General features: G+C 65.7%; 113 protein-coding genes (1 of these 113 cut by a window edge). 54 read left to right on the forward strand and 59 right to left on the reverse strand.

All coding sequences use genetic code 11. The annotated features are described in order from the left end of the window. Window positions 1-52: 52 nt before the first annotated feature. Window positions 53-1,132 carry a branched-chain amino acid aminotransferase gene (locus BRAD285_RS27065; protein ID WP_006611502.1) on the reverse strand — a complete coding sequence of 360 codons (1,080 nt, stop codon included), beginning with the start codon at window positions 1,130-1,132 and terminating at the stop codon, window positions 53-55. Between the two features lie 347 nt (window positions 1,133-1,479). Between BRAD285_RS27065 and BRAD285_RS27070 the strand changes: the two genes are divergently transcribed. The 3 genes from BRAD285_RS27070 to BRAD285_RS27080 all read left to right on the forward strand — a co-directional run bounded on the left by BRAD285_RS27070 (window position 1,480) and on the right by BRAD285_RS27080 (window position 4,440). Next, window positions 1,480-2,028 (forward strand): MarR family winged helix-turn-helix transcriptional regulator, encoded by a 549-nt coding sequence (locus BRAD285_RS27070; protein ID WP_035646014.1) that lies wholly within the window; start codon window positions 1,480-1,482, stop codon window positions 2,026-2,028. Next, window positions 2,025-2,756, forward strand: coding sequence for a response regulator (locus BRAD285_RS27075; RefSeq protein ID WP_006611504.1), 732 nt, complete (start codon window positions 2,025-2,027; stop codon window positions 2,754-2,756). The genes BRAD285_RS27070 and BRAD285_RS27075 overlap by 4 nt, the downstream gene beginning before the upstream one ends. Before the next feature lie 295 nt (window positions 2,757-3,051). Next, on the forward strand, window positions 3,052-4,440 hold the full coding sequence (locus BRAD285_RS27080; RefSeq protein ID WP_006611505.1) for an ATP-binding protein: 1,389 nt from the start codon (window positions 3,052-3,054) through the stop codon (window positions 4,438-4,440). Between the two features lie 134 nt (window positions 4,441-4,574). Here the strand turns inward: BRAD285_RS27080 and BRAD285_RS27085 are convergent, their stop codons facing one another. Both BRAD285_RS27085 and BRAD285_RS27090 read right to left on the reverse strand, forming a co-directional pair. Further along, on the reverse strand, window positions 4,575-5,123 hold the full coding sequence (locus BRAD285_RS27085; RefSeq protein WP_006612986.1) for a DUF3617 family protein: 549 nt from the start codon (window positions 5,121-5,123) through the stop codon (window positions 4,575-4,577). Between the two features lie 83 nt (window positions 5,124-5,206). After that, window positions 5,207-5,512 (reverse strand): hypothetical protein, encoded by a 306-nt coding sequence (locus tag BRAD285_RS27090; protein WP_006612987.1) that lies wholly within the window; start codon window positions 5,510-5,512, stop codon window positions 5,207-5,209. A gap of 168 nt (window positions 5,513-5,680) precedes the next feature. On the opposite strand from BRAD285_RS27090, the gene BRAD285_RS27095 reads away from it, so the two are divergent. From BRAD285_RS27095 to BRAD285_RS27110, 4 genes are all read left to right on the forward strand, one after another. Further along, entirely contained in the window at window positions 5,681-6,145 is a 465-nt protein-coding gene (locus BRAD285_RS27095) for a hypothetical protein (protein WP_006612988.1), read from the forward strand. A gap of 140 nt (window positions 6,146-6,285) precedes the next feature. Continuing rightward, window positions 6,286-6,990 (forward strand): ribonuclease T2, encoded by a 705-nt coding sequence (locus tag BRAD285_RS27100; protein WP_006612989.1) that lies wholly within the window; start codon window positions 6,286-6,288, stop codon window positions 6,988-6,990. Between the two features lie 198 nt (window positions 6,991-7,188). Continuing rightward, window positions 7,189-8,049 (forward strand): 23S rRNA (adenine(2030)-N(6))-methyltransferase RlmJ, encoded by an 861-nt coding sequence (locus BRAD285_RS27105; RefSeq protein WP_006612990.1) that lies wholly within the window; start codon window positions 7,189-7,191, stop codon window positions 8,047-8,049. 252 nt (window positions 8,050-8,301) lie between these two features. After that, window positions 8,302-8,517 carry a cold-shock protein gene (locus tag BRAD285_RS27110; protein ID WP_006612991.1) on the forward strand — a complete coding sequence of 72 codons (216 nt, stop codon included), beginning with the start codon at window positions 8,302-8,304 and terminating at the stop codon, window positions 8,515-8,517. A gap of 258 nt (window positions 8,518-8,775) precedes the next feature. On the opposite strand, the gene BRAD285_RS27115 is transcribed toward BRAD285_RS27110, so the two are convergent. Continuing rightward, complete coding sequence (locus BRAD285_RS27115; RefSeq protein WP_006612992.1) at window positions 8,776-9,411, reverse strand: outer membrane protein; 636 nt, start codon at window positions 9,409-9,411, stop codon at window positions 8,776-8,778. A 253-nt stretch (window positions 9,412-9,664) separates the two neighbouring features. On the opposite strand from BRAD285_RS27115, the gene uvrC reads away from it, so the two are divergent. Continuing rightward, entirely contained in the window at window positions 9,665-11,728 is a 2,064-nt protein-coding gene (gene uvrC, locus BRAD285_RS27120) for an excinuclease ABC subunit UvrC (protein ID WP_006612993.1), read from the forward strand. A 28-nt stretch (window positions 11,729-11,756) separates the two neighbouring features. On the opposite strand, the gene BRAD285_RS27125 is transcribed toward uvrC, so the two are convergent. Genes BRAD285_RS27125 through BRAD285_RS27140 form a run of 4 tightly spaced genes read right to left on the reverse strand, consistent with a single transcriptional unit; the run spans window position 11,757 to window position 13,096 of the window. Further along, a complete protein-coding gene (locus tag BRAD285_RS27125) occupies window positions 11,757-12,173 on the reverse strand; it encodes a CopD family protein (RefSeq protein ID WP_006612994.1) in 417 nt (138 codons plus the stop codon). Continuing rightward, complete coding sequence (locus BRAD285_RS27130) at window positions 12,170-12,499, reverse strand: DUF3817 domain-containing protein (RefSeq protein ID WP_244563564.1); 330 nt, start codon at window positions 12,497-12,499, stop codon at window positions 12,170-12,172. Before BRAD285_RS27130 ends, BRAD285_RS27125 begins: the two co-directional genes overlap by 4 nt. Continuing rightward, window positions 12,499-12,762, reverse strand: a complete 264-nt coding sequence (locus tag BRAD285_RS27135) for a hypothetical protein (protein WP_006612996.1) — start codon at window positions 12,760-12,762, stop codon at window positions 12,499-12,501. Before BRAD285_RS27135 ends, BRAD285_RS27130 begins: the two co-directional genes overlap by 1 nt. After that, window positions 12,755-13,096: a metalloregulator ArsR/SmtB family transcription factor gene (locus tag BRAD285_RS27140; protein ID WP_006612997.1), complete on the reverse strand. Its 342-nt coding sequence runs from the start codon at window positions 13,094-13,096 to the stop codon at window positions 12,755-12,757. The genes BRAD285_RS27135 and BRAD285_RS27140 overlap by 8 nt, the downstream gene beginning before the upstream one ends. Window positions 13,097-13,247: 151 nt before the next feature. Between BRAD285_RS27140 and BRAD285_RS27145 the strand changes: the two genes are divergently transcribed. From BRAD285_RS27145 to BRAD285_RS27170, 6 genes are all read left to right on the forward strand, one after another. Then, the gene (locus tag BRAD285_RS27145; protein ID WP_006612998.1) at window positions 13,248-13,583 is read left to right on the forward strand and encodes a GIY-YIG nuclease family protein; all 336 of its coding nucleotides are present in this window, start codon (window positions 13,248-13,250) and stop codon (window positions 13,581-13,583) included. A 249-nt stretch (window positions 13,584-13,832) separates the two neighbouring features. Continuing rightward, window positions 13,833-14,450, forward strand: a complete 618-nt coding sequence (gene pgsA, locus BRAD285_RS27150) for a CDP-diacylglycerol--glycerol-3-phosphate 3-phosphatidyltransferase (RefSeq protein ID WP_035647124.1) — start codon at window positions 13,833-13,835, stop codon at window positions 14,448-14,450. Further along, window positions 14,447-14,698, forward strand: a complete 252-nt coding sequence (moaD, locus tag BRAD285_RS27155; protein ID WP_006613000.1) for a molybdopterin converting factor subunit 1 — start codon at window positions 14,447-14,449, stop codon at window positions 14,696-14,698. The genes pgsA and moaD overlap by 4 nt, the downstream gene beginning before the upstream one ends. Window positions 14,699-14,734: 36 nt before the next feature. Beyond that, on the forward strand, window positions 14,735-15,199 hold the full coding sequence (locus BRAD285_RS27160) for a molybdenum cofactor biosynthesis protein MoaE (protein ID WP_006613001.1): 465 nt from the start codon (window positions 14,735-14,737) through the stop codon (window positions 15,197-15,199). 4 nt (window positions 15,200-15,203) lie between these two features. Continuing rightward, the gene (prmB, locus tag BRAD285_RS27165; RefSeq protein WP_035647126.1) at window positions 15,204-16,169 is read left to right on the forward strand and encodes a 50S ribosomal protein L3 N(5)-glutamine methyltransferase; all 966 of its coding nucleotides are present in this window, start codon (window positions 15,204-15,206) and stop codon (window positions 16,167-16,169) included. 304 nt (window positions 16,170-16,473) lie between these two features. Then, entirely contained in the window at window positions 16,474-17,817 is a 1,344-nt protein-coding gene (locus BRAD285_RS27170) for an aspartate aminotransferase family protein (RefSeq protein ID WP_006613003.1), read from the forward strand. 198 nt (window positions 17,818-18,015) lie between these two features. On the opposite strand, the gene BRAD285_RS27175 is transcribed toward BRAD285_RS27170, so the two are convergent. Further along, window positions 18,016-18,741, reverse strand: coding sequence for a Fic family protein (locus BRAD285_RS27175; RefSeq protein ID WP_006613525.1), 726 nt, complete (start codon window positions 18,739-18,741; stop codon window positions 18,016-18,018). Continuing rightward, window positions 18,731-18,991, reverse strand: a complete 261-nt coding sequence (locus BRAD285_RS27180) for a hypothetical protein (protein WP_006613526.1) — start codon at window positions 18,989-18,991, stop codon at window positions 18,731-18,733. Before BRAD285_RS27180 ends, BRAD285_RS27175 begins: the two co-directional genes overlap by 11 nt. Before the next feature lie 295 nt (window positions 18,992-19,286). Here BRAD285_RS27180 and BRAD285_RS27185 point away from each other — a divergent pair, with 295 nt between their 5' ends. From BRAD285_RS27185 to BRAD285_RS27195, 3 genes are all read left to right on the forward strand, one after another. After that, window positions 19,287-19,853, forward strand: coding sequence for a phage holin family protein (locus BRAD285_RS27185; RefSeq protein ID WP_006613528.1), 567 nt, complete (start codon window positions 19,287-19,289; stop codon window positions 19,851-19,853). 353 nt (window positions 19,854-20,206) lie between these two features. Then, window positions 20,207-21,778, forward strand: a complete 1,572-nt coding sequence (locus BRAD285_RS27190; RefSeq protein ID WP_006613529.1) for an EAL domain-containing protein — start codon at window positions 20,207-20,209, stop codon at window positions 21,776-21,778. Window positions 21,779-21,793: 15 nt separating this feature from the next. Continuing rightward, window positions 21,794-22,648, forward strand: a complete 855-nt coding sequence (locus BRAD285_RS27195) for a TIGR01459 family HAD-type hydrolase (RefSeq protein ID WP_006613530.1) — start codon at window positions 21,794-21,796, stop codon at window positions 22,646-22,648. Between the two features lie 71 nt (window positions 22,649-22,719). Here the strand turns inward: BRAD285_RS27195 and BRAD285_RS27200 are convergent, their stop codons facing one another. Then, on the reverse strand, window positions 22,720-23,115 hold the full coding sequence (locus tag BRAD285_RS27200; protein ID WP_006613531.1) for a response regulator: 396 nt from the start codon (window positions 23,113-23,115) through the stop codon (window positions 22,720-22,722). A 266-nt stretch (window positions 23,116-23,381) separates the two neighbouring features. On the opposite strand from BRAD285_RS27200, the gene BRAD285_RS27205 reads away from it, so the two are divergent. The 6 genes from BRAD285_RS27205 to BRAD285_RS27230 all read left to right on the forward strand — a co-directional run bounded on the left by BRAD285_RS27205 (window position 23,382) and on the right by BRAD285_RS27230 (window position 32,299). Then, complete coding sequence (locus tag BRAD285_RS27205; protein WP_006613532.1) at window positions 23,382-24,362, forward strand: bifunctional riboflavin kinase/FAD synthetase; 981 nt, start codon at window positions 23,382-23,384, stop codon at window positions 24,360-24,362. Window positions 24,363-24,585: 223 nt separating this feature from the next. Then, a complete protein-coding gene (gene ileS / locus BRAD285_RS27210; protein WP_006613533.1) occupies window positions 24,586-27,585 on the forward strand; it encodes an isoleucine--tRNA ligase in 3,000 nt (999 codons plus the stop codon). Between the two features lie 401 nt (window positions 27,586-27,986). Beyond that, window positions 27,987-28,484 (forward strand): signal peptidase II, encoded by a 498-nt coding sequence (lspA, locus tag BRAD285_RS27215; protein ID WP_006610414.1) that lies wholly within the window; start codon window positions 27,987-27,989, stop codon window positions 28,482-28,484. Window positions 28,485-28,655: 171 nt separating this feature from the next. Beyond that, window positions 28,656-29,360 (forward strand): hypothetical protein, encoded by a 705-nt coding sequence (locus tag BRAD285_RS27220; RefSeq protein ID WP_035645159.1) that lies wholly within the window; start codon window positions 28,656-28,658, stop codon window positions 29,358-29,360. Window positions 29,361-29,534: 174 nt separating this feature from the next. Beyond that, window positions 29,535-30,920 (forward strand): pitrilysin family protein, encoded by a 1,386-nt coding sequence (locus BRAD285_RS27225; protein WP_006610412.1) that lies wholly within the window; start codon window positions 29,535-29,537, stop codon window positions 30,918-30,920. Then, on the forward strand, window positions 30,920-32,299 hold the full coding sequence (locus tag BRAD285_RS27230) for a pitrilysin family protein (RefSeq protein ID WP_006610411.1): 1,380 nt from the start codon (window positions 30,920-30,922) through the stop codon (window positions 32,297-32,299). The genes BRAD285_RS27225 and BRAD285_RS27230 overlap by 1 nt, the downstream gene beginning before the upstream one ends. A gap of 329 nt (window positions 32,300-32,628) precedes the next feature. Here the strand turns inward: BRAD285_RS27230 and BRAD285_RS35910 are convergent, their stop codons facing one another. Further along, entirely contained in the window at window positions 32,629-32,802 is a 174-nt protein-coding gene (locus BRAD285_RS35910; RefSeq protein WP_006610410.1) for a hypothetical protein, read from the reverse strand. Between the two features lie 576 nt (window positions 32,803-33,378). On the opposite strand from BRAD285_RS35910, the gene arfB reads away from it, so the two are divergent. The 5 genes from arfB (at window position 33,379) to BRAD285_RS27265 (ending at window position 36,936) form a co-directional block, all read left to right on the forward strand. After that, entirely contained in the window at window positions 33,379-33,798 is a 420-nt protein-coding gene (gene arfB, locus BRAD285_RS27245) for an alternative ribosome rescue aminoacyl-tRNA hydrolase ArfB (protein ID WP_006610408.1), read from the forward strand. A 218-nt stretch (window positions 33,799-34,016) separates the two neighbouring features. Next, the gene (locus tag BRAD285_RS27250; protein ID WP_035645171.1) at window positions 34,017-34,334 is read left to right on the forward strand and encodes a c-type cytochrome; all 318 of its coding nucleotides are present in this window, start codon (window positions 34,017-34,019) and stop codon (window positions 34,332-34,334) included. Window position 34,335: 1 nt separating this feature from the next. After that, window positions 34,336-34,731, forward strand: coding sequence for a VOC family protein (locus BRAD285_RS27255; protein ID WP_006610406.1), 396 nt, complete (start codon window positions 34,336-34,338; stop codon window positions 34,729-34,731). Window positions 34,732-34,780: 49 nt separating this feature from the next. Further along, window positions 34,781-35,329 carry a hypothetical protein gene (locus BRAD285_RS27260; RefSeq protein WP_006610405.1) on the forward strand — a complete coding sequence of 183 codons (549 nt, stop codon included), beginning with the start codon at window positions 34,781-34,783 and terminating at the stop codon, window positions 35,327-35,329. Between the two features lie 38 nt (window positions 35,330-35,367). Continuing rightward, window positions 35,368-36,936, forward strand: coding sequence for a GMC family oxidoreductase (locus BRAD285_RS27265; protein WP_006610404.1), 1,569 nt, complete (start codon window positions 35,368-35,370; stop codon window positions 36,934-36,936). Between the two features lie 180 nt (window positions 36,937-37,116). On the opposite strand, the gene BRAD285_RS27270 is transcribed toward BRAD285_RS27265, so the two are convergent. Then, a complete protein-coding gene (locus BRAD285_RS27270) occupies window positions 37,117-37,428 on the reverse strand; it encodes a ribbon-helix-helix domain-containing protein (protein ID WP_006610403.1) in 312 nt (103 codons plus the stop codon). A 171-nt stretch (window positions 37,429-37,599) separates the two neighbouring features. On the opposite strand from BRAD285_RS27270, the gene mutL reads away from it, so the two are divergent. Beyond that, entirely contained in the window at window positions 37,600-39,456 is a 1,857-nt protein-coding gene (gene mutL / locus BRAD285_RS27275; RefSeq protein ID WP_006610402.1) for a DNA mismatch repair endonuclease MutL, read from the forward strand. A gap of 209 nt (window positions 39,457-39,665) precedes the next feature. Here mutL and rsmD read toward each other — a convergent pair whose 3' ends face one another. After that, window positions 39,666-40,220 carry a 16S rRNA (guanine(966)-N(2))-methyltransferase RsmD gene (gene rsmD / locus BRAD285_RS27280; protein WP_006610401.1) on the reverse strand — a complete coding sequence of 185 codons (555 nt, stop codon included), beginning with the start codon at window positions 40,218-40,220 and terminating at the stop codon, window positions 39,666-39,668. Window positions 40,221-40,466: 246 nt separating this feature from the next. Next, window positions 40,467-42,542 carry a pseudouridine synthase gene (locus tag BRAD285_RS27285; protein ID WP_006610400.1) on the reverse strand — a complete coding sequence of 692 codons (2,076 nt, stop codon included), beginning with the start codon at window positions 42,540-42,542 and terminating at the stop codon, window positions 40,467-40,469. 131 nt (window positions 42,543-42,673) lie between these two features. Between BRAD285_RS27285 and BRAD285_RS27290 the strand changes: the two genes are divergently transcribed. Continuing rightward, window positions 42,674-43,120, forward strand: a complete 447-nt coding sequence (locus BRAD285_RS27290; RefSeq protein WP_006610399.1) for a nucleoside deaminase — start codon at window positions 42,674-42,676, stop codon at window positions 43,118-43,120. 150 nt (window positions 43,121-43,270) lie between these two features. On the opposite strand, the gene BRAD285_RS27295 is transcribed toward BRAD285_RS27290, so the two are convergent. The 8 genes from BRAD285_RS27295 to BRAD285_RS27330 form a co-directional block, all read right to left on the reverse strand. Next, window positions 43,271-44,575, reverse strand: coding sequence for a cytochrome P450 (locus tag BRAD285_RS27295; RefSeq protein ID WP_006610398.1), 1,305 nt, complete (start codon window positions 44,573-44,575; stop codon window positions 43,271-43,273). After that, window positions 44,575-45,291, reverse strand: coding sequence for a trans-aconitate 2-methyltransferase (locus BRAD285_RS27300; RefSeq protein ID WP_006610397.1), 717 nt, complete (start codon window positions 45,289-45,291; stop codon window positions 44,575-44,577). The genes BRAD285_RS27295 and BRAD285_RS27300 overlap by 1 nt, the downstream gene beginning before the upstream one ends. Next, on the reverse strand, window positions 45,288-45,779 hold the full coding sequence (locus BRAD285_RS27305) for a hypothetical protein (protein WP_172889820.1): 492 nt from the start codon (window positions 45,777-45,779) through the stop codon (window positions 45,288-45,290). The genes BRAD285_RS27300 and BRAD285_RS27305 overlap by 4 nt, the downstream gene beginning before the upstream one ends. Window positions 45,780-45,831: 52 nt before the next feature. Continuing rightward, entirely contained in the window at window positions 45,832-49,062 is a 3,231-nt protein-coding gene (locus tag BRAD285_RS27310; protein WP_006610395.1) for an adenylate/guanylate cyclase domain-containing protein, read from the reverse strand. Window positions 49,063-49,204: 142 nt separating this feature from the next. Next, complete coding sequence (gene purD / locus BRAD285_RS27315; RefSeq protein WP_006610394.1) at window positions 49,205-50,488, reverse strand: phosphoribosylamine--glycine ligase; 1,284 nt, start codon at window positions 50,486-50,488, stop codon at window positions 49,205-49,207. A gap of 72 nt (window positions 50,489-50,560) precedes the next feature. Continuing rightward, window positions 50,561-50,875, reverse strand: a complete 315-nt coding sequence (locus BRAD285_RS27320) for a transcriptional regulator (protein ID WP_006610393.1) — start codon at window positions 50,873-50,875, stop codon at window positions 50,561-50,563. 5 nt (window positions 50,876-50,880) lie between these two features. Next, a complete protein-coding gene (locus BRAD285_RS27325; RefSeq protein WP_006610392.1) occupies window positions 50,881-51,429 on the reverse strand; it encodes a hypothetical protein in 549 nt (182 codons plus the stop codon). A gap of 14 nt (window positions 51,430-51,443) precedes the next feature. Then, window positions 51,444-52,427 (reverse strand): alpha/beta hydrolase, encoded by a 984-nt coding sequence (locus BRAD285_RS27330; protein ID WP_050886779.1) that lies wholly within the window; start codon window positions 52,425-52,427, stop codon window positions 51,444-51,446. A 130-nt stretch (window positions 52,428-52,557) separates the two neighbouring features. Between BRAD285_RS27330 and xseA the strand changes: the two genes are divergently transcribed. After that, complete coding sequence (gene xseA / locus BRAD285_RS27335; protein WP_006610390.1) at window positions 52,558-54,174, forward strand: exodeoxyribonuclease VII large subunit; 1,617 nt, start codon at window positions 52,558-52,560, stop codon at window positions 54,172-54,174. 7 nt (window positions 54,175-54,181) lie between these two features. On the opposite strand, the gene BRAD285_RS27340 is transcribed toward xseA, so the two are convergent. Further along, the gene (locus BRAD285_RS27340) at window positions 54,182-55,006 is read right to left on the reverse strand and encodes a dienelactone hydrolase family protein (RefSeq protein ID WP_006610389.1); all 825 of its coding nucleotides are present in this window, start codon (window positions 55,004-55,006) and stop codon (window positions 54,182-54,184) included. 185 nt (window positions 55,007-55,191) lie between these two features. On the opposite strand from BRAD285_RS27340, the gene BRAD285_RS27345 reads away from it, so the two are divergent. After that, window positions 55,192-55,419, forward strand: coding sequence for a DUF2093 domain-containing protein (locus BRAD285_RS27345; RefSeq protein WP_035643273.1), 228 nt, complete (start codon window positions 55,192-55,194; stop codon window positions 55,417-55,419). Window position 55,420: 1 nt separating this feature from the next. On the opposite strand, the gene lpxK is transcribed toward BRAD285_RS27345, so the two are convergent. From lpxK to BRAD285_RS27375, 6 genes are all read right to left on the reverse strand, one after another. Further along, on the reverse strand, window positions 55,421-56,428 hold the full coding sequence (gene lpxK, locus BRAD285_RS27350; RefSeq protein ID WP_006610387.1) for a tetraacyldisaccharide 4'-kinase: 1,008 nt from the start codon (window positions 56,426-56,428) through the stop codon (window positions 55,421-55,423). Beyond that, window positions 56,421-57,728, reverse strand: coding sequence for a 3-deoxy-D-manno-octulosonic acid transferase (locus tag BRAD285_RS27355; protein ID WP_006610386.1), 1,308 nt, complete (start codon window positions 57,726-57,728; stop codon window positions 56,421-56,423). The genes lpxK and BRAD285_RS27355 overlap by 8 nt, the downstream gene beginning before the upstream one ends. Next, entirely contained in the window at window positions 57,721-58,461 is a 741-nt protein-coding gene (locus tag BRAD285_RS27360) for a lysophospholipid acyltransferase family protein (protein ID WP_006610385.1), read from the reverse strand. The genes BRAD285_RS27355 and BRAD285_RS27360 overlap by 8 nt, the downstream gene beginning before the upstream one ends. 15 nt (window positions 58,462-58,476) lie before the next feature. Then, the gene (locus BRAD285_RS27365) at window positions 58,477-58,719 is read right to left on the reverse strand and encodes a DUF4170 domain-containing protein (protein ID WP_006610384.1); all 243 of its coding nucleotides are present in this window, start codon (window positions 58,717-58,719) and stop codon (window positions 58,477-58,479) included. 65 nt (window positions 58,720-58,784) lie between these two features. Next, window positions 58,785-59,603 (reverse strand): 3'(2'),5'-bisphosphate nucleotidase CysQ, encoded by an 819-nt coding sequence (locus BRAD285_RS27370; RefSeq protein ID WP_035645147.1) that lies wholly within the window; start codon window positions 59,601-59,603, stop codon window positions 58,785-58,787. Continuing rightward, window positions 59,590-60,984, reverse strand: coding sequence for a TldD/PmbA family protein (locus tag BRAD285_RS27375; protein WP_006610382.1), 1,395 nt, complete (start codon window positions 60,982-60,984; stop codon window positions 59,590-59,592). The genes BRAD285_RS27370 and BRAD285_RS27375 overlap by 14 nt, the downstream gene beginning before the upstream one ends. Window positions 60,985-61,267: 283 nt before the next feature. Between BRAD285_RS27375 and BRAD285_RS27380 the strand changes: the two genes are divergently transcribed. Continuing rightward, window positions 61,268-61,792 (forward strand): DUF6101 family protein, encoded by a 525-nt coding sequence (locus BRAD285_RS27380; protein WP_006610381.1) that lies wholly within the window; start codon window positions 61,268-61,270, stop codon window positions 61,790-61,792. On the opposite strand, the gene ubiA is transcribed toward BRAD285_RS27380, so the two are convergent. From ubiA to BRAD285_RS27395, 3 genes are all read right to left on the reverse strand, one after another. Continuing rightward, window positions 61,793-62,725, reverse strand: a complete 933-nt coding sequence (ubiA, locus tag BRAD285_RS27385; protein WP_006610380.1) for a 4-hydroxybenzoate octaprenyltransferase — start codon at window positions 62,723-62,725, stop codon at window positions 61,793-61,795. Further along, window positions 62,722-63,393 (reverse strand): hypothetical protein, encoded by a 672-nt coding sequence (locus BRAD285_RS27390; RefSeq protein WP_006610379.1) that lies wholly within the window; start codon window positions 63,391-63,393, stop codon window positions 62,722-62,724. The genes ubiA and BRAD285_RS27390 overlap by 4 nt, the downstream gene beginning before the upstream one ends. A gap of 274 nt (window positions 63,394-63,667) precedes the next feature. After that, the gene (locus BRAD285_RS27395; RefSeq protein ID WP_244422102.1) at window positions 63,668-63,952 is read right to left on the reverse strand and encodes a hypothetical protein; all 285 of its coding nucleotides are present in this window, start codon (window positions 63,950-63,952) and stop codon (window positions 63,668-63,670) included. 346 nt (window positions 63,953-64,298) lie between these two features. On the opposite strand from BRAD285_RS27395, the gene BRAD285_RS27400 reads away from it, so the two are divergent. The 6 genes from BRAD285_RS27400 to BRAD285_RS27425 all read left to right on the forward strand — a co-directional run bounded on the left by BRAD285_RS27400 (window position 64,299) and on the right by BRAD285_RS27425 (window position 70,242). After that, entirely contained in the window at window positions 64,299-65,048 is a 750-nt protein-coding gene (locus BRAD285_RS27400; protein ID WP_006610377.1) for a 16S rRNA (uracil(1498)-N(3))-methyltransferase, read from the forward strand. Window positions 65,049-65,165: 117 nt separating this feature from the next. After that, window positions 65,166-66,326 (forward strand): ATP phosphoribosyltransferase regulatory subunit, encoded by a 1,161-nt coding sequence (locus tag BRAD285_RS27405; protein WP_006610376.1) that lies wholly within the window; start codon window positions 65,166-65,168, stop codon window positions 66,324-66,326. Next, the gene (gene hisG / locus BRAD285_RS27410; RefSeq protein WP_006610375.1) at window positions 66,323-67,300 is read left to right on the forward strand and encodes an ATP phosphoribosyltransferase; all 978 of its coding nucleotides are present in this window, start codon (window positions 66,323-66,325) and stop codon (window positions 67,298-67,300) included. Before BRAD285_RS27405 ends, hisG begins: the two co-directional genes overlap by 4 nt. A gap of 71 nt (window positions 67,301-67,371) precedes the next feature. Beyond that, complete coding sequence (locus BRAD285_RS27415) at window positions 67,372-68,415, forward strand: glycosyltransferase family 2 protein (RefSeq protein WP_006610374.1); 1,044 nt, start codon at window positions 67,372-67,374, stop codon at window positions 68,413-68,415. Then, window positions 68,412-69,254: a ChbG/HpnK family deacetylase gene (locus BRAD285_RS27420; RefSeq protein WP_006610373.1), complete on the forward strand. Its 843-nt coding sequence runs from the start codon at window positions 68,412-68,414 to the stop codon at window positions 69,252-69,254. Before BRAD285_RS27415 ends, BRAD285_RS27420 begins: the two co-directional genes overlap by 4 nt. A 172-nt stretch (window positions 69,255-69,426) precedes the next feature. Continuing rightward, a complete protein-coding gene (locus tag BRAD285_RS27425) occupies window positions 69,427-70,242 on the forward strand; it encodes a DUF2076 domain-containing protein (protein ID WP_006610372.1) in 816 nt (271 codons plus the stop codon). Between the two features lie 78 nt (window positions 70,243-70,320). Here BRAD285_RS27425 and BRAD285_RS27430 read toward each other — a convergent pair whose 3' ends face one another. Continuing rightward, complete coding sequence (locus BRAD285_RS27430; protein ID WP_006610371.1) at window positions 70,321-71,112, reverse strand: L,D-transpeptidase; 792 nt, start codon at window positions 71,110-71,112, stop codon at window positions 70,321-70,323. A 306-nt stretch (window positions 71,113-71,418) separates the two neighbouring features. Between BRAD285_RS27430 and BRAD285_RS27435 the strand changes: the two genes are divergently transcribed. Beyond that, entirely contained in the window at window positions 71,419-72,198 is a 780-nt protein-coding gene (locus BRAD285_RS27435) for a protein phosphatase CheZ (RefSeq protein ID WP_006610370.1), read from the forward strand. Between the two features lie 90 nt (window positions 72,199-72,288). On the opposite strand, the gene BRAD285_RS27440 is transcribed toward BRAD285_RS27435, so the two are convergent. Then, the gene (locus BRAD285_RS27440) at window positions 72,289-72,798 is read right to left on the reverse strand and encodes a hypothetical protein (protein WP_006610369.1); all 510 of its coding nucleotides are present in this window, start codon (window positions 72,796-72,798) and stop codon (window positions 72,289-72,291) included. A 358-nt stretch (window positions 72,799-73,156) separates the two neighbouring features. Between BRAD285_RS27440 and groES the strand changes: the two genes are divergently transcribed. The 3 genes from groES to BRAD285_RS27455 all read left to right on the forward strand — a co-directional run bounded on the left by groES (window position 73,157) and on the right by BRAD285_RS27455 (window position 76,577). Then, window positions 73,157-73,453, forward strand: a complete 297-nt coding sequence (gene groES, locus BRAD285_RS27445) for a co-chaperone GroES (RefSeq protein ID WP_006610368.1) — start codon at window positions 73,157-73,159, stop codon at window positions 73,451-73,453. Between the two features lie 133 nt (window positions 73,454-73,586). Next, window positions 73,587-75,230, forward strand: a complete 1,644-nt coding sequence (gene groL, locus BRAD285_RS27450; RefSeq protein WP_006610367.1) for a chaperonin GroEL — start codon at window positions 73,587-73,589, stop codon at window positions 75,228-75,230. A gap of 153 nt (window positions 75,231-75,383) precedes the next feature. Beyond that, a complete protein-coding gene (locus tag BRAD285_RS27455; protein ID WP_006610366.1) occupies window positions 75,384-76,577 on the forward strand; it encodes a hypothetical protein in 1,194 nt (397 codons plus the stop codon). A 249-nt stretch (window positions 76,578-76,826) separates the two neighbouring features. Here BRAD285_RS27455 and BRAD285_RS27460 read toward each other — a convergent pair whose 3' ends face one another. Continuing rightward, window positions 76,827-77,228, reverse strand: coding sequence for an META domain-containing protein (locus BRAD285_RS27460; protein WP_035645162.1), 402 nt, complete (start codon window positions 77,226-77,228; stop codon window positions 76,827-76,829). Between the two features lie 150 nt (window positions 77,229-77,378). Then, window positions 77,379-79,043 (reverse strand): L-lactate permease, encoded by a 1,665-nt coding sequence (locus BRAD285_RS27465; protein WP_006610364.1) that lies wholly within the window; start codon window positions 79,041-79,043, stop codon window positions 77,379-77,381. 321 nt (window positions 79,044-79,364) lie between these two features. On the opposite strand from BRAD285_RS27465, the gene BRAD285_RS27470 reads away from it, so the two are divergent. Continuing rightward, window positions 79,365-81,125 carry an ABC transporter ATP-binding protein/permease gene (locus BRAD285_RS27470; RefSeq protein WP_006610363.1) on the forward strand — a complete coding sequence of 587 codons (1,761 nt, stop codon included), beginning with the start codon at window positions 79,365-79,367 and terminating at the stop codon, window positions 81,123-81,125. A 666-nt stretch (window positions 81,126-81,791) separates the two neighbouring features. On the opposite strand, the gene BRAD285_RS27475 is transcribed toward BRAD285_RS27470, so the two are convergent. The 6 genes from BRAD285_RS27475 to BRAD285_RS27500 form a co-directional block, all read right to left on the reverse strand. Then, window positions 81,792-82,784, reverse strand: coding sequence for a TorF family putative porin (locus BRAD285_RS27475; protein WP_006610362.1), 993 nt, complete (start codon window positions 82,782-82,784; stop codon window positions 81,792-81,794). Between the two features lie 426 nt (window positions 82,785-83,210). Next, window positions 83,211-83,687: a hypothetical protein gene (locus tag BRAD285_RS27480; protein WP_006610361.1), complete on the reverse strand. Its 477-nt coding sequence runs from the start codon at window positions 83,685-83,687 to the stop codon at window positions 83,211-83,213. Between the two features lie 73 nt (window positions 83,688-83,760). After that, window positions 83,761-85,083, reverse strand: coding sequence for a glycolate oxidase subunit GlcF (gene glcF, locus BRAD285_RS27485; RefSeq protein WP_087877672.1), 1,323 nt, complete (start codon window positions 85,081-85,083; stop codon window positions 83,761-83,763). Next, window positions 85,080-86,318 carry an FAD-binding protein gene (locus BRAD285_RS27490; protein ID WP_006611372.1) on the reverse strand — a complete coding sequence of 413 codons (1,239 nt, stop codon included), beginning with the start codon at window positions 86,316-86,318 and terminating at the stop codon, window positions 85,080-85,082. The genes glcF and BRAD285_RS27490 overlap by 4 nt, the downstream gene beginning before the upstream one ends. A 449-nt stretch (window positions 86,319-86,767) precedes the next feature. After that, window positions 86,768-87,109, reverse strand: a complete 342-nt coding sequence (locus tag BRAD285_RS27495; RefSeq protein WP_006611371.1) for an addiction module antidote protein — start codon at window positions 87,107-87,109, stop codon at window positions 86,768-86,770. Between the two features lie 3 nt (window positions 87,110-87,112). Continuing rightward, on the reverse strand, window positions 87,113-87,406 hold the full coding sequence (locus BRAD285_RS27500; protein WP_006611370.1) for a type II toxin-antitoxin system RelE/ParE family toxin: 294 nt from the start codon (window positions 87,404-87,406) through the stop codon (window positions 87,113-87,115). Between the two features lie 430 nt (window positions 87,407-87,836). Here BRAD285_RS27500 and BRAD285_RS27505 point away from each other — a divergent pair, with 430 nt between their 5' ends. Beyond that, window positions 87,837-88,739: a tetratricopeptide repeat protein gene (locus BRAD285_RS27505; RefSeq protein ID WP_006611369.1), complete on the forward strand. Its 903-nt coding sequence runs from the start codon at window positions 87,837-87,839 to the stop codon at window positions 88,737-88,739. A gap of 151 nt (window positions 88,740-88,890) precedes the next feature. Here BRAD285_RS27505 and BRAD285_RS27510 read toward each other — a convergent pair whose 3' ends face one another. Together BRAD285_RS27510 and BRAD285_RS27515 are read right to left on the reverse strand one after the other, a co-directional pair. Continuing rightward, complete coding sequence (locus tag BRAD285_RS27510) at window positions 88,891-89,097, reverse strand: hypothetical protein (protein WP_035645897.1); 207 nt, start codon at window positions 89,095-89,097, stop codon at window positions 88,891-88,893. Between the two features lie 1,193 nt (window positions 89,098-90,290). Then, complete coding sequence (locus BRAD285_RS27515) at window positions 90,291-91,784, reverse strand: FAD-linked oxidase C-terminal domain-containing protein (protein WP_006611368.1); 1,494 nt, start codon at window positions 91,782-91,784, stop codon at window positions 90,291-90,293. Window positions 91,785-91,995: 211 nt separating this feature from the next. Between BRAD285_RS27515 and cycA the strand changes: the two genes are divergently transcribed. Beyond that, window positions 91,996-92,391 carry a cytochrome c-550 CycA gene (gene cycA, locus BRAD285_RS27520; RefSeq protein ID WP_006611367.1) on the forward strand — a complete coding sequence of 132 codons (396 nt, stop codon included), beginning with the start codon at window positions 91,996-91,998 and terminating at the stop codon, window positions 92,389-92,391. 59 nt (window positions 92,392-92,450) lie between these two features. Here cycA and BRAD285_RS27525 read toward each other — a convergent pair whose 3' ends face one another. After that, window positions 92,451-93,410: an alpha/beta fold hydrolase gene (locus BRAD285_RS27525; RefSeq protein ID WP_006611366.1), complete on the reverse strand. Its 960-nt coding sequence runs from the start codon at window positions 93,408-93,410 to the stop codon at window positions 92,451-92,453. Between the two features lie 252 nt (window positions 93,411-93,662). On the opposite strand from BRAD285_RS27525, the gene BRAD285_RS27530 reads away from it, so the two are divergent. After that, the gene (locus tag BRAD285_RS27530; RefSeq protein WP_006611365.1) at window positions 93,663-93,845 is read left to right on the forward strand and encodes a hypothetical protein; all 183 of its coding nucleotides are present in this window, start codon (window positions 93,663-93,665) and stop codon (window positions 93,843-93,845) included. A 28-nt stretch (window positions 93,846-93,873) separates the two neighbouring features. Here BRAD285_RS27530 and BRAD285_RS27535 read toward each other — a convergent pair whose 3' ends face one another. The 3 genes from BRAD285_RS27535 to ykgO form a co-directional block, all read right to left on the reverse strand. Further along, window positions 93,874-94,131: a hypothetical protein gene (locus tag BRAD285_RS27535; protein WP_006611364.1), complete on the reverse strand. Its 258-nt coding sequence runs from the start codon at window positions 94,129-94,131 to the stop codon at window positions 93,874-93,876. A gap of 103 nt (window positions 94,132-94,234) precedes the next feature. Next, window positions 94,235-94,864: a tetratricopeptide repeat protein gene (locus BRAD285_RS27540; protein ID WP_006611363.1), complete on the reverse strand. Its 630-nt coding sequence runs from the start codon at window positions 94,862-94,864 to the stop codon at window positions 94,235-94,237. A gap of 102 nt (window positions 94,865-94,966) precedes the next feature. Continuing rightward, window positions 94,967-95,092 carry a type B 50S ribosomal protein L36 gene (ykgO, locus tag BRAD285_RS27545; RefSeq protein WP_006611362.1) on the reverse strand — a complete coding sequence of 42 codons (126 nt, stop codon included), beginning with the start codon at window positions 95,090-95,092 and terminating at the stop codon, window positions 94,967-94,969. Window positions 95,093-95,358: 266 nt separating this feature from the next. Between ykgO and BRAD285_RS27550 the strand changes: the two genes are divergently transcribed. The 3 genes from BRAD285_RS27550 to BRAD285_RS27560 are packed head-to-tail and all read left to right on the forward strand — an operon-like array spanning window position 95,359 to window position 97,507. Beyond that, on the forward strand, window positions 95,359-96,243 hold the full coding sequence (locus BRAD285_RS27550; protein ID WP_006611361.1) for a 4-hydroxyphenyl-beta-ketoacyl-CoA hydrolase: 885 nt from the start codon (window positions 95,359-95,361) through the stop codon (window positions 96,241-96,243). A gap of 60 nt (window positions 96,244-96,303) precedes the next feature. Then, window positions 96,304-97,050: a haloacid dehalogenase type II gene (locus BRAD285_RS27555; protein ID WP_035645902.1), complete on the forward strand. Its 747-nt coding sequence runs from the start codon at window positions 96,304-96,306 to the stop codon at window positions 97,048-97,050. After that, window positions 97,040-97,507: a YbaK/EbsC family protein gene (locus BRAD285_RS27560; RefSeq protein WP_006611359.1), complete on the forward strand. Its 468-nt coding sequence runs from the start codon at window positions 97,040-97,042 to the stop codon at window positions 97,505-97,507. Before BRAD285_RS27555 ends, BRAD285_RS27560 begins: the two co-directional genes overlap by 11 nt. 13 nt (window positions 97,508-97,520) lie before the next feature. On the opposite strand, the gene BRAD285_RS27565 is transcribed toward BRAD285_RS27560, so the two are convergent. Further along, complete coding sequence (locus BRAD285_RS27565; RefSeq protein WP_006611358.1) at window positions 97,521-98,429, reverse strand: LysR family transcriptional regulator; 909 nt, start codon at window positions 98,427-98,429, stop codon at window positions 97,521-97,523. Window positions 98,430-98,555: 126 nt separating this feature from the next. On the opposite strand from BRAD285_RS27565, the gene BRAD285_RS27570 reads away from it, so the two are divergent. The 3 genes from BRAD285_RS27570 (at window position 98,556) to BRAD285_RS35915 (ending at window position 100,156) form a co-directional block, all read left to right on the forward strand. Beyond that, a complete protein-coding gene (locus BRAD285_RS27570) occupies window positions 98,556-99,254 on the forward strand; it encodes a pirin family protein (RefSeq protein ID WP_006611357.1) in 699 nt (232 codons plus the stop codon). A gap of 75 nt (window positions 99,255-99,329) precedes the next feature. Next, window positions 99,330-99,929 carry an NAD(P)H:quinone oxidoreductase gene (gene wrbA, locus BRAD285_RS27575; RefSeq protein ID WP_006611356.1) on the forward strand — a complete coding sequence of 200 codons (600 nt, stop codon included), beginning with the start codon at window positions 99,330-99,332 and terminating at the stop codon, window positions 99,927-99,929. Between the two features lie 77 nt (window positions 99,930-100,006). After that, on the forward strand, window positions 100,007-100,156 hold the full coding sequence (locus tag BRAD285_RS35915) for a hypothetical protein (protein ID WP_172889822.1): 150 nt from the start codon (window positions 100,007-100,009) through the stop codon (window positions 100,154-100,156). On the opposite strand, the gene BRAD285_RS27580 is transcribed toward BRAD285_RS35915, so the two are convergent. From BRAD285_RS27580 to BRAD285_RS27630, 9 genes are all read right to left on the reverse strand, one after another. Further along, entirely contained in the window at window positions 100,143-100,742 is a 600-nt protein-coding gene (locus BRAD285_RS27580; protein ID WP_172889824.1) for a DUF1080 domain-containing protein, read from the reverse strand. The genes BRAD285_RS35915 and BRAD285_RS27580 overlap by 14 nt on opposite strands. A gap of 99 nt (window positions 100,743-100,841) precedes the next feature. Beyond that, complete coding sequence (locus tag BRAD285_RS27585; protein WP_006611354.1) at window positions 100,842-101,702, reverse strand: D-amino-acid transaminase; 861 nt, start codon at window positions 101,700-101,702, stop codon at window positions 100,842-100,844. Between the two features lie 228 nt (window positions 101,703-101,930). Continuing rightward, window positions 101,931-102,662 (reverse strand): amino acid ABC transporter ATP-binding protein, encoded by a 732-nt coding sequence (locus BRAD285_RS27590; RefSeq protein WP_006612547.1) that lies wholly within the window; start codon window positions 102,660-102,662, stop codon window positions 101,931-101,933. A 9-nt stretch (window positions 102,663-102,671) separates the two neighbouring features. Next, the gene (locus tag BRAD285_RS27595) at window positions 102,672-103,364 is read right to left on the reverse strand and encodes an amino acid ABC transporter permease (protein ID WP_006612548.1); all 693 of its coding nucleotides are present in this window, start codon (window positions 103,362-103,364) and stop codon (window positions 102,672-102,674) included. A 1-nt stretch (window position 103,365) separates the two neighbouring features. Further along, entirely contained in the window at window positions 103,366-104,097 is a 732-nt protein-coding gene (locus BRAD285_RS27600) for an amino acid ABC transporter permease (RefSeq protein ID WP_006612549.1), read from the reverse strand. 207 nt (window positions 104,098-104,304) lie between these two features. Continuing rightward, window positions 104,305-105,219 carry an amino acid ABC transporter substrate-binding protein gene (locus tag BRAD285_RS27605; protein ID WP_006614905.1) on the reverse strand — a complete coding sequence of 305 codons (915 nt, stop codon included), beginning with the start codon at window positions 105,217-105,219 and terminating at the stop codon, window positions 104,305-104,307. 539 nt (window positions 105,220-105,758) lie between these two features. Beyond that, window positions 105,759-107,141 (reverse strand): M20 family metallopeptidase, encoded by a 1,383-nt coding sequence (locus BRAD285_RS27615; protein ID WP_006610569.1) that lies wholly within the window; start codon window positions 107,139-107,141, stop codon window positions 105,759-105,761. Between the two features lie 849 nt (window positions 107,142-107,990). Then, on the reverse strand, window positions 107,991-109,655 hold the full coding sequence (locus BRAD285_RS27625; protein ID WP_006610568.1) for a thiamine pyrophosphate-binding protein: 1,665 nt from the start codon (window positions 109,653-109,655) through the stop codon (window positions 107,991-107,993). A 151-nt stretch (window positions 109,656-109,806) separates the two neighbouring features. Further along, the gene (locus BRAD285_RS27630) at window positions 109,807-110,931 is read right to left on the reverse strand and encodes an alkene reductase (RefSeq protein WP_006610567.1); all 1,125 of its coding nucleotides are present in this window, start codon (window positions 110,929-110,931) and stop codon (window positions 109,807-109,809) included. Window positions 110,932-111,177: 246 nt separating this feature from the next. Between BRAD285_RS27630 and BRAD285_RS27635 the strand changes: the two genes are divergently transcribed. Next, window positions 111,178-111,512, forward strand: the 5' end (the start) of a protein-coding gene (locus tag BRAD285_RS27635; RefSeq protein WP_006610566.1) for an SDR family oxidoreductase. 520 nt of this gene lie beyond the right edge of the window; only the first 335 of its 855 coding nucleotides appear in the window; its start codon is at window positions 111,178-111,180; its stop codon lies off the right edge, out of view.

Consider the following 111,512-nt stretch of genomic DNA (forward strand, 5'->3'; position numbering starts at 1 on the left):
CGGTGCCCAGAAATTTACCTAAGGGCGCCCTGCCCCTACTTCACTACAGCCCCTACTTCACATCTCTGATCCACTGGTGCGGGTCCGGGGTGCGGCCGTATTGGATGTCCACCAGCTGCTTGCGCAGGCCCATGGCGACCGGGCCGGCGTCGCCGCCGTTGATCAGCACGTCGCCGCTGACCGAGCGCACCTTGCCGATCGGCGAGATCACCGCGGCGGTGCCGCAGGCGAACGCCTCTTTCAACTTGCCGCTCTTGGCATCCGCGCGCCACTGGTCGATCGAATAGGCCTCCTCGCGCACCTCGCGGCCGGCGTCGCGGGCCAGCTTGATGATGGAGTCGCGGGTGATGCCGGGCAGGATGGTGCCGAGCGGCGGCGTCGACAGCGAGCCGTCGTCGAACACGAAGAACACGTTCATGCCGCCGAGCTCCTCGACATAGCGGCGCTCGATCGCATCCAGGAACACGACCTGGTCGCAGCCATGCTGGATCGCCTCGGCCTGCGCCTTCAGGCTCGCAGCATAGTTGCCGCCGCATTTGACTCCACCGGTGCCGCCGACCGCGGCGCGGGTGTAGTTCTCCGAGACCCAGATCGAGACCGGGGCCGGGCCGCCCTTGAAATAGGAGCCGACCGGCGAGGCGATCACCGCGAAGATGTATTCGGCCGACGGCTTCACGCCGAGGAACACCTCGTTGGCGATCATGAACGGGCGCAGATACAGGCTGCCCTCGCCGCCCGGGATCCAGGCGCGGTCGATGCGGACGAGCTGCTCGACCGCCTCGATGAAGACGCTCTCCGGCAGCTGCGCCATCGCCATGCGCTCGGCCGAATTCCAGAACCGCTTGGCGTTGGCGTCGGGGCGGAACAGGTTCACGCCGCCATCGTCGCGCTTGTAGGCCTTCAGCCCCTCGAAGATCTCCTGCGCGTAGTGCAGGACGGCAGCCGCCGGATCGAGCGGAAAGTTGGCGCGGGACTCGACGCGCGCGCTGTGCCAGCCCTTGTCCTGGCTGTACTGGACCACGGCCATGTGATCGGTGAACACGCGGCCGAAGCCGGGGTTGGCGAGCTTGGCCGCCCGCTCCTGGTCGGAGGTCGGGTTCACCGAAGGCCTAATGTCGAATGTCAAAGTCATGTCCTTGCTTCCCCCGCTCTGATCGCCATTCGCGAGTTCTGGCGCCGACCCGTCCGATCGGGCCAGTCGGCTTTTGAATTTCGGACCTGCCGTGGGCCGGCTGTCGAGCCGGTCGCCGGGCAAGCGTGCCACCACAGGACATGCTTTTGCGCCCCGCGGAAGTCCAGTATGGTTTGCCGAAATGCCGCTCGACATCACACGGTTGTTGGATACGTCGCCAAGGGTTGCCCGTCCGGGTTGCTTTCGGCCCGTTCAGACACGTCTTGAGACGATCACCCGCCGATGAAACGATCTAAAATTTCGTGGCGGGTGATTGTTTTGTAACATTGAACCGCAGAAACGTCAATATGGCTGACATAAATTTCTCGTCTCCGACGATGAGCCCCGAGCTGCGCGCGGCTGAGCCTTCCGCGGCCGCTGGCGAGCCGCTGCGCTGGGACATCATCGAGCTGCTGTTCTTCGCCTATCGCGACTTCGTCGGCGATGCCGACCATGAGCTGGAGGCGTTCGGCTTTGGCCGCGCGCATCATCGCGTGATGCATTTCGTCACACGCTATCCCGGCCTGAAGGTCGCCGACCTGCTCGACGTCTTGCGCATCACCAAACAGTCGCTCGGCCGCGTGCTCAAGCAGCTGCTCGACGAGGGTTACATCGTGCAGAAGACCGGCAACAATGATCGCCGGCAGCGCCTTCTTTTCGCCACCCCGAAGGGCGAGGCGCTGGTGGCCAAGCTGGCCGGCCTGCAGACCAAGCGCATCGATCGCGCGCTGGAGCAGATCGGACCTGCCGGCGCCGAAAAAGTCCGCCAATTCCTGCGCGCGATGATCGATCGCGACGATCCGGACAAGGTGCTGGAAGCGATCTTCCGGACGCCCGTCACCACTGCCAAGGAGTGACCGTGACGATCACCGCCATCGCCCCGCATCAGCCGCAGACGCCGGCTGACGACGCGCCGCATCTGCTGCTCGTCGACGACGACCGCCGCATCCGCGATCTGCTGTCGCGCTTCCTGCGCGGCGAGGGCTATCGCGTCACCACGGCGGCGAGCGCGAGCGATGCACGCGCCAAGCTGACCGGCCTGCATTTCGATCTCCTGATCCTCGACGTCATGATGCCCGGCGAAAGCGGCTTCGACCTCGCCCGCTATATCCGCACGCAGTCGTCCGTGCCGATCGTGATGCTGACCGCGCGCGCGGAGCCCGAGAGCCGCATCGAGGGGCTGCAGCTCGGCGCCGACGATTACGTCGCCAAACCGTTCGAGCCGCGCGAGCTCGCGCTGCGCATCGGCAACATCCTCAAGCGCGCCGCGCCGCCGCCGGCCGAGGAAGTCATCGAGCAGATCAGCTTCGGCCCGTTCGTCTATCATCTGGCGCGCGGCGAATTGAAACAGGGCGAGGAGATCGTCCACCTCACCGATCGCGAGCGCGAGATGCTGCGCATCCTCGCCACCGCCCGCGGCGAGACCGTGCCGCGCGGCGCGCTGACCGGCAACGGCACCGTCAACGAGCGCGCCGTCGACGTCCAGATCAACCGCCTGCGCCGCAAGCTCGAGATCGACCCCGCCAACCCGCTGTTCCTGCAAGCCGTGCGCGGCATCGGCTATCGGCTGATGACCTCGGGCTGATGAGCGGGTTGATGATCCGACGCGGGCACCACGATCAATCTCTTTTTTCGCGGATGACGTTACACGCACTTCGCGCGGCACATTCGGTGCACCCTCTCCCCTTGCGGGAGAGGGTGGATCGCATGAGCGCAGCGAAATGCGAACCGGGTGAGGGGTCTGCCTCCACAGACGAGATCGCGGAGGCAGACCCCTCACCCGGTTTCGAACTTCGTTCGAAACCACCCTCTCCCACAAGGGGAGAGGGTGCACCGACGTCGCCGCGCGCGATCGTGCAACAACAAACAACTCCTTGCGCATGACCACCCTCGACACCGGCCTCACGCTGATCCGCACCGCCTCGCGCCGCGTGTCGCGGGCCAACAGCATCGTCGGCAACGCCTTCAAGGGCTGGATGCCGACCGGGCTCTACGCCCGCGCGCTGCTGATCATGATCGTGCCGATGGTGATCCTGCAGACGGTGGTCGCTGGCGTGTTCATGGAGCGGCACTGGAACACGGTGACGCGACGGCTCTCCGCCGCCGTGGTGCAGGACGTCGCCGCGCTGATCGACATCTACAAGGGCTATCCGCAGGACAAGGATCGCACGATGCTGCGCCGGATCGCGCAGCAGCGGCTCAATCTCGTCGTCGACTTCCTGCCCGCCGGCGACATGCCGCCGCCCGGTCCGAAGCCGTTCTTCAATCTGCTCGACCAGTCGCTATCGAGCCAGATCGGCCGCCAGATCAGCCGCCCCTATTGGATCGATACCGTCGGCCGCTCCAACCTGGTCGAGATCCGCATCGCGCTCGACGATGCCGTGATGCGCGTGTTCGCGCAGCGCGGCGCCGCCTACGCGTCGAACACCGACATCTTCCTGTTCTGGATGGTCGGCACATCATCGATCCTGCTGATCGTCTCGGTGCTGTTCCTGCGCAACCAGATCAAGCCCATCCTGCGGCTGGCCGACGCCGCCGAGAGTTTCGGCAAGGGCCGCGAGGTGCCGAACTTCCGGCCGCGCGGCGCGCGCGAGGTGCGGCGCGCGGCGCATGCGTTCCTGGAGATGAAGGCGCGCATCGAGCGCGCGATGGAGCAGCGCACCGCGATGCTGGCCGGTGTCAGCCACGACCTCCGCACTATCCTGACGCGCTTCAAGCTCGAGCTGGCGCTGCTCGGCGACAGCCCCGAGATCGACGCCATGCGCAAGGATGTCGACGAGATGTCGCACATGCTGGAGGATTATCTGGCGTTCGCGCGCGGCGACAATGGCGAGATCGCGCAGCCGACCGACATCTCCAACGCGCTGGAAGAGCTGCGCAGCGATGCCGAACGTAACGGCCATTCCGCGACCGTGTCGTTCCATGGCCTGCCGGTGGTCACGGTAAAGCCGCAGGCGCTGAAGCGCTGCCTCGGCAATCTCGTCTCCAACGCCGCGCGCCATGCCGATGCGATCGCCATCACCGGCCATCGCGACCACCGCTATCTCACCATCACCGTCGATGATGACGGCCCGGGCATTCCCGCCGACATGCGCGAGGAGGTGTTCAAGCCGTTCCTCCGCCTCGATGACGCCCGCAACCAGGATGAAGGCGGCACCGGCCTCGGCCTCGCCATCGCCCGCGACATCGCGCGATCCCATGGCGGCGACATCACGCTGGGTGACAGCCCGATGGGGGGACTAAGGGCGAGCGTGCGGATTCCGGTTTAGGGCGGCGTTCGCACCCATACGGCGGTGCGCCCCCTCTCCCCGTTCTTCACGGGGAGAGGGAGCGCACTGCCGTCGCGGCAGTCTGCTCGCACTTCTCTCAAGCTCCGTGCGCCACGCAGTCGTCAGCCCGCGACCTACTGCTTCACGCCCGGAATCAGGTTCTTCAGCTTGTTCATGTCCTTGACGTTCATCTTCATGCCGCCGGGCATGACGATGTCGCCGGGCTTCTGGTCGGGCTTGCAGGCGCCGAGCCACTTGGCCTCGATGGTCATCGCCGTGTCCTTGGTGCCGGCACCGGTGGCGCCGCCCGACATCTTCGATGTGGTCTTCACCGTGTAGGCGGAATTGAAGTCGCCGGTGATCTCGGCATGCGAGGTCGTGCTCATGCCGCCGAAATTGCAGACGGCATCGCTGACATAGCCCGTCGCCGTCTTCTGGATCTCCTGCTTGGAGCAGACCTGCTGCGCCATCGGCGAGGCCATGTTGTTCATGTCCTTGTCGGTGGCCTCGTCGGTGCAGTGCTGCATCGTCATGTCGGGCGTCTGGCCGCCGGACCTGACCATCTTCAGCTCCCATAGCCCCGCCTTGCGGACCGGCAGGTCCACGGCGCGGGCCTCATGGTTGGCGGCCACACTGAGAAGGCAGCAGGCCAACAGGCCGAGGGCGGTGCGGGTGCGTGTCATCAGGTTCGTTCCAGATCGTTGCGCGATGCCGGAGCGAATGCCGCCAAAAGATGGCAATTAGGAGAACGTCAGTTGATCGAACGTCAGTACAGCGTCCGCAGCGGCCGCTGCGCCGAGCCGTAGGGTACCCAGCGGCAGGCGAACGAGACATAGCCGCCGTAGCGCGCGTCGACAGCCTTGAACTTCGCGACCTTGCCGTAGGAGGCGCAATGGTCGACCGCGAGCTGGCGCGCGTCGGTGGTCTGGGCCAGCTGATAGGAAATGATGCCGCCGGTGTCGTTGCCCTTGAAGGCCGGCACCACGTCGGCCTGGGCGGCCGCGGCGGTCAGCAACGTTCCCAAGGCCACCAGGCCTGCAGTCTTCACGAATCCGGCCTTGAGCGTCCGCATTGCATTCTCCTTGCGCTGGCCTGCCATTCTAAAGGTCCTGTCCGGCCAAGAAAAGAACACCGCTCATCGGTTAACAGGACTAATCGTGGAGTGTTGCCGCGTTGCACTTGACCTCCTGTGGCCGCCGCGGCACGGTCCACGCTCCCGGATCAGCCTTTCGGACGGCCCATGCGCGACTTCAGCTCCTCGATCAAGACATTCGGCGCCGCCTGCGGCGCGTTGGTTGCCGCCCTGGTCGCGACGGCCCCGGCGCATGCCGCCAATCCGCTCGAGCTGAACTTCTGGCTGTCGGGGCCCAAATATGAAGGCCGGGTCGCCCCCTGCGAGGCAGCCATCCCGACCATCGTCAGCCGATTCCAGGAGAAGGAAAGCACCTTCTGGAATTCGTCGCTGCAGATCACCGGCGTCGCCAATGTCCATGAGATCGCCTTCCGTCCCTGGCAGTCCGACAACATTCCGCGCCGCTTCTGCACCGGCAGCGTGATGATCAGCGACGGCAAGGCGCGCACCGTCAATTTCTCGATCATCGAGGACGGCGGCTTCGCCGGTTATGACCAGGGTGTCGAATTCTGCGTCGTCGGCCTGGACCGCAACTGGGCGTTCAATCCGGCCTGCCGCGCCGCCAAGCCCTGATTCGGCAATCGCCGTTCAAGGCAGATTGGTCTGAACCCATCCTCCGAACATGCGATGTGGCTGCCTCCGGGCAGCCATTTTTGTTCTTGAAATGTTCCGAAGTGCTGGTAGGCTCCCGCCATTGTCCGGGGGAGTTCGCCATGTTCGATTGCCTGCGCCGACCTGCCGTCTTCTTTGCCAGAACGATCGTCTGCCTGACCCTGCTGATCGGCGCGCTCGCCATAAGGCCGGCCGACGCGCAGGACCGCCGCCAGAACGCGCCGGGTGCATTCGACTTTTACGTACTGTCGCTGTCCTGGTCGCCGTCGTTCTGCGCCGAGGCCGAGGAGCGCGGCGGCCGGGGCAGCCGCTCACAGCAATGCAGCGGCCGGCCCTACTCCTTCGTCGTGCACGGGCTGTGGCCGCAATATGAGACCGGCTATCCGGAATATTGCGAGCAGCCGGCGCCGCGCCTGCCGCGCAACATCATGACCTCGATGCTCGATCTGATGCCGGCGCCGGGCCTGATCTACAACGAGTGGGACAAGCACGGCACCTGCGCCGGCCTGTCGGCGAAGGCCTATTTCGAGGCGATTCGCAAAGCCCGCGCCGCCATCAAGATCCCGCCGGAATTCCTCGATCTGTCGGAAGCGAAGACGGTATCTCCGGCCGCGATCGAGGAAGCCTTCATCAAGGCCAACCCCAAGCTGACGACCTCAAGCATTGCCGTGACCTGCAATCGCACCCGGCTGAGCGAAGTGCGGATCTGCCTCTCCAAGGACCTGGAGTTCCGCAGCTGTGACGAGGTCGACCGCCAGGCCTGCCGCCGCGATGAGGTCAACATGCCGCCGGTGCGCGGCGGCTAAGCATGATCCGGAAAAGTGCGCAGCGGTTTTCCGAAAAGATCATGCGCAAACAATAACCTAAAGTGCGATGACGATTCATCCTGATCTCATCGCGCTTTAGAAGCTCCAGCGGCTCGGCCGCAGGTCCGGTTCGATCGCCGGCGGCGGACGACAACGACGGGGTACCCTTTTGGCGCGGAACGGCGTAACTCCGGCGGCATGAACTACCGACACGCCTTTCATGCCGGCGGCTTCGCCGACGTCATCAAGCACATCGTGCTGACGCGCATCCTGATCTATTTGCAGGAGAAGCCGGCGGCATTCCGGGTGATCGATACCCATGCCGGCGCCGGTCTCTATGACCTTACCGGCGACGAGGCGACGCGCAGCGGCGAGTACCTCACCGGCATCGCGCGGCTGCTACAGGCGCGTCTGTCGGACGAAGCCTATGCACTGCTTCAACCATATCTCGACGTCGTCCGATCGTTCAATCCGAAGGCCGAGCTCGTCGCCTATCCCGGCTCGCCGCTGATCGCGCGCGCGCTGCTGCGGCCGCAGGACCGCATGACCTTGTGCGAGCTGGCGCCGGTCCCGCGCAAGCAGCTGATCGATGCGCTGCGCCGCGACACGCAGGCGCGTGTCGTCGATCTCGACGGCTGGGTTGCCCTGCCCGCCTTCGTGCCGCCGAACGAGCGCCGCGGCGTGGTGCTGATCGATCCGGCGTTCGAGGCCAAGGATGAGTTCGAGCGGCTCACGGACCGTTTCGCTGCGGCCTACGCGAAATGGACAACCGGTATCTATGTGCTCTGGTATCCCGCCAAGAGCCGCCGCGCGACCGAGCAACTCGCCGAGCGCGTTGCCCAACTCGCAGCTGCGGCCAAACCGGCGGGCAAGGTGCTGCGTATCGAGTTCAGCGTTGCGCCGCAGATCGAAGGCGAGGCGCTGACCTCGACCGGGCTCCTGGTCGTGAACCCGCCCTGGACATTGCATGATGAGCTGAAGCTCATCCTGCAGGAGCTGGTCAGGCCGCTCGGCCAGGGCGGCGCAGCACGCTTCCGTCTGGAAATCCCCAAAGCTTGACACCGATACTGGTCGAAAAGCCGTAGTCAATCGGCGCGGAACCGTATTATTGTGTCTGATTGTAAGACTGGCTTTACGTTCCGCTTCCGCGAATGGTTGCGGCGGGGTGATCAAGGCCTAATAAGATCCGGCGATCCGGCGCGCCAAGCGCTGGGCGTTAAGGTGGCCAACGCTTTCCGATCAAAGTGATGTCCGGTCGGACGCTGCGCAGGGCGCGCAGTGGAGGAAGCATTGCGGGGGAGGAGTTTCCCGATGGCCATGACTGGGACAGTCAAGTTCTTCAACGGTGAGCGCGGCTACGGCTTCATCAAGCCGGATGATGGTGGACGCGATGTGTTCGTGCACATCACGGCTGTCGAGCGCGCCGGCTTGAAGGACCTGACCGAGGGACAGCGTATCAGCTTCGAGGTCGAGCCCGACAAGAAGGGCAAGGGTCCGAAAGCGGTGAACCTGGTCCTGTCGTCCTGAGGCGGGCCCGCCGGCCACGGTTCACGCGCCAGCGTGACTGTAGCAGCGGGCGCCTCGACCTCATTCGTTCGTTGGTTTTGGAAGCTACCGGCAACGCAGCCGGTCCGCGTGCGCAGCGTTTGCTGACCAGTACGTGCAGGCTGCGTTCGACGCCGCACGCCTCCAGATCGCATCGAGAATCAGAGTAAAAAAATCCCGGCCGCGCGAGCGGCCGGGAGGTTGTCGTTCGACGTTTCTTCTTCCTATCCCGTTTTGCTATCAGAACCGGAAGTTGATGCCCAAGCGCACCAATCCCGACCGATAGTCGTTCTTCGCCCCCGTGATCACGAAATTGCTGCTGTCGAGATCGACATAGAGATATTCGATCTTGGCGCTCCAGTTCTGCGTCAGCCCGACCTCGGTGCCGACGCCGAGCGTCCACCCGACCGCGGTGTGCGATTCCGACAGACCGAATGTCTCCGCACGCAGCGAGCCCAAGGCGAGGCCGCCGGTGCCGTAGAACAGGATGTTGTTGAAGGAATAGCCGGCGCGGCCGCGCAAGGTGCCGAACCAGGGGTTCGAGAACTTCCACGGCGCGAACGTGTCGTTCGCCCCCGTCAGGTTGAAGTCGCCTTCGAGACCGAACACCCAGGGACCGTTCTGCCAGTTGTAGCCCGCGGTGATGCCACCGGTCAGGCCGGACGGCTTGGTCGCGTTGTTGCCGACAGTGCCCCATTCATAGCCCAGCGTACCGCCGAGATACGGGCCAGCCCAGCTATAGGCATTGAGGGGCTGGTTCACCGTATAGGGCGCGCCGCGCCCATAGCCGAGGTCGGCCGCCTGCGCCGACACCGAGCCGAAAGCCGCTGCGCCAAACCCCGCCGCGACGGCAGCACCGACCAAGAACCTGTTCATCGCTCACTCCACGCCACTCGCCGCGACCACCCGGAGCAAGCGCCGCGCGATCGCGGCGCGGGCCGGCATGGTTACGGAACTCCGTCCTTTTTCGTGAGCATTTATCGAGAGTTTTAGGTTAAGCCGTTGTTAAGCCCGGTTAGCGGGCCATTAATGTGCTTAACGAAGCGTTACCGCCTCCTTCTCTCCCTGCCCTGTGCATGGCGCGTGCACACGCTGGCGAGACGACGCGGCAGCGCTTAATTTGTCGAACATGACCACCCACAGCTCAGATCCACCCAAGGCGCCGGCGCCTGAAAGCCGTCGTGGCGCCGCAGCCGACCTGCCGCCCGAGGCAGGCGACACGCCCGATCTCGATCCCGCGGCGCCCGCCGACGAGGACGATGAGGGACGGCTGCCCGAGCTGACCGAGGAGAGCCTGGAGCCGATCGGCGAAGGCCCACTCGCGACCGGCCATGCCGCGATCGAGAACGCGGTGCGGCTGGCGCCGACCTCGCCGGGCGTCTACCGCATGCTCAATGCGGCCCACGACGTGCTCTATGTCGGCAAGGCCAAGAACGTCAAAAAGCGATTGTCGTCCTATGCGCGCGCCAACGCGCCGCTGCCGGCGCGCATCCTGCGCATGATCGCCGCCACCGTGACCGTCGAGATCGTCTCGACCACCACGGAGACCGAGGCGCTGCTGCTGGAAGCGAACCTGATCAAGCAGCTCAAGCCGCGCTTCAACGTGCAGCTGCGCGACGACAAGTCGTTCCCCTACATCCTCATCACCGGCGACCATTGGGCGCCGCAGATCCTCAAGCACCGCGGCGCGCAGTCGCGGCCCGGTCGCTATTTCGGCCCGTTCGCCTCGGCCGGCGCGGTCAACCGCACCATCACGGCGCTACAGCGCGCCTTCCTGATCCGCTCCTGCACCGACTCGTTCTTCGAGAGCCGCAGCCGCCCCTGCCTGCTGCACCAGATCCGCCGCTGCGCCGGTCCGTGCACGCAGGAGATCGACTTCCCCGGCTATACCGAACTGGTGCGCGAGGCGACCGACTTCCTGTCGGGCCGCAGCCAGGCGGTGAAATCGCTGCTCGCAGGCGAGATGGAGAAGGCGTCCGCGGAGCTCGAATTCGAGACCGCCGCCGTCTATCGCGACCGTCTCGCCGCGCTGTCGGCCATCTCCTCGCAGCAGGGCATCAACCCGCGCACGGTCGAGGAAGCCGACGTGTTCGCCATCCACCAGGAGGGCGGCTTCTCCTGCGTCGAGGTGTTCTTCTTCCGCACCGGACAGAACTGGGGCAACCGCGCCTACTTCCCGCGCGCCGAGAAGACGTTCACACCGGAGGAGGTGCTGTCCGCCTTCCTGTCGCAGTTCTACGACGACAAGCCGCCCCCGAAACTCATCTTGCTGTCGCATGAGATCGAGGAGGCCGAGCTGCTCGCCGAGGCGCTGTGCGTCAAGGCCGGCCACAAGGTCGAGGTGTCCTGCCCGAAGCGCGGCGAGAAGAAGGATCTCGTCACGCATGCCCTGACCAATGCCCGCGAGGCGCTCGGCCGCAAGCTCGCCGACACCGCAACGCAGAGCCGGCTGTTGGAGGCGATGACGGCGACGCTCGCGCTGCCGCAGATCCCGAAGCGCATCGAGGTCTACGACAACAGCCACATTCAGGGCACCAACGCGGTCGGCGCGATGATCGTCGCCGGCCCCGATGGCTTCATGAAGAACCAGTACCGCAAGTTCAACATCAAGTCGGAAGGGCTGACGCCCGGCGACGACTACGCGATGATGAAGGAGGTGCTGCAGCGCCGCTTCAAGCGATTGGTGTCGCCGTCCGAGAAGGACCTCGCGCGCGCGGCGAAGGAGGACGACGTGCCGCAATGGCCCGATCTCGTCATCATCGACGGTGGCCGCGGCCAGCTCAATGCTGTCAGAGAGATCTTCACCGAGCTCGGCGTCAGCAACGTCGCGCTGATGTCGGTCGCCAAGGGTCCGGATCGCGACGCCGGCCGCGAGACGCTGTTCATTCCCGAGCGCGAGGCGATCAAGCTCGAGCCGCGCGACCCCGTGCTGTATTTCATCCAGCGCCTGCGCGACGAGGCACATCGTTTCGTCATCGGCTCGCACCGCAAGCTGCGCAAGAAGGACATCCGCGAAGCCGGCCTGCAGGAGATCCCGGGCATCGGCCCGTCGCGAAAGCGCGCCCTGCTGCATCATTTCGGCACCCTGAAGGAGATCGAGCGCGCCTCGATCGCCGATCTCGGCAAGGTCCCCGGCGTGAGCGCCGAGAGCGCGCGGAAGATCTTCGAGTACTTCCACAGCAATGCGAACTGACCGCCTTGCTGCGCCATCGACGCGGTGCTCAGAACGGCTTGACGACGACGAGCACGGCGATTGCGGCGGCGCTGCCGACGATCAGCGGCGGCACATGAGAGAACCAGCGCGGCACCGGCGCCTCTGAGCGCACCAGCCGCCGCAGCATTCCCGCGAGCACACCGTGCAGCGCGGAGAGCCCGGCCACGAGGCCGAGCTTGATCGTCAGCCAGAGCGAGCCGAACCATTGACCCTGCATCGCGAGTGCGAGGCCTGCGCCCCACACGACGAGCATGGCCGGCGTCGTGACCCGCCGGTCCCAGCGGCTGACCGCAGCAATCATGCCCCTGCCCGCAGCGTCCTCCTTGGCCGCATGCACGGCGATGGTCACCGCCGCGGCCAGCATCCCGCCGCTCCAGCATAGCACCGCGGCGACATGCAGCGCCTTCACCCAGAGATAGATCATGGCGCGGCCAGCCGCGTCTCGCGTCGCGCCAGAACGCCGGCATTGACGAAGCCGCCGAACGGCAGCAGTGCAGCGATCGTCATCCGGATGATCTCTGCCCGCGACCAGCCGCCGCCGGTGGCAAGCTGGATCAGCATCCAGACATAGGTCAAGAAAGCGAGGCCATGGATCGGCCCCATGATGCGGGTCGCGATCGCGACGCCGGCAAAATGTTTCAACGGCATCGCAACGAGCACCAACAGCAACAGCGTGCTGCCTTCGAGCAGCGACACAGCGCGCATCCGCTTCAGTTGCGACAGCCCCTCGGCGCGGTCCTGGGATGTCATCATTCGACCTCCTTCAGGACCTTTTCGACCTGGGCGAGCCGCAGCTCGATCTGCCCGAGACTGCTCTTGAGCGCAGCGAGCAGCTCGGCGCTCGTCTCCTGGGCCCGCACCGCCCGTTCGGTCAGCGCGCGATAGCCCTCCTCGGTGGCGACTTGCAGCCCGGCCTGCCGGACAGCGGCGGCATACTTCATCGCAAACACCAGGATGATGGTGACGAGCACGAGGATGGTGATGAGCAGAAAGATGGCGGCCTTGTCAGCCATGGGGGTCTCCTTCCGATTTGATGGAGGCGGGGACGCTCAGCGTCTGGACCGCCTCGGCGATCGAGGACGGCGTGAGCGCGATGTCGAAAGGCGCGACCTCGAAATAGTTCAGCGCCTTGCCGTCGGCAGACAGCTCCAGTCGGCTGACCACGAGCCCCGCCTGTTCGAGTTTGCGCAGATGGAGGTGCAGCAGCGGCCGGCTGATCCCGAGCTCTCGTGCGAGCTGGCTGACATAGGTGCGCCCGTTCAGACGCAGCGCGGCCAGCACCCGCAGCCGATGCGGATTGGCCAGCGCCGACAACGTGTCCAGCAGTTGGTCGCCTTGGCTCGGCATGCGCCGCTGCTCCTACCTGTCAGGATATTCTGACAGGTAGGAGCCAAGCGTCAACAGTTAGAGACACCTGCCAGTAAAATATTTCACGTCTTGCATATTTACCCGGGTAAAAATATAGACCGACCAGCCAATCGCCACGGAGCCGCACATCATGACCCCCGATCAGCGCAAGGCGGCCACCGCCGCCTACAAGGAGCGCAAGACCCCCGCCGGCATCTTCGCCGTGACCTGTGCCGCCACGGGCGAGCGCTGGATCGGCTGCGCGCCCGATCTAGAGAAAATCCAGAACCGTCTCTGGTTCACTTTGCGCCAGGGCGGCCACCGGCGCGGTGGGCTGCAGGCAGCCTGGAGCACCCATGGCGAGGCCGCGTTCAGCCTGGAGGTGATCGAGACCTTCGATGAGGAGATGCTCGCCTATGTGCGCGACCGCGTGTTCGCGGAGCGGCAGGCGCATTGGTGCGCGGTTCACCAAGCCGAGGCGATCTGACGCGGAGTCGCGCTGCTGTCATTGCACCGCAATAAGAGGGAGCGGCGCGCGCCGCCCCGGAGCGATCTCGACACTGGCGCGGGCGCGCCGGGTTGCTTAAGGAAGCGTTACCGCTCGCTTTGTAACCGGGCGGGTGAGTTCCTATCTCCCGCAAGACCTCGTTGCGAACAGCGTCATATCTGCGTCATCCTGCCCAGGCCGCGCGGCTCGGAGGTTGACGTTCGAACGGCGGCAGTATTGGTACACCGGATGAATATTGCGACCACACGCGTGCCCAGCAAGACGTCGACGTCCCTGCCGAACATCCTGACCTATACGCGCATCGCCGCGATACCGGTCGTGGTCGGCTGCATCTACGCGCAGTCCATCATGGACTATCCGCTGTGGCTGCGCTGGGTCGCGGTGGCCGTGTTCATCGCCGCAGCCATCACCGACTATCTCGACGGCTATTACGCGCGCATCTGGAACCAGCAATCGGCGTTCGGCCGCATGCTCGACCCGATCGCCGACAAGCTGCTGGTCGCCTCGTGCCTGCTGATGCTCGCCGCCGACAACAGCATCCATGGCTGGACGCTGTGGGCCGCGATCGTGATCCTGTGCCGCGAGATCCTGGTGTCGGGCCTGCGCGAATATCTCGCCGCGCTGCGCGTCAGCGTGCCCGTGACCAAGGTCGCGAAGTGGAAGACCACGATGCAGCTGATCGCGATCGGCTTCCTGCTCGCGGGCGAGGCCGGCGATCAGGTGGTTCCCGTGGTGACCATGATCGGCATCGTGCTGCTATGGGCCTCGGCGATCTTCACGATCTACACCGGCTACGACTATTTCCGCGCCGGCATCCACCACCTCATCGAGGAAGATTCGCGATGAAGGTGAAGTATTTCGCCTGGGTGCGCGAGCGCATCGGCAAGGCCGAGGAGACGATCGAGCCGCCGGCGGATGTCCGGACCGTGAGCGAGCTGATCGCCTGGCTGACCGCGCAGGGCGAAGGCTACGCCTATGCATTCGAGAAACCGAGGGTGATCCGCACGGCGATCGACCAGACCCATGTGCAGCCGGACACGGCCATCGCCGGCGCCCGCGAGATCGCGTTCTTTCCGCCGATGACCGGCGGCTGACACACGCCAGAAGACAACCGCCAAAAGACAACCGCCATGACCGCGATCGTCACCGTCCGGGTGCAGCACGAGGATTTCGACACAGCTGCCGAGATCGCGGCGCTCGGCAAGGGGCGCACCGATATCGGCGCCATCGTCAGCTTCTCCGGCCTGTGCCGCGGCAACGACCACGAGACGCCGATCTCGGCGCTGACGCTCGAGCATTATCCGGGCATGGCCGAGGCCGAGATCATGCGCCATGCCGAGCAGGCGATGGCGCGCTGGCCGCTCCAGGGCCTGACCGTGATCCACCGCTTCGGCCGTATCACACCCGGCGAGAACATCGTGCTGGTGGTGACCGCGTCGAGCCACCGCCAGGCGGCGTTCGAGGCGGCCGAGTTCCTGATGGATTATCTCAAGACCAACGCGCCGTTCTGGAAGCGCGAGGAAACCGCGGATGGCGGCAGCTGGGTCGAGGCTAGGAGCCACGACGATGCCGCCGCGGCGCGCTGGACGAAGTGAAGTGATGGCAAAGAAGGCGAAGGCGGCTGCGCCGCCCAAGACGGCTCCCCCGAAGCTGCCGAAGGTCAATACCGGCGAGCTGGTGAGCCTGCTCGACTACCTGCGCTATGCGGTGAGCTGCTTCCAGAACGCCGATCTGGTGTTCGCGCACGGCACCACCGATCCGGTCTCGGAGGCCGCCTTCCTGATCGGCGAGGCCTTGCATCTGCGCCCCGAGCAGTTCGAGAGCTTCGTCACGGCGCGGGTCACCGCCGTCGAGGGCAAGACCATCCTCGACCTGGTCACGGCCCGAATCGCCACGCGCAAGCCAGCGGCGTATCTGGTCAACAAGGTCTACATGCGCGGCCTGCCGTTCTATGTCGACGAGCGCGTGATCGTGCCGCGCTCCTTCATCGGCGAGCTCCTGGAAACGCATTTCGGCGGCGCCGATGCCGACGGCACCTCGCTGATCGACGATCCCCTTGCGGTCGACAGCGTGCTCGACCTCTGCACCGGCTCGGGGTGCCTCGCGATCCTCGCCAGCCGGCACTTTCCCAACGCCGTCATCGACGCGGTCGACATCTCCAAGGATGCGCTCGCGGTCGCAGCGAAGAACGTCGCCGACTACGACCTCGGCGAGCGCATTGCGCTGCACCGCGGCGACCTGTTCGCGCCGCTGAGCCAGCGCCGTTACGACCTGATCATCACCAACCCGCCCTATGTCGACGCCGAGGGCATGGCCGGCCTGCCCAGGGAATGCCGCGCCGAGCCGCGGCTTGCCTTCGACGGCGGTGCCGACGGCCTGGACATCATCCACCGCATCATCGCCGAGGCCCGCGATCACCTGACCGCCGAAGGCGGGCTGCTATGCGAGGTCGGCCGCGACCGCCCGCAGATCGAAGCCGCCTACCCGGACCTGCCGCTGCTGTGGCTCGATACCGAGGACTCCGAGGGCGAGGTGTTCTGGATCACCGCGCGCGATCTGGTGTGAGGCTTCGCGCCGACGCACGCTGGCGCGAAATGACGCAGCCAACTCCAATATTCGGCACAAACTGCTGGCGCTGTGCAGAATTCGCTCACCAGGGCAGCGGGAACGCCGGACCTTTGACGTTTCCGTTCGTCCGCGAAACTGATAGCTTGGCGCCGGCCCGGATCATCGGCTGACGACGTCGGCGCGCGCATTCAGGCCCCTCACGCACGATCCGTTTCGGTCAGTGTCTGGCAACCGGTTTGCCACCTTTCCGGGTCATGCTATCGCCGTCGCACAATCTGCCTCAACTACCCGAGAGGTCCCCATGCTGGACAAGAGCCCCCGCCCCGCCGTCACCGTTCCGAACGATCTTGCCGCGCATTGGATGCCGTTCACCGCGAACCGCGCGTTCAAGAAGAACCCGCGCATGCTCGCCGGCGCCAAGGACATGCACTACATCACCGTCGACGGCCGTAAGATCATCGACGCCGCCGCCGGCATGTGGTGCTGCAACGCCGGCCACGGCCGCACCCAGATCGCCGAGGCGATCGGCCAGCAGGCCGCCGCGCTCGACTACGCGCCGCCGTTCCAGTTCGGCATTCCCCAGGCGTTCGAGCTGGCGAACCGCATCGCCGATCTCGCCCCCGCCGGGCTCGACCACGTGTTCTTCTGCAACTCCGGCTCGGAGGCCGCGGACACCGCGCTGAAGATGGCGCTCGCCTATCACCAGATCAACGGCCAGGGCAGCCGCACCCGCCTGATCGGCCGCGTCCGCGGCTATCACGGCGTTGGCTTCGGCGGCACATCGGTCGGCGGCATCGTCAACAACCGCAAGCTGTTCGGCACCCTGCTGACCGGCGTCGACCACATCCCCGCGACCTATGACCGCGAGAAGCAGGCCTTCACCAAGGGCGAGCCGGAATACGGCGCGCACTTCGCCGAGGAGCTCGAGAACCTGGTCGCGCTGCACGGCGCCAACACCATCGCCGCCGTCATCGTCGAGCCGATGGCCGGCTCCACCGGCGTGATCCCGGCGCCGAAGGGCTATCTCAAGCGGCTGCGCGAGATCACCCAGAAGCACGGCATCCTCTTGATCTTCGACGAGGTCATCACCGGCTTCGGCCGCCTCGGCCATGCCTTCGCCGCCGAGCGCTACGGCGTGACGCCGGACCTGCTGACCTTCGCCAAGGGCGTCACCAACGGCGCAGCGCCGATGGGCGGCGTGCTGGTGCGCGACACCATCCATGACGCGTTCATGAGCGGCCCGGAGCACATGGTGGAGTTCACCCATGGCTACACCTACTCGGCGCACCCGATCGCCTGCGCGGCCGGCCTCGCCACGCTCGACATCTACCGCGACGAGAAGCTGTTCGAGCAAACCAAGGCGATCGAGCCGAAATGGGCGGACGCCGTGATGTCGCTCAAGGGCCTGCCCAACGTGCTCGACATCCGCACCGTCGGCCTGACCGCCGGCATCGACCTCGCAGCCCTGCCCGACGCCGTCGGCAAGCGCGGCTATCAGGCGATGGAGCACGCCTTCCACAACACCGACCTGATGCTGCGCATCGCCGGCGACACCCTCGCTTTGACCCCGCCGCTGATCATCAACGAGGATCAGATCGGCGAGATCGTCGAGAAGGTCGGCAAGGTCATCAAGGCCGTGGCGTAAGCCGCGCGAAACCTGATCCAACAATCAATGGCGGCTTTCAGAGCCGCCATTTTTGTTTGCAGCGGATGTCTCGTCCTAAAGCATGATCCGGAAAAGTGCGCAGCGGTTTTCCGAAAAGATCATGCGCAAACAATAACCTAAAGCGCGATGACGATTCATCCTGATCTCATCGCGCTTTAGGCGCGGGCACTGATAGAGTTAGGCGCCTGGATCCCTGCGCTTCAACTCCTGAGCCTCATAGCGAGCCTCAAGCGCTGGATCCCCGATGCGGCCAGAGACGGTATCGACGTCATCGCCGTCGAGGCCCGGGGCCGCCTTGATCGCACTGGCAAGATTATTCTGTGACAAGTCTTTGCGGAGAAAAGGTCTCAGGTAGCTGTCCAGCTTACCTCGGCCGGGAGTCTCGATCTCCTCGGTCAGGGCGGCAAGATACTGGTCCTTGTCCGTGGTCGACCAATCAATGCCAAAGCCGGCGCGCCGCGCGAGTTCGGCATGGATCAGCATGATCGTGCGTCCGTTGCCGTCGAGAAACGGATGGCCATAGGCAAGATAGCCCATTACCTCGCCGGGCCTTTCGGTCATGAATGCCTTGTTTTGCCCTTTGTCGAGTGCGTGTTCCACGGCACGTCGGATGTCCTTCGGATGGGCGAAGAGCACCGCGCCCTTACTGACGAAGATCAACGGAGCGTTTTTCAGACGATCTTCGCCTGCCCAGGGAAAGACCGCCTCGAACAGTATTTTGTGAACTTGGAGTACATCTGCATAGGTCAACAGGGAGCATCTTTCGAGATATTTCAGCCCCGCGTCGATGCCTGTCAGGAAGGAATTGTGCTGGAGACGCTGAACGATCTTCTGGTCTTTGGCCTTCGCAAGATTGCGCAAATAGCCCCGGGTCTCAAAGTCTCCAAAAGGATCAAATGTCACGGACGGCTTCGCGCAAGTAGCGGGCCTGAAGTCGAACCGCCTGAACGCGATCAAGAATGCCAGCCCGTTGCAAGGCGACGATGGTATTCTCGACTGGGTCGAAATCGATGTCGTCGCCGGACAGGCGAGTGACATGGTGAGCAAGGACGTCATTGGCCGACGCAACGACCGCGATCTTGTTGGTCCTTGCGAGCCTCTGGATCACGCTGGCGGTGTAGCCGGGTCTGTTGGTGGCGCGTCGGGCGGACATGGCTCCTCCTCCGCTCAATATAGGCTGGTCAGCACCAAGAATCCATTGAGGGAAAGCGGTCGCAGTTTGGCCGGGCAAAGCACTGCTGAGTTCGCCAGCTTCAGCAAACGACTGCTGCCCCGAAGACAACCCGAGAAATTCGAGGGGATCGGAGGCGAGCAACGTCGCGCAGGTCCTCGGCCGCAAAGAAAGACCAAACCTAAGGGTTCAGCGGGCCGGGGAACCTTCCCAAATCCTCCACGTTCATGTCGCGAGCCGGCGGTTCGCGCGCGGCGACGACTTTCGGAGGACGCGCATGCTCGCACCGCCAGGAGAGCTCCTGCAATTGGGCCTCGAGCAGAGGCTGAACCGCGTCAAGCGCGCCACCCAGGCCTATATGCGGGATCGTACGCGGCAAGCGACGGGCACGGTGACGTCCTACGCCGTTGCCGCTGGGTTGTTTGCCACGGCAGGCATCTTCCTGATCGCCGCCTGTATCGTCGGACTCACCGCCTTGTTCCGCTGGGTGGAAATGACCTACGGCTTGTTCACCGCCTTCGCGGTGGTCGGCGGCATCTTCGTCGTGCTGGCGGTGATCTCTGCGGTGATCGCGGCGGTCAAGCTGCGCAGCCCGACGCCGCATTATCCCTCGCTCGGCAGCCGGTTGCGCGTGGCGATCGCGGCTCCAGTGGCCCGGCAGCCGGACAGCGACGACATCGATCCGGATACGATTCCCCTGGCGCCGTCATCGACGGACCACACCAGCGGACGCGCCGGCGCGCTCGGTCGAGTCAACGTGCCCGTTGGCGTCGCCGTTGCTGCGCTGCTGCTCGGCGTAGCGGCTCTGCGTCGGCGTCAGCGCAACGCTTCGGAGGCCTCCTGACGGCCTGAGCATGGTTCGACATGGATCGAAATCTCGGATCGAAATCTCGCAGCAGTTCTTGAGCTGATCAGCATTGCCTGACGAGGCGTGAAGCCTCTGCTGCCAACGAGCCCTATCCGGCTCCCGAGCGGCGGAGCGCGCACCGGTCATGCCGGATTGAATCTCCCCGCGCGCCTCCACCGTTGTTCTACGGGATGCGACCCTACGATGACACTCCACCTCTCCGCGTGAACTTGCGTAAATGACACGCGGCCGGGAAATCATCGGCGTCTCCCGGTATTTGAATCCTGCCGACTATCCTCGCGAATCAACAGAAGTGCTAAGGTCGCGTTTGGTTGGGAGCGTCGCGCAGCATGATTCGTATCTCCACGATTTTCATCGCCGTTTGCATGGTTTTGGTCGCAGCATCGCTCGGCCTGATCCTGTATTCGGTGGCCGGTATCAGTGGCTCGGAATCCGCGATCGTCTCACTGGCCGCGCTGACCTTTCTGATCCTGTACAACGCCGTGTCGATGCGGCTGCGCGATCGCTCCGACGTCGGCAGCCAGATCGCCGATCTGTCGCGCGGAACGGCCGACCTGGCCCGCCAAGTCGCGGAATTCGGCCGGCGGCTGTCGGCGGTCGAAGGGCGCATGGTGTCGTCGAACTCGGTCAGCGCCGACCGCCTGCAGGGCGTCGTCGGCGAGATCAATGAGCTCGGCGGGCTGATGAAACAGCTCGCAGTGACCGTCGCCCAGCACGAGGATCTCATTGCCGCAATTCCGCAGGCCGCGGCGGCGCCCGCCGAGGCGGCTCCGACTCCGGCGCGCGAGACCCAGGCTCCGGCAGTTGCTCCGGTCGCCTCCGCCGTTTTCCCCGAGCCGAACGCCGCAGCGTTGGGCAGCGCCGATCGGAAGCCCAAGGAAGCGACCGCCACCTTCAGCGCGGCGCCCGCTGCTGTAGCGAAGGCTTCGCCGGCTCCGCAGCCGGCAGCCACGCCTGTCGCGCCCGCGGTCATGGCGCCGTCAGTGCCGCGCAGCCAGCCGCAGATCCTCGCCGCCGTCAAAGGCGCGATCGAGGACAATCGCCTCGACATCTACCTGCAGCCGCTGGTGACGCTGCCCCAGCGCAAGGTGCGTTTCTACGAAGCCGTGACGCGGCTGCGCGACGAGCGCGACCAGATCGTCGCCGCCGAGGATTTCATCGGCATCGCCGAGGCGGCGGGCCTGGTCGGGCGTATCGACCACATGGTCCTGCTTCGTTGTGTCCAGGTGCTGCGCCGGCTGATGGTCCGTAACAAGGATGTCGGCATCTTCTGCAACATCTCCTCGGCGACGCTGAGCAGCCCTTCGAACTTTTCCCAGTGCCTCGACTTCCTCGAGGCCAACCGGGCGCTGGCGCCGTCCTTCATTCTCGAATTCAAGCAGTCGACCTTACGGAACCTCGGATCGACGGAAACCGAGCACCTCGCAGCGCTGGCGCAGCGCGGCTACCGCTTCTCGATCGACCATGTCACCGACCTCCGCTTCGAGCCGCGCGAGCTGGCCGATCGCGGCGTCCGCTTCATCAAGGTGCCGGCCGCGCTGCTGCTCGACCCCAAGCAGAGCTCGGTGTCCGACATCCACCCGACCGATCTGTCCGACCTGCTCGGCCGTTTCGGCATCGACCTGATTGCCGAGCGGATCGAGGGCGAGAACAGCGTCGTCGACCTGCTCGACTACGACGTCCGCTTCGGCCAGGGTTTTCTGTTCGCGCCGCCCCGCCCATTGCGACCGGAGGGCGCATCTGCTACCGGCGAGGCCGCTGCCAGCCCCGCGGGCGGGCAGGACATCAAGATCCAGGATCCCAATGCCGCCGGCACTCCCTCCCTCGACGCGCCGAATGCCAGCGCTGCGACCCGCAGCGGCAACGCCGCTCTGGTCCGCCGCATCGCCGGAAACATCTAGTTCAAGTCGCCGGCCATGACCGCTTTGCGTTTCGAGGAGCGGCTGCGCGATCTGGTCGGCCGCAAGCGGGTGCTGCTGAGCGACATCTGGGGCGTGGTCCATAACGGGCTGGAGTCATTTCCGGAGGCCTGCGACGCGCTGCATCGCTTCAAAAGCGAGGGCGGCACGGTCATCCTGATCACCAATGCGCCGCGGCCGGCCGACTCGGTGCAGCGCCAGTTGCGCAAGCTCGGCGTCGCCGACGAGGTCTACAGCGCGATCGTCTCCTCGGGCGATCTCACGCGCCATTACGTCGCCGACCATCCCGGCGGCAAGGTGTTCTGGCTCGGCCCCGAGCGCGACAACTCGATCCATCGCGGCCTCGACCTGGCGCTCTCGCCGCTCGAGGAGGCCTCCTACATCATCTGCACCGGCCTCTATGACGACGAGACCGAGACCGCCGAGGACTACCGGCCGATGCTGCTGCAGGCGCGCGAGCGCAAGCTGCCGCTGATCTGCGCCAATCCTGACATCGTGGTCGAGCGCGGCGACCGGCTGATCTACTGCGCCGGCGCCATCGCCGAGCTGTATCGCGAGCTCGGCGGCGAGGTGATCTTCTACGGCAAGCCGCACCGGCCGATCTACGAGCGCGCCATGCAGCTCGCCGAACAGCATGCCGGCCGGTCCGTCGCGCGCGAAGATGTCCTGGCGATCGGCGATTCCGTCCGCACCGATCTCGCCGGCGCGCACGGCTTCGGCATCGACTGCCTGTTCGTCACCCGCGGCATCCATTCCGAGGAATTCGCCGGCGTCGAGCAGCTCGATCCGGCCTCGGTCAGGGAGCTGTTCGGCCACCCGCCCCGCGCGCTGATGCGCGAATTGAAGTGGTGAGCCGACCCTGAAACGAAAAAACGCCCGGCACTGCCGGGCGTCTTTTTGTCTCCGATGAGATCGGGCGGCCTTCAGGCCGTCGCCATGTCCGGGAACACCGCGTCGATCTTGGTCTTCAGGGTCGCGGCGTTGAACGGCTTGACGATGTAGTTGTTCACGCCGGCCTTCTTGGCCGCGATCACGTTCTCGGTCTTGGATTCCGCAGTGATCATGATGAACGGCGTGGTCGCCAGATTCGGATCGGCGCGGACCTCGCGGAGCAGGTCGTAGCCGGTCATCGGCTCCATGTTCCAGTCGGAGATCACGAGGCCGTACTTCTTGGCGCGCATCTTGTTGAGCGCCATCGAGCCGTCGCTCGCGTCGTCGATGTCCTCGAAACCGATCTGCTTCAGAAGATTCCTGATGATACGGATCATGGTGCTGTAATCGTCGACGACGAGCACCGGCATCGTCAAATCAACCGCCATCTTGACTCCCCCAACGCGAACACAACGCGCAGACTGTTACCAAAAATGCTCTTTTGGCAGGTCTTTCAGCGACCCCGCCATCCGGCCCCAGGAGTAGCATCAGCCGTTAAACAGCGCGTTAACTGCGCTGCGGCTGCATGTCGCTATTGCTGCGCTGCATGAAATCCGGGCCCCCTTTGGCTTGACTTCGGCAGGCCGGCCGCCCACGGTCGAACCCGCCCCGCCGGATCGGCGGCTTGAAGAAATTCGCGAGACATTTCCGTCAGATGCCTGACTTCACGATCATCCGCGATTCCACCCCGCCACAGGACATCCTCAAGGGCGCGCTGGTGGCGATGGGAAATTTCGACGGTGTCCATCTTGGTCACCGGGCCGTTATCGAGGCCGCGATCGAGATGGGCAGAGCCAAGGGCCGCCCGGCCTTCGCGCTGACCTTCGAGCCGCATCCGCGGCGGTTTTTCAGCCCCAATACCCCGCAATTCCGGCTGACGGACGAGACCGCCAAGCTCCGGCTGCTGGCTGGAACCGGGCTCGCCGGCGCGGTCGTCATGACCTTCGACAAGGGCCGTGCCCAGACCCCGGCGCAGGACTTCATTCACCACGATCTCATCGGCCGGCTCGGCGTCGCCGGAATCGCGGTCGGCTACGACTTCCATTTCGGCAAGGGTCGGGTCGGCTCGCCCAGCCTGCTCGCCAGCGAGGCGCCCAAGCTCGGCATCACGGTTGAGGTCCAGCCGCATGTCGACATCGACGAGCGGCCGGTCTCGTCGACCGCCATCCGCGAGGCGCTGGCCGAGGGCCAAGTCGCTGAAGCCACCGCCATGCTCGGGGGCCCCTGGTTCGTGACCTCGGAGGTCATCCACGGCGAGAAGCGCGGCCGCGACCTCGGCTACCCCACCGCCAACATGCGGCTCGACCGCGATTGCGGTCTTCGCCACGGCATCTATGCCGTCCGGGTCGGCCGCGGCCGCGGCGCGAACCGGGTCCTGATCGACGGCGTCGCCAATTTCGGCCGCCGCCCCACCTTCGACAACGGTGCGCCGCTGCTGGAAAGCTTCCTGTTCGACTTCAAGGACAGCCTCTACGGCGAGGTCCTGGATGTCGCCTTCATCGGCTTCATCCGCGAGGAGGCCAAATTCACCTCTATCGAGGCCCTGATCCGGCAGATGGACGACGACAGCGCCAAAGCGCGCGCCCTGCTTTCGGCCAATGCCGGCCTCTTCCCCCGGCTCGGCGAGATCGAATAGGCGCCTTCACGCGAGCCGGGCGCAGGATGACTTTGCGATTCCGCCCTCCGGCTGCTAAGAGGAGGTCCCATGTTGATACGGCGCACCATCGGCATTAGCGGCCCGGCTTCCGCCTGAGCTTTTCGAGCTCGGCGCAAGACCGGGATGTCTCTGCTCGTTCCGCCGCCCGCGATCCCAGATCGCGCCCTCGCGCCCCTCTTTGAGCTCATCAAGCCAGATCCCCATGTCCGACAAGCCGCAAAAATCCGACGCCGCCGATTATTCAAAAACCTTGTACCTGCCGCAGACGGAATTCCCGATGCGCGCCGGCCTGCCGCAGCGCGAGCCGGAGCTGCTGAAATACTGGAACGACATCGATCTCTACGGCAAGTTGCGCGAGACCGCCAAGCACCGGCCGAAATTCGTCCTGCATGACGGCCCGCCCTATGCCAACGGCAACATCCATATCGGGCACGCGCTCAACAAGATCCTCAAGGACGTCGTGACCAAGAGCCAGCAGATGCTCGGCCACGACTCCAACTACGTGCCCGGCTGGGACTGCCACGGCCTGCCGATCGAATGGAAGATCGAGGAGGAGAACTATCGCAAGAAGGGCAAGACCAAGCCCGACTTCCGCGATAGCGCCGCCATGGTCGCGTTCCGCCGGGAGTGCCGCGCCTATGCCGAGCATTGGCTCAACGTTCAGCGCGAGGAATTCAAGCGCCTCGGCGTGATCGGCGACTGGGATCATCCCTACGCCACCATGACCTATCCGGCGGAGGCGCAGATCGCGCGCGAGCTAATGAAGTTCGCCGCCAACGGCACGCTGTATCGCGGCTCCAAGCCCGTGATGTGGAGCGTAGTCGAGAAGACCGCGCTCGCCGAGGCCGAGGTCGAGTACGAGGACTATCAGTCCGACACGGTGTGGGTGAAGTTTCCGGTGACCTCGCCGGCGCATGGCGCGCTGGCGGGCGCCTCGGTCGTGATCTGGACCACCACGCCCTGGACCCTGCCCGGCAACCGCGCCATCTCGTTCTCGCCGAAGATCGCCTACGGCCTCTATGAGGTCACCGACGCGCCCGCCGACAATTGGGCGAAGACCGGCGACAAGCTGATCCTGGCCGACGCGCTCGCCGAGAGCGTGTTCAAGCAGGCGCGCGTCACGAGCTACACCAAGCTGCGCGACATCCCCGGCGACACGCTCGATGCCGTCGAATGCGCGCATCCGTTCAAGGGCCTCGAAGGCGGCTACAACTTCATCGTGCCGCTGCTGTCGGGCGAGCACGTCACCGACGACACCGGTACCGGCTTCGTGCACACCGCCCCCGGCCACGGCCGCGAGGACTTCGACGTCTGGATGGCCAATGCGCGCGAACTCGACGGCCGGGGCATCGCGACCACGATCCCCTACACCGTCGACGAGAACGGCGCGCTGACCGACCACGCCCCGGGCTTCACCGGCAAGCGGGTCATCAACGACAAGGGCGAGAAGGGCGACGCCAACGAGGCCGTCATCAAGGCGTTGACCGACGCTGGCCAGCTGCTGGCGCGCGGCCGGCTGAAGCATCAGTACCCGCATTCCTGGCGCTCCAAGAAGCCGGTGATCTTCCGCAACACGCCGCAATGGTTCATCGCGATGGACAAGGACATTGCCGATGACGGCAAAGCCAAGTCCGGCGATACCCTCCGCGCCCGCGCGCTGCAGGCGATCTCCGTCACGCAATGGGTGCCGGCCGCCGGACAGAACCGCATCAACGGCATGATCGCCAACCGGCCGGACTGGGTGATCTCGCGCCAGCGCGCCTGGGGCGTGCCGATCGCGGTGTTCGTGCGCGAGAAGGGCGACGGCTCCGCCGAGATCCTGCAGGACGAGGCGGTCAACGCCCGCATCGCTGACGCCTTCGAGAAAGAAGGCGCCGACGCTTGGTACGCCGACGGCGCGCGCGAGCGCTTCCTCGGGCCCAAGGCCAACGAGGACTGGAAGAAGGTCGATGACATCTGCGACGTCTGGTTCGACTCCGGTTCGACCCACGCCTTCGTGCTCGAAGATCCCGTGCACTTCCCCGGCCTCGCCGGCATCAAGCGCAAGGTCGATGGCGGCCAGGATACGGTGATGTATCTGGAAGGCAGCGATCAGCATCGCGGCTGGTTCCACTCGTCGCTGCTGGAAAGCTGCGGCACGCGCGGCCGCGCGCCGTATGACGTCGTGCTGACGCACGGCTTCACGCTCGACGAGAACGGCCGCAAGATGTCGAAGTCGCTCGGCAACACCGTCGAGCCGCAGAAGGTGATCAAGGATTCCGGCGCCGACATCCTGCGGCTGTGGGTCTGCGCCACCGACTACGCCGACGACCAGCGCATCGGCCCGGAGATCCTGAAGAACACCATCGAGACCTATCGCAAGTTGCGCAACAGCATTCGCTGGATGCTCGGCACCTTGCACCACTACAACCGCAGCGAGGCGGTCGCGTTCACTGAGATGCCGGAGCTGGAGCGGCTGATGCTGCATCAGCTGAGCCAGCAGGCCGAGGTGATCCGCCGTGCCTATGCCGCGTTCGACTACAAGACCGTGATCGCGAGCCTCGCGGCGTTCATGAACACTGAGCTGTCGGCGTTCTATTTCGACATCCGCAAGGACACGCTGTATTGCGACCCGCCGTCGTCGGTGGCGCGCAAGGCGGCGTTGACCGCGATCGACCTGATCTGCGACGCCATCCTGAAATGGCTGGCGCCGGTGCTGTCGTTCACCACGGACGAGGCATGGCGGATGTATCGGCCGGACGCGGAGCCGTCGGTGCACCTGACGCTATTCCCGGAGTCGATGGACGGCTATCGCGACGAGCAGCTCGCCGCGAAATGGGAGACCATCCGCAACGTCAGGCGCGTCGTCACAGGCGCGCTGGAGCTCGCGCGTGCGGCAAAGACCATCGGGTCCTCGCTCGAGGCCTCGCCGATCATCTACGTCGCCGACCGCGCCCTGCTCGGCACCTTGTTCGACACCGATCTCGCCGAGGTCTGCATCACCTCGAACTACGAGGTCCGCGAGGGCGAGGCGCCGGCCGAGGCCTTCCGGCTCGATGCGGTGCCGGGTGTCGGCGTCGTGGTGGAGAAAGCCGTCGGCAAGAAGTGCGCCCGCTCCTGGAAGATCCTGGAGAGCGTCGGCGAGGACGCCGAATATCCCGACGTCTCCCCCCGCGACGCCCAGGCGCTGCGCGAATGGAAGGCGCTTGGGGTCGCGGTGTGATGCGCGATCGCGCGTCACACTCTGCTGTCGTCCCGGCGAACGCCGGGACCCATGGCCCCGGCTTTGGTGTAACGAAGAGCGATGATCCAGACCTTCTCCGCCAACACCCATTACGCGGTATGGGTCCCGGCGTTCGCCGGGACGACAGCGGAGGATGTCGAGACGTCTCAGCTCCAATGTGTAGTGACCGCATCCCGCGTGATGCTGCCCGTCCGCCCGCGCCCCCCTCAGTTGTCGTCCCCGCGAACGCGGGGACCCATAACCACCGGCCGTCTTGGTGAGCAAAGACTGATGACTCCGAGTCCTTTCCACCAACTGGCCGTCCGCGGTATGGGTCCCCGCGTTCGCGGGGACGACAGCTTTGCCCGTGCCAAGCGCCCCCGCACGATCACGCCAAATCCATGACCCCCCGCCTCCGCCTCGGCCTCATCGCCGGCCTCGCCACCCTGGTCATCGACCAGGCCTCCAAGCTGTGGCTGCTTTATGCGTTCGACCTGCCCAACCGCGGCACGGTCAAGGTCACCCCGTTCTTCGATCTCGTCCTCGCCTGGAACATCGGCATCAGCTTCGGCTGGCTGCAGAACGACAGCCCGCTGGCGCAATATGGCCTGATGGCGGTGAAGGTCGTGGCCGTGGTGCTGCTCGCCGTCTGGATGGCGCGGTCGGAGACCAAGCTCGCCACGACAGCGCTCGGCCTGATCATCGGCGGCGCCATCGGCAACGGCATCGACCGGCTGGCCTATGGCGCGGTGGTCGATTTCGCGCTGTTCCACATCGAAATCGGCGGCACGGTTTACAACTGGTACATCTTCAACATGGCCGACGTGGCCATCGTTGCCGGGGTGGCGGGCCTGCTGTATGACTCCTTCTTCGGGGGTCCCGCCGCAAAAGCGCCCTGATCGGGGTCGATACCGGCCGATATCGATCCCAGGTCAAGAGCCTGACGTTCTTCACGTTTTTGAGATCGGCTCGACGACCGGACGGCCCGCCGAGGTCGTGGGTCCTCTCTAGTTGGATTCGCGGCCGGTTCGTCGAGGACGAGCACTGGACAAGCGAGGACAGGGAAAGCCATGCGCAAGACCGAAGTCTCAAGCCGGATCGTGACCCACACGGCCCTTCGCGCCCTGCGGCTGTCCGCCGTCGCGCTCGGCATCGGCCTCGTGATGGCCGCGGGCACCGCCCGCGCCCAGGAGGACGAAGAGGACGACAAGACCTTCGAAGAGAAGATCATCGACAATCTGATGCGCGGTCTCGGCGGAACCAACATGGAGACGCCGACGATCAATTACCGCGAGCGCTCGCCGCTGGTGGTGCCGCCCAAGCTCGATCTGCCGCCGCCGGCTGCCGCCGCCGCCCAGGCCACCGCGCCGAACTGGCCGAAGGACCCGGACGAGCAGCAGCGCCGCGCCGCCGCCGCCGCGCGCAAGAAAGAGAACAAGGACCCGGTGAATGCGGCCCGTCCGCTGACCCCGGCCGAGATGAAGATGGGCCGGACGGCTGCCGCCAAGCAGACCGAGCCGATCCAGCCCGGCGTGAGCAACAATCCAATGATGAGCCCGTCGCAGCTCGGCTTCAAGGGCTCGCTGTTCGGCCTGTTCAAGGGCGGCAGCGACACCGAGACCAAGCAGTTCACCACCGAGCCGCAGCGCGAAACCCTGACCCAGCCGCCCCCGGGCTACCAGACCCCGTCGCCGAGCTATGCCTATGGCACCGGCGGCGCGCAGGAGCCGATCGGCGGCAAGCAGCTGGACATCATGACCGGCAAGGAACGGTGACGGCGGTTGCCGTCCGTCAAGTCCCGGATATGCCGGCGCCGCCCGGCGTTAGCGAAATTTAATGTCTTGCGGCGGCAGCATGTCGCCGTTTTGTGACGCCGGGCTCCGTCCCGCGCGGTGTAGCATGCTGCGCTCAAACCCGATCGCCCGATCTCGCGGGCCTTCAGAAGGATCATGATGTCCTCGCACCGGTTCACCTTCGTCGCCGCCGCGCTCGTCTCCCTCCTGGCGTTCACGGCCGGCGCTTCGGCGCAAACGACGTTCGCCTCCGAGCCCCCCGCCAGCTTCACGCTTCCCAACGGCCTGCAGGTCGTCGTGATCCAGGATCACCGCACCCCCGTGGTGACGCAGATGATCTGGTACAAGGTCGGTTCGGCCGACGAGACACCCGGCAAATCGGGCCTCGCGCATTTCCTCGAACATCTGATGTTCAAGGGCACGGAGACACATCCGGCCGGCGAGTTCTCCAAGACCGTGCTGAAGATCGGCGGCAATGAGAACGCCTTCACCTCGGTCGACTACACCGGCTACTTCCAGCGCGTGCCCCGCGACCAGCTGCCAAAGATGATGGATTTCGAGGCCGACCGCATGACCGGCCTGGTCCTGAAGGACGAGAACGTGCTGCCCGAGCGCGACGTCGTGCTCGAAGAGTACAACATGCGCGTCGCCAACTCGCCGGAGGCCCGCCTCAACGAGCAGATCATGGCGGCGCTCTACGTCAACCATCCCTATGGCCGCCCGGTCATCGGCTGGAAGCCGGAGATCGAGAAGCTGAGCCGCGAGGACGCGCTCGCCTTCTATCGCCGCTTCTACGCGCCCAACAATGCGATCCTGGTGATCGCCGGCGACACCGACGTCAACGAAGTGCGTCCCCTTGTCGAAAAGACGTTCGCGAAGATCCCCTCGCAAGCCGACATTCCCGCCCGCCGCATGCGTCCGCAGGAGCCGGAGCCGGTTGCGCCGCGGACCGTCACGCTCGCCGACCCGCATGTCGAGCAGCCCTCGATGCGCCGGTTCTATCTGGTGCCGTCGGCAACGACGGCCGCGCCCGGCCAGTCGGCGGCGCTCGACGTGCTGGCGCAGCTGATGGGCAGCGGCAGCAATTCCTATCTCTACCGCGCGCTCGTCGTCGACAAGCCGCTCGCGATCAACACCAGCGCGTCCTATCAGGGCACGTCGCTCGATCCGACCCAGTTCTCGATCGCGGCCTCGCCGCGGCCGGGCGTCGACTTCGCCCAGGTCGAGGCTGTCGTCGACAGCGTCATCGCCGAGCTCGCCCAGAACCCGGTGCCCGCCGCCGATCTCGAACGCGTCAAGACGCAACTGATCGCGGAGGCGATCTATGCCCAGGACAACCAGGCGACGATGGCGCGCTGGTATGGCGGCGGCCTCACCACGGGGCTCTCCATCGAGGACATCCGGAGCTGGCCGGACCGCATCCGCGCCGTCACCGCCGAGCAGGTCCGCGCGGCCGCGCAGACCTGGCTGCAGAAGAAGCGCTCGGTCACCGGCTATCTGATCAAGGACAATGCCGCCAAGCGCGAGGAGAAGCGGTCGTGATGAACACCATGAGCTTCACCCGCCGTTTCGTCTGCACCCTCGCCGTCGCCGTCGGTGCGCTCACGCTGGCTCCGGCCGCCCAGGCCGCCACCAAGATCCAGCGCCTGGTCTCCCCCGGCGGCATCGAGGCCTGGTTCGTCCAGGACGCCACGGTCCCCTTGATCGCGATGGAATACGCCTTCCAGGGTGGCGCCGCGCAGGATCCGCAAGGAAAGCCCGGCGTCGGCAATCTGGTCGCCGACCTGCTCGATGAAGGCTCCGGCGATCTCGACTCCAAGACCTTCCATGAGCGGCTCGACCGCCGCGCCATCGAGCTGTCGTTCCAGGTGGCGCGCGACAATTTCCGCGGCTCGCTGCGGATGCTGCGCGACAACAAGGACGAGGCCTTCGAGCTGTTGCGCACGGCGCTGACCTCGCCGCATTTCGACAGCGCCGATGTCGAGCGCATCAAGTCGCAGGTGTTGTCGGGCCTGCGCCGCGAGACCACCAATCCGAGCTCGCTGGCGGGCCGCAAATTCCTCGAACTCGCCTTCCCCAACCACCCCTATGGCCGTCCGTCCAACGGCACCCTGGAGAGCGTGCCGAGCATCACCGTCGACGACCTCAGGGACTACACCAGGCGCATCCTCGCCAAGGACACCTTGAGGGTCGCCGTCGTCGGCGACGTCGATCCGGCCACCCTCGGCAAGCTGCTCGACCAGACCTTCGGCAGCCTGCCGGCCAAGGCCCAGCTGACGCCGGTGCCCGACGTCGTCGCCACCAAGCCGCCGCAGCGCGTGCTGGTGCCGCTCGACGTGCCGCAGACCGTCATCACCTTCGGCGGCCCGGGCATCCGCCGCCACGACCCGAACTTCATGGCGGCCTATGTGGTCAACCACATCCTCGGGGGCGGCGGCCTGTCGTCGCGGCTCTACAAGGAGGTCCGCGAAAAGCGCGGCCTCGCCTACTCCGTCTATGACGCGCTGCTGTGGATGGACCACTCCGCGCTGTTCATCGGCAACACCGCCACCCGCTTCGACCGCGCCGGCGAGACCATCGCCGCGGTCGAGGGCGAGATCCGCCGCATCGCCGAGGAAGGTCCGACCCAGCAGGAGCTCGACGAGGCCAAGTCCTACATCAACGGCTCGCAGATGCTGGCGCTCGACACCTCCTCCAAGCTCGCCCAGGCGATGCTGCAATACCAGCTCGACAAGATGCCGATCGACTACATCGAGAAGCGCAGCGAGATCGTGAATGCGGTGACCCTGGACGATGCCAAGAAGGCCGCCAAGCAGCTCTGGAGCCAGGGTCTGCTGACGGCGGTCGTCGGCCGCACGCCGCAGGCGGCAGCGGAGCCGGCGCAGGCGCCGGTCACGGCACCGGTGACGAAGACGAACTGAGGGCGGCGGCGGCGCATCACCTCGGTGCGGTTGACCACAGCTGCCACAACACAAATGGTGTCGTCCCGGACAAGCCGCGACGCGCACCAGCGCGGCGCGGCGCAGATCCGGGACCCATACCCCCAGGGAGGGGTTTGAGGCACGCCGGTCGTTGGCACTTCCTATCATCACATCTGCTGCGGCGTATGGGTCCCGGGTCGGCGCCTCGACGCGCTATCGCGCGTCGCGGCTTGCCCGGGACGACGGCGGAGGTTGAGGCACCAGACTTCCGAAAATTATAAACCGCTTGCTATTTTTCTGAATCCATGTTTATCTCCCCCCATCCCCCCTCACCGCAGAGGGGCGTTGCGCGCGATCGTCACGACACGCGAGGTGGGGATGCGATGGCCGCGATCGAGCCGCAGCGTGTCTTCGGGCGCGCCGACGAACGGCTTGGCCGCGGACGTGAAGTCGCAGCGTCCTGACACCCCGATGCTGGTGTCACCCGCGCGATGCGCAAGCATTGTCGCGGCATGGTGGCCAACGAGCCGGGCACCAGGGAGACTGCGTATAAGCGTTCAACCCATCGCGCGGGGAATGCCGGGATGTCTCGGCTGAACCTGTGGTACCTGCCGCCTGCATTTTTTTCGCAGGCGGGCCATGGGTGCGGCCAGCGCCCGGCATTCCCCGCGCCCTCTGCACTTCGAGAGGGCCATGATGACGCAACGCTCGGGCACGCGTGTCGCGAGAGCGCACCGCTATGTCCGTCGATCGGCTGTGCACGTGGCCTATCCGTCGCTGTTTGAACCGTGAAGTCCGCCTCCCCCACCGCCGTCGTCCCGGACAAGCCGCGACGCGCGCAAGCGCGGCGCGGCGCCGATCCGGGACCCATACGCCGCAGCCGAAATGATACGGGAGGTGGTCATGACCAGCCTGCCCCAAACAACTCCCTGTGGTTATGGATCCCGGCGTTCGCCGGGATGACAGCGGAGGTTTGGGCGGCTGTCACGGCCAACCGCATTGTCGATGTCACCCCCGCGCACGCCGCCGCTAAACCCGCTATGGTGCCCACAAAATCCTTCGAATCCACCTGGTGCCCCATGCTGCGGATCTCCCGCGACCTTGCCATCGACGAGAACGACATCGAGATCTCGTTCGTCCGCGCCTCCGGCCCGGGCGGCCAGAACGTCAACAAGCTGTCGACATCGGCGCAGCTGCGCTTCGACACCAGCCGCATTACGCTGCCGGAGGATGCCGCCGCACGGCTGGCCCGCCTCGCCGGCCAGCGCATGACCAAGAACGGCGTCATCGTCATCCAGGCCGAGCGCTTCCGCACCCAGGAGCGCAACAAGGCGGATGCGATCGAGCGTCTCGTGACCCTGCTGCGCGAGGCGATGGTGCGGCCGAAGGTCCGCCGCCCGACCAAGCCGACCTTCGGCTCCAAGCAGCGCCGCCTCGAAGGCAAGAAGCTGCGCAGCGACGTCAAGGCCGGCCGCGGCGCGCGCCGCTTCGACGATTAGTCCGCACCGCTGACATATGCTGCGTCGCAGACAGATCATGCGCCCGCTTTGTTCTCGCTGAAACAGCCGGCTACTACCACGCCGCGTCGGCTGCGACCTACTCTCAGAAAAAACGAGAGCGAGGATCGATGTCGGGATGGCGTGCGGCGCAGTGTGCGTCTGTTTTTGTCGGACTGTTTTGCAACGCGGTGCTCGGCACCACGATCGCCTCGGCGCAGATGGCGCTGCCCTCCCCGAAACCCGTCGACGGCGCCACCCTGTTCAAGCAGCAATGCGGTGTCTGCCACACGCTGAGCAGCACCGAGCCGATGCGCCAGGGACCGCCGCTGTCGAAGGTGGTCGGCCGCCGCGCCGGTTCCGTCGAAGGCTTCCGCTATTCCGCCGGCTTTGCGAAAGCCGACTTCACCTGGGACGAGGCCAAGCTCGACGCCTGGCTGACCAATCCGCAAGAGCTGATCCCCGGCGCCGTCATGGCCTATCGCCAGGCCAAGCCCGATGTGCGCGCCGCGATCATCAACTACCTGAAGGACAATTGAGATGGCAAAGCCCGTTCACTCCATGATCCGCGTCTTCGACGAGGCCAAGGCGCTCGATTTCTACAAGCGCGCCTTCGGTCTGGAGATCGCCGACAATCTCCGCTTCGACGGCTTTGCGCTGATCTATCTGCGCCACCCGTCCTCGCCGTTCGAGGTCGAGCTGACCGTGAACTTCGACCGTAAGGAGCCGTACACGCTCGGTGACGGCTATGGCCATCTCGCCGTCGTGGTCGACGATGTCGACGCCGAGCATGCCCGCTTCGAGCGCGAGAACCTGGCGCCGGGCCCCTTGCGCGACTTCAAGCACAATGGCGCGACCTTGGCCCGCTTCTTCTTCGTCAGCGACCCCGACGGCTACAAGATCGAAGTCATCCAGCGCGGTGGCCGCTTCGGCTGAAACCGCGAGACTGCGGAACTACAAACAAAAACCAACGGAGGAACTACCCATGAGAGAAGTCGATCGCCGCAACAAATACGACCGCCGCGTCTTTCTCAAGGGCGCGGCCTCGACCGTGCCGGCCGCGGCCGTTGCATCCGCTACCGGCCTGGGGATCACCGACGCCTGGGCCGAGGATGCCAAGGCGCTGACGCCGGCCACCCTGAAGACGCTGGTCAAGGTCGCGCGCGATATCTATCCGCACGACTTCCTCGCCGACCGCTACTACATCGTCGCGGTCAAGCCGTGGGACGGCAAGGCCGCCGAAGACGCCGCCGTCAAGGCGATGATCAATGACGGCATCGCGCGCCTGGATCAGGACGCTAGGGATCGCCACAAGGTGCCGTATGCGCAGGTGCCGTGGGAGACCGACCGCGTCGCGCTGCTTATGGGCATCGAGCAGACCACCTTCTTCAAGACCTTGCGCGGCGACCTCGTGGTGTCGCTCTACAATCAGAAAGAGCTCTGGCCGAAGTTCGGCTACGAGGGCTCCTCCGCCGAGCATGGCGGCTACATCAACCGTGGCTTCTCCGACATTGACTGGCTGCCCAAAGCCTGACGCCGGCGAACAACAAAGAGAACACGGAGGAAACCACAATGGCAAAATTCGATCTGAACGATTCGGGCGTGGTCGTGGTCGTGGGCTCGGGCGCCGGCGGCGGCACCCTGGGCAACGAGCTCGCACAGAAGGGCATCAAGGTCGTGATCCTCGAGGCGGGCGGCCGCTACGAGATCCCCGACTTCATCAACGACGAATGGGAAAGCTTCACCCAGCTCGCCTGGACCGACATGCGAACGACCTCGGGGAGCTGGCGCGTGGCGAAGGACTTCGCCAACCTGCCGGCCTGGATCGTGAAGGCGGTCGGCGGCTCCACGGTGCACTGGGCCGGCGCCTCCTTGCGCTTCGAGGAGCACGAGTTCAAGGCGCGCACCACCTATGGCGGCGTGCCCGGCACCACGCTGCTCGACTGGCCGGTGACCCTCGCCGAGATGGCGCCGTGGTACGCCAAGGCCGAGTTCAAGATGGGCGTGACGCGCACCAACGACATTCCCGGCCTGCCCGGCAACAACAACTTCAAGGTGCTCGAAGCCGGCGCCAAGCGGCTCGGCTACAAGACCGTGCACACCGGCAACATGGCGATCAACTCGCAGCCGCGCGACGGCCGCGGCGCCTGTCAGCAGATCGGCTTCTGCTTCCAGGGCTGCAAGTCCGGTGCGAAATGGTCGACCTTGTACACCGAGATTCCCAACGGCGAGGCTACAGGCAATCTCGAGGTGCGCTCCGGCTGCATGGCGATCAAGATCGAGCATGACGCGTCCGGCAAGGTCACCGGCGTGGTCTATGCCGACGCCGACGGCAAGATGCAGCAGCAGAAGGCGCGCATCGTGGCGGTGGCCGGCAACTCGATCGAGAGCCCGCGGCTGCTGCTCAACAGCGCCTCCAGCCTGTTCCCGGACGGGCTTGCGAACTCGTCGGGCCAGGTCGGCCGCAACTACATGCGGCACATGACCGGCAGCGTCTACGCGACGTTCGAAAACCCCGTGCACATGTATCGCGGCACCACGATGGCCGGCATCGTCCGTGACGAGGCCGCGTTCAATCCGAAGCGCGGCTTCGTCGGCGGCTACGAGATGGAGACCTTGTCGCTCGGCCTCCCTTTCATGGCCGCGTTCCTCAATCCCGGCGCCTGGGGCCGCAGCTTCACCGCGGCGATGGAGACCTATCCGCGCATGGCCGGCATGTGGCTGGTCGGCGAGGACATGCCGCAGGAGACCAACCGCATCACGCTCGATCCGGTCGCCAAGGACAAGTTCGGCATGCCGGTGGCCTCGGTGCATTTCGACGATCACCCCAACGACGTCGCGATGCGCGCCCACGCCTACAAGCAGGGCTCGGCGATCTACGAAGCGGTCGGCGCCACGGTGACCTATCCGACCACGCCGTACCCCTCGACGCACAATCTCGGCACCAACCGGATGAGCGAGAAGGCGAAAGACGGTGTGGTCAACAAGTTCGGCCAGACGCACGACGTGAAGAATTTGTTCGTGTCGGACGGCAGTCAGTTCACGACGGGTGCAGCGTGCAATCCGACGCTGACCATCGTGGCGCTGGCGATCCGCCAGGCCGACTACATCGCCGGCGCGATGCAGAAGAAGGAGATTTAGGACTCCTTGTCGCCCCAGTTCCAAGTGCCAACTTGTTACTCGTCATGCCCGGGCTTGTCCCGGGCATCCACGCGGCTCCGCGAATGTCGTCTGACGTGGATGGCCGGGACAAGCCCGGCCATGACGGCGCGAGGGCCTATGGGCCCAAACGATCACGGCGTCTCGAAGGATGGCCTCGCCCTACTCCGCCGCGTCCATGATCGCCGCCGCGGCGAAATCCGGCATTCCCGCGCTCGCTTTCGCGCGATAAATCAGACAGGAGCAGCGCAGCAGCGACGCGAAATTCTTCACCTCGCCGTGATGGTCGAGCACCTCGGCATACAGCGTGGTCACGAACTTGGCGACGCTCATGCCTTCCTTCGCCGCGATCTCCTCGAGCGTGTCCCAGAACGCCATTTCGAGCCGGATCGACGTGCTATGGCCGCCGATCCGCAACGAGCGGGTCTGCGACTCATAATCGCGCTGAGGCTGGTGTGCGAACAGGCGGCACATGGGCTTCCTCCGGCAGATTGTGATTTTCGCGAAACGATATACCGGCCCCGCTTGCCTCACAATCCCGTTGGAGAACGTGGCTTTCGCCTGCCGCACTGCATAAAAAACGCTATTCTCGTGGCATCGCGAGCCTTCAAAATCCAAGCCACTCGAATCCAAGCCAGTCCCGTCATGCCCGTCCGCCAACTCCCCGAGCAGGTCATCAACCGCATCGCCGCCGGCGAAGTGGTCGAACGCCCTGCGAGCGTGGTCAAGGAGCTGGTCGAGAACGCGATCGATGCCGGCGCCCACCGCATCGACATCTTCACCGATGGCGGCGGCCGGCGGAAGATCGCGATCACAGACGATGGCGGCGGCATGACATCAGCAGATCTCGCGCTCGCCGTCGAACGACATGCAACGTCGAAGCTCGACGACGAGGACCTCCTGCAGATCCGCACGCTCGGGTTCCGCGGCGAGGCGCTGCCGTCGATCGGCTCGGTGGCGCGGCTGTCGATCACGACGCGGCACAAGAGCGAGCCGCATGCCTGGAGCATCCATGTCGATTGCGGCGACAAGTCCGACATCGTGCCGGCGGCGCTCAACCAGGGCACCCGCGTCGAAGTGGCCGATCTCTTTCACGCCACACCCGCACGATTGAAGTTCCTCAAGACCGACCGCACCGAGGCCGAAGCGATCCGCGAGGTGGTGCGGCGGCTCGCCATGGCGCGGCCCGACATCGCCTTCACGCTCGCCGGCGAGGAGCGCGCGCCGGTGACCTGGGCCGCCGCGCTGCCCGGCGCGCCGGGACAATTGACCCGGCTCGGCGATATCCTGGGCGCCGACTTCCGCAGCCACGCGATCGCGGTCCGCAGCGAGCGCGATCACGTCGTCGTCGAAGGCTTCGCTGCCGCGCCGGCTCTGACCCGCGCCAATGCGCTCGGGCAGTATCTGTTCGTCAACGGCCGCCCCGTGCGCGACAAGTTGATCCTCGGCGCGGTGCGTGCAGCGTACGCCGACTATCTGCCACGCGACCGCCATCCGGTGGTGGCGCTGTTCGTGACGCTCGATCCGCACGAGGTCGACGCCAACGTGCATCCGGCCAAGACCGAGGTGCGCTTCCGCAATGCCGGCCTGGTGCGCGCACTGATCATCCACGCGCTGAAGGAAGGTCTGGCGCGCGAAGGCCGCCGCACCGCAGCCAATGACGGCGGCGCGACCATCGCCGCATTCCGCCCGGCGTTCACGCCGCCGCGGCCCAATCCTGGTCCGATGAACTGGGAGTGGCAGCGTTCGCCGTCAGCGCCGGTTGCGCCGATCCAGCGCTATGACGATGCGGCTGCGGCGCCGACTGCGGCAGCGTTCTCACCTGCCGCCTTCGCCGAGCCGATGCAGGCGGCGTTCGACGTCGGCGGTCCGCGCGCCGATCTGCGCCTGCATGAGCAGCCGGCTACACCCGACCTGCTCGACCGTCCGCTCGGCGCCGCACGCACGCAGATCCACGACACCTACATCGTGGCGCAGACGCGCGACGGCCTCGTCATCGTCGACCAGCACGCCGCTCATGAACGCATCGTCTATGAGCGGCTGAAGTCTTCGCTTGCCACGCACGGCGTGCAGCGGCAGATCCTGCTGATCCCCGATATCGTCGAGCTCGACGAGGCCACGGTCGAGTCGCTGCTCGCGCGGAGTGATGAGCTCGCCTCGTTCGGCCTTGCGATCGAGTCCTTCGGCCCCGGCGCGGTCGCGGTGCGCGAGACGCCGTCGCTGCTCGGCAAGATCAATGCCTCCGCGCTGTTGCGCGACCTCGCCGAGCACATGGAGGAATGGGGCGAGGCGCTGCCCCTGGAGCGCCGGCTGATGCATGTCGCCGCCACCATGGCCTGCCACGGCTCCGTCCGCGCCGGCCGCCGCCTCAAGCCGGAGGAGATGAACGCGCTCCTGCGCGAGATGGAAGACACGCCGAACTCCGGCCAGTGCAACCACGGCCGCCCGACCTATGTCGAGCTCAAGCTCGCCGATGTCGAGAAGCTGTTCGGGAGGAGATAGCGACAACGATTGAGGCCACGACGATAGCTACAATTCCGGTGTCGTCCCGGGCAAGCCGCAGCGGCGCAAGGCGCCGCGGGGGCGCCGACCCGGGACCCATACGCCGCAGCAGATGTGAGGGACAAGAACGACGTCGCGAGCACCCTGCCTCCCAACGCAATCCTGTGGTTATGGGCCCCTGCGTTCGCAGGGGCGACACCGAGTGTGGATCACGAGCGACGCAAGAAGACGAACTCCGTGTCGTCGTAGGCACGCCGCTCGAGCTCTTCAAACCCCTCAGGCGCCTTGAACGCCGCGGCCTTGGACTCCTCGACCACAAGCAGTGCCGATGGCATGAGCCAGCCGCCGTCGCGCAGCGAGGCCAGCGCCGTCTCCGCCAAGCCCTTGCCATAGGGCGGATCGAGAAACACCAGCGCGAATGGCTCGACCGGATGCGCCGGGCCGAGATTAGTGGCATCGCGGCGATACACCTTGGTGACGCCGCCAAGCCCGAGCGCCTCGACATTGTTGCGCAACAGCGCCCGCGCCTCGGCGCCATTGTCGACGAACAGAGTGAACTCGGCGCCACGCGACACCGCCTCGATGCCGAGCGCGCCGGTGCCGGCAAACAGATCGAGCACCCGCGCGCCCTCGATCGGATTATCGTAGGCATGCACGAGGATGTTGAACAGCGCCTCGCGCAGCCGGTCCTGTGTCGGCCTGATATCGCGCGACGCAGGCGAAGCGATGCTGCGGCCCTTCAGCCGCCCCCCGACGACACGCATCACTTGCCTCTGCGAGTGTTGAGCGACGTCATAGCAACGGGCGAGCTGCGCCCCCCTCCGCCCGCACGAAGCGAAGCTTCGCTAGGCGGGGAGGGGTCGGGGGTGGGGGTGCCACAAGCGAGACTGCCTGCTGGGTTACCCCCCTCCCCGCCCCTCCCCCACAAGGGGGGAGGGAGAGGAAAGACCACCCGAGCGTCAGCGAGGAGCGCTGCGCTCGCGACATACATCGCAGCCGATGGCATCGTCCTACTCATCATCCCGCGGGCTGATATCGCGCTTGCCGTGGTAGCCGCGCTTCGGGCGCTTCGGCGGGCCGGGGAAGCGCGCTTCGGCTTCGTGACGCTCGCGCGCCTCCTCGCTGCCGGTGCGCTGCACCAGCACGCGGCGGCCCTTGCGATCGGCGACGACCTCGCGCTTCGGCTTGGGCTTCGGATCGGGCAACGGCTCGCGATTGCCCGCGCCGGCCGGGCCGAGATCGGCGCCGGATTGCGCGATGACCTTCTCGCCGAGCTGCTCGCGCAGCACCCGCGTCTTGACCTCCTGCACCTCGCCCTCGGGCAGCTCCAGCAGCTGGAACGGGCCGTAGGAGACGCGGATCAGGCGGTTCACCTCGAGGCCGAGATGCGCCAGCACGTTGCGCACCTCGCGATTCTTGCCCTCGCGGATCGCGACAACCAGCCAGACATTGGCGCCCTGATCGCGCTCGAGCGTCGCTTCGATCGGGCCGTACTTCACGCCGTCGACCTCGACGCCCGCGGCGAGCTGGTCGAGCTGTCCTTGCGTGATCTCGCCATGGGCGCGAACGCGGTAGCGCCGGGTCCAGCCGGTGTCCGGCAGTTCGAGCACGCGCGCGAGGCCACCGTCATTGGTGAGCAGCAAGAGGCCCTCGGTGTTGAAGTCGAGCCGGCCGATCGAGATCAGCCGCGGCAGGCCCTCGGGCAGATTGTCGAACACCGTCGGGCGGCCCTCGGGGTCGCTGTGCGTCGTCATCAGCCCCCGCGGCTTGTGATACAGGAACAGCCGCGTCCGCTCGCGCTCCGGCAGCGGCGCGCCGTCGACCTTGATCTCATCGTTCTCGGTGACGTCGAGCGCCGGCGAGTTGATGACGCGGCCGTTCACGCTGACGCGGCCCTGCGTCACCATCTCCTCGGCGTCGCGGCGCGAGGCAAGCCCCGCGCGCGCCAGCACCTTGGCGATGCGCTCGCCCGTCTTGCCCGGTCGCGGCGCTTCGTCGGGCACGACGCGCTTGCTGCGCTTCTCCGGCTCAGGCTTGCGCTCGCGATACGGACCTCGGCCGCCGAATGCCGGGCGCTTGGCGAAGATCTCGCTGTCGTTCTCGTTGTCGCGGCGCGGCCGATCACCAAAATCGCGGCGTTCGCTGCGCGGGTGCTCCTGCCAGTCAGTGCGCCCCTCGGGACGACGACGCGGCTTGTCGAAGCCGCGGTCATCGCCACGATCACGCGGCCGGTCGAACTTCGGACGATCCTCGCGGGTGCGGTCAGAGCGCGGACGGTCATAGCTGCGGCCGCCTTCGCGCGAGGAACGCGCGCCGCGATCGCCCTCGCCATCGCGCTTCTGCCACGGCTTGCTCTCACCGCGCGGCGGACGATCGCCGAACTCCTTGCGCGGCCCCCGCGCGCCGCCACCGAACTTGCGCTCGCCGCGATCGCCCTCGGCACCGCGCGAGAACTTGCGCTCGCCGCCAAACTTCCGCTCCGGCCGATCGCCTCCGCGTGGCGGACGGTCACCGAAGCTGCGCGCCGGGCGGTCGCCGCGATCGCGCGCGCCTTCGCCGCGGGGGGTATACGGCCGCTTCTCGCCGTCGCGCTCCCGCGACGCGTAGGGCTTGCGCTCGCCGAACTTGCGCTCCGACGACCGGCCCGCGGGACGCGCCTCGTCACGGCCGGCGCGCGGCGTGTAGGGACGCTTCTCGCCGCCGCGATCATCGCGGTCGAATTTCGGCCGGTCACCGCGCGGCTTGAAGGCACGCTTCTCGCCGTCGCCCGACCGCGCCGCATACGGCCGGTCGCCGCGCGGCCGCTCGTCGCGGTTAAAGCGCGGCTTGTCGCCATAGGATTTGCGCGGCGCATCGCCGTCGTCGCGGCGGCGCGGCGCGCGGCCCTCGTCGAACGAACGCTTGCCGCCATCGCGCTTGGCAAAGCTCTTGCCGCCGCCCTCCTTGTCGCCGAAGCCGCGCTTGGCGAACTTCTTCTCCGGCCCGCGCGCGGCGCCCGAGCGTCCCTTCGGCCCCTCGGACCGCCCTCGCGGGGCGCCACCGCGGCGGCCGCGGGAATCGTTGTCTTTGTCGGTGTCACGGGGCATGAAGGTCTCGCTTCGAGGTGCAGGACGCGGGGTGATACGCGCGCTCTGAGCAGCGCATGTCACGCGGGAAATCGGTGTCCGGTTTTGCTGAAGGGCGATGCAGTAGCAGACTTGACCGGGTAATACGAGCCATGAACAGCCCTTCTTTCATGGATTTGGCGCTGAAAGCGGCCGAATCGGCCGCAATTTCCGGCGAAGTGCCGATTGGCTGCGTCGTGGTGCGGAACGGAGAGGTGCTCGCCACCGCCGGCAACCGGACCCTGACCGACCGCGACCCGACCGCCCACGCCGAAATCCTCGCGCTCCGCCAAGCCGCCCAGGCGACCGGCAGCGAGCGGCTCGTGGATTGCGACCTTTACGTCACGCTCGAGCCGTGCACGATGTGCGCCGGCGCCATCTCCTTCGCCCGCATCCGCCGGCTGTATTACGGGGCGGCCGATCCCAAGGGCGGCGCGGTCGAGTCCGGCGTCCGCTTCTTCGCCTCGCCGACCTGCCACCACGTGCCGGAGGTCTACTCCGCCGTGGGCGAACAGCAATCGGCCCAGATGCTCAAGGAGTTCTTCAAGGCACGGCGCTGATGTCACTCGCTCAGAAAGAACTCGCGCAACAGCCGCGCTGTTCTGCCGGGCTCTCCTCGGTGAGGAACTGCCCGGAATCACCGGCGCACCGCGCATTGGTCGCCCAGTTCTGACAGATATCGATCGCGCCGGCGGACCGCTGATCGTGCGCTATGCTATCGCCGAGCGGCGCGGCGCGCAAAACGAGATGCGGACCGGCAGCGCGCTCACGCCGCTCATGAACGGCGACTCGACGCGGCGGACACGCCCGGCCAGCTCGATCCGCTTCGTTCGCTGCAACAGTTCCGCGAACAGCGCCCGCATTTGCATGCGCGCCAGTTGCAGCCCCATGCAGATGTGCGGACCGCGCCCGAAGGCGATGTGCGGGTTGGGACTGCGATCGATCCGGAACGTGCCGGCGTTCTCGAACATTGTCTCGTCGCGATTGGCTGAATGAAAGAACAGCGCCAGAGCCTCCCCCTCGCGAATGGGCTGGCCTGCGACTTCGGTATCGCAGAGCGCCGTGCGCATGAAGTGGCGCACCGGGCTGGTCCAGCGCAGCATCTCCTCGATGGCGCTGTCCAGGAGCGCGGGCTCCGCACGCAGGCGCGCGAACTGATCGGGCGCGGCCAGCAGCGCTTCGAGGCCGCCGGCGAGCGCAAGCGCCGTGGTGTCGTGGCCCGCGGTGACCAGGAGGATGAAATAGGAGATCAACTCATAATGCGGCATCGCCTGATCGTGCGGCCGGGCATGGGCGATTCGCGTCGCGAGATCCTCGCGCGGGGCGGCGCGGCGATCGGCGATGACCGCTTCGAAATAATCGCGCAGCGCCAGCATCGCCATGCGCATCGTGTCGCCGGGCGCCTCCGCAAGCCGCCGCCGCGGATCCTCAGCACTGACGAACGCCTGGGCGAGGCGGGCGAGCCGCGCATCATCGGATTCGGGCGTGCCCAGCATGCGGCCGATGACGCGGAAGGTAAACGGCAGCGCGACGTCAGCCGCGAAGTCGCAAGCATCACCGCGCGCCGCGGCGCGATCGATGATGTCAGCGGACCACCGCGACAGCCAAGCCTCCATGTCGCGCAGGGCTGTTGGTGAAAATGCGCCCTGAGTGATGGCGCGATATGCAGAATGATCCGGCGGATCCATTTCCGTCAGGCTCCGCACGAGCTGCGGCTTGCCGGTGACACGCTGCAGCACGGCCTCCGACATCTCGCTGGCGAGATAGGTCCGCGGCCCCGCGGCGAACTCGCGGCTTCGCGTCTCGATCGAGCCGACATCGGCATAGCGGGTGACGGCCCAGAACGGACGCACGCCGGGACGCTCGACCCAGTGCAGCGGCGATTGCCGGCGCAGAAGCGCGCAGGCCCGCTCCAGCCGCGGAGGGCCGGCGTGACCTCGCGACGAGATCAGCACATCGACCGCCCGCTCGATCGCCGTCATGCGCCGATCAGCCTTCGACGATGCAACAGACATCAGTGCGACAGACTCGTCTGCAACGGAACGGCATCGGGCTTGCGGCGCACCAGCAGCGTGAACTCCTTCATGCCGTAGTTGTCGATGATGTCGACCATGACCGGAAACTCGCGCGCGCAGTGCTCAGCCCAGATCTCCGGCGTGGTGCGATAAAGCTGCGCCTCCGAGAGGTCGTCCTCCGCGTGACCGGCTGCATCGGCGCGCATGAAGTTGACGCTGAAACCGCGCCGGCTGGTTGCGTGCATCTGCCGCAACACATCCTTGACATAGCTTTCCCAGACCTTACGGGGATGGCCGACATTGACGTTCATGATCCCCGACGCGACCGAATAGTCGGCCATGCGCGGACTCTCCGTCGCGACGACGAAACGACGCTGGGGCGCGGAAAAGCGGCGACGCGCCCGGCTGATCATGGCGCGGGACAGGTCGATGCCGAGATAGTCGATCTCACAAGATGCAAAGCGCGCGGCGAGAAAAGGCACCAGTGCGCCGTAGCCGCAGCCGATGTCGTTGAGGCTGAATGGCGCCGACGCATCGCACAACTTCATCAGCTGCACGAAGCGCAGGCCCTGCGTCGCCTCGCACGACCAATCGACGCCACGGGGCGTCGCACCGTGACGCGCGACGCAGGCCGTGTAGTAGGCATCGACGCCGGAGCAGATGGCCTCCAGATCAGGAGCCTGCCGTCCAGCACCCCGGCCCCCGGCCTCGCTCACTTCTTGCGCTTCTCGACCCGCCTCGCGCGCGCGGTCTCGGCCGCCTGACGGCGGACTTCACGGCCCGGCGTCGTCGGAATGGACACCATCACGTGAACATCGAGCGAGAACACCACAGGGCGCCCTTCGCAGACCGTGACACGAGGATCGTCAGCCGCAGCGTGGCACACGATCGAGACAGGAAGCGGCTTCTCGGCTTCGAGGTTGTCCTTGAAAGCCTTGATGACCCGGTCGTGTCCATTCACGTTGGGCAGATCGGAAGGATAGGTCTTGAGGAATTCCAGGAATTTGTACCAGCGCCGCCGCTCGGACCAGTCGGACGGAACGATTCCCAGCAAAGCGAACGACTGCTGCAATCCATGCTGTAATGAGAAAACACCGAACTCACGCTGCAGCTCGACCATCTCGGCCAATGCATCCGAGTCGAAACGCTTGTTCAATTGCACGACGATATCCAGCGTCGTGCTGTCTTTGATCATTGCACCCATGGGCCCCCCGCCAATTGCGTTTAGTCATACAAACGCCGGCACTTTGCCCATATCATCTTACTTGTTCAAGGGAGGACCGGAGCGCCATCAACAGCGGCAGGTACAAATCCGCGCCTGCGGCCTCGAACATGACTTCGACATCGGCCAGCAGGCGACGAGGATCATCGTCTTCCGAGAGATGCGGGGCGGAGCTCACGATGACTCCTCTCAGGAGCAGAGCTTGCAGCTGCGCGGCGCGATCCGTTCGTCTTCTGCCGACTGTAATGGCTTCCTCAGTCACCGAGAGAGCCATCTCCATTTGTCCGGCCTGCCGCAGCACCGCGGCGTGAGACGCCAGCATGCGCGCCTCGAACTCGAGACCGGCCCTCGCACGTCGCGCATAGGCTATGGCGTCCTGAAGCTCCTGTGCCCCCAAGGCAGGATCTCCCGAGGCCGCGTGGGCCAAGGCGGCGCACCACAAGCCGGCGACGCGAATGTACGGCATGCCCGATTGCTCAGCGATCTCAGTCACTCTCGCGGCATGCTCCTGGACCAAGGCGGCGTTGTCGGTCGCCCATCCAAATTCGACCGATGTGAAATGAGGGATGAAGCGCACGACGGCGGCGACCTGCTGATCCACGTCACGAAGCAAATGGGCCAGCTCGCTCGCGACCTCATCGAATCGTCCGAGCTGAAGCAGGATGCGTGCCTTGAGGCATTTGATCCAGTATTCAACATCGAAGCCCAGGATCTGATTGGCGGTCAGCCCGAGCGTCACGTTCGTGTCAAATCCACCCTGGCTGGCAATGGCTTGTTGCGCTGTCTCGGCCGCAGCCAACGCTTCGCGAGCCCGGCCCGACATGAAGTAGGCCTGCGCCAGCATGGCGTTGACGGTTGCGTAGCGGCCGACATCGCCCTCCTCGGACGTCAGCGTGACGGCGTTGTGCACCAGATTGACGTAGTCATCCGCCGCTCCCGTCGAGGCAAGTACCCGGCCATAGGCGCCGAGCAGAATCGGCTCGTGCATCTTGTCGGAGGAGCGCGCATAGCGCAGCGCCTCCTCTGCGAACGGCCTCACTTCGTCAGCCGACATGCCCTCGCGCCATCCGCAATTGAGGATCTGGCCGCTGGCCAGCGCGCGGAGGCGATCGACGTGATCCGACTGCGGCAATGGCTGCAGCATCGCCCGGATCTTCCGCCATAGGCGCAGCGCTTCTGCGGTATTGGTGCGGCCGATCCAACGCGCGGCCCGCTGCAGATGCTCGATGGCCGGCATGGTCTGGCCGGCAAACTCATAGTGCGAGGCGATCAGGGCGGCGAACTCATCCTGGCTTCCCCAATCCAGTGCTTCGATCGCCTTGGCGACCGACAAATGCACGCTGCTCAGGCGCGAGCGCAGCTGCATCGAATAGGCCACCTCCTGGATCAGCGGATGGCGGAAGGCGAGCACGCCCATGTCGAACGGGGGCAGATCGTAGAGCAGATCGGCGTTGCGCAACTGAGCGAGCGCGTCGAACAGCTCGGCATCGGCGAGCCCCATCACCGGCCTGAGCACCGCAAGCGCAACCGAACGGCCGATCACCGCCGCCGTTTCCAGCACGCTTTTGGCAGTCTCGCTGAGGCGATCGATGCGCGCCGCGACCACGGCATGCACGGTCGGCGGCAGCGGAATGGGACCAATGCCGCCCTTGAGACGGTAGGCGCCGCGCTCGCCCTCGAACCCGCCGCTCTCGGAGACGGCGCTCGCCAGCTCCTCCAGAAAGAACGGATTGCCCTGCGCGCGCTCGACGATGTCACCGGCCAGCGCCTGAAGCGAGGGATCATCGCCGAACACGCCGCGCAGCAACTCGCGTGCTTCGGCGGATTGGAGCGGCACGATATGCAGCTCGTGAAACGCCGCGCGTTGCATGAAGGACGCGGCAAAGCCGGGCCTGTAGTTCACCACCAGCAGGGTCTTGGTGCCGATGGTGGCTTCCGCAAGCGCCTCGACGAACTCCTCGCTCGCTTCATCGATCCAATGCAGATCCTCGATCATGATCACCGTCCCGCCATCGGCGGGGCCCGAGCGAAACAGCATCCTGAACACGTTCAAGAGCCGGGTCTTGAACACGCCGGGATCGAGCCGCAGCGCAGGACGGGTCGGATCGGCCAGGCCCATGAAGTCAAGCAGCAGGACGAGCGACGTATCGGGGATGCCGATGAGCTCGAGCTTCTCGACCACGCGGTGCCGCGAGACCTCCACCGGCTCCTTGGCCCGGATGCCGAAGAAGTCGCGCAGCAATTCGAGGACCGGCTGAAACGGCGTCGTGCGGCCATGCGCGAGCACGCGCGCCTCGTAGACGCGAATGCCCTGGCGGCGGCAATGCTCGGCAAACTCGAAGCACAGCCGGCTCTTGCCGATGCCGGCCTCGCCGACGATGCCGACCACGGCGCCGCGCGCCGCCAGCACGTTGTCGAGCTCGCGTTCGAGCACCTCGAGCTGGGCGTTGCGTCCGATCAGCGGCAGCAGCCGCTGCCCGCTGCGAAACACGTCGCTTGCCGGCGCGTTCAGACGGCCAATCAGTCTGTAGATCGAGACCGGCGTGGCGATGCCACGCAGAGCATGAGTGCCGAGGGACTCGGCTTCGACGAATTGCCGGGCGCCGGTGTAGGTCTCCTTGCTGATCAGGATCGTGCCTGGCTCGGCCATGTGCTCGAGGCGGTTGGCCAGATGGACGTTGGCGCCGGCTGCGTCATAGGTCTGGTACATGCTGTTGTCGACGACCTGGACGATGACTTCGCCGGTGTGCAGCCCGACCCGGACCTGCAGGCGCGGGTCGGCCAGGCGGCCGATCGAGTCCTGCATCGCGAGCGCGCCGAGACAGCCGCGCACGGCGTGATCCTCATGCGGCACCGGAGCCCCGAACAGCGCCATGACGCCGTCGCCTTGCGTCTTGTTGACGACGCCGTCGTAGCGGTGAACCGCCTCCTTCATAAGATTGAGCACCGGATCGAGCCGCTGCATGGCGAGCTCGGGGTCGCCGAGGCTGTCGATCAGCTGGGTGGAGTCGCGAATATCGGCAAACAGGATGGTGACGCGCTTGCGCTCACCGCCCTTGCTGCTCAGGGTCCGCAGCACGCGCTGGGCGCTCTGGTCCGGCACGGCCAGCCGGCCCGGCAGCGGCGAGCCACATTGGCCGCAGAAACGATTCGACGGATTGTTGGCGTGGCTGCACGCCTCACATCGAAGGCCGAGCGGCTCACCGCAGAGATCGCACGAGGCTCTCCCTGGCTGATTTTGCCTCCCGCACCGCGCGCATTCCATGGCCCCTCCGTTCCACGGCGGAACTGACTCAGCCCATTCACGGACTGAGACTATGGAACTGCCACAATTTTCGCGGGAAACATAGTCCGAAGGACAGGCTCACTTCGCGGACCCGAAATCGGGAACTCCGTCACTGATCCGCTCAGGCGTCGCCGCGCTCCTGCGCGACCGCCTGCCAGGCGATGTCGCGGCGACAGAAACCGTCGGACCAAATGATGCGGTCGACGGCCTGATAGGCCCGCTGCTGCGCCTCTTCCACCGTCTTGCCGGAGGCGCAGACATTCAGCACGCGCCCGCCGTTGGCGATGATCGCTCCGTCCTTCGCGATGGTGCCTGCATGAAAGATTTCCACGCCCGCAATCTTGGCGGCCTCGTCGAGGCCCTCGATCACGCCGCCTTTCTTGTAGTCGCCGGGATAGCCCTTCGCCGCCATGACCACCGTGACGGCCGGCTCCGGAAACCAGCGCAGGTCGAAATTCTTCAGCTGCCCGTCGCAGGCCGCCAGCAGCGCCGGCACCAGGTCGGACATCATGCGCAGCATCAGCACCTGACATTCCGGATCGCCGAAGCGGACGTTGTATTCGAACAGCTTGGGCCCCTGCGCGGTCAGCATCAGTCCGGCATAGAGGATGCCCTTGAACGGCGTGCCGCGCGCATTCATCCCGGCGATGGTCGGCAGGATGATCTTTTTCATGATCTCGTCATGGATCGCCTGCGTCACGAACGGGGTCGGCGAATAGGCGCCCATGCCGCCGGTGTTCGGCCCCTGGTCGTGATCGAACACGCGCTTGTGGTCCTGCGCCGAAGCCAGCGGAATCGCCGTCTCGCCGTCGCACAGCGCGAAGAACGAGACCTCGCGCCCCTCGAGAAACTCCTCGATGACGACCTCGGTGCCGGCGACACCGAAGCCGCCGTCGAACATTATCCGCACTGCGTCCTCGGCCTCGGCCAGCGTCTTGGCGACCACGACGCCCTTGCCTGCCGCCAGCCCGTCGGCCTTCACGACGATCGGCGCGCCATGCTCGCGGACATGGGCCAGCGCCTCCGGCGCATTGTCGAAGCGACCATAGGCGCCGGTCGGAATGCCGTATTCGGCGCAGAGATCCTTGGTGAAGCCCTTGGAGCCTTCGAGCTGGGCGGCGAGTTTGCGCGGCCCGAAAATCTTGATCCCGGCGGCCTCGACATCGTCGACGATGCCCGCGGCCAGCGGCGTCTCCGGCCCGACCACCACCAGGTCGACCTTATTAGCCTTGCAGAAGTCGATCACCGCCGCATGATCGGCGACATCGAGCGCCACGCATTCGGCCTCCTTGGCAATCCCCGCATTGCCGGGCGCGCACCAGAGCTTGGTGAGCAGCGGGGAGCCGGCAAGCTTCCAGGCGAGCGCATGCTCGCGGCCGCCGGAACCAATGAGGAGAATGTTCATCGTCGATGCCGTCACAGGGGGAAAGGGTCAATTTGGAGGCCCCAATTGCCCGGCCCTTGCAGCAGAGTCAAATCATGGCTCCGGCGGTTTGGCAGCCGTCCCGGCGATGATTTCCTGCAGGCTGGCGACGTGGCGGGCAAACGCCGTCCGGCCGGAGGAGGCCAGCCTCACGGTGGTCTGCGGCTTCTTGCCGACGAAGGCCTTGTCCACGGTGACGTAGCCGGCGCGGGCCAGCGTCTCGATATGGGCGCCGAGATTGCCGTCAGTCGCCCCGGTCAGCTTCTTCAGCCGGACGAATTCCAGACCTGTGCCGGCCGGCAGCGCATTCAGCGCCGCCATGATTCTGAGTCGCAGCGGCTGGTGGATGATCTCGTCGAGCTCCGCCAAGGCCGCTAGCCCCGCCGCATCCAAAGGCCGCCCACGATCAGGCCGACGCCATTGACGACGGCCATCCACAGCGGAAACGCCGCGCCGACGAAGGCGTAGCCGATCAGGGTCAGCACGATGATTCCGAGCCCGAAGATCGTGAACGCGATGCCGAACCACAGGCCCGCAAGGCAATAGAACAGCATGAAATAGATCGGCCAGAACGCGCCCATCTGGCGCGGGCCGAAATGGCCGATGGTCTCGACGAAGAAGCCGAAGGCGAACAACATCACGAAAGCGAACAGCGGCCTGACGTCGAAGCTGCCCATGCCCGATCGCGCCTTCTCCGCCGCCCCCAGCACGACCGATCCGACGATCCCGAGCACGTAGACCGCGAGCCATGTCTTGTCGGCGTAGACCGGCGTCAGATAGGTGACGAGATTGCCGGCAAAGACCAGCGCGCCCCACAGGATCATCAGCAGGCTGGAGAGCCTGTAGATCTGCGACTGGCGCACGCGCCTCGTGATGTCCTTGATGTCATCGAGGGCGCGGGCGGCTTCCAGACGGTCGATCATGTGGTTCGAAACCTCTAGCGCGTGGCCACGTCCTCGGCGATCGCAGCGACGGCTTCAGGCGCCGACACGATCTCCATGTGATTGACGCCAGCGACCAGCTTGACGTCAACAGCGGGCGCGAGCGCATGCACCGCGTCGGCATATTTGTCCGCAAGCATCAGCTCGTCAGCGGCGCCCGCAATCACGGTGACCGGATGCTTCGCCGCGGTGAGATCGGCCTTGTAGCCGGCGGTCGCGAAATTGCGAAACAGCCGATAGCTGTAGGCCGGGACGACATACTTCTCCGCGTTCGGCCGGACGGCGAAAGCCAATGCGGGCAGCGCCTCGCAGCATGGCAGGCCGGCACGGCTCAGAAAGCCCAGCGCAAGGATGCGCGGAATGTCGGGGCTCGCCCAGCCGCCGGAATTGTCGCGATTGGTCGGCGCATCATAGCCGAGATAAGGCGCCAGCAGCACGGTGCGCGCGAACAGATCCTGGATCGGCGAACCAGCGACGCGCAGGGCGAAGCCGCCGCCGGCGGAATGGCCGAGCAGCAAGATGGGCTGCGTCGGCACCGACTTTCTCACCTCGGCCACGAGATCGGCGAGGTCGTTTTCGAGCTGGCCGCTGTAGCCGATGTCGCCGCGGGTGCCGGAGCCGCCATGGCCGCGGATGTCGGGCGCGAAGGTTTCGATTCCCTTCGCCGCCAGTCCATCGGCGAGCGCATGCACGGCGACGCTGGAGCCCGAGGAGCCGTGGACCAGGATGGCGACCTTGCCGACCGGCGTCGCGCGTGCCGGGTAGTGACGATAGGCGAGCTCGGTGCCGTCGCGGGCGCTGAAGCGCTGCAAAGAAGGCATGGTGCTGCGGTCGACGCGGCCGGCCGTCTCGGAGATCGACTTCAGCTCCGGTGGGCGCACCAGCGGGGTCGCGAGCATTCCGCCGAGGATCAGCGCCACAGCCCCAACGAAGCCGAGACCGAAGCCAACCAGCCGAAACACGATTTTGACGGCTCTCATCCGTACCCCCTGCTCGCCCTTAATAGAGCACTCTGTATAACAGAGCTCTCGAAAAGACAACCGCTTGATTGGCGGAGGCGACCGAAAGCCCCTACTTTGGCAGCTGCTCCCAAACCCGAATCAGCCAGCAATGCCGCCTGCGGAAGCCCTGCCCAACGCGCCCGAATTCACCGTCACCGAGCTGTCCTCCGCGCTGAAACGCACGGTCGAGGACCAGTTCGGGCATGTCCGGGTGCGCGGCGAGATCACCGGTTTTCGCGGACCGCATTCCTCGGGCCATTGCTATTTCGCGCTCAAGGACGAGAGCGCCAAGATCGAAGCAGTCATCTGGAAGGGCGTGCATGGCCGCATGCGCTTCAAGCCCCAGGAGGGGCTCGAGGTCATCGCGACCGGCAAGCTCACGACCTATCCGAATTCCTCGAAGTACCAGATCGTCATCGAGGCGCTGGAGCCGGCCGGCATCGGCGCGCTGATGGCGCTGATGGAGGAGCGCAAGAAGAAGCTCGGCGCCGAGGGCCTGTTCGATCCCGCGCGCAAGCAGCTGCTGCCATGGCTGCCGGAGGTGATCGGCGTCGTCACCTCGCCGACCGGCGCCGTCATCCGCGACATCCTGCACCGGCTGGAGGATCGCTTCCCCCGTCGCGTGCTGGTGTGGCCGGTCAAGGTGCAGGGCGAGGGCTCGGCCGAGCAGGTCGCGGCCGCGATTCGCGGCTTCAACGACCTGCCGGAGGATGGCCCAATTCCGCGCCCCGACGTGCTGATCGTCGCACGCGGCGGCGGCTCGTTGGAGGATCTCTGGTCGTTCAACGAGGAGATCGTGGTTCGCGCCGCCGCGGAGAGCATGATCCCGCTGATCTCCGCGGTCGGCCACGAGACCGACGTCACCCTGATTGATTTCGCCGCCGACAAGCGCGCACCGACTCCGACGGCTGCGGCCGAAATGGCGGTGCCGGTGCGCAGCGAACTCATGCAGGAGGTCGCGAGCCTCGCCCGCCGCGTCAGCGTCTGCTGGCAGCGCGGGCAGGAGAGCCGCCGCAACGAGCTGCGCGCCGCGGCGCGCGCTTTGCCCGGTCCGAGCGACCTGCTCGCGATCCCGCAGCAGCGGCTGGATGCCGCGGCGGCCAGCCTGCCGCGCGCGCTCAAGACCAACACGCACGTCCATTTCCGCCAGTTCGCCGCGGCCAGCGCCAAGCTGACGCTACGCGTGCTGCATGGACAGATCACGCAGGCCGATCATCGCCTCGTCGTCTCGTCCGAGCGGCTGTCGCTCTCCGCGCGCAGCCTGCTGCATCGGCGACGCGAGCGGTTCGAAGCGCTCGATGCGCGCTTCAAGGCCTCGCGGCTCGCTTATGCGCAGGCCAAGCGGCAGGCGATCGCACGCGAGCGCGACCGCACCGAGCGGCTCGCCGATCGCGCCAGCCGTGCGCTGGCAACATCGATCCTGCGCTTACGGGCACGCACCGATCACGCGGGCCAATTGCTGTCGGCGCTGTCCTATCGCAGCGTGCTGGCGCGCGGCTTTGCATTGGTGCGCGACGAAGCTGGCCATCCCTTGCATCAGGCAGCGGGCATCGAGGCCGGCGCGGCCCTGTCGCTGGAGTTCGCGGACGGCAGGATCGCAGCGACAGCCGGCGCTGGAAGCCCTGCTCCGACGTCAGCCCCGGCTGCGCCGAAGCCCGTGCGGGACAGCAAGCCGACCGCGCCGAAGCGCACGCCTGATCCCGCTGATCAAGGCAGCCTGTTCTAAGGACAGATCAGCGCGCCAGCCAGTCGGCGACAAGCTTCTGTGCGTCGGCACGGGCTTCCGGATCAGAGCCGACATGGCCGCGCTCGGGCGCGGCGGCATCGGCGCCCGCGACCTGATGCACCGGCAGATTGAGCCGGTCGAAATCATGATAGGCGCCGGGATAGACCACGATGCGGGTCAACGCACTGCGCCCGCGTGCGCCGTCGATCATCTGTCGGCACGCCGGCGGCGAATAGACATCGTCGAGCCCGCCGATCAGGATCAGCGTCGGGACGCGCGCGCTCCAGCCCAGGCCCGACGAGGCCCGGCAATCCGGATAGAACGCGACGGCCGCACGGAAGTCCGGCGAGGCATGGTCGGGCAATTGCGGCCGCACCGCCCACAGCAGCGCGCTGGCCCCGCTCGCCCAGCCGACCAGGCTGATGCGGTCCGGCATCGCCCAGGATTGCTGCAGCAGCCATTTCTGCGCGATCACGATATCGGCGACGCGCTCGCGCCGGCCGCTGATGCGGCGGTCCTTGACCCGGCATTGCGGCCCGAGCCCGCGCGAGCCGTAGCTGTCCGGCAGCAGCACCGCCTTGCCGTCCTTGACGAGATCCAGCGCCCAGTCGCGGTAGCGCGGCTGCACCGGCTCGCTGCGGCCAGCGAGCCCGCCGCAGCCATGCAGCGCGATCACGGTCGGAAACGGTCCCTTCCCGCTCGGGCGGTAAAGCTGCGCGTGCAACACGTAATTGTCGGAGGGAATCTCGACCGCAACGGGCGACGGCTCGGCGGAGGCCGCCGATGCCGTGGCGCAGAGCAGAGCAACGACGACGGTGGTGAGGAAGCGCATCAAACCAGCCGGGGAAGACAAGCGGCGGAGACCTGAAACCTAGCTAGCACGGCCCCTCCGGCCGCCGCATCACAAATCGGTGGGTTTGCGCAAGCGACAGCTTCCCCTATCTATGCTACTGAAATCACCTGACATCATCAGGTTGTGCGCACTTTGGCGGCGTACAGGGAGTGGAGATCGCGGACGTGCTCAACAAGTTCGGTCCCTCGGGTCAGGGGGAAGCGCAGGTGCAGTATCTGGATGGTGATTTCCGCGTGATCTCGCCGGGAAGCTATGTGCGCTGTGCGGTCACCGATGCACGGATACCACTCGACGAGCTGAAATATTGGAGCGTCGACCTGCAGGAGGCCTATGCGGTGCCGAGCGCGGTGCTGCAGCGGCATTATCCCGGCGCGCTGAAGGCGAACGGCTAGTCTAGCGCTTTGTCAGCGCCGACAGCCGTTGCGTGACGTAGCTGCGCACCGCAGCTTGATCCTTGAATTGCAGCGTCACCGGGAAGGCGGCGATGCCGAAGTCGGCATGAGCTGATCCGCTGCCGCCAAGCCGCACCAAGTCTTTCTCGGTCGTCACCAGCGCCAAGCCCTGATGCCTGGCCTGCTCCTTCAGAGAAACGATATCCTCCGACGAAAACGGATGATGGTCGGGAAAGGCGCGCTCGGCCTTGACGTCGAGCCCGCTGGCGCGAAGGGTCCGGAAGAAGCGCTGGGGATCACCGATCCCGGCGAACGCCATGAGCGGCCGTCCCGCCAGCGCAGCGATGACCTCTGCGTCCGGCTGCAGACGGGCCCTGAAGACCGGCTTTCCCTGGGCAGCGACGCTTGACGCGACGACGTCACCCGCGTCCCCGTCCCCCACCACCAGCAGCGCATCTGTCCGAGCCAGCTGCGGCGGCAGCGGCGCGCGCAGCGGCCCCGCGGGAAACACCCTGGCATTGCCGAGCCCGCGCGCGCCATCGATCACGATCAGAGCGAGGTCCTTGGTGATCGACGGGTTCTGAAATCCGTCGTCCATCAGGATGACGGAAGCGCCCTGCGCCTTGATCAGGCCGATGCCGTCAGCGCGATTGCGCGACACCACGACCGGCACATGGGACGCCATCATCAGCGGCTCGTCGCCGACATCGGCGGCATTGTGAGTCGTTGGGTCGACCACCACCGGCCCGCGCAACCGGCCGCCATAGCCGCGGCTCAGCACGACCGGCCGCTCGCCGAGCTCGCGCAGCAGGTTGGTCAGCGCCAGCACCGTCGGCGTTTTGCCGGCGCCGCCGACATGGAAGTTGCCGACGCAGATCACCGGCAGACCGGCCGCGATCCCCGGCTGCCGCATCCGGCGCGCGGCGACGGTGCCGTAGAGCATCGAGAGCGGAGACAGCAGACGCGATTGCCAGGATCGGGGCCGATGCCAGAAGGCCGGCTCACGCATCGCCGGCGGTCCCCATCTCCAGCCTGATCTGCAGCAGATACGGCTCGAGCGCGGACAGCGTTCGCTCCAGCGCGCCACCGAGCTGATCGACGACGCGCGATCCCTCGGCGACCAGGCTGTTGCAGGCCGCGGGGTCCGCCAGCAGTTGGCGGAGCTGCCGCACCAGCGCGTCCGGATCATGCGCGAGCCGCGCACCGGCCGCCCTGTCCAGCGCCTCATAGACGTCGGTGAAGTTGAAGACGTGCGGCCCGTGCACGATGGCCGCGCCGAGCTTGACGGCTTCGATCGGGTTCTGGCCGCCATGCTCGACCAGCGAGCCACCCATGAACACGACCGGCGCCAGCCGGTAGAACAGGCCGAGCTCGCCCATCGTATCCGCGACGTAGATATCGGTGCCTGCGAGCGGCGGCTCCTCGCGCGAGCGCAAGGCGGCCTGCAACCCTGCGCCGGCGATGAGTTCGGCGACGGCGGGACCGCGATGCGGATGACGCGGCACGATCACCGTGAGCAGTGACGGATAGATCCCTGAGAGCACCTTGTGAGTTGCAATCAGGATCTCTTCTTCGCCGGGATGGGTCGACGCGGCGACGATCACGGGACGGCCGCGCGTCATCGCGGTGAGGCGATCGAGCTTCACGGGATCGGCGGGCGGCGCCGGCACGTCGAGCTTCAGATTGCCGGTCGTGACGACGTTGCGCGCGCCGAGCGCGGAGAACCGGTCGGCATCGGCCTGCGACTGCGCCAGGAACAGATCGAAGCGTCCGAGCAGCGCGGAGATCGTGCCCGCCATGCGCCGCCAGCGCGGGAACGAGCGCGGTGACATGCGGCCGTTGATCACCACCATCGGCACCCGGTGCGAGGCGCCGGCCAGGATCAGGTTGGGCCAGAGGTCGGATTCGATGAACAGCCCGAGCGAGGGACGCCAGTGATCGAGAAACCGCTTGACGAAGCGCGGCGTGTCATAGGGCACGTATTGATGGATCACGTCGGGCGGGAAGCGCTTGGCAACGATCGCGGCCGAGGTGACCGTTCCTGAAGTGATGAGGATGCGGATGTTGAGCGCACGCAGCCGCTCGATCAGCGCCGCCGCGGCCAGCACTTCGCCGACGCTGGCGCCGTGGATCCACACCAGCGGTCCCTCGGGGCGCGTATCGTGGCTCAGGCCCCGCCGCTCGTCCGTCCGCTCAGGATCTTCCTTGCCGTGCTTGAGGCGCTGCCGGATCAGAGCCGGCGCGAGCGGCACCGCCGCCGAGGACAACCCGCGGTACACGCGCAGGGCCATCGGCAGCGGGCTAGCCACTGTCGGCACCCGATGTCACCGGGGGCGGGCATGCCTCGGGCCGGCCGACGATCTCATAGGCGCGGCGCATGCACTCGTTCAGCGTGGCCTCGAGGTCGAGGCGCGCCTGCTCCATCATGGCAGCGTCGGCATCACGCGGCACGTTGATTTCCTTGATCCCCACCAATGCGCCGCGGCCGAATGGCAGATTGATGGTGGTGCTGTCCCAGTTCTTCAGGCGGACGAAGCGGCTCGTGACCATTGCGAAGGGCATGATCGGACGTCCTGACTCACGCGCGAGCATGATGATGCCGAGGCCTGCGATCCGCGCGCGCTTCGGCACATCGGCGGTCGATGCAACATTATAGTTGTCTTCGAGCGCCTGCACCATCTCCCTGAACGCTCCGACCCCACCTTTGCGGTGGAAGGAGCCGCCATGGTCGCCCGAGCCGCGGATGGTTCCGATCCCCAGCCGCTCCGCGGCGATCGCGTTGAACTCGCCGTCGCGATGCTTGGAGATCAGCACCTTGGCGCGGTAGCTCGGCTTGTTCCTGATGAACGGCGTCAGCAGATGCTGGCCGTGCCAGAACGCGAAGATCGCGGGCATCTGCGGCTCGACGATCTCGTAGACCTCAGGCGGCTCGAAGGTGAAGCGGTTGGTCAGCCACACCAGGCGCAGGTACTCGGCCGCGAGGAACCCGACGGCGCGCTGGAACCAGCCGCTACGCAGCGTATTGCGGATCAGATGTTTCAAGTCGTGAGCTTCGTCTTACGCCTTGGCGTCCTGACCGGGATCGAGCAGCCGGTGCAGATGCACGATGAAGTAGCGCATATGGGCGTTGTCGACGGTCATCTGCGCCTTGGCCCGCCAAGCGGCGTGAGCAGAAGCGTAGTTGGGATAGACGCCGACGATATCGACCTTGTCGAGATCCTTGAACTCGTTCTTTTCGAGGTTGACGAGCTCGCCGCCGATCACGAGGTGAAGGAGCTGCTGCGAGGCGCTATCTGTCATCGGTATCGTTTCCTATCAACGCGCCTTGCGGGCGGCTTGGGCGACGCGATCCCTTACGGGTGTGATCAGCTCTGCGGCAACCGGCGATAATGGCTGACGATGTCAGCATGTCGATCGCGTCCCGCTGCTACCAGCACCCCATGGGCCACGTCGGGACGATTATAGACGATCGCCTCGCCGGACAATGCGCTCATTTTACCACCCGCTTCCTGCACGATCAGATGAGCCGCCGCAAGATCCCAATCGCGGCTTTGCCCGCCTGCAAAAGCGGCATCGAGCGCACCATGGGCGACACGGCACAGCCTGAGCGCCAACGACCCGATTCGCGGGTGAAGCTCAATCCGTGCCGATCCCGGTGCCAGCCGCTCAACCAGCGGTTTCGGCCCGGCCACGCGCGAGAAGTCGATGTCGTGTCCCGCCGCGGCGTGGACCGGCGCGTCATTCAGCGTCGTGCCACGTCCCCGCGCAGCGAAGAAGAACTCCTCGCTCATCGGGACGTGGACGGCCGCCAGCACGGGCGCCCCATTCTCGACCAGAGCTACGCTCACGCACCAATCGTTGCGCCCGCCGAGATAGGACCGCGTGCCGTCGATCGGATCGACGATCCAGACCCGCGACCGCGCGAGCCTTGCGGGATCGTCGGCGCTCTCCTCGGACAGCCAGCCATAATCCGGCGTCGCCGATCGCAATGTGCGTTCAAGCAGCGCATTGACGGCCATGTCGGCCTCGGAGACGGGCGATGACGCGTTCTTGGTCCATTTGCGCAGATCGGTGCCGAACATCGCGCGCGCCAGCTCGCCGGCCTCGCGCACCACCGCCTTGAGAAGCGCCGCATCCGCGGCCAGGCTCGTCTCGTCGGAGCTATCGATCTTAGCGTCCGCCAAGCGTCAATCCCTCGATGCGCACGGTCGGCGCATTGACGCCATAGCGGAATTCGAGATCGCTGGCGGGGGTCATCGACTTGAAGATCTCGAACAGATGTCCGGCGATCGTCACTTCGCTGACCGCATAACCGATCTCGCCGTTCTCGATCCAGAAGCCGGAGGCACCGCGGCTGTAGTCGCCGGTCACGCCGTTCACGCCCGAGCCGATCAGGTCGGTGACGTAGAAGCCCTGCTTGATGTCCGAGATCAGCTCCTGGGCGGTGACGACGCCCGCTTCGAGATGCAGGTTGAACGGCCCCGGCGACGGCGAGGACGACACGCCGCGATGCGCGTGGCCGGTCGTGACCAGGCCGAGTTCGCGCGCGGTGGCGGAATCCAGCAGCCAGGTGGTGAGAACGCCGTCGTCGATCAACGCCGTCTGCTTCACCTTGACGCCCTCGGCATCGAACGGCTGCGAGCGCAGGCCGCGGGGACGCAGGGGATCGTCGATGATGCGGATGCCCTTGGCGAATAGCTGCGCGCCGAGCTTGTCCTTCAGGAAGCTGGTCTTGCGCGCGATCGACGCACCATTGATGGCGCCGACGAGATGGCCGACCAGCGAGCCGGAGACGCGCGGATCGAACACCACGGGGACCTGGCAGGTCGCGACCTTGCGCGGATTGGCACGCGCCACGGCGCGCTCGCCGGCGCTGCGCCCGACAGCCGCGGGGGCGAGCAGATCGGCGCCGTGGGGCGCCGCCGTGTAGTCGTAGTCGCGCTCCATGCCGGTGCCTTCACCGGAGATCGCCGTGGTCGAGATGCTCTGGCTCGAGCGCAGATAGGCGCCGTGAAAGCCGCTGCTCGTTACCAGCACCATGCCGCCGATGCCCGCCGAGGCCGAGGCGCCGCCGGATTTGGTGACGCCCTTCACGGCAAGTGCGGCAGCCTCCGCCTCCTGCGCACGCCGCTCCAGCTCCGCGGTGCCAGGGATCGCTGGGTCGAGCAGATCGAGTTCGGGAATGTCACGCGCCAGCAACTCCGGATCGGCCAGGCCGACATATTTGTCGTCTGGCGCCACGCGCGCCATCGCCACGGCGCGCTCCGCCAGCCGCGCCACGCCGTCGCCGCTGACGTCGTTGGTCGAGACCACCGCCTGGCGCTTGCCGACCAGCACCCGGAGGCCGACATCGTCGCCTTCCGAGCGCTCGGATTCCTCGACCCGGCCGTCACGAACCTCGACGCCCTGCGAGATACCGCGCACTGCGATCGCATCGGCCGCATCGGCGCCGGCCTTCTTCGCAGCCTCGACGAGCCGCTCGGCGAGTGTTCGCAGGGCGGACTGATCGAGCAGGTCTGAATGGGCTGAAGTCGATGATGCAGCGGCTGAGGGAGAAGATGTCACGAACACGATCCGATCGATGTCAGGTGGGCGGCGAAGACGTCTCAATCCAGACGAAATGTGGCCTGTTCACGCCGACTTCAAGCAGGGCGGCAGCACCACGTCGGATTGTCGGCAAATCGGCAAGGTCTCGTCAATCATGCGGGGCAAGCGGTTGTCAATCATGACGGTAAGAGGATCATGCGTGAGATCTGATTAACCAGCAATCTTAAGCTGATACGGGCGAGGCGCGTGGCAAGGTCTCACGCATCGACCGGGAGAATAATCCCGGCGGGGAGACCAAGCCGTGAGGCGTCAAACAGCATCAGGCGGAAGCAATTCCGCTGGGTCGAGCCGCGTGCTGCGGCTCGACCCCCTTTCCCTGCCCGTCTCGTACAGCGCGCACGACATCCGTGCCGATGGCGGGATCCGGCAGATCGAATTGCACCGGGAGCGCGTCGTGCTGCGCCGTGCCGTCAGCGGCATGCGCATGGCCGTGAATCTCCGGGTCAGCGATTTCCTCGGCATCGCGCTGCGCGAGGTCGACGACACACAGATGATGCTGATCCTGATGCATCGCGACCCCTCGCTGAGCATCCCGCTCTGCGTCAGCGACGATCAGGACGACATCATCGCCGCCTGGGCGATGTGGAGCGAGACCTTCGCGCTGCCACAACTGCAAGAACCGAGGCGCGAAGCTGCGCCCCGCCGCCGGCGTCGCAACGCCATCCGCGCGCGCCGTCCGCGGTTCCTGATGCGTCGCCGTGTCGGGCACCTGCTCAATCCCGCGTCGATCTATCGCGGCGAGCACGAGATCATCGCGCGGACCTGATCAGGCCGCGCGGAGCACCGCGTCAACCAGGAGAGCCGCGAACAGCAGCAGGCCTGCATCGCGGTTCGATTTGAACAGCCGCAGGCACAGCGCGGGATCCGCGGTGTTCAACCGGCGAACCTGCCAGCCGAGATGTGCGGCGAAACAGCCGAGACCGAGCCACGCTGCGACATGCACATGGGCCGTGGCAAAGGCTGCCCCGATCAGCACGACCGCCAGTGAATAGAACACCACCAGCGCCAGATGCGTGCGTTCGGCGAACAGCCGCGCCGTCGATTTGATGCCGATCAGCGCGTCATCTTCCGCGTCCTGATGCGCGTAGATCGTGTCATAGGCGATCACCCACGAAATCGAACCGGCATAGAGCAGCAGCGCCGTCGCATCGAGGCGCCCGAACGCCACGGCAAATCCCATCAGCGCGCCCCACGAGAAGGCGAGGCCCAGCACGACCTGCGGCCACCAGGTGACGCGTTTCATGAACGGGTAGATCGCGACGATCAGCAGCGAGGCGATGCCGGTGCCGATCGCGAAACGGTTGAACTGCAGCAGCACCACAAGGCCGATCAGGGCCTGCGCCACCAGGAAGGCCAGTGCCTGCTTCACCCCGACCTGCCCGGCCGGAATCGGACGGGAGCGCGTGCGCTCCACCTTGGCGTCGAGATCGCGGTCGGTGATGTCGTTCCAGGTGCAGCCGGCGCCGCGCATGACGAAGGCGCCGACGAAATACAGCACGATCCATGCGGGGAGCATCGAGAGATCGCCGGAGATGCCGGCCGCCAGGGCGGCCGACCACCAGCATGGCATCAGCAGCAGCCAGGATCCGATCGGGCGATCAAAGCGGGCAAGCCGCAGATACGGCCGGCTCCAGGCCGGCGCCAGCGTATCGACCCAATTGCCGGTCGCGTCTGCAACGCGGACGGCGGTGTCGCTCATCGGGTGAGGACGTTGCCGGTCAGCGTGTCGAAAGCCGAGCCGCCCTTCTTCGCCGTATTGGCTTCGGGCAAGGCCGCCGACGAGCCGAGCACGTCGCTGAGGCCGGGCGCGGGAGCCGGTCCGCCGCCCTTCTGCATCTGCTCGGCGACGTTACAGACCTTCTGCTGAATGCCTTCGGTGCCCTTGTGGTTGGTCTTCAGCTGTTCGGCGATCTGGCCGGGAATGCCGCAGCGCGCCGAGTTGGCCTCGATGTATTTGATCATCTTGACCTCGGCCTGGCTGAAGTTCTTGAACAGCTTGCAGGCCTCGACAGGCGTCGCCTTCTTCTTGCTCGCCTCCTGGATCAGCTTGCCGCGGCGCTCGGCCTCCTCACGCAGCGGCACGAAATCCTTCATGCAGCTGTCGGACGGACCGGCCTGCTGGGGCGCACCGAAACCACCACCTCCGCCGCCGCCGAACGCGGCCGGACCGGCAGGCGGGAACGCATTCGCCGGCGCCGCCATCGGCGGAGGCGCGCTGCCGTTGATGGGCGGGAACGGCGATGACGACGAATTGGTCTGCGTCTGGCCCGGCAGCGGCGCGGGAAACGCACCTTGCGCCGCGACCTGCCCGGCAGAGAGCATGACGACGGCGACAGCGAGCGGCACGATGGAATGGCGGACGATCAAGGCTGGTTCTCCGGCAAGACCAAGAATCCTCAACACTTCCGGACGAAAGCACGATCCGATCAGGGGCTTTTACGATTCCCGCCCGCCCGGCACAACCGCGGATTTGGGCAGCCGCGGCCGAGAGACGCAGCGCGGCCTCAAAAGGGATCGAATCGCCGCCTGATCACGTTGTGTTCATCTTGGCCGTGACAGCCACTGCAGAATCGCCACTCGTCCTCTGGAACTCCGGACCGGCCTGTCGCGCCCCCCATCCACGTCGAGCCGGGAACCAGGCTCAGGTCGCCGTGCAGACCTTGCGCATCACGGTGAGGGTATTTTCGTGATTCGCCTTCAACTGGTCGGTGATCTTGGCCGGGATGCCGCACAACGAGGCGTGCGCCACCGCGTAATCGATCATTTTCGTCTGGGCGAGCTCGTAATCATGCACCAGCTGACACGCCTCCCCCGGCGCAAACCTGCGCCCGGTCGCGGCCTTCAGCAGCTTGGCGCGGCGGGCGGTCTCGTCCCGCAACGGGGTGAAATCCTTCAGGCAGCTTTCGGGGGGACGGAAGCCGGCCACGCCAGCGCCTCCCGGGACCGAAGGGTTCGCCGGCTGGGGCGCGGCTGCCTTGTCGTCAGCCCTGACAGCTCCGGAGAGCGCCACCACGACGGTCGCAGCGATAGCCCAAGTCGAATGTCTAGAGATCACGGCCGTTCTCCTCGCAAGCCCCCGCAAAGGCTTCCGGCAGCGCCGGAGTCCCGCCCCAATGGACGACTGCCATTTCCGCCCCTATCCGAGCTGACAAATCTGTCGGCAGCGCGGCCGAAACGCGCCATCCCTTGTCCAGCTCACGCGGGGTGTGCTGGCTTTCCGCCCTGCTCTCCGTGAGCTAAGCAAGCGTCATCATCGCCAGCAGCTCGTTTCCATGCCTGAATACGACTTCACCGCCCCGCGCCTTTACGTCGACGCTCCCCTGAAAGAGGGCGGCGCGGTCGCGCTGGAGCGCAACCAGAGCAACTATCTCGGCAACGTGCTGCGGCTCGGCGCGGGCGATTCGGTGCTGGTCTTCAACGGCCGTGACGGCGAATGGCAGGCCGCGATCGCCGGCCGCAAGCGGCCCGACCTCCTGGCGATCCAGCAGCGGATCCGGCCGCAGGACCGGCTGCCCGACATCGCCTATGTCTTCGCTCCGCTCAAGCACGCCAGGCTCGACTACGTCGTCCAGAAGGCGGTCGAGATGGGTGCCGCGCGGCTCGAGCCGATCCTCACCCGGCACACCCAGGTGGCGCGGGTCAATGGTGAGCGGATGCGCGCCAACGTGATCGAGGCGGCCGAGCAATGCGGCATTCTCAGCCTAGCCGAGGTCAGGGATCCCGTGCCGCTGGAGCGCTTTCTGCGCGAGCGCGCGGCCACGCGGCTGCTGGTGTTCTGCGACGAGGCCGCCGATGTCGCCGCTCCAGTGCAGGCGCTGCGCGATGAGGCGCCGGGCGGCATTGACGTGCTGATCGGCCCGGAAGGCGGCTTCGCGGCCGAGGAGCGGGAGCTCCTGCTGCGGCAGCCGCGCGTGATCAGGCTGGCGCTCGGCCCTCGCATCCTGCGCGCGGATACCGCGGGCGTGGCCGCGCTCGCTTTGGTCCAGGCGACCCTCGGGGATTGGCAGGGAGGCGGCGGTTAAGACATCCCGCGGATTGTGGCCGGCCTCGGCCATTCGCAGTCGAAACCGTCAAATGACCATGCTAAGGCCAGCCGCCGCCCCGGAAGGGGCGCCCATCCAGTTTGGAACCTGATCGACATGACCGGACCCGCTCCGACCGGACCCGCCGCGTGGGCGGACACGCTGCTGCAGTCCTTCGCGGACGCCGGCTACGCGCGCGCCGAGCCGGCCATCCTGCAACCGGCCGAGCCCTTCCTCGACCTCTCCGGCGAGGACATCCGCAAGAGCCTGTATCTGACCACGGATACGGGCGGCGAGGAGCTCTGCCTGCGGCCGGACCTCACCATTCCCGTCGCCCGCGATTATCTCGCCTCGGCCCAAGCCGGCCAGCCGGCCGGGTTCAGTTATCTGGGAACCGTATTTCGATACCGCAGTGGCCGGCCGAGCGAGTTCCTGCAGGCCGGCATCGAATCGTTCGGCCGCAAGGACCATCCGGCGGCCGACGCCGAGATGCTGGCGCTGGCGATGGAGGCGACGGCGGCGGCAGGGCTTGCCGACGTGGAGATCCGCACCGGCGACGTCGCGCTGTTCACGGCGCTGATCGACGCGCTCGATCTCTACCCGGTGTGGCGGCGGCGGCTGATCAAGGATTTCAACCGCAAGCGCACCTTGGCGCAGGACCTGGAGCGGCTGGCGACCGCCGAAGTCGCACCGCGCAACGAATATGAGGGCGTGCTCGCAGCATTGGCCGGCTCCGACCGCAAGGCGGCGCTGGCGCTCGTCACCGACCTGATGTCGATCGCCGGCGCTACCGCGTTGGGCGGCCGCTCGGTGGCCGAGATTGCCGATCGCTTCCTGGAGCAGTCCACCCTGAAGGGCGGCGCGCTGCCGCGCGACGCGCTCGACCGCATTAAGCGTTTCCTCGCCATCACCGGCAGCCCGGCAGAGGCCGTCCAGCAGCTCCGCGCGCTCGCCGCTGACGCCAAGCTCGACATCTCCGCCGCGATCGATGCGCTGGAAGCGCGCACCGGCTTCATGGCCCAGCGCGGCATCGATGTCGGCAAGGTGCGCTTCGCCACGTCTTTCGGCCGCGGCCTCGACTACTACACCGGCTTCGAATTCGAGCTGCACCATCCCGGCAATGGCGACGAGCCGCTGGTCGCGGGCGGTCGCTATGACGGGCTGCTCAGCCAGCTCGGCGCAGCCACGTCCATTCCGGCCGTCGGCTTCTCGATCTGGATCGAGCGCCTGGCCCAAAGCAGCGCCGCGGGCAAGGCCGCGCGCGGGAGAGCATCATGAGCGGCCCCCTCGTCCTCGCCGTTCCCTCGAAGGGCCGCCTGCAGGAGAATGCTGAGGCGTTCTTTGGCCGCGCCGGGCTGAACCTGTCCAAGCCGGGCGGCGCGCGCGACTATCGCGGCACCATCTCGGGCCTCGACAATGTCGAGATCGCCTATCTCTCTGCGAGTGAGATCGTCTCGCAGCTGGCGCGCGGCACAGTGCATCTCGGCGTCACGGGCGAAGATCTCGTCCGTGAAGGCATCGCCGATGCCGACAAGCGTGTGCTGCTGATCGATACGCTCGGCTTCGGCGGCGCCAATGTCGTGGTCGCGGTGCCGCAGGCGTGGATCGACGTCCGCACCATGGCCGATCTCGACGACGTCACCACCGGCTTCCGCGCCCAGCACAATCGCCGCATGCGCGTCGCCACCAAATACATCAACCTGACGCGCAGCTACTTCGCGAGTCACGGGATTGTCGACTACCGCATCGTCGAGAGCGCCGGCGCCACCGAGGGCGCGCCCGCCGTCGGCACCGCCGAGCTGATCGTCGACATCACCAGCACCGGCTCCACGCTCGCCGCCAACGGGCTGAAGGTGCTGGATGACGGCGTCATCCTGCGCAGCCAGGCCAATCTCGTCGCCTCGCGCGACGCCGACTGGTCGGAGGGCCCGCGCGAGAGCGCGCGGATCATCCTGGATCATATCCATGCCAGCGCCCGCGCCAGGAAATACCGCGAGGTCCGCACCCGCTTCAAAGGTTGCGACGCAGCAATGCTGACCGAGGCGCACAACCGCTTCGGCGTGGTCGCACCGTTCGGCGGCCCGACCTCGTCGGGCATGCTGACCCTGCACTGCCCGCCCGCGCAGATCTACGCGCTCGGCAGCTTCCTGCGCGCGCACGGCGCCGAGACCGTCTCGGTGGCCTCGCTGGACTACGTGCTCGACCGCGAGAATCCGCTGTTTGCCCGCCTCGAGGCCTTCCTGCGATCATAAATCGCCGTTCATCGTAGCGACAGGCAGAGGCAGCTACCATATGTTGGTGGGCGAATGAGGACTGCAAAGCGATGCTGGGAACTGACGTCTCCGACCTGACCACGACCGCGGCCGACGCCGCGTCGCAGGGACTGTCGATCGTTATCCCCGTCTACAACGAAGGCGCGGGACTGACGTCGCTGCATGAGCGGCTGAACAATCTCGCCCGGACCCTGCGCCAGCGCTTCGGCCTTGCTTGCGAGCTCGTCTATGTCGACGACGGCAGCCGCGACAACACGCTCGCCATCGCCCGCACCCTGCAGGCCGATGCGCTCGACGTGCAGGTGGTGTCGCTGTCGCGCAATTTCGGCAAGGAGGCGGCGCTGATGGCCGGCCTCGATCACGCCCGCCGCGGCGCGGTGTTGTTCATGGATGGCGACGGCCAGCATCCGCCGGCGCTGGTCGAGCAGCTCGTCTCGCACTGGATCAAGGACGGCTATGACGTCGTCTACACGGCCAAGGCGCATCGCGACAATGAGCCGTTCCTGCGCCGCGTCGCCGTGCACGGCTTCTATTCGCTCATCAACTGGGGCGCGCGGCAGAAGATCCCGGAGGATGCCGGCGACTTCCGCCTGCTGTCGCCGCGCGCGGTGGCCGCACTGAGGCAGCTGCCCGAGCGCAACCGCTTCTTCAAGGGGCTGGCGAGCTGGATCGGCTTCCGCCAGATCCGCGTCGACTACGAGCCCGCGGCGCGCGCCCATGGCGTCACCACTTTCAACCTTACCAGCCTGCTCGGCCTGTCGATCGAGGGCCTGACGTCGTTCTCGGTGGCGCCGCTGCGCGTGGCAAGCCTCTTGGGAATCCTGCTCGCCTCGGCAGCCTTTCTGTTCGGCCTGTCGATCCTGTGGGAGACCTTCACCACCGGCAAGTCGGTGCCCGGCTATCCCTCGCTGATGGTCGGCCTGATGACGATCGGCGGCGTGCAGCTGATCATGATCGGAATCATGGGCGAGTATATCGGCAAGATCCTCTCCGAGCTGAAGGCGCGGCCGATCTACTTCGTCGCCGAGCACAGCGAGAAGCGCGCCACGCTCGATGCGCGCAGCGACGGCTCCGAGAGGAATGCCGCGGAATGAGCGAGGCGCCGCACCGGCGCATCTGGCTGTGCGCCGATGACTATGGCATCAGTCCCGGCGTCAACACAGCGATCCGCGACCTGATCGCGCGTGGCCGGCTGAACGCCACCTCGGTGATGACGGTCGGCGCGGCGATCGGCCGGAACGAGGTCGCAGAGCTCACCAAGGTCGCCGCCGACAGTCCGCGTTGCGCGATCGGCCTGCACGTCACGCTGACCGCGCCGTTCCGGCCGCTGACGATGCATTTCCGCCCCGCCGAAGGCGGCATGTTCCTGCCCTTTCCGAAGCTGCTGCGCGCCGGGCTGATGCGGCGGCTCGACCCGGAGCTGATCCGCGCCGAGGTGATGGTTCAGCTCAACGCGTTCGGCGAGCTGTTCGGCCGCGCGCCCGATTTCGTCGACGGTCACCAGCACGCCCAGCTGTATCCGCAGGTGCGCGAGGGGTTTCTCGCCGCCGTCAAGGACGCCGCGCCGTCGGCCTGGGTCCGCCAGGGCGGCCGCAACGCGCCGCTGATGCAGCGGCTGGCGGCGCCCAAGGCGCTGCTGCTCGACGTGCTGAGCGCGCAATTCCGCCGCCACGCAAAGCGCGCCGCGATCCCCTTCAATCCCGCCTTCGCCGGCGCCTATGACTTCACCAAGGCTGGCGATTTCGGGGCGCTGATGGACGGCTTCCTGCACGAGCTTCCCGAGGATGGCCTCGTGATGTGCCATCCCGGCTTCGTCGACGACGTCCTCATCGAGCTCGATCCGCTGACCGTGCAGCGCGAGCATGAGCACGCCTATCTCGCCGGTGAGCATTTTCCGGACCTGCTGGAGCGCCGCCGGGTGACGCTCGCCTGAACCTTTCGCGCCCTCGACGAACAAAATGCCCGCTGACCGCGTTTCCTTCGCACGCTCGTTAGACGCTTTGTCGCATACGGAAATTTAATCCGCGGCCCGGCTGGCCGGACCACAAAGTCCCCCTAAATGTTGGCCGCGCTTGGCTGGAACCGGCAAGCGGCAGGAGAACCACATGACACCGCAAGAACGCCAACTCATCGACGACCTGTTCGACCGGCTTGCCAAGCTGGAGGCCGCGCCGCGTGATCCGGAGGCCGCCGCCGCCATTGCTCGTGGGCTGCAGCAGGCACCCAATGCCGTCTATGCGCTGGTGCAGACCGTGCTGGTGCAGGACGAGGCCCTGAAGCGCGCCAATGCCCGGATCGAGGAGTTGCAGCACGCGCAAAGCGCGCCGCCGGCGCAGTCCGGCAGCTTCCTGGATTCGATGCGCGACAGCATCTTCGGCTCGTCGGGCAGCCGCGGCTCCGTTCCGAACGTGCCCCCGCCGTCCACGAGCCGGCCGGTCTGGAACAGCGGCCAGGCGATGCCCGGCGGCTATCAGGGCCAGCCCGGCTACCCGCCGCAGCCCGGCCCCTATGATCAGGGCGGCTTCGGCCAGCCGCGCGGCGGCGTGTTCGGCGGCGGAGGCGGCTCGTTCTTAGGCACCGCAGCGGCCGCGGCGGCCGGCATGGTCGGCGGCTCGCTGCTGCTCGGCGGCATCCGCTCGATGATGGGCGGCGGCTCGCATCAGGCGTTCGGCGACACCACGATCATCGAGGAGCGCGGCGGTGGCGGCAGCCCCTGGGGCGGCGGCGATCAGTCCGGCGGCTCGCTGGCGCAGGATGCAGGTCTCAATGACATCGGCCGCTCCGGCGATGGCGGCGGCCGCTCCGGCCTGTTCGACCAGGCGAACTACGACGACAACAACGGCAACGACAGCGATCCCTCGGATTTCGATGCCGATGACAGCTTCGGCAACGATGATGACGGCGGCAGCGACTACGCCTGATCACTGTCGGCCATCGCACAGTCGAGAACGACGAAGGCCGCCCCGAGGGGCGGCCTTTTGCATGACGCAGGATCGCCGTTACATCACGATGACCCTGGCGCCGACATTCACCCGGCCATAGAGGTCGATGACGTCCTCATTGCGCATCCGGATACAGCCTGACGATACGTTGGTCCCGATCGTCCAGGGCTCGTTGGAGCCGTGAATGCGATACAGCGATGAGCCCAGATACATCGCGCGGGCGCCGAGCGGGTTCTGCGGCCCGCCCTCCATGTGCCGCGGCAGATCGGGCCGGCGCTGCAGCATCTCCGGCGGCGGCGTCCAGTCCGGCCATTCGCGCTTGGCCGAGATGGTCTTCACGCCCGACCAGGTGAACCCCGGACGGCCGACGCCGATGCCATAGCGCAGCGCCGTGCCCTGCCCCTGCACAAGGTAGAGGAACTTGTTCGGTGTATCGATGACGATCGTGCCCGGCCTTTCTTTGCCGTCATAGTCAACGACCTGTTTCTCGTATTTCGGATCGAGCGGCCGCTGTGTCTGCTCATACGCCTCCTCGTCCGGATATCCCTGCTGGGGCGCAGTGCCCGGCATCGCCGGCTGCGTCCCGTAGGTGGACGGCTGCTGCTGATACATGGGTTGTTGCGGGGGCGGAGCGCCGCGGACGCCTTGCGGATCGCCGAACAGGAATTCGATGAAGCCGCCGCCCATCCGCGAGCGGTCGACATAGGCCGTGCGCACCGGCGCGGTCTGCTGCGGCGGGCCGCTATAGATCACCGTCGGCTGCTGAAATCCCTGGGCCGCAGCCCGATCCACACCGCAATAGAAGACGCATGCGCCGGCCAGCAGCGCTGTAGAGAATGATCTGAACATCGACGTACTCTGTACTGTTTCGTCTGAAGGCTGTTCACCGCGCGTAGGCTGCAACGCCGCCGCTTATCGTCAATAAAGAGCAAAACCCGATCGCTTTGGTAAACACAGGGCTCGCCGGGATTCACCATCGCCGCAGGGGCGCGCTGATTTGATAGCTAGCGTTTATTTTGCGTGAAGGGCGCCGGCGCATGGTTAATAGGTCGTATCAGGCGCACGCGGGCGTTGCGCCGCCGCAGTTCCTGGCGTGAACGCGATGTTAAATAGCCACAGCGTAGAACTGACCAAGCAAGAGGTCAGGGATATATCATGGCTGTTCGCAAGCGTTTCCGTATCGAAGAAGCAATCGTCGGCCATATGCCGGAGCCCGATTTTGTGGGTGGCGAGATCGGCCCCAATCACAAGGAAATCATGGACGAGCTCCGCGCCATCCGCGCCCAGATGGGCAATGCCATCCGGAGCGGCGGTAACAGCACGGCGGCTGCGGCCATCGAGGAATCCGCGCAACGCGAGGTCGCCGAAGCGCGCGCCCTGCTCGAGACCTACCGCGCGCAGATCGAACAGTGCGAGAAGCTGAAGGTCGAGCTCGACCTGATCCACGACGCCATCAACCGCACCAAGGGCGAGATCGCCACGCTTCACGCCAAGAGCTTCAACGGCGAGGAGATGGCCAAGGTCAATGGCGAGCTCGGCGCGGTCGTCGGCGGCACCGAACAGGCCACCCAGCAGATCCTCGAAGCCGCGGAGGCGATCGACCAGGCCGCCAGCGCGCTCGCCAAGGTCGACTCCGCCGACCAGCAGAAGATCCTGAGCGAGGACATCCAGGAGCGCGTGGTCTCGATCTTCGAGGCCTGCAACTTCCAGGACCTCACCGGCCAGCGCATCAACAAGGTCATGACCACCATGAAGTTCATCGAGCACCACATCGTGGTGATGATGGACATCTGGGGCGGCGTCGACGCCATCAAGGCGCATGTGCCGCCGATCGTCGACACCCGCGAGGGCGACGCCAGGCTGCTGAACGGCCCGAAGGCCGAAGGCGATGTCGGTCACGCCTCGCAGGACGACATCGACGCGCTGTTCAACTGAGCGGCCTCCGCGTCTCACACCAAACAAAAACGCCGGCGTTCCGCCGGCGTTTTTCGTTTGCCTCGTCGGTTCTGACCGAGCGACCGGACCTCAGGCCCGCGGTCCGCAGCGGACATACACCATGGTCTGGTAGCGGGTCGCCGCATCCTTGTCGACGAAGCGGGTGATCAGCACCCTTCCGTCGAACGAGACCACCTCGCGGTCCTGCTCGCCGCCGGGAGGGCCGGCGGGGCCGATGTAGTTCTTGCCGCCGGCCGAGCCCTTCAGGCGCAGTTCCTGCGGGGTCGCCTGGTCGGCCAGATGCATGATGACGCCGCCGGACGTGCCTGCCCCGATGACATAAGGCTGCTTGCACTGCGCCAGCGCCATCTTCTCGGTCCGCGGCCGGTCGTTGGGATTGTTGTAGGCGGCGAGGCCCCATTTGCCGACGAGATCCTCAGCCCGGATCGTCGCTGGAACCTCGGGCTCCACAGCCACCTCGGGCGGCGCAGGGCTGGAAGGCGAGAGGTTGAAGCCGCCGCCGCACGCTCCCAGCAGCATTGTGAGCGCTGACGCGATCGCGAGATTGGCAACCGGCCGCGCGCACCGTGAACTCGTCATGGCATCCCCTTAGGAACAAGATCATGGCTGCCCCGTCCGGCAACCAAGCGCAAAACGCGCATCAGAGCAATGACGTCGGATGACGACGCCGCTCCACTAACATGTCTGGCCAAGGACAGCATCCCCTAAGACAGCATCCCCTGATAGCCTCAAGAAGGGCTTAACCGCCCGCCTTTGCTTGACAGGAACAGCGCCAAGCCATATTTCCGGCAGCGGTCTTTAGCACTCGGAGGGCAGGATTGCTAAGTCCGCGAGTCAGTTGGTGCCGAGTCGATTGGTGCCAAGTGGGCGCTAAATATGGCCGCATTCAGATTTCCTCCGACACCAACCTACCGAAGCACCCCCAAAGGGATCCGTCATGGCTAAATCGAAGTTTCGTCCCCTGCACGATCGCGTCGTGGTTAAGCGCATCGACGCCGAAGAGAAGACCAAGGGCGGCATCATCATTCCCGACTCCGCCAAGGAAAAGCCCTCGCAGGGCGAAGTCGTCGCCGTCGGCCCGGGCGGCCGCGACGAGAGCGGCAAGCTGACCCCGCTCGACGTCAAGGTCGGCGACCGCGTGCTGTTCGGCAAGTGGTCCGGCACCGAGGTCAAGCTGGACGGCGAGGAGCTCCTCATCATGAAGGAGTCCGACATCATGGGCGTCGTCGCCTGATCCGAACCGCCTGATCCGAACAGCTCTGGGCGGCTCTCGCCGCCCCGGGCGACCAGTGCTTTTCAACCTCGTTCAGGCGACAGGCCGGCGATCACGCCCCTGGCCGTCGAGGTCCACTCCAGGAGAGTTTCAAATGGCAGCCAAAGACGTCAAATTCTCTGGCGACGCGCGCGACCGCATGCTGCGCGGCGTCGACATTCTCGCCAACGCCGTCAAGGTGACGCTCGGCCCGAAGGGCCGCAACGTCGTCATCGAGAAGAGCTTCGGCGCTCCCCGCATCACCAAGGACGGCGTCACCGTCGCCAAGGAGATCGAGCTCGAGGACAAGTTCGAGAACATGGGCGCGCAGATGCTGCGCGAGGTCGCCTCCAAGACCAACGACCTCGCCGGCGACGGCACTACCACCGCGACCGTGCTCGCTCAGGCCATCGTCCGTGAGGGCGCCAAGGCGGTTGCCGCCGGCATGAACCCGATGGACCTCAAGCGCGGCATCGACACGGCGGTTGCCGCCGTCATCAAGGACATCGAGAAGCGCGCCAAGCCGGTCGCCTCCTCCGCCGAGGTCGCCCAGGTCGGCACCATCTCCGCCAACGGCGACGCCGCGATCGGCAAGATGATCGCCCAGGCGATGCAGAAGGTCGGCAACGAGGGCGTGATCACGGTCGAGGAGAACAAGTCGCTCGAGACCGAGGTCGACATCGTCGAGGGCATGAAGTTCGACCGCGGCTATCTCAGCCCCTACTTCGTCACCAACGCCGAGAAGATGACCGCCGAGCTCGACGACGTCTACGTGCTGCTGCACGAGAAGAAGCTGTCTGGCCTGCAGGCCATGCTGCCCGTGCTCGAAGCCGTGGTGCAGTCGGGCCGTCCGCTGCTGATCATCGCCGAGGACGTCGAGGGCGAGGCGCTGGCCACCCTGGTCGTGAACCGCCTGCGCGGCGGCCTCAAGGTCGCCGCCGTCAAGGCGCCGGGCTTCGGTGACCGCCGCAAGGCCATGCTCGAGGACATCGCGATCCTGACCGGCGGTCAGCTGATCTCGGACGACCTCGGCATGAAGCTCGAGAACGTCACCATCAAGATGCTCGGCCGCGCCAAGAAGGTCGTGATCGACAAGGAGAACACCACGATCGTCAACGGCGCCGGCAAGAAGGCCGACATCGAGGCGCGCGTCGGTCAGATCAAGGCGCAGATCGAGGAGACCACCTCGGACTACGACCGTGAGAAGCTGCAGGAGCGTCTCGCCAAGCTCGCGGGCGGCGTCGCGGTGATCCGCGTCGGCGGCGCGACCGAGGTCGAGGTCAAGGAGAAGAAGGACCGCGTCGAGGACGCCCTCAACGCGACCCGCGCTGCGGTGCAGGAAGGCATCGTCCCCGGCGGCGGCGTCGCGCTGCTGCGCGCCAAGAAGGCGGTCGGCCGCATCACCAACCCGAACTCGGACGTCCAGGCCGGCATCAACATCGTGCTGAAGGCGCTTGAGGCTCCGATGCGCCAGATCGCCGAGAACGCCGGCGTCGAAGGCTCGATCGTGGTCGGCAAGATCCTGGAAGAGAAGTCCGAGACCTTCGGCTTCGACGCCCAGAGCGAGGACTATGTCGACATGGTTGCCAAGGGCATCATCGACCCGGCCAAGGTCGTCCGCACCGCGCTGCAGGACGCCTCGTCGGTGGCCGGCCTGCTGGTCACCACCGAGGCCATGGTCGCCGAGCTGCCGAAGGACGCAGCCCCGGCGATGCCGGCCGGCGGCGGGATGGGTGGCATGGGCGGCATGGGCTTCTGAGCCCAAGCACCCGTCACCAAGCCTCCATCACCAAGACTTCAGGAAGGCCGCCTCCGGGCGGCCTTCTTTTTGGCGGAGTGTCCCGATGGGGGTGCAGTGATGGCCGATTGGCGCTACAGCTAGCGCCGATTCCGCTCCCACAAGGATTTTCAGATGCGCGCTATTTTGCTTGCGTTGGCCGTGATTGCAGCGGCCGCGCCGGAACTCGGTTGGGCCCAGAGCAAGAGCGGGACCAAGGCCGCCCCCGCCGTCGAGACACGCTATTTCACCGCGATCGACGGCCTGATGGACGGCAATGCCGACGTGATCCTGAAGGAGACGCGCCAGGGCAAGACCGTCACCGCGGCCACGCTCGACGTCTGCTATCCCGTCGCCAAGAACTCGGACCGCAAGGACCGCTTCGTCGTCAGCCTCACCGTCAACGGCCAGACCCTCACCGGCGCGACCCAGAGCAACGGCGCCAAGGAGCCGGTCACGGTGAAGCTGACCCGCAAGCCGACCGGCGACAATTTCGAGTTCCGCGGTCAGATCACGATCGGCAAGACGGTCACCGAGGTGGCGTCGACCGACAACTCCGACGTCAGCGAGAAGGAGTTCCAGGAGAGCCAGTCGAGCGACGACGGCATCAGCGCGCAACCGAAGGACTTCACCGATGTTTCGCCCGAGGCGGTCTCCGTCCGCCTCAAGCTCGATGCGGTCGCCGACTTCCTGAAGAGCCTGAAGGGCGAGAACGTCGAGGTCTCGCTGTCGAGCTTGATCGTGGGCTGTGATGCGCTCCGCGCCGGCGAACAGACCGTCAGCATGACCGTCGATCCGGAACGCGCCGGCGCGCTGATCGCGAAGGCTCGCGCCACGACCGGCGCCGTCACCGCCGGCTGGACGGCCGGCACCGTCGAGATGGACCGCACCATCCGCTTCGCAGCCGGCGAATGGCGCGATGGCGACAAGATCAACAAGGACAAGCTCGCGGGCGCGATCTCCGACGTGCTGGCCAAGACCTACAACGCCAAGCCGACCAGCGCGGCCTGGAACCCGGTGACGGGCAAGCTGAAGCTGACGTTGAAGCGGCCGAGCCAGCTGATGCCCTCCCTCGAGCTCACCGACGTCATCGAGGTCACCGGCCTCGTCTCGCCGGACAAGCCCGGCGGCGCCGACGCGCTGGTCCTGTGGATCAGCAGCCCGACGACGACCACCGTGGACGAAGCCTCCGCGGCCAAGCTCATCCTGTCGGATGAATCATCCGGCGACGAGGAAAGCGACACCCGCGACGATGGCGGTGCAATCGAAGAGCTTGCGAAGGCCTTCAAGGCCAAGCGCTGGGACGCCGACAACTCGGTCTGGAAGTAAGGCGAGCCACGAGGGCAGGCGCCGCGATCTCCGCTCTCCACCCTCCCCTGGAGGGGGAGGGTCGATCGCACGCGAAGCGGGCGAGCGGGGTGGGGTGAGCCGCGGGCGCCGGTGTGGGTGGAGAGATCACCCCACCCCGGCTCATACGCGCTTCGCGCCTATGAGCCGACCCTCCCCCTCCAGGGGAGGGTGACAGTGGGGCCTCCACTTCGATGATGCGTCACTACGACTAGAAGCGGCGGTCTCTACTCAATTCGTATTCAGCCGGAAGCGCAGCGTCTTCGGCCCGATGAAGGTGATCAAATCGCCCTGGCGCTTCCAGTTCGTTGCCGCGCTCAGCGCGGCAATGAGCTCATCGTCGGCCTGGGCGCGCGCGGCCGGGCAGTTGCGATCCTCGATGGTGCTGGGGATGAACACGATGGTGTTGCCGGCAACCGAGAACTGCCCCTTGCCGCCCTTGCACCAGAGCTCCAGCACGGTCTCGCCGTGATCGCCGATGTCGAGGTCCGGCACCCGCTTCGACCCGGGCTGCGGCAGCGCGTCCAGCGTCATTTCCATGCCGAACGGAAACTCCTCAGCCGCAACCACCGGCCCACCTGACAGCAACAAGGCTGCGACCACGCTGGCAACGGCCCGCTTCACAACTCGCATCTTCCCTCTCGATCGATCATCACGCGACGAGCCGGCCTTGTAGGCGATCGACTCGATGGCTGCCAGCACGGCTCCCGCACAATTGTGTTCCAAACATAGCAAACCCCGCGTCGCCCAGGCGACGCGGGGTTTTTGTCGCAGGCGATGGTGTTACTTCAGCACCATCGCCGTGAACGGATAGACATAGGCCTGCAAGGTCACGAACAAGCCGACGAGACAGGCCAGCACGATCGAGTGCAGGAAGACGTAGCGCAGGATCGAGCTTTCATGGCCGTACCAGTTGGTGGCGGTCGAGGCGACGACGATCGATTGCGCGTCGATCATCTTGCCCATCACGCCGCCCGAGGAGTTGGCGGCGGCCATCAGCACCGGCGACAGGCCGATCTGCTCGGACGTGATCTTCTGCAGATTGCCGAACAGCACGTTCGACGCCGTGTCAGATCCCGTCAGCGCCACGCCCAGCCAGCCGAGCAAGGTGCCGAAGAAGGGATACAGCACGCCGGTCGCGGCGAAGGCGAGGCCGAGCGTGGCGTCGACGCCGGAGAGCCGCGTCAGCGTGCCGATCGCGAGCATCGCCGAGATCGTGATCAGCGAGATCGCGCAGAGGCGGATGGTGCGGCCATATTCGGCGATCAGCTTGCCCGGTCCGACGCCCATCAGGAAGCCGGAGATGATCGCCGCGATCAGCATGCCGGTGCCGGTAAAGCTCAGATAGGTGAACGAGAACACCGCACCCTCGGGCATCGGCTTGGCGGCCACCGGCGGGATCTTGTTGATCAGCTTGTCGAGCTCGGGCACCGGATAGCTCCAGGCGAAGTTCGCGTTCGCCCAGGCCTTGAAGGCGCCGTTGCCCCAAATCAGCATGATCACGCAGACGATGATCCAGGGCAGCAGCGCGCCCCAGAGCTCGGCCTGCGTCAGGGGCGTGCGGTCGAGCGGCTTTGCCGCCGCCATCGTCGCTGCCGATTCGTCACGGCCGCGCAACGCCGGCGACAGCCATAGCTGCTTCGGCTGCCAGACCTTCAGGAACAGGATCAGCGCGCCCATCGAGATCAGCGAGGCGCCGATGTCGACGATCCACGGATTGATGTAGTTCGAGATCAGGAACTGCGGCACGGCGAAAGAGACGGCGGTGACCAGGATGGCCGGCCAGACGTCCTTCATGCCCTTCCAGCCCGCGAACGCCCAGATCACCCAGAACGGCACGATCAGCGAGAACACCGGCAATTGCCGGCCGACCATGGCGCCGAGGATGTAGGGATCGATGCCGGTGACCGAGGCGAGGCCCTGGATCGGCGTGCCCAATGCGCCATAGGCGACCGGCGCGGTGTTGGCGATCAGCGACAGGCCGGAGGCCGCGAGCGGCGAGAAGCCCAGCCCGATGAGCACGGCGCCGGTGATCGCCACCGGGGTGCCGAAGCCTGACGCGCCCTCGAAGAACGCGCCGAACGAGAACGCAACCAGCAGCAGCTGCAGCCGGCGGTCTTCCGTGACGCCGCCGATCGCCCGCTTCAACAGCTCGAAGCGCCCGGTCGAGACCGTGACCTGATACAGGAAGATGACGTTCAGCACGATCCAGCCGATCGGGAAGAAGCCGGTGACGACGCCGAGAAACGTCGCGCGGATCGACATGTTGGCCGGCATCGTGAAGACGAAGATCGTGATGATGTTGGTCAGGATCACCGCGATGATCGCGGCGATATGCGCCTTCACCTTGCCGCTGGCGATCAGCACCAGCAGCGTCACCACGGGTATGGCGGCAGCCAGCGTCGACAGCGCCGGGCTCCCCAACGGGTCGTAGATTTGATTCCACATCGTGACGTCTCCCCCCAATTGTTGTTGTTGGACCCGGTCCGGCGGGGCGGATCAGGTCTGTCTGATCCGGCGCCAGGCCCGACAGGACGGCCCAAAAACCAGATCACAAACGCGGCAACGCCCCACTCTGCTCAAATTCTCGCGAAATCTGGCAGCGGCCACGGTGCCTCTTGTATGCAGCATGCTACGGTTTGCCGCATATGACCGACAAGCCGGTGGTCGCCGGGCCCCTTACGACTTTCGTCTAGACAGGCCTCCCAGGATACGGAATTCTCGTTCCGCCCCAGCCTGTTAAGCCCTTTTTTCAGGAGCAGCCTCTCTGTGAACAATTTGCGCTCGACCCTCGCCATCGTGTGGCGGATCGCCATTCCCTACTTCCGCTCCGAGGACAAGGTCGCCGGCCGCATCCTGCTCGCCGCCGTCATCGCCATCGAGCTCGCCCTGGTCGCGATCGATGTGCTGGTGAACCAGTGGCAGAACCGGTTCTACAACGCGCTGCAGGAATACAATTGGAACAGCTTCATCTGGGAGATCGGCGTCTTCGCCGTGCTCGCGACCACCTTCATCGTGCTCGCGATCTACCAGCTCTATCTCAATCAGTGGCTGCAGATCCGCTGGCGGCGGTGGCTGACCGAGACCTATATGCGGCATTGGCTCAGCAACGCCAACCACTACCGCATGCAGCTCAAGGGCGACGCGGCTGACAACCCCGACCAGCGCATCGCCGACGACGTGAAGCAGTTCGTCGAGCAGACCCTCTACATTACGGTCAATCTGCTCAGCTCGGTCGTGACACTGGCCTCTTTCGTGGTCATCCTCTGGGGCCTCTCGGAAGCGGCGCCGCTCACGCTGTTCGGCATGGAGTACAACATTCCCGGCTATCTGGTCTGGGCGGCGCTCATCTACGCGATCGCCGGCACTGCGCTGACCCATTGGATCGGATCGCCGCTGGTCAACCTCAATTTCGAGCAGCAGCGCTTCGAGGCCGATTTCCGCTTCAACCTGGTGCGCGTGCGCGAGAACTCCGAGCAGATCGCGCTGCTGCGCGGCGAGTCTGCCGAACATGATCTGCTCTCGAACCGGTACGGCCGCGTCGTGCAGAACTGGTATCAGATCATGACCCGGACCAAGCGGCTGACGGCGGTGACGAGCGGCTACTCGCAGGTCGCCACGATCTTTCCCTACGTCATCGTCGCGCCGGCCTATTTCGCCAAGAAGGTCCAGCTCGGCGGCATGATGCAGACCGCGTCGGCGTTTTCGAGCGTGCAGCGCGCGCTGTCGTTCTTCGTGAACACCTACCGCACCCTCGCCGACTGGCGCTCGACAGTCGCCCGTCTCGACGGGTTCGAGATGTCGATCGCGAGCGCCGTCACGCTCTCGGGCGAGCCGCAGACGATCGATGTCGTCAGCCATGCCGGTGACAGCATCGAGCTCGCCCAGCTGCTGCTCAAGCTGCCGAACGGCCTGCCGCTGATCGCGGCCGACGGCTTCAGCTTCAAGAGCAACCAGAGCATGCTGCTCACCGGCCCGTCCGGCGCCGGCAAGTCGACGCTGTTCCGCGCCATTGCCGGGGTCTGGCCGTTCGGCAGCGGCGCGATCAGCGTGCCCGGCCATGCCAAGCTGATGATGCTGCCGCAGCGGCCCTACTTCCCGATCGGCGCGCTGCAGACGGCGGTCGTCTATCCCGCCGCGCCCGACGCCTTCAGTCCGGAGCAGGTCAAGGACGCCCTGGTGGCGGTCGGCCTGCCGCTGCTGGCGGAGCGGCTGGACGAGGAGGCGCATTGGAATCGCATGCTGTCGCTCGGCGAGCAGCAGCGGCTCGGAATCGCCCGCGCGCTGCTGCATCAGCCTCAATTTCTGTTCCTGGACGAGGCCACGGCGTCGCTGGACGAGCCGAGCGAGGCCCGGCTCTACCGCGCCATCGCCGAGCGCCTGCCGCAAACCACCGTCGTCTCGATCGGCCACCGCTCGACGCTGCACGACTTCCACGACCGCAAGGTCGAGCTCGTTCGCGACGGCGACCGGTTCTCGCTGCGGCCGACCGGTCAGGCCGCGGATGCCCCGGCGGGTGGCGCCGAGTAGCGCATCCAGGCTGGGCGGCGCCTCGGAGACCGCCGGCCTGATGATGCCGATCCGCGGTGTCGCCGGCGGTCCAGCGGCCGGCCGCACCGTTTCCCGAGTGGCTGATTGATGATTGACGATGAGGCCGGGCGGCGGCTCTGCTCCGCCAACGCCCCGCTGTTGAACCACGGCAGCACCGCGACATCGATCTCACCTTCCCCGGGAGCGCAGGGGATCGCATATGAGCAGAGCTCGCAGCCGGCAGTGCGCCTCCCACCGTCCTTCGAGACGCCCGCCTCCGGCGGGCTCCTCAGAGGGTGTGAATCTTTCGATTTCGGCAATTTTCGACATGAGTCAAATCAACGACTTAGCTCGTCCGAAAACTGCAAAATTCGAATTCTTTCTCATCCTCTCAGGACGAGGTCTGTTTCGCGGAGGGATTCTCAACCCTCATGGTGAGGAGCGCCGCCTTCGGCGCGTCTCGAACCATGAGGCCCCTACGGGGCACCGAGCTATACGCAAACGCTCCCCTGGAGGTGGAGGGTCACGGCGGACGGAGCTCCAAGCTGCGCACTGCGGAAGCGCGAGCGAGGCCACATCAGGCTCTGGACAAAAAACGACAAACAGCAAAAGGGCGGCAGATTGCTCTGCCGCCCTCGCGAGAAGTTCGATCCGCCGTGGCGATGATTACTTCAGGTTGGTCATCGCGGTCAGGTCGACCGAGAGCTTGGCGATACCGGTCGCGCCGCACCACTTGGAGCCGAGGCCGGTCGGGTTGATCGGGGTCACGTTGGTGGTGCCGCCCGCGGTGAAGTCGCCGGTGAAGGCGTTGCAATTGCCCTTCGACAGGTCGGTGTCGGAGTAGCGCAGGTCGAGCGTGAACACCTTGTAGGTGAAGCCGACGCCGATGTTCCAGGTGTTGTAGTCGGCGTAATGGATGCCGTTCGGGAGGGCCGCGGTGCCGTAGAACGAGTCGGTGGTGCCGAACCACTGGCGACCGAACTCACCCGACACGTACATGCCGACGCCGCTGGAGCCGAAGGTGGTGCTCGGCGCGGTCCACTTGCCGGTGACCGAGCTGTAGTTGCCCCAGGCGCCGGAGTTCAGGAAGCTCGGGGTGTAGAACTCGGTGACACCGAAGGTCCAGTTGTCGTTCACCGTGTAGTTCATCTTGCCGTACACTTCGAAGAAGCTGACGTCCTTCTTCATCGTGTTGCCGTTGGCGAGGAAGTTCGTCGCGCAGTCGACGCCCTGGAAACGGCCGGCGTTGTCGAAGCCGGTGCCGCCGAACTGACAGGTGCCGCCCGGATACAGGTAGCCCCACACGCCGATGTCGAAGGCGAAGGCGCCGAAGGTCGGACGGACACCGCCGTAGATGTCGATCTCGGCCGCGGCGCGGTTCGGGAAGGAGATGCTCTCACCGGCGACGCCGACGTAGAACTGCAGGTCCTTGTTGACGTTGAAGCGCGGCTCGAAATAAGCGGCGACCGACGGCTTGTGGTTGGACTGGGTGATGCCGCGGAAAACGTAGTCGTTCATGATGGCGGCGCCGAAGGCGACGTCCCAGGGGTCGAAGGCCGGAGCCGGGGGAGCCTTATAGGCCTTGACCGCCATGTCCGCCGCTGAAGCCGATCCCGAGAACATTGCCAGCGCCGTTGCCAACAAAGCCAACTTTTTCATGCCGTTCCCCATCACCCTAGTTCGAAAAAACCTGTCCCGCACGTGGCCCCCCAGGGCGCAAACAAGACGGGCTGCGTCATCCGGACGCAATTTGTGACAGGGTCCCGCCGCAGGTGAAGCAAAAAAGCGCGGCATCTGCCGCCTTTTTGGGCGTTTTGGCAATTCTGCGGCGGGTTGTTAGTGCGTGTTGCAATTGAACAACAAATTAGCGTGTGAAAGAGCCCCCGTCCGTGCACATCGCCGTGGGGTCGCGCGCTTCCGAGCGCGTGCGGGTCGATCAAATCCCCCTTTCCGGGGCACGGATTCGCGCGGCCGTAGATTTTCGGGTGTCGTGCTCCAAGGCCGCGCAAACAAACAACGAGGCCGCAAGCGTCGCCGCTGCGGCCTCGTCGAATCGATCGGGGTGGAGACGATCGGAGCTGAGCTCTACGAGCTCGCCCCCTCCTCGCTTTCGTGAGCCTCGGGAGCCGAGCTCGGCGTCGCCCAGCTGGTCTCGGCGGTGGTCTCGTTCGCCTCGGGGGTCTCGACCAGCGGGGCCATCTTCGGCGCCCGCTTCTTGGCGGCCTTCTTCTTCGGCGCGGCGGGAGCCTTCGCGGCAGACTTGGCGGCGGACTTGCCAGCCGACTTGGCAGCCTTCTTGGCCGGAGCCTTCTTGGCGGCGCCCTTCTTGGCAGCGGCCTTCTTCGCCGGCGCCTTGGCGGCCTTCTTCACCGCCTTCTTGGCGGGCGCCTTCGCAGCCTTCTTGGCGGCTTTGGCGGCCTTCTTCGCGGCTTTCTTCTCCGCCTTCTTGCCGGCCTTCTTGGCGGACTTCTTCGCCGTGCCCTTCGCTGCCTTGGCCTGCGCCATCAGCTTCTTCTCTTTTTTGTCCTTCTTGGTCTTCTTGTCTTTCTTGTCCTTCGCCATCGAAACCTCCTGTAGCCGCCGAGCGATCAGATCATCCGGCGGGACGGGCCGGCAGACCGCACGCGCCCGTCTTTCAATTCAATCCTGGCCGCGGACCGCCCGTCGCCCAGTCGAGAAGCTCAACGGTGTGGACGACGGGGATGCCGGTGCCGCTGGCAATCTGCATCATGCAGCCGATATTGCCTGCCGCGATCACATCCGGCTTGACGCTCGCGATGTTGGCGACCTTGCGATCGCGCAGTCTCATCGCAATGTCAGGCTGGAGAATGTTGTAGGTCCCCGCCGAACCGCAACACAAATGACTCTCCGGTATATCTTTCACCACGAATCCGGACTTGGAAAGCAATTCTTTCGGAATGCTCGTGATTTTCTGCCCATGTTGCAGCGAGCATGCGGAGTGATAGGCGACGGTGAGCTCGTCGTGCTTCGCCTGAACGCTGAGTTCGAGACCCGCGAGATACTCGCTGATGTCCTTCGCCATCGCCGAGACGGCTGCCGCCGGCGCTGCATATTGCGGGTCCTCGCGCAGCATGTGGCCGTAGTCCTTGATGACGGTGCCGCAGCCCGAGGTCGTCACCAGGATCGCATCGAGTCCGCCGCGCGCGGCCTCCGCCGTCCATACACCGACATTGGCCCGCGCCCGTGCGGTGGCATCGTCGTCCTGACCCATGTGATGGGTGAGCGCACCGCAGCATTGCTCGTCCCTCACCAGCACCACCTCGATGCCGTGCCGCGTCAGCACGTTGATCGCCGCCTGGTTGATGCGCGGCGCCAGCGCCTGTTGCGCGCAGCCCTGCAGCAGCGCGACGCGGCCGCGCCGCGTCCCCTGCGCGGCGAACACGCTGCCGCCCGCAGGCCTCGGCGCCGGCAGCGCCGCGGCGGGGGCGAGATCCAGCATCGCCCTGAGGCGGCGCAGCAGGCTCGGCGCCGGCCCCGTGGTCTGCGACGACGCCGGCAGCAGCGCCTTGAACGGCCGGCCGAGCCGCGCCAGGGTCATCGCCCAGCGAAACGCGCGCGGCCGCGGCAGCACATAGGCCAGCACGGCGCGGAGCCAGCGGTCGGTCAGCGGCCGCTCATACGTCTCCTCGATCCGCACCCGCGCCTGGTCGACCAGGTGCATGTAGTGCACCCCCGAGGGACAGGTCGTCATGCAGGACAGGCACGACAGGCAGCGGTCGATATGCTTGACCACGTCCGATGTCGGCGCCTGCTCCTTCTCCAGCATCTGCTTGATCAGGTAGATGCGGCCGCGCGGGCTGTCGAGCTCGTCGCCGAGCAGCACATAGGTCGGGCAGGTCGCGGTGCAGAAGCCGCAATGCACGCAGGCGCGCAGGATCTTGTCGGCCACCGCGATATCGGGATCGGCGAGCTGCGCCAGGGTGAATTCGGTCTTCATGACGCAACGCTCCGACGCATCCGCCCGCGGTTGAGAACAGCCTTCGGATCGAAGGACACGCGAACCCGCTCCTCCAGCGCGGCGACGCCGGTTGGCTGCGGGGGAAACACATCGACCGCCTGGCGCACCTCGTCGAAGGCGCGCAGCAGGGTGGCATGGCCGCCGGCGGCGCCTGCGAGCTTGCGCACCAGGCCGGCCGAGCCATCGGCGGTCGGCGGCAGCGCCGCCCAGATCAGCCCGCCACCCCAGTCATAGATCACCTCGCCGCCGGTCTGGCGCGCCAAGGCCTGGCCGAGCGCGCCGCCGGAGACCGGCGGGCAGACGATCCGCCACACCGTCCAGGCGCCGAGCTGGCCATGGGCCGCAAACGGCATGACGTCGCGCACCGCGCTCCAGATCGCAGCCGACGCCTCATCCGCAATGACATCGGCAGCGCCGAACGGCGCCAGCAGCTTGGCCAGCGATCCCGCGCGATGCACGGCCGAGGCCGTGATGCCTTCGAGCCTGACCACCGTCACGGCCTCGCGCGGCGAGCCGGCCGCGCTCAAGCCGTCGACATCCGGCCGGAGCGACGAGGCCGGCAGATGCGCCGCGCCGGACACGTCGAACGGCGAGCCCAGCGCCGCCGTCATCGCCTGATTCGCCTGGAGGTCATCGAGCCCGCGCAGCACCAGCGTCCGCTCGGCCTCTGGCCGCGGCATCACCTTCAACGTCGCTTCCGTCATCACCGCCAGCGTGCCCCAGGAGCCCGCCAGCAGCTTGCAAAGGTCATAGCCGGTGACGTTCTTCACCACCTTGCCGCCGGTCTTGAAGCTCTCGCCGAAGCCGGACACGGCATGCGCCCCGAGCAGATGATCCCGCACCCCGCCGGCCCTCACCCGCCGCGACCCGGCCAGCCCCGCCGCGATCATCCCGCCCAGCGTTCCCCGGCCCGTGGTGCCGAGCAGCGGCCCCGTATCCATCGGATCGAACGCGAACTGCTGGCTCTTCGAATCGATCAGCGACAAGAGGTCGCCGAGCGGCGCGCCGGCCTGCGCCGTGACGATCAGCTCGTTCGGCTCATAGGAGACGACCGCGCTCAGCGCCGACAGGTCGAGCACGGCATTGGTCGCCGTCACCTGCCCGATCCCGCGCTTCGAGCCATGCCCGATCACATCCAGCGGCTGCTCATTGGCGATGGCCGACCGGACCACCTCCTCCACATCGGCTGCGTTCCGTACCTTCAGGGCGTCCACCACTGCTCGCCTTGCTTGTTGATGATGAAGGCGACCGCCACGCGCGGCCACCGGCGTTGGACTCGTTCTAGAGCATGAGGAGTGAAAAGGGCAGCCCGGTGTGGCGAAAAGATCGTGCGGGGACAAGGGGATGGGAGGGAACAACGGACGCGTCGGACCGAACGTTCGGCCTTTTAGGGCACGGACTCGCCAGCAGCCCCGTCGACGTGACACGAGCCATCACCCCATGCGCGGTGCGCCCCCTCTCCCCGTCCTTCACGGGGAGAGGGTTGGGGTGAGGGGCAACCACACGGGTGGTGCACTTGTAGTTCGTAGGGGGGGGTTAGCGAAGCGTAACCCGCCGCCCTTTCGAGCCACGCGGCGGATGACGCCTTCGGCTAATCCGCCCTACGCGCTGACCGTAACGCCCAGACCTGTAGCCAGCATGAGCAGCAAGAGCATACGCCGGCTTACGCAGCGCGCCGCCCAACCTTCTTCGCCGTCTTCCGCTTCGGAGCCGCCTTTGACGCCCCCTTCGCCGGCGCCGACGTCAGCTTCACCCCGAGCGCACGGAGCACGGTCAGGATGGTGGCAAACTCCGGATTCCCGTCCTCGCCCAGCGCCCGATAAAGCTGCTCGCGACGGATGCCGGTCGCCTTCGCGAGGTCCGACATGCCGCGCGCCCGCGCGATGGTGTTGATCGCGGCGCGGATCTCATCCGCGGTGCCATCCTCGAGCGCCGCCGCCAGAAACTCGGCCTGTGCCTCCGGCTCCGCCAGGTATTCCGCCGCGTCGAAGCGTGTCGTTGCCATCCGCTATGCCTCTCTCTTCGCCAGTGCCTGGGCGCGCCGGATGTCCGACTGTTGCGTGCTCTTGTCGCCACCACAGAGCAGGATGACCAGGACGTCTCCACGCTGCCGATAGTAGATCCGGTAGCCCGGGCCGTAATCGATCCGCATCTCGGAGACGCCCTCGCCGACCGGCTTGCTGTCGCCGAGATTGCCATTCGCGGCCCGCTCGATCCGCGCGGCGATCCTGGCTTTTGCCTTCAGATCGCGCAGGCCGAGCAGCCACGCCTTGAACTCGGCCGTTTGCCGGATTTCGACCATGAGATAATTGTATCTTAAACGGTACAAACCCGCAATCGATGAAAAGGTAAACCGAACGTCATGCGAGGCTGATCGTGGGACCGCACAGACATCGTCGCTCTCCCAACTCTGCCTCTCCTTGATCGGCGGCGGTCCCTAGGGTTAGCAAAGCGCAACCCGCTGACCTTCTGACACACTGCTTGCAGTCATACTATTTCTATTTACAGTCGTATTTTTGGAGCTGCGTTCAACCGCGAGCTGCAAGGTTGTCAGCAGCAGGGTGGCCCAGCTAGCTAATTAGTAAAATCGTAACCCGCCGACCTTTCGAGCCACGCGACGGAATACGCCTTCGGCTCAATCGCCCTACGTACTAAGCGGTGCCGGAAACATAGCGTCTTCCATTTGGCGATTTGGCTATGTTATCCCACCTTGCACGGTCGGGATCTTAGAGATGTCACCATCAATTCCTGTTGCCCTCGCGGTTCTGATCCTTTCATCGACGACCGCTCTGAGCGGCTTCGATGACGGTGTGTCGGATTATCGCTCCGGCAACTATAGCGCGGCCTTCAAAGAGTGGAGCGATGCCGCCGAACAGGGCGATGTCGATGCCCAGTATAATCTTGGCTGCCTTTATCTGCGCGGCGAAGGCGTAGCAAAGAACAGGGCCATGGCGGATGAGTGGCTCCAGCGCGCCGCTGATCAGGGCGACGTCGATGCTGCGACCTCGCTGCTTTTTTCAAAACCCATGACAGAAGAGGGCAGAAAGAAGTTTTTCGCTATGAAGATGAAACCTACAACGAAGTTTCGTCTTACGTTTGTCGCCCAACTCAGCGACGGAAGGCTACATCGACGTCCTTGCTCGACTGACGCGTCCGATGGAGCCGCAATTGAATTCAACCTCGGTCAGATGTACGAGACCGGAACTCCGGGATTTCCTCAAGACGACAGACAGGCAGCCGAGTGGTATCGTAGAGCAGCCGAGCGAAACTACCCGGACGCGCAAACCATGCTTGGCTTCATGTATGCCAGGGGGCACGGAGTCGAAAAAGACGAGATCAAGGCCGTGCGTTTATTCCGCCAAGCCGCCGAACAAGGCAACAGCAACGCTCAACATAGCCTCGGCATCATGTACGCAACCGGCTCTTTCGGCTACAAGAAGGACCTGATCTTGGCTTACGTGCTCGTAGGCCATGCAGCTGCCGATGGAAACAAATTCGCCACCGACGACTTCCAACGAGTAAGAGCACTCCTCTCGCCGGACCAATTGACCGAAGGGCATAGGCTGGCTCAGAAATGGCCGAAGGACCTTCAGTGGCCTCCAGAATTGACTGAACGAATGGGGCCTTCGCCCTAGCTTCCAGCGCCCGACGACCAACGAAGGTCAACTAAATGGCTCACTAGGCGGATCTTGTTTTAAGTTCTTGGTCTGTAGGCGGGTTAGCGAAGCGTAACCCGCCGCCCTTTCGAACCACTTAATAGCGGATCACAGCTCCGGCCCATTTTCCTCAATGCTTAAAGATTAGACCGAAGACCGCTAACCCAAACCCCATGCACCATTGCCAGTACTTGAGCCAGAAGTCGGCCAAGGTATGGGCGACCTTCGAGGTCCAATGCTTTTCATAAATCCCTAGCAGGATGATTAGAGAACCCTCGGGGTCATTGCGCGGCGGCACATAATTGCCTTCCCACCAGCGCTTCAGCATTTGCTTCATGCGAATCAATCCGCTTTTTAGACGGGGACCATCTATCATCCTCGAATCGGCCTAAGCCCAAGGTTGCGAACTCTATCAACCAATGAAACATAGCCGTTGAGGAGGAAGGAGCGAAATGCCGATTTCGCTTGACCACTTAGCTCAATGCCCGATCTGCAAGTAGCTTCGGGCCACTATCGGCACGGCAAGATCGTTCGCACGAGAAACTCCTTTCGCCAGCGATTTCAACGTCGAACGTCAAACAAGTCTCATCGCAAAAATTCTTCTTTCGCTTTATACGAAATCATGTATGATGTCCGCATCCCATCCCTCCGAGGGGCGTACGCGCGGTCGTCACGATACGTGGGGTGGGGATGTGGTGGCCGTGTCGGGTCGCAGCGTGGCTTCGTGTCGCGCCGACGAACGAGTCCGATGCGGACGTGAAATCGTGTGGGCCTGGCCTCCCGGTGCTGAGGCCAAGCCGGCGATGATGCCTCTGCGCATCGCGTCGGCGACGGGGACAAAACAGCCGATCCCCGGGGCGAGCACGTATAAGCGTTAAGACCGCCACGCGGGGAATGCCGGATGATCGGCTGAACCTGTGGTGACTGCCGCCTGCTTTTTTTGTTGCAGGCGGGCCATGGGTGAGGCCTTCACCCGGCATTCCCCGTGCCCTCTCGATTGGTTTGGAGGGCAGACGGACGCATCACCTGGGCGGAGGACGCCGCGGGGCTGCGGAGTCATGTCCAATGCAGTTGCGACGCAAAGATGGATTTCACGCGGAGGAGCTGGCTGTTGGGGCCTCATGGTTCGAGACGGCGCGCGGACGTCGTTATTTGCTCTCATGCGCGGACGGGCGCGCGCCTCCTCACCATGAGGAGGGAGATAAACGACGGAGCTGTAGGGTGGGCAGAGGCGAAGGACTGAGCTCTCCTCACGCGGGATCGCAGTGGCGTCGTGCCCACCGTCTTGCCGCGCGACGCGCTGATGGACGGTGGGCACGCGCCGCTTTTCGGCGGCGCTTTGCCCACCCTACGATTTCGTCGTCGCGTGATCGGACGGATGTTGAGTCGGACTCTCTCCGCGTCATTGCGAGCGCAGCGACTTGTCCGCCGAAGCTCGAAGAGCGAAGACGGAAGCAATCCAGAGTCCCGCCCACGCCCCTGGATTGCTTCGCTGCGCTCGCAATGACGACGCGGAGAGGTCTGCGCGCCTCAGAACCTCGGCAGGTCCGGAAACGCGAGCTTCCCCGCATGCACATGCATCCGCCCCAGCTCCGCGCAGCGGTGCAGGGTCGGAAACACCTTGCCCGGATTGAGCAGGCCCAAATGATCGAACGCGCATTTCACGCGCTGCTGCTGGTTCAGGTCGATCTCGGTGAACATGTCGGGCATCAAATCGCGCTTCTCGATGCCGACGCCGTGCTCGCCGGTGAGCACGCCGCCGAGTTCGACGCAGCAGCGCAGGATGTCGGCGCCGAAGGCTTCGGCGCGCTCCATCTCGCCGGGCTTGTTGGCGTCGTAGAGGATGAGGGGATGCAGATTGCCGTCGCCGGCATGGAAGACGTTGGCGCAGCCGAGCTGATATTTGTCCGACAGCTCGCGGATGCGCGCCAACGCCTTCGGCAGCGCGCCGCGCGGGATGGTGCCGTCCATGCAGAGATAGTCCGGCGAGATGCGCCCGACCGCAGGGAAGGCCGCCTTGCGGCCGGCCCAGAACAGATTGCGCTCGGCCTCCGAGGTCGAGATCCGGCAGGTGGTCGAGCCGCAGCCGTTGGCGATGGTCTCGACCCGGCTGATCAGTTCGTCGACCTCGACGCCGGGACCGTCGAGCTCGATGATCAAGAGCGCCTCGACGTCGAGCGGATAGCCGGCATGGACGAAGGCCTCGGCGGCGTGGATCGCCGGCTTGTCCATCATCTCCATGCCGCCCGGAATGATGCCGGCGCCGATGATGCGGGCGACGCATTCGCCGGCGGCCTCGACCTCGGCAAAGCCGACCATCAGCGCGCGCGCCGTCTCCGGTTTTTGCAGGATGCGCACGGTGACCTCGGTGACGACGCCGAGCAGCCCCTCCGAGCCGGTGATCAAGCCCATCAAATCGTAGCCGGCGTTCTCGGTGCACTTGCCTCCGATGCGCAACACCTCGCCATTCATCAGCACGAGTTCGCAGCCGAGCACGTTGTTGGTGGTCATGCCGTATTTCAGGCAGTGCACGCCGCCGGAATTCTCCGCGACATTGCCGCCGATCGAGCAGGCGATCTGCGACGACGGATCGGGCGCGTAGTAGAAGCCGGCATGCGCCACCGCCTGGCTGATGGCGAGGTTGGTGACCCCCGGCTCGGTGACGACGACGCGGTTGTCGAAGTCGATCTCGCGGATGCGCTTGAACTTGCCGAGGCCGAGCAGCACGCCGTCGGCCAATGGCAGAGCGCCGCCGGACAACGAGGTGCCGGAGCCACGCGGGACCACCTTGATGCCTTGTTCATGGCAGTATTTCAGAACCTGCGAAACCTGTGCCGTGGTCTCCGGCAGCACGACCACCATCGGCGGCTGGCGATACGCCATCAATCCGTCGGACTCGTAGGGAAGCATCTCCGCGGCGCTGTCGATGACGCCCTCGCCCGGCACGATTGCACGCAGTGCAGCAACGATTTCGCCACGGCGCGCCAGCACCGCCTGATCCGCCTCGGGCATCATGATCGCCATCGCGCGCGTCTCCTGAAGTCGATTTTGACCGTCATATCAACCACAACCGCGGCGCTTTGGGTAGGCGGCCGCGCGGCTTTCGCTGTTTGCGGCCGCGCAAAGATCGCGACGATATTGCTGAACCCGATCGCGCCGAGCGACTTGTGTGAGCGGGGAGGCCATGCAACAAACCTCCGCACAGACTTGTCTCGTAACCCACAGAGCCTGATCCATGAAGAAATTGACTTTGAGCGCGCTCGTCATCCTCGCCTCGTCGTCGCTGGCGACTGCCGCACTGGCGCAGGACGCCGCCGCCGGCAAGACGTCCTTCAACAAGTGCCTGCCCTGCCATGCGATCGGCGAAGGTGCGAAGAACAAGGTTGGTCCGGAACTGAACGGCCTCGACGGCCGCAAGTCGGGCACCGTGCCGGACTACAATTATTCGGAAGCCAACAAGAACTCGGGCATCACCTGGAACGAGGCCGTGTTCAAGGAATACATCAAGGATCCGAAGGCCAAGATCCCCGGCACCAAGATGACCTTCGCCGGCATCAAGAACGAGACCGAGATCAACAATCTCTGGGCCTACGTGTCGTCGTTCGACAAGGACGGCAAGCAGAAGCAGTAAGCGGCGCGACATCCGCTCCGCCCTCGAAGCCCCGGCCGCGTGCCGGGGCTTTTTCGTTTTCAAGGCGCGGCCGCCTCGGTCGCGGTGAGCACGCCGACCATCCGGTCGACCTCGGCGGTCACGAGCTCCGGCACGGCGTTCTGAACCATGTGGCCGAGATCGGGCACGACGATCAGGCGGGTCTGGGGCAGCACCTGCGCCAGCCGCCGCGCGTGGATATCGGTGTAGACGGTCTTGTCGGCATCGCCGGCCAGGATCGTGACGGGGACCTTGATCTCGCCATAGCGCGGCGCCTGCTCGATCACCGCCTGCTTCAGGGTGACGAGGTCGAGCGCATTGGCGAGGAATTCGCGCGGACGCAGCAGCAGCGGCGTCGCGCTCTGGTCGACGAAATCGTCCGGCATTTGCTGCGGCGCAAACACACCGCGGGCGCCAGGGCCCATCAGCGCCAGGCCGAGTGGCAAGGTAATGGTGTGGGCGAGCAGCGGGCCGATGACCGGCGTGGTCACCGCCGCATTGTACTGCCCGACCCCGCCGCGCCAGGGATAGGCGACCGGCGCCAGCATCACGAGCCCCGCCACCCGGTCCGGGAAGTCGAGCGCCATGCGCAAGCCGAGCGCGCCGCTCCAGGAGTGGACCACCAGGATCACCGGCCCGGTGCCGAGCCGGTCGAGCGCCTCGTCGAGCATCCGCGCCTGCGCAGCCGGGGTGGAGTCCTCAGCCCGGGCTCTCGGGCTCCAGCCGTGGCCGGGACGGTCGACCAGCAGCACTCGGTGGCGCTCGGCCAGCATGTCACCGAGCGGTTTGCGCATCGCCTCGAGGTTCGAGCTGGCGCCGTGAAGCAGCAACAGCGGAGGCTTTTGGCTGTCGCGCGGACCGATATCCACAAGATTGATGGTGGCCCCGTTGACATCGATGGCCTGCCCCTGGGCCGGATAGCGGTGCTCGACGACCGCGACACCGGCCCGGGTCACCAGCGCGAGCACGGCCAATGCACCCACTAAGAACATTGAAATCATTGAGAGTTTTCTGCCTGTCACCAAGACAGTTACGGGCGCGATTGCTAGGGGTTGCAGATCCAGCGGCGTCGCCCGGTCGTTTCGGCCTCAAATCCTGTCATCACTGCGTCGTCGGCCATTTTATAACCATGGTCGGGACTTTTCCTCGCAATCGGCTGATGACCGTGAATTACTTCCGGTTGGGTCATTGCAGGACGTCACCTGCGATGACCGGCCCTGCGTTTAGTTTGGTGTTTTGGGAGGGGGTTACCGATGAGCTTTCGTTCGAGCGAATCTGCGATCGACGAGATCGTCGCGAGCTGCAACGGCGATATCCGCGGCGCGCTGAAGGCGCTGCTGCTGGTCAACGAGCATCTCGAGGCCGAGATTGCGCAGCTGTATGCCGCAGCCGCGCAGTATGGCATGCCGGAGCGTCGCAGCACCGCGTTTCACTAAGTCGACCGATCGGAGCGCATAGCGCCGATCAGTCCTCCTGTGTTAGGTCCTTGTTCGGGCATGCGTTGATCGTCGATCGCGCCAGCTTGGCGTCGTCCTTCGATTTGAACGGTCCCGACGCGAACCAGATGTCCCCGATGATGACGGGGTTGCTGGTCACGATCTCGCAGCGATCGGTGGCGCGATTGCCCACCACCCAGAACAGATCGTCCGCCCAGGCGGCGGTCGCCGTCATTCCCAAACCCGTCATTCCCACAAGCGCTGCCGTCAGCACTGCACGCCGCATTGCGCCGTCTCCTGGCCAAGTTGTGTCCGGTCAACGGCAATTGGGATCGCGTGGATCGCCCGGCAAGGACGACCGTCCGGATAGGGTTAACCGGGCTTTAAGCCTAGATGTCGCGGCCCTCGACCTTTTCGGTCAGGGTTTTGACCAGCTCCGGCACCTTGTCGAGGTGCGGATTGACCTCGAGCGCCTTGCGGAAGGCATCCAGCGCCCGTTTTTCCTCGCCGAGGTCCTGCATGATCATGCCGAGACCGGCGAGTGCGCCGAAATGCCTGGGCTCCCTCACCAGCACCTGCTGGATGTCGGCGAGCGAGCGGCCATAGTCGTTCTGGAGGTAATAGATCGTCGCCCTGCGGTTCCAGGCTTCGACATAATCGGGACGAAGCTTGATGACCGAGTCGAGCAGCTTGAGCGCCACCTCGTTCTGCTTCGCGTCCATCGCAGCCTTGGAGCGCGCCATCAAGAGCGCGACGGTGTCACTCGGGGTCTGCAGCCAGATCGCCCAGATCCGGGCCTCAACATGCTTGGCACTGATCTCGTCAGGCGCAGCCTTCAGGGCGCCGAACAGGAAATCGAGCCCTTTGGTCTTGTCGGCGCCGACTTTCGGCAGCTTCGACGGCGCTTCCGGGGGTTTTGGCTTGGCGCCCGATCGCGGCTCACCCTGCGCGAACGCGAGGTGCGGTATGCAGATGACGGCGGCGGCGAGCAGAATCGCCAGGGAGGAGCGTTTTGCCATGCGGCAAGTCTAAACGCAGAAAGCGCGCCCTGCAAAGCAGAGCGCGCGTCAAAGACCTGTGAGCAGGCTGCGCAGAACTGGGCTGAACCAGCCGTGACTCGATCAGCCCTGGCGGGCCTTGAATCGGCGCTGGACCTTGTTGATCACGTAGACGCGGCCCTTGCGGCGAACCAGACGGTTGGCGCGATGGCGGCCACGCAGCGACTTCAGCGAGTTACGGACCTTCATGGGACATCCTGATACGTTCGAAAGGCCGTGTTGGACAGGCCGGAAGTGGCAAATAGAAAGGGATTTCCGCAAGCGACTGGGTCGCCCGGAGTGGCCGGTTTCTAACCACCGACTTGGGCGATGTCAACGATTGAGGCGCTGGCTTCAACAGAGGCTGCGCCTGAGGCGGCGGGGGAACCGGGTCGCCGCACCAAATGCCAATTGCCAAATTCGTTATATGGTATAATCAATTTCATAAAGCCAAAAACCGAACGCCGGGAACGCCCATGCCAAAGCTCGCTCTGCCCAAGATCGACGACGTCGTCGCCATCGACATCCACACCCATGCCGAGGAGCCGTGCGGCATGCATGCCGACGACGGCTATGACGATTTCCAGGCCCAGATGGCGGACTATTTCAAGTCGCCGCACAAGCATCCGCCGACCGTGCCGGAGACCGCGGCCTATTACCGCTCGAAGAACATCGCCGCGGTGATCTTCCCGGTCGATGCCGAGCGCGAGACCGGCTTCCGCCGCTACAACAATTACGAGATGCTCGAGGTCGCCTCGGATCATCTCGATGTGCTGATCCCGTTCGTCTCGATCGATCCGCACAAGGGCAAGCTCGGCGTGCGCGAGGCGCGCAAGCTGATCGAGGAGTATGGCGTCCGCGGCTTCAAGTTTCACCCGACGATGCAGGGCTTCTACGCCAACGACCGCCTCGCCTATCCGCTCTATGAGGCGATCAACGAGGGCGGCGCGATCGCGCTGTTCCACACGGGACAGACCGGCGTCGGCTCGGGCATGCCGGGCGGCATGGGCATGCGGCTGAAATACTCCAACCCGATGTACATGGACGACGTGGCGGCCGATTTTCCCGACCTCAAGATCATCCTCGCGCACCCCTCCTTCCCCTGGCAGGAAGAGGCGCTGTCGGTCGCGACCCACAAGCCGAACGTCTATATCGACCTCTCGGGCTGGTCGCCAAAATACTTCCCGCCGATCCTGGTGCGCTACATCAACTCGATTCTGCAGGACAAGATGCTGTTCGGCTCAGACTGGCCGGTGATCACGCCGGATCGCTGGCTGGCCGATTTCGCCAAGCTCGACATCCGCGAGGAGATCCGCCCGAAGGTGCTGAAGGCCAACGCGCGCAAGCTGCTCGGGATCTGAGACTGCGTCAGGCGCGATGGCCGTCGGTCATCGCGCCTGCCTTTAACACAGGTGATCGCCGTGTCGTTCAAAGCCGTTGTGTTCGATGCCTATGGCACGCTGTACGACATCCAGTCGGTGGCCGCGGTGACCGAGCAGGCCTTCCCCGGCCATGGCGACATCATCACCCAGATCTGGCGCATCAAGCAGCTCGAATACACCTGGCTGCGCTCGCTGATGCAGCGCTACGAGGACTTCGCCGCCGTCACCCGGCAGTCGCTGATCTACACGCTCCGCGTTCTCGGACTGCAGACCGATGCCGGCACGTTGGATCGCATCATCGCCAAGTACCTCGACCTCGATCCTTACCCTGACGCGCGAACTGCGCTCGCCGCGATGAAGGATCATCAGCTCGCGATCCTCTCCAACGGCAGCCCCGCGATGCTCGACGGCCTGGTGAAAGCCAGCGGCTTCGATACCCTGCTCGATGCCGTCATCAGCGTCGACGCGCACAAGATCTTCAAGCCGAGCCCGCAAGCCTATGCGCTGATCGAAGCGACGCTCAGGCTGGCACCTCGTGACGTGCTGTTCGTGTCCTCCAATCCCTGGGACGTCTGCGGCGCCAAGGCCTTCGGATTGAACGTCGCGTGGATCGAACGGGTTACGCCCGTGGCCATGGCTGCGGCCTGCGTCAAAACCGACCTGGTCGCGCCGCTCACCTTGTTCAAGGCGTTGCGCACCCAGATGGACGAGTTGGGTTTCGCGCCCGATTATCGTATTGCTGCCCTCTCCGAACTACCCGAGATCGTTGCATCGCATGAGCCTTGAATCCGTCCGCGCCTTTTTCGCCGAGAAAGCCCCCGACATCGACGTCCTCGTCTCCAGCCAGAGCTCCGCGACCGTGGCGCTCGCGGCCGAGGCCTATGGCGTCGAGCCCGCCCGCATCGCCAAGACGCTGTCCTTGCGTGTCGGCGATCGCGTGATCCTGATCGTCGCGGCCGGGCACGCGCGGATGGACAACAAGAAGGTCAAGGCGCAGTTCGGCGGCAAGCCGAAGATGCTCGGCCTCGACGAGGTCGCCGACATCACGGGACACGAGGTCGGCGGCGTCTGCCCGTTCGGACTGAAGTCGCCGCTCCCCGTGTATTGCGACCTGTCGCTCAAGGCATTCGACATCGTGGTGCCGGCGGCGGGCTCAACTCATAGCGCGGTGAAGATCACGCCGGAGCGGATGGCCGCGCTGACGGGCGCCGAATGGGTCGACGTCTGCGAGGTGCAGGCCTGAGCGGCACACGCGATCACCGCTTCTTTGCTTTCGCGAGCTCCCTGACCAGAAACTCCGAGAGCACCTCGACCCGCGCCGGCCGCGGCCCGCCGGGCGGCATCACAAGATGCATCGCGCCCTCCGGCTGGCTCCATCCCTTCAGCACCACCTCGACCTCACCCGAGGCAATCGCATCGCCGACGATGAAGTCCGGCAGGTCGGCGATCCCCAGGCCCGCGAGCACCGCCGGCAACAGCGCCTCGCCATTGTTGACACGCAGCTGCCCTGCCGGCCGCACGCTCGCCTGCTCCCCGGCCGCATTGGTGTAGTGCCAGACGCCTGCCGTGGAGAGATAGGCGTAGCCGAAGCATTTGTGGTCGGCGAGATGCATCGGATGCGTCGGCCGACCATGGCGCTTCAGATAAGACGGCGCTGCCACCGTGTAGCGCGGCATCGAACAGAGCCGCCTTGCGACCAGCGACGAATCCGGCAGCCGCGCAATGCGGAGCGCGAGATCAAATCCTTCGCCGATGAGATCGACGGTCGCATCGCTCATGTGAAGATCGATCGAGACCTCCGGATACTGCTCGAGAAAGGCCGGCAGCAGCGGCGCGATCTTTTTGACGCCGAATGTCATCGGCACCGCGAAGCGCACCAGCCCGCGCGGCGTCAGCGACTGTGCCAACGCCTCGGTCTCCGCGGCCTCGCCATCGGCAAGCAGCTGCGCGGCGCGCTCGGACAGCCGCTGGCCGGCATCGGTCAGCGCGAGACGCCGCGAGGTGCGGTTGAACAGCCGCGTGCCCAGCCGCTCCTCCAGCCGGCTCACCGCCTTGGATACTGACGCCTTGGAGAGGCTCAGCTCCTGCGCAGCGCCGGCGAAAGAGCGCAGCTCGACGACCTTGGCGAAGATGGCCATTGCCTCGAAATCAGGAAGTCGCGCCATCGGCAAAGTCTCATTTTTAGAAACAATAGGTTTCAACAGTTTCTATTTCTATACTCCGGCTCGCCGTCTATTCCAATGCCCAACAGCGCGACGGCTCGGCCGGCGCGCAACCACAGGAGCAGACCCATGATCGAACTGAAGCCCTTTGCGGCGCTGGGCGGCGCCGACCACGGCTGGCTGAAGGCCAAGCATCATTTCTCGTTCGCGAGCTATTACGACCCCAGCAACATGGGTCACGGCGCACTGCGCGTCTGGAACGACGACGAGATCGCGCCGAACACCGGCTTCCCGGCGCATCCGCATCGCAACATGGAGATCATCACCTATGTCCGCGAAGGCGCGATCACGCATCAGGACAGCCTCGGCAATAAGGGCCGCACCGAAGCCGGCGACGTCCAGGTGATGAGCGCCGGCAGCGGCATCCGCCACTCCGAGTACAATCTCGAGCCGACCACGACCCGGATCTTCCAGATCTGGATCGAGCCGACCACCGATGGCGGCCAGCCGACCTGGGGCGCCAAGCCGTTCCCGAAGTCGGACCGCTCCGGCAAGCTGGTCACGCTGGCCAGCGGCTTTGCAGATGATGCCGACGCGCTGCCGATCCGCGCCAAGGCGCGCGTGCTCGGCACCACGCTGAAGGCCGGCGAGACTGCGGAGTATACGGCCGACAAGGCCCGCCACATCTATCTCGTGCCGGCCGCCGGCAGCGTCGAGGTCAACGGCGTCCGTGTGAACGCCCGCGACGGCGCTGCCATCCGCGACGAAGCCACGCTGAAGATCACCGCGCTCGAGGATTCCGAGCTGGTGCTGGTCGACGCCGCCTAATCGTTTGTCGCGGTGGCGGCCGACGATCCGGCCGCGACCATCTTTCTCATCACCCTCGTCCTTACGGAGACTGTCATGACCAAGGTTCTCGTTCTCTATTACTCCGCCTACGGCCACATCGAAGCGATGGCCAACGCCGTCGCCGAGGGCGCCCGCGAAGCTGGTGCGACCGTCGATATCAAGCGGGTGCCGGAGCTGGTGCCGGCCGACGTCGCCAAGGCCTCCTACTACAAAGTCGACCAAGCCGCGCCGATCGCCAAGGTCGAGGAGCTCGCCGACTACGACGCGATCATCGTCGGCACCGGCACCCGCTTCGGCCGCATGGCATCGCAGATGGCCAACTTCCTCGACCAGGCCGGCGGCCTCTGGGCCAAGGGCGCGCTGAACGGCAAGGTCGGCGGCGCCTTCACCTCGACCGCGACCCAGCACGGCGGCCAGGAGACCACGCTGTTCACGATCATCACCAACCTCTTGCACTTCGGCATGACCATCGTCGGCCTCAACTACGGCTTCGCCGGCCAGATGAAGCTCGACGAGGTCACCGGCGGCTCGCCATACGGCGCGACCACCATCACCGGCGGTGACGGCAGCCGGCAGCCGAGCGAGAACGAGCTGGCGGGGGCGCGCTATCAGGGCCGCGTGATCGCCGAGACTGCAAAGAAGCTGCATGGCTGATGCGACTGGGGCGGCACTTCTGACAACGAAGCGCCGCCCCATCTCGCAACGATTGGAAAGAAGTAGAGGAGTCCGCAATGCCCGCCATGCTCGAACTGGTGACGCTGGCCCGGCTGGCCCGCCATCCCCTGCAGATGATGGCGCGCCATTGGTACTGCAAGGGTCTCTACCGCGCGAGCCGCGGTCAGCGCCGTTGCGCTGAGTGTACGGCGGCTAAAGCGGCTTGATCTGCACCTTCTTGAACTTCACCACGCCTGAGCCGTATTGCAGGGCGATCGGTCCAGCCGCATGCTTGCTGTCATCGACATCGGCGGTCTTTTCGCCGTTGAAGATCACGGTCAGACGCGTGCCCTTGGCGGTGATCTCGTAGGTATTCCACTTGCCGCCGGCCTTCGGCATCGGATCGACCTTGGACACGTCCACGATGGCGCCGGTGCCGTATTTCGGGTCGGGCCGCTTGTCGAAGATGTTGACCTCGTAGCAGATGTTGGAGTCGATCTTCTCCGCCTGGTCGCAGCGGATGAAGATGCCGCTGTTGGCGGCGTCGTCGACCCAGAACTCGGCCTTGATCTGGAAATCCTTGTAGCTGGTCTTGGTGACCAGATAGGACGGATCCTTGCCGTCGAGCTTGTCGGCCATCAGGGTGCCGTCCCTGGCCTCCCAATTGGCCTTGCCGACCTCGGTGAACTCGACCTTCTTGTCGCCGTCGACCAGGGTGACCCAGCCGTCATCGGCTGACGCCGCCCCGATCCCATTCAGCGCCGCGCCCGTCAGCACCACACCAGCCGCGAGCACGCCCCAGCATTTACGCATCGAAACTCCTCCCTGCATTTTCGTGTTGCTTCGCCACGATAGCAAAGCGCCGGACAATGCAAACGAGTTTCGATGCTGCATCTGCTCTCTGTCGTCTAACTACACCGCCGTCGCCCGCGCAAAATCGACATAGATCTCGCGCAGCCGCGTGGCCACGGGCCCCACCTTGCCGTCGCCGACCGGCTTGCCGTCGATCGTGACCACCGGCTGCACGAACGAACTGGCGCTGGTGATGAAGGCCTCCTTGGCGGCGAGCGCCTCGTCGACCGTGAACAGCCGCTCCTCGACCTTGAGCTGGCGCTCTTCGGCGAGCTTGACCACCGCCTTGCGGGTGCAGCCCGGCAGGATCGCGTTGGAGTTCGGCCTGGTCACGATGACGTCGTCCTGGTTCAGGATGAAGGTCGATGACGAGCCGCCCTCGGTGACATGGCCGTCCTCGACCATCCAGGCTTCGCCTGCGCCAGCGGCTGCTGCCGCCTGCTTCGCCAGCACCTGCGCCAAGAGCGCGACGCTCTTGATATCGCGCCGCGCCCAGCGGATGTCGGGCACCGTGATGACGCCGATGCCCGTCTTGGCCGAGGGCGCATCGACGATGTTCTTGGCGGTGACGAACATCACCAGGGTCGGCTTGACGTCGCCCTTCGGGAACGGGAAGTCGCGGCCCTTGTCGGCGCCGCGGGTGACCTGCAGATAGACCATGCCCTGGTCGAGCTTGTTGCGCGCGACCAGCTCCTTCTGCAGTTCCTCGATGCGCGACAGACTCTCCGGTAGCGCGAGGCCGATCTCGCCGACCGAGCGTTCCAGGCGGGCAAGATGGGACTCGCTGTCGACCAGCTTGCCGTCGAGCACGGCGGCCACCTCATAGATGCCATCGGCGAACAGGAAGCCACGATCGAGCACCGAGACCTTGGCCTCGGACAGGGGCACGAAGGCGCCGTTGACGTAAGCGATCGGGTCCAAGGTAGCTCTCCTATCAGTTACGCGGTGGGCGACGGGCACACCGCTTTTTCTTCCCTCTCCCCGCCAGCGGGGAGAGGTCGGATCGCATCTTCAGATGCGATCCGGGTGAGGGGGACTCTCCGCACGGCCGGTGGGCGTGGCTGCCCCTCACCCCAACCCTCTCCCCGTGAAGAACGGGGAGAGGGAGCGCACCGTCGGCTGCGCGATGGCTCGCGACGAACGACGAAACTAATGCGACAAGATCTTCGACAAGAACTGCTGCGCGCGGTCGCTGCGGGGCTGGCCGAAGAACTCTTCCTTCTTGGCGTCCTCGACGATCTCGCCGCGGTCCATGAAGATGACGCGGTGGGCGACCTTTTTCGCGAAGCCCATTTCATGGGTGACGACCATCATGGTCATGCCCTCGCGAGCGAGATCGACCATGACGTCGAGCACCTCGCTGATCATCTCCGGATCCAGCGCCGAGGTCGGCTCGTCGAACAGCATGGCGATCGGGTCCATCGCGAGCGCCCGCGCAATAGCGACGCGCTGCTGCTGGCCGCCAGAGAGCTGCGCCGGGAATTTCTGCGCCTGCTCCTTGAGGCCGACTCGCTCCAGGAGCTTCATGCCCTTGGCGGTCGCTTCCTCCTGGCCGCGTCCCAGCACCTTCTGCTGTGCCAGCCGAAGATTCTCGATGATCGTTAGGTGCGGAAACAGCTCGAAGTGCTGGAACACCATGCCGACCCGCGAGCGCAGCTTCGGCAGGTTGGTCTTGGGATCATTGACTTTGAGGCCATCGATCGTGATCGTGCCGTCCTGGAACGGCTCCAACGCGTTGACGCATTTGATCAACGTCGATTTGCCCGAGCCGGAGGGACCGCAGACCACCACGACCTCGCCCTTGGCGACTGAGGTCGTGCAGTCCTTCAGCACCTGGAAGGTCGGGCTGTACCATTTGTTGACGTGGCTGATTTCGATCATGGGAGCCGACTACCTGATGATGGCGATGCGCGACTGCAGGCGGCGAACGCCATAGGACGCGATGCAGGAGATGGTGAAGTAGACCAATGCGGCGAACAGATACATCTCGACCAGGCGGCCGTCGCGCTGCGCGACCTTGGAGGCGGCGCCGAGGAAGTCCGGAATCGAGAGCACGTAGACCAGCGAGGTGTCCTGGAACAGCACGATGGTCTGGGTCAGCAGCACCGGCAGCATGTTGCGGAACGCCTGCGGCAGCACGACGTAGCGCATGGTCTGCGCGTAGGTCAGGCCGAGCGCCGAGGCCGCGGCCGGCTGGCCGCGCGAGATCGACTGGATGCCGGCGCGCATGATCTCGGAGAAATACGCCGCCTCGAACATGATGAAGGTGATCAGTGAGGAGGCGAAGGCGCCGACCTTGATCGGCCTGGACGAGCCGGTGAGCCACTGCCCGATATAGGGGACCAGGAAGTAGAACCAGAAGATGACGAGCACCAGCGGCAGCGAGCGCATGAAGTCGACATAGAGCCCGGCGATCCAGCCCATCACGCGATAGCCTGACAGCCGCATCAGCGCGATCAGCGTGCCGAAGATCAGGCCGCCGGTTGCCGACAGCGCGGTCAGCGTCAGCGTGAAGGTCATGCCGTCGATGAAGAGATAGCTCAGCGAGCGGCGGATGACGTCGAAGTCGAAATTGGCCAGCATCTCATTTGCCCGTGATGTAGCCAGGGATCGCCACCGCGCGCTCCAGGAGGCGCATGCCGATCACGACGATGATGTTGATGACGAGATACATCAGAGTCGCGGCGCTGAACGCCTCGAACACCTGGAACGAAAATTCCTGCATCGCGCGCGCCGCACCCGTCAGCTCGATCAGGCCGATGGTGATCGCGACCGCGCTGTTCTTGACGGTGTTGAGAAACTCCGAGGTCAGCGGCGGCAGGATGATGCGAAAGGCCATCGGCAGCAGCACGTAGCGATAGACCTGCAGGGTGGTCAGGCCGAGCGCAGTCGCCGCCATCTTCTGGCCGCGCGGCAGCGAGCCGATGCCGGCCGCGAGTTGCACGGCGACCCGCGCCGACATGAACAGGCCGATGCCGACAGCGGCCGTGTAGAACGGCGCATTGGGCATCTGCTTCAGCCACAGGCCCGCGGCGCGTGGCAGCAGCTCCGGCAGCACGAAGAACCACAGGAATAGCTGCACCAGCAGCGGCATGTTGCGGAAGAATTCGACGTAGAGAAAGCCGATCCAGGTCGCGAGCTTGGACGGCAGCGAGCGCAGGATGCCGACGATCGTGCCGAAGATCAGCGCGATCACCCAGGCCGACAGCGAGGTCACGATCGTGACCTTCAGCCCCGCCAGCAGCATGTCGAAATAGGTGCCGGCCCCGGTCGGGTTCGGCTCCAGGAAGATGTGCCAGTTCCAGGTGTAGTTCACGGGGGTGTCCTGAGGAGGGAGACTAACTCGTTAGCCGGATCACACAACTTCCGCGGCGAAGGAACTATGCTCCCCTCCCCCCTGCGGGGAGGGGTCGGGGGTGGGGGTCCACATGGCAGTCTTTCCTGAGACCCCCACCCCCAACCCCTCCCCGCAAGGGGGAGGGGGGCGCACCGCAATCGCGGCGAGAGCTGCGATTACAGCGCCTTACGGCTTGTACGATTCCGGGTCCGGCGAGTCCGAAGGCTTGGCGAACTCGGCCTTCAGCTCGGCGGACATCGGGGTGTTGAGGTTCAGGCCCTTCGGCGGGATCTTCTGCATGAACCACTTGTCGTACAGCTTGGCGCCCTCGCCGCTGGTGTAGATCTTGGCGGTGGCGGCATCGACGACCTTCTTGAACTGCGGATCGTCCTTGCGCAGCATGATGCCGTAGGGCTCGGGCTTGGAGAACGCGTCGCTGGAGACGACATAGGCGGCCGGATCCTTCGAGCCGGCGACCAGGCTGGCGAGCAGGATGTCGTCCATCACGAACGCCACCGCGCGGTCGGTCTCGACCATCAGGAAGGCTTCGGCGTGGTCCTTCGCCGGGATGATGTTGATGCCGAGGCTGCGCGCGGCATTGGCTTCGGTGAGCTGCTTGATGTTGGTGGTGCCGGCGGTCGACACGACCGTCTTGCCTTTCAGATCATCGATCTTGGTGATGTTGCTCGCCTTCTTCGTGACGTAGCGGCTCGCCGTCAGGAAGTGGGTGTTGGTGAAGGAGATCTGCTTCTGGCGCTCGGCATTGTTGGTGGTCGAGCCGCATTCCAGATCGATGGTGCCGTTGGCCAGCAACGGGATGCGCGTCGACGACGTCACCGGGTTGAGCTTGACCTCGAGCTTGTCGAGCTTGAGCTCCTTCTTCACGGCATCGACGATGCCCATGCAGATATCGATGGCGAAGCCGATCGGCTTCTGATTGTCGTCGAGATAGGAGAACGGGATCGAGGAGTCGCGGACGCCGAGCGTGATGGCACCGGTCTCCTTGATGTTCTTCAAGGTCCCCGTCAGGTCCTCGGCCTGCGCCTGACCGGCGCACAGCGCGGCGGCGAAGGCAAGACCAAATAGGCGAAGCTGCTTCATCTGTATCTCCTCAATCCGGCTGAGCGCCGGATGCTTGCATAAACCTGGGCCAACTCAAAATCGTCCCGCCCGGCCTCGGACGATCTTCGGCCGGCAGAGCGCGGGCACCATAGACCGCCCCGCGGCGGGAAGTTCTCGGACGCTTGCGACAAATTGCCTGTCCAGCGCCCCGTTCGACAAGACATTCGCACTGACGCGGCCGCGCCGAACGCCGGGATGGTAAACTACGAGGCCCGCACGGCTGCGGCGACGCGACGAAAGTCTGAAGCGGGCATCGCATTTACTCATCATGCTTCGGTTCCCATCCGTAGCGGACCTCATGACTTCAAAAGCGACGCTGCTGCCACGATCGCAGTGCGCTCCCTCTCCCCGTCCTTCACGGGGAGAGGGTTGGGGTGAGGGGCAGCCACACCCACCGCCCCCGCGGAAAGCCCCCTCACCCGGATTGCATCTTCGATGCAATCCGACCTCTCCCCGCACGCGGGGAGAGGTTAAGACCGCCGGCGCCGCGAGATGCGTGGCCCATACAAGCTCCCAACTCACAACGGCTTTCGCAACTCGCCCAAATCCCAGAACAGCCCCGCCATCAGACCCAACGCCTCTTCCGTGACATCCACAAGAATGTGCTCGTCCGGCGCGTGCTGTGAGCAGCCGGGATAGGAGTGCGGGACCCACATGGTCGGCATCTTCAGCACGTCGGCAAACACGTCGTTCGGCAGCGAGCCGCCGAAGTTCGGCAGCACGGCGGGCGCCTTGCCGGTGCTCATCTTGATCGAGTCCGCCGCCCAGTTGATCCAGGGGCTGTCGATGTCGGCCCGCGAGGCCATGAAGCCTTGCGTCTTGCTGACCTCGATCATCGGGAAGCCGTGCGCGACGAGATGGGCCTTCACATCCTCGACGATGGTGTCGACCTTGGTGCCGACGACAAAGCGCAGTTGCAGCACCGCGCGTGCAAGGCCGGGAATCGCATTCGCCGGCTTGTCGATATTGCCCGAGGAGATCGCCAGCACCTCCAGCGTATTCCAGGCATACAACCGCTCCGCCGGCGTCAGCCCATCCTCGCCCCAATTGTCCGACAGCGGCGGCTCGTCCGCGGTCGGCTCCACCTTCACGTCGGCAAGGATGGCGCGGATCGCATTGGTGAGACGCGGCGGCTTCAGCGAGTCCAGCTTGATGCGGCCCTGACCGTCGACCAGGGTCGCGATCGCATTGGCCAGGATGGTGGCGGGATTGGCGAGCACGCCGCCCCAATTGCCGGAGTGATTGCCGCCCTCGCGCAGATTGACATCGAGATGCAGCCGGATGCCGCCGCGGCAGCCGAGAAAGATGGTGGGCCGCGCGGTCGACAGGCGCGGGCCGTCGGAACCGATGAAGACGTCGGCCTTCAGCGCCTCGCGCTTGAGATCGGCCACCTTGGCGAGGTCGGGCGAGCCGATCTCCTCGCCCATCTCGATGATGAATTTGGCATTGAAGCCGAGCTTGCCGCCGCGGGCCTCGCGCACCGCGCGCAGCGCCGCCATGTTGATGCTGTGCTGGCCCTTGTTGTCGGCCGTGCCGCGGCCGTAGAGGCGGTTGCCGGCCGGCGTCACCGCGAAGGGATCGCGGCCGTCGCGCCACTCGCCGGTCATGCCGTCGACGGTGTCGCCGTGGCCGTAGCTCAGCACCGTCGGGGCGCTGTCGCTCTCGTGATAGGTCGCGATCAGGAACGGTGACTTGCCGCTCGGCGAGGGCACGAGTTCGGAGGTGAAGCCGAGCTCGGCGAAGGACGGCGTCAGCTCGTCGGTGAGATAGGACGCGAGCTCGTCCTTGCGCTCGGGATTGAGGCTCTCGGTGCGATAGGCGACCCGGCGGCCGAGCTCGGCCAAGAAGTCTCCGCTGGTCAGGCTCTGACGGGCACGGGCGATTGCATCAATCCTGGTCATGGCGCTTTTCCAGTCACAACGAAGGCGGCGTCATATCGGGATCAGGGGAGAAGCGGAAGGGGCTGGGTTTGAATTCAGTGGAGCATCGGCCCGGTCTCGGATTTCGGAACCGCTCGCCTTACGCTTGGGGGACTTGAACGACCGGCACGCGCGCCCTCATCCTCGCGGTGCAATCGCGCACCCGAGCTTGTCACCGTGAACACCCTCGAAAGACGGAGGGCGCGGGGAATGCCGGGTGCTGGCCGCAACCCATGGCCCGCCTGCAGAAAAATAAGCAGGCGGCAGTTACCACAGGTTCAGCCGGTCATCCGGCATTCCCCGCGCGACGGTTTTCACACTTATAGCGCGCTCTCCCCGGTGTCCGGCTTGATAGCCACCGTCATCGGCGGGATCATCACCCGCGGACTTGACGCCAGCATCGGGGCGCCAGGACCACACGCCTTTGCGTCCGCCAGATGCCGTTCGTCGGCGCGGGCTTCCCCACGCTGCGGCATGCCGACAGCCGTCGCATTCCCACCTCGCGTGTCGTGACGATCGCGATGCGCCCCTCCGTGGGAGGCGGGATTTCGGAAATAAAGCATATATTCGGGTATTCGTAAATCGATTTCTTTGGATAATCGGACCTTTTGACAACGCCTCTGCTCCTCACCCTGAGGAGCACGCCGCAGGCGGGCGTCTCGAAGGGCGAGGCCCGCGACTCGGGCCTCATGGTTCGAGACGCGCCGCGAGCGGCGCTCCTCACCATGAGGGGAGGCTCCGAGGCCTCATCACGCAAGGAGCTCATAGCGAACCGAACCGTCCCCGTCTCCTCCGGTAGCCGGCGGAGTTATCGTCCGGATCACGGAATCCTCAATTCACGGAGTTGCTCACCATGACCTCGATCAGCTTCGTACCCGGTCGTTGGAATGCCTCCATCAGCACCGGCTTCAACTCACGCGGATCGCTGATGCGCAGCGACTCGCAGCCGAGCGATCTTGCCAGCCCGGCGAAATCCACCGGCGGATCGACGAAGTCCATGCCGATGTAGCTGTCGTCGCCGTGGAACGACAGCAACCGCTGCTTGATGATGCGGTAGCCGCCATTGTTGACGATCACGACCGAGAGCGGCAGCTTGTGGTGGGCGGCGGTCCATAGCGCCTGGATCGAGTACATCGCGCTGCCATCGCCGGAGTAGCACACCACAGGACGATCAGGATTGGCGAGGCTGACGCCGACCGAGGCCGGCAGGCCCCAGCCGATGCCGCCGGAGGCGAGGCCGTGATAATTGTAGCGGTCGCGGTACGGCCACAGCGCGGTCATGTAGCGCGCGGAGGTGAGGCCCTCGTCGACCAGGATGCCATGCTCGGGGATCGCTTGCGCCACCTGCAGCGCCAGGTAGTCCGGATCGATCGGCGTCTTGTCGCGCGCCGCTTCGATCTGCGTGGTCAGCGTCCGGCGGCGCGCGCCCCAGTTCTTCGACGACAGCTCCGCGGTGCGCGTCTGCGCGGTAGCTTGCAGAGCCGAACCACCGAGCTCGCGCAGCAGCGGCGTCAGTTGCAGCAGCGTCTCGCGAACGTCAGCCTTGAGCGCGATCTCGGCGCCGAAGTTCTTGCCCAGCTCCCAATCGACCAGACCGATCTGCACGATCGGCAATCCCTCAGGCAGCGGCTCGATCTCGCTGTGCACCGACATCCGCAACGGATCGGCGCCGAGCACGATCAGGAGATCATGCGGCGCGAGCAGATCGCGCACCTGCTTCTGCGCGCGCGACAGCGAGCCGATGTAGCAGGGATGCTCGGACAGGAAATGCGATCCATAGGGCGCGGACTGCTGATGTACGGGTGCGCCCAGCGCGGAGGCGAAATCGGCGGCGGCCTGCAGCGCATCGCTCTTGACGATCTCGTCGCCGGTGATGATCACCGGGCGCTGCGCCTTGAGGATGCGATGCGCGAGCGCCTGCAGCGCCTCGGCGGACGGCCGCACGCGGGCATCGACCCGGGTGGAGCGGCCGAGCTCAATGCCGGCTTCGGCATTGAGGATGTCACCGGGCAACGAGATGAACACCGGCCCCGTGGGTGGCGTGGTCGCGACCTTGGCGGCGCGGCGGACGATGCGCGGAAGGTCCTCCAGCCTCGTTACCTCGACCGCCCATTTCACCAGCGGCTCGGCCATGCGCACCAGCGGGCCATAGAGCAGCGGCTCCATCAGGCCGTGGCCCTGCTCCTGTTGCCCGGCGGTGAGGATCATCGGCGTGCCCGTGAACTGCGCGTTGTAGAGCGAGCCCATCGCGTTGCCGAGGCCGGGCGCGACATGGACGTTGCAGGCGACGAGCCGGCCAGAGGCGCGGCTGAAGCCGTCGGCGATCGCCACCACCAGGCTCTCCTGCATCGCCATGACGTAGGTGAGATCGGGATGATCCTTCAGCGCGTGCATCACCGGCAACTCGGTCGTGCCGGGATTGCCGAACAGATGCGTGAGGCCCTCGTCCTTGAGCAACGCCAGAAAGGCCGAGCGTCCCGTGGTGCGGTTTTTCATGAGGTTTCCTCCGAGCAACGCGGCCTGAGTATGAGTGCAAACTCTCTCCTCGTCATTGCGAGCGAAGCGAAGCAATCCAGGGGCGGCGCGCGCGACTCTGGATTGCTTCGTCGCTTCGCTCCTCGCAATGACAGTGGAGACAGCGCGGGCGCTACGCGTTCACCGTCGCGTCATACGCCGGATAATCCGTGTAGCCCTTCTCCTCGCCGCCGTAGAAGGTCGGGCGGTTGTAGGGCGTCAGCGGCCAGCCGTGCTGCAGGCGGGCGGGCAGGTCCGGGTTGGAAATGAAGTAACGGCCGAAGGCGATCGCATCGGCCTGGCCGCCGGCCACAGCAGCCTCCGCAGGCTCGCCGGTGAAGCCGCCGGCGCCGATCAGCACGCCCTTCCAGATCGGGCGGAACAGCGCGATTGCCGACGGCACATTCTGCCAGTTGACGTCGGCGCGGCCGGCGCCGGAGGAGCGCGGTTCGATCAGGTGCAGATAGGCGATGCCGAGCGTGTTGAGCGCCTCGATCGCGTGCGTATGCAGCGGCATTGGCTCAGGCTCTCCAGAGCCGTTGGCGATGCCATAGGGCGACAGCCGAACGCCAACCTTGTCGGCGCCGCAGGCCGCGATCACGGCCTCAGTCACCTCGAGCAGGAAGCGGCAGCGGTTCTCGATGGAGCCGCCATAGCGGTCGGTGCGCTGGTTGCTGCGGGTCTGCAGGAACTGCTCGATCAGATAGCCGTTCGCGCCGTGTACCTCGACGCCATCGAAGCCCGCCTCCATCGCATTGCGCGCGGCCTGTCCATAGGCGGCGACAAGCGCCGGGATCTCGTCGGTCTCCAGCGCGCGCGGCGTCTCGTAGGCGGCGCCCTTGCCCTCGGCCGTCATCGCCTTGAGATCGTCGCCGATCGCGATCGCCGACGGCGCCACCGGCAGCGCACCGCCGGGCTGGAACGAGGAATGCGAGACGCGGCCGACATGCCAGAGCTGCAGAAAAATGAAACCGCCCTTGGCGTGAACGGCGTCGACGACCTGCTTCCAGCCAGCGATCTGCGCCGCGCTGTAGATACCGGGCACGTTCGGGCTGCCAGTGCCGGTCGGCAGCACCGGCGAGGCCTCGGCGATGATCAGGCCGCCCGGGGTCGCGCGCTGCGCATAGTATTCGACGTTGAGGGGACGCGGCGCGAGCGTCTCCCTTGCGGCACGCATGCGCGTGAGCGGCGCCATCACGACGCGGTGCTTGAGATGATACGGACCGATGGTCAGCGGCGAAAACAGCGCAGGCAGCATTTCTCCCCCGGGGATTGTCGTTATGATTGTCGGTTCGGATCATCTTGTTCGCAAAACATGACGGTGGCAATGTCGGCGCGACCTCCGCACGAGCAGACCCTCCATGCCGAAAGCGGACGCCCTGCAACTGCGGGCAGCGTGTCGCGTTGCAGCCGCGAAGATCTGTCATTCCGCGGGCCGGATGATCTTGCGGCTTCGCTCAGACGTCATAGACAGATGTTTTCTCGTCCAGCCGGAGACCCCGCCGTGCCCCACCCTGCTCTTTCAGCCGATCACACCGCCGTCGTCACCGGAGGCGCGTCCGGCATCGGCCTCGCCGCCGCCATCCGCTTTGCCGCGCTCGGCATGAATGTCTGCATTGCCGATGTGGACGAGACCAGGCTGCGCGAGGCGGCCGCCACGGTCATCACGACGGCGACGCGCGGCGAGGCCGCGGTGATGACGGTGAAAGTCGACGTCAGTCAGCGCGACAGCGTGGCCGCGCTCGAAGCGGCGGTGCGCGCGCGCTTCGGCCGGGTGGACGTGCTGATGAACAATGCCGGCATCCAGCCGGGCAGCAAGATGTTCGGGCCGGAGGAGAA

Source organism: Bradyrhizobium sp. ORS 285 (genome assembly GCF_900176205.1).
Lineage (GTDB): Bacteria > Pseudomonadota > Alphaproteobacteria > Rhizobiales > Xanthobacteraceae > Bradyrhizobium.

Coding starts and splice junctions, on each gene's coding strand:
- BRAD285_RS27065 (WP_006611502.1), bottom strand. CDS start 1,132: ATGACTTTGACATTCGACATTAGGCCTTCGGTGAACCCGACCTCCGAC.
- BRAD285_RS27070 (WP_035646014.1), top strand. CDS start 1,480: ATGGCTGACATAAATTTCTCGTCTCCGACGATGAGCCCCGAGCTGCGC.
- BRAD285_RS27080 (WP_006611505.1), top strand. CDS start 3,052: ATGACCACCCTCGACACCGGCCTCACGCTGATCCGCACCGCCTCGCGC.
- BRAD285_RS27085 (WP_006612986.1), bottom strand. CDS start 5,123: ATGACACGCACCCGCACCGCCCTCGGCCTGTTGGCCTGCTGCCTTCTC.
- BRAD285_RS27090 (WP_006612987.1), bottom strand. CDS start 5,512: ATGCGGACGCTCAAGGCCGGATTCGTGAAGACTGCAGGCCTGGTGGCC.
- BRAD285_RS27095 (WP_006612988.1), top strand. CDS start 5,681: ATGCGCGACTTCAGCTCCTCGATCAAGACATTCGGCGCCGCCTGCGGC.
- BRAD285_RS27100 (WP_006612989.1), top strand. CDS start 6,286: ATGTTCGATTGCCTGCGCCGACCTGCCGTCTTCTTTGCCAGAACGATC.
- BRAD285_RS27105 (WP_006612990.1), top strand. CDS start 7,189: ATGAACTACCGACACGCCTTTCATGCCGGCGGCTTCGCCGACGTCATC.
- BRAD285_RS27110 (WP_006612991.1), top strand. CDS start 8,302: ATGGCCATGACTGGGACAGTCAAGTTCTTCAACGGTGAGCGCGGCTAC.
- BRAD285_RS27115 (WP_006612992.1), bottom strand. CDS start 9,411: ATGAACAGGTTCTTGGTCGGTGCTGCCGTCGCGGCGGGGTTTGGCGCA.
- uvrC (WP_006612993.1), top strand. CDS start 9,665: ATGACCACCCACAGCTCAGATCCACCCAAGGCGCCGGCGCCTGAAAGC.
- BRAD285_RS27125 (WP_006612994.1), bottom strand. CDS start 12,173: ATGATCTATCTCTGGGTGAAGGCGCTGCATGTCGCCGCGGTGCTATGC.
- BRAD285_RS27130 (WP_244563564.1), bottom strand. CDS start 12,499: ATGACATCCCAGGACCGCGCCGAGGGGCTGTCGCAACTGAAGCGGATG.
- BRAD285_RS27135 (WP_006612996.1), bottom strand. CDS start 12,762: ATGGCTGACAAGGCCGCCATCTTTCTGCTCATCACCATCCTCGTGCTC.
- BRAD285_RS27140 (WP_006612997.1), bottom strand. CDS start 13,096: ATGCCGAGCCAAGGCGACCAACTGCTGGACACGTTGTCGGCGCTGGCC.
- BRAD285_RS27145 (WP_006612998.1), top strand. CDS start 13,248: ATGACCCCCGATCAGCGCAAGGCGGCCACCGCCGCCTACAAGGAGCGC.
- pgsA (WP_035647124.1), top strand. CDS start 13,833: ATGAATATTGCGACCACACGCGTGCCCAGCAAGACGTCGACGTCCCTG.
- moaD (WP_006613000.1), top strand. CDS start 14,447: ATGAAGGTGAAGTATTTCGCCTGGGTGCGCGAGCGCATCGGCAAGGCC.
- BRAD285_RS27160 (WP_006613001.1), top strand. CDS start 14,735: ATGACCGCGATCGTCACCGTCCGGGTGCAGCACGAGGATTTCGACACA.
- prmB (WP_035647126.1), top strand. CDS start 15,204: ATGGCAAAGAAGGCGAAGGCGGCTGCGCCGCCCAAGACGGCTCCCCCG.
- BRAD285_RS27170 (WP_006613003.1), top strand. CDS start 16,474: ATGCTGGACAAGAGCCCCCGCCCCGCCGTCACCGTTCCGAACGATCTT.
- BRAD285_RS27180 (WP_006613526.1), bottom strand. CDS start 18,991: ATGTCCGCCCGACGCGCCACCAACAGACCCGGCTACACCGCCAGCGTG.
- BRAD285_RS27185 (WP_006613528.1), top strand. CDS start 19,287: ATGCTCGCACCGCCAGGAGAGCTCCTGCAATTGGGCCTCGAGCAGAGG.
- BRAD285_RS27190 (WP_006613529.1), top strand. CDS start 20,207: ATGATTCGTATCTCCACGATTTTCATCGCCGTTTGCATGGTTTTGGTC.
- BRAD285_RS27195 (WP_006613530.1), top strand. CDS start 21,794: ATGACCGCTTTGCGTTTCGAGGAGCGGCTGCGCGATCTGGTCGGCCGC.
- BRAD285_RS27200 (WP_006613531.1), bottom strand. CDS start 23,115: ATGGCGGTTGATTTGACGATGCCGGTGCTCGTCGTCGACGATTACAGC.
- BRAD285_RS27205 (WP_006613532.1), top strand. CDS start 23,382: ATGCCTGACTTCACGATCATCCGCGATTCCACCCCGCCACAGGACATC.
- ileS (WP_006613533.1), top strand. CDS start 24,586: ATGTCCGACAAGCCGCAAAAATCCGACGCCGCCGATTATTCAAAAACC.
- lspA (WP_006610414.1), top strand. CDS start 27,987: ATGACCCCCCGCCTCCGCCTCGGCCTCATCGCCGGCCTCGCCACCCTG.
- BRAD285_RS27220 (WP_035645159.1), top strand. CDS start 28,656: ATGCGCAAGACCGAAGTCTCAAGCCGGATCGTGACCCACACGGCCCTT.
- BRAD285_RS27225 (WP_006610412.1), top strand. CDS start 29,535: ATGATGTCCTCGCACCGGTTCACCTTCGTCGCCGCCGCGCTCGTCTCC.
- BRAD285_RS27230 (WP_006610411.1), top strand. CDS start 30,920: ATGAACACCATGAGCTTCACCCGCCGTTTCGTCTGCACCCTCGCCGTC.
- BRAD285_RS35910 (WP_006610410.1), bottom strand. CDS start 32,802: ATGCTTGCGCATCGCGCGGGTGACACCAGCATCGGGGTGTCAGGACGC.
- arfB (WP_006610408.1), top strand. CDS start 33,379: ATGCTGCGGATCTCCCGCGACCTTGCCATCGACGAGAACGACATCGAG.
- BRAD285_RS27250 (WP_035645171.1), top strand. CDS start 34,017: ATGGCGCTGCCCTCCCCGAAACCCGTCGACGGCGCCACCCTGTTCAAG.
- BRAD285_RS27255 (WP_006610406.1), top strand. CDS start 34,336: ATGGCAAAGCCCGTTCACTCCATGATCCGCGTCTTCGACGAGGCCAAG.
- BRAD285_RS27260 (WP_006610405.1), top strand. CDS start 34,781: ATGAGAGAAGTCGATCGCCGCAACAAATACGACCGCCGCGTCTTTCTC.
- BRAD285_RS27265 (WP_006610404.1), top strand. CDS start 35,368: ATGGCAAAATTCGATCTGAACGATTCGGGCGTGGTCGTGGTCGTGGGC.
- BRAD285_RS27270 (WP_006610403.1), bottom strand. CDS start 37,428: ATGTGCCGCCTGTTCGCACACCAGCCTCAGCGCGATTATGAGTCGCAG.
- mutL (WP_006610402.1), top strand. CDS start 37,600: ATGCCCGTCCGCCAACTCCCCGAGCAGGTCATCAACCGCATCGCCGCC.
- rsmD (WP_006610401.1), bottom strand. CDS start 40,220: ATGCGTGTCGTCGGGGGGCGGCTGAAGGGCCGCAGCATCGCTTCGCCT.
- BRAD285_RS27285 (WP_006610400.1), bottom strand. CDS start 42,542: ATGCCCCGTGACACCGACAAAGACAACGATTCCCGCGGCCGCCGCGGT.
- BRAD285_RS27290 (WP_006610399.1), top strand. CDS start 42,674: ATGAACAGCCCTTCTTTCATGGATTTGGCGCTGAAAGCGGCCGAATCG.
- BRAD285_RS27295 (WP_006610398.1), bottom strand. CDS start 44,575: ATGTCTGTTGCATCGTCGAAGGCTGATCGGCGCATGACGGCGATCGAG.
- BRAD285_RS27305 (WP_172889820.1), bottom strand. CDS start 45,779: ATGGGTGCAATGATCAAAGACAGCACGACGCTGGATATCGTCGTGCAA.
- BRAD285_RS27310 (WP_006610395.1), bottom strand. CDS start 49,062: ATGGAATGCGCGCGGTGCGGGAGGCAAAATCAGCCAGGGAGAGCCTCG.
- purD (WP_006610394.1), bottom strand. CDS start 50,488: ATGAACATTCTCCTCATTGGTTCCGGCGGCCGCGAGCATGCGCTCGCC.
- BRAD285_RS27325 (WP_006610392.1), bottom strand. CDS start 51,429: ATGATCGACCGTCTGGAAGCCGCCCGCGCCCTCGATGACATCAAGGAC.
- BRAD285_RS27330 (WP_050886779.1), bottom strand. CDS start 52,427: ATGAGAGCCGTCAAAATCGTGTTTCGGCTGGTTGGCTTCGGTCTCGGC.
- xseA (WP_006610390.1), top strand. CDS start 52,558: ATGCCGCCTGCGGAAGCCCTGCCCAACGCGCCCGAATTCACCGTCACC.
- BRAD285_RS27340 (WP_006610389.1), bottom strand. CDS start 55,006: ATGCGCTTCCTCACCACCGTCGTCGTTGCTCTGCTCTGCGCCACGGCA.
- lpxK (WP_006610387.1), bottom strand. CDS start 56,428: ATGCGTGAGCCGGCCTTCTGGCATCGGCCCCGATCCTGGCAATCGCGT.
- BRAD285_RS27365 (WP_006610384.1), bottom strand. CDS start 58,719: ATGACAGATAGCGCCTCGCAGCAGCTCCTTCACCTCGTGATCGGCGGC.
- ubiA (WP_006610380.1), bottom strand. CDS start 62,725: ATGAGCGACACCGCCGTCCGCGTTGCAGACGCGACCGGCAATTGGGTC.
- BRAD285_RS27400 (WP_006610377.1), top strand. CDS start 64,299: ATGCCTGAATACGACTTCACCGCCCCGCGCCTTTACGTCGACGCTCCC.
- BRAD285_RS27405 (WP_006610376.1), top strand. CDS start 65,166: ATGACCGGACCCGCTCCGACCGGACCCGCCGCGTGGGCGGACACGCTG.
- hisG (WP_006610375.1), top strand. CDS start 66,323: ATGAGCGGCCCCCTCGTCCTCGCCGTTCCCTCGAAGGGCCGCCTGCAG.
- BRAD285_RS27415 (WP_006610374.1), top strand. CDS start 67,372: ATGCTGGGAACTGACGTCTCCGACCTGACCACGACCGCGGCCGACGCC.
- BRAD285_RS27420 (WP_006610373.1), top strand. CDS start 68,412: ATGAGCGAGGCGCCGCACCGGCGCATCTGGCTGTGCGCCGATGACTAT.
- BRAD285_RS27425 (WP_006610372.1), top strand. CDS start 69,427: ATGACACCGCAAGAACGCCAACTCATCGACGACCTGTTCGACCGGCTT.
- BRAD285_RS27430 (WP_006610371.1), bottom strand. CDS start 71,112: ATGTTCAGATCATTCTCTACAGCGCTGCTGGCCGGCGCATGCGTCTTC.
- BRAD285_RS27435 (WP_006610370.1), top strand. CDS start 71,419: ATGGCTGTTCGCAAGCGTTTCCGTATCGAAGAAGCAATCGTCGGCCAT.
- BRAD285_RS27440 (WP_006610369.1), bottom strand. CDS start 72,798: ATGACGAGTTCACGGTGCGCGCGGCCGGTTGCCAATCTCGCGATCGCG.
- groES (WP_006610368.1), top strand. CDS start 73,157: ATGGCTAAATCGAAGTTTCGTCCCCTGCACGATCGCGTCGTGGTTAAG.
- groL (WP_006610367.1), top strand. CDS start 73,587: ATGGCAGCCAAAGACGTCAAATTCTCTGGCGACGCGCGCGACCGCATG.
- BRAD285_RS27455 (WP_006610366.1), top strand. CDS start 75,384: ATGCGCGCTATTTTGCTTGCGTTGGCCGTGATTGCAGCGGCCGCGCCG.
- BRAD285_RS27460 (WP_035645162.1), bottom strand. CDS start 77,228: ATGCGAGTTGTGAAGCGGGCCGTTGCCAGCGTGGTCGCAGCCTTGTTG.
- BRAD285_RS27465 (WP_006610364.1), bottom strand. CDS start 79,043: ATGTGGAATCAAATCTACGACCCGTTGGGGAGCCCGGCGCTGTCGACG.
- BRAD285_RS27475 (WP_006610362.1), bottom strand. CDS start 82,784: ATGAAAAAGTTGGCTTTGTTGGCAACGGCGCTGGCAATGTTCTCGGGA.
- BRAD285_RS27480 (WP_006610361.1), bottom strand. CDS start 83,687: ATGGCGAAGGACAAGAAAGACAAGAAGACCAAGAAGGACAAAAAAGAG.
- glcF (WP_087877672.1), bottom strand. CDS start 85,083: ATGAAGACCGAATTCACCCTGGCGCAGCTCGCCGATCCCGATATCGCG.
- BRAD285_RS27495 (WP_006611371.1), bottom strand. CDS start 87,109: ATGGCAACGACACGCTTCGACGCGGCGGAATACCTGGCGGAGCCGGAG.
- BRAD285_RS27500 (WP_006611370.1), bottom strand. CDS start 87,406: ATGGTCGAAATCCGGCAAACGGCCGAGTTCAAGGCGTGGCTGCTCGGC.
- BRAD285_RS27505 (WP_006611369.1), top strand. CDS start 87,837: ATGTCACCATCAATTCCTGTTGCCCTCGCGGTTCTGATCCTTTCATCG.
- BRAD285_RS27510 (WP_035645897.1), bottom strand. CDS start 89,097: ATGAAGCAAATGCTGAAGCGCTGGTGGGAAGGCAATTATGTGCCGCCG.
- BRAD285_RS27515 (WP_006611368.1), bottom strand. CDS start 91,784: ATGGCGATCATGATGCCCGAGGCGGATCAGGCGGTGCTGGCGCGCCGT.
- cycA (WP_006611367.1), top strand. CDS start 91,996: ATGAAGAAATTGACTTTGAGCGCGCTCGTCATCCTCGCCTCGTCGTCG.
- BRAD285_RS27525 (WP_006611366.1), bottom strand. CDS start 93,410: ATGATTTCAATGTTCTTAGTGGGTGCATTGGCCGTGCTCGCGCTGGTG.
- BRAD285_RS27530 (WP_006611365.1), top strand. CDS start 93,663: ATGAGCTTTCGTTCGAGCGAATCTGCGATCGACGAGATCGTCGCGAGC.
- BRAD285_RS27535 (WP_006611364.1), bottom strand. CDS start 94,131: ATGCGGCGTGCAGTGCTGACGGCAGCGCTTGTGGGAATGACGGGTTTG.
- BRAD285_RS27540 (WP_006611363.1), bottom strand. CDS start 94,864: ATGGCAAAACGCTCCTCCCTGGCGATTCTGCTCGCCGCCGCCGTCATC.
- ykgO (WP_006611362.1), bottom strand. CDS start 95,092: ATGAAGGTCCGTAACTCGCTGAAGTCGCTGCGTGGCCGCCATCGCGCC.
- BRAD285_RS27550 (WP_006611361.1), top strand. CDS start 95,359: ATGCCAAAGCTCGCTCTGCCCAAGATCGACGACGTCGTCGCCATCGAC.
- BRAD285_RS27560 (WP_006611359.1), top strand. CDS start 97,040: ATGAGCCTTGAATCCGTCCGCGCCTTTTTCGCCGAGAAAGCCCCCGAC.
- BRAD285_RS27565 (WP_006611358.1), bottom strand. CDS start 98,429: ATGGCGCGACTTCCTGATTTCGAGGCAATGGCCATCTTCGCCAAGGTC.
- BRAD285_RS27570 (WP_006611357.1), top strand. CDS start 98,556: ATGATCGAACTGAAGCCCTTTGCGGCGCTGGGCGGCGCCGACCACGGC.
- wrbA (WP_006611356.1), top strand. CDS start 99,330: ATGACCAAGGTTCTCGTTCTCTATTACTCCGCCTACGGCCACATCGAA.
- BRAD285_RS35915 (WP_172889822.1), top strand. CDS start 100,007: ATGCCCGCCATGCTCGAACTGGTGACGCTGGCCCGGCTGGCCCGCCAT.
- BRAD285_RS27580 (WP_172889824.1), bottom strand. CDS start 100,742: ATGCGTAAATGCTGGGGCGTGCTCGCGGCTGGTGTGGTGCTGACGGGC.
- BRAD285_RS27590 (WP_006612547.1), bottom strand. CDS start 102,662: ATGATCGAAATCAGCCACGTCAACAAATGGTACAGCCCGACCTTCCAG.
- BRAD285_RS27595 (WP_006612548.1), bottom strand. CDS start 103,364: ATGCTGGCCAATTTCGACTTCGACGTCATCCGCCGCTCGCTGAGCTAT.
- BRAD285_RS27605 (WP_006614905.1), bottom strand. CDS start 105,219: ATGAAGCAGCTTCGCCTATTTGGTCTTGCCTTCGCCGCCGCGCTGTGC.
- BRAD285_RS27615 (WP_006610569.1), bottom strand. CDS start 107,141: ATGACCAGGATTGATGCAATCGCCCGTGCCCGTCAGAGCCTGACCAGC.
- BRAD285_RS27625 (WP_006610568.1), bottom strand. CDS start 109,655: ATGAAAAACCGCACCACGGGACGCTCGGCCTTTCTGGCGTTGCTCAAG.
- BRAD285_RS27630 (WP_006610567.1), bottom strand. CDS start 110,931: ATGCTGCCTGCGCTGTTTTCGCCGCTGACCATCGGTCCGTATCATCTC.